The organism is Chitinophaga deserti, assembly GCF_003149455.1.
Classification (GTDB): domain Bacteria; phylum Bacteroidota; class Bacteroidia; order Chitinophagales; family Chitinophagaceae; genus Chitinophaga; species Chitinophaga deserti.
Genome location: NZ_QFFK01000016.1, coordinates 1 through 86,067 on the forward strand (window position 1 = coordinate 1; position 86,067 = coordinate 86,067).

Genomic DNA, 86,067 nt, shown 5'->3' on the forward strand with positions numbered 1-86,067 from the left:
CGTGTGTGCCGCCGCATGGCGGGTGGTGGCGGGAAATGCTCCAACGTCCTTAGGTGGACAATCAACACAATCTTCTTTAATCTTTAAAATGTAAACAGATGGATCTGTTATGGTTTATGAATCCCTCTTTGGGAGCGGATTACGGTACGTTTAATTGTTCGGTATGCGGGGATGCCTTCCATTACTCGCCTCGTCTGGTATGCCATTGCAATGGGTGCGCCATGCGGGAGCTGGTGGCGCTGGAGCGCTTGGAGGCAGATGCGGGACAGCGGGCGACGTATAAGCGGGCATATACGATGCTGGAGGATCTGTAGTCAGCGGCAGGGGATGGCGGGTGGTGGTGGGAATGTTTTTCTAAATAAATGTCCCTGTTCTTGGAATGAGGAGTGGAAGATTCGATTTTTGCCTCGACCCTGACGGGCATAAAAGGTGCCAGAACAAATGAGCATACTATGCCCAGTAGAAAACAATCTTCCCGGATCACCTACCGACGCCATAAAACCGGGGTAGAAATCAGCGGTGACAGTCAGGACGTGAAATCCCTGATAGAGCGGGACTTAAAGCAGTCGCATCTGCGCAAGTGCCTTTACGTGCTTTTGCTGGCACCGTTTACCTGGTTACTTCGTTTATGTGGGTGGCAGCAGTAGTGCATGACCTGCCGCGAACGGCGGCGCTGGAATATCACCCGGCGGTGGGATGGTCTTGGCGGATCATGGATAAAGCAGGTGGCCGGTTACCGGGTTCCAGGTACCTGATGTAGCCACCTGCTTTACCCATGATGATGTTGAATTTTTTCTTTCAGTTGGAAATAGACATATGAAAGAAAAAACTATCTTGGCGGAAGTTCTTTGAGAGAGACGGTGATATGGGATGCCGGGATGTGCTATAGGAAAAAAGTGTGGCGGTCTGAAGCTATGGGTTTAACGGCAAGGAGAATGATAATGAGGTAAAGGGGGAAGGGGCGCAGCAGGATTATGGTTTCCGTATTTATGATCCGCGCTTAGGTCGCTTCTTATCAGTTGATCCACTTACGAAGAGATTTGTGTTCTATACTCCGTACCAGTTTGCCGGAAATAAACCTATTCTGGCGGTCGATTTAGATGGTTTGGAAGATGAATGGTTTATGAAAGTATGGAATGCTGGACCAAATCAACTCACTGCATTTGGTCATAATTTCATAGAGGAGAAAATAAGTAATGTAGCGTTATTTACAACAGGTGTGATTATGCCAGTAATGAATCAGGCATATGTAATTTATAAGGAAGGGCCACATCCAGGTGGTGCATATGATCCAAATAATAAAGTCGATTGGGCTGTACCTTACACTATTAAGCTTAATGGTTGGTCCATCGAGGCAGTCCCTCAGGGGCATTTGATGTATGGTGATATTTCTTTTGATGAAGGGAAACAGGTGATGGGGGCTGCATTTGAAGTATTTACTATTGGATCACCCAAACTCCCATTTTCATCAAAATTTGGTAGTAGTGTAGTTCAAAAGTCGGCAGATAAAGCAGTAGATTTTTTAGGTAAAGATGTTGTACTTCCAGAAGCTATAAGTGGGGCATTGGAATCTGTTCAACTATCACCGCCCAAGCCGGCAAACGATGGGGCCTCTGATAAATTAGGTGGTATTGTTTCTAATACATCTTCGGAGTCTCAGGTAGGCCCAGCACCCAATCAAGTAGTGCCAATGCGAGATTTAGGCAGCTTAAATTTATTCCCATGGATGAATAAGGATGCATCGAAACCAAGTAATCAATCTGAAACTACTGGACGCAGCCAAAGCCCACATCGAGCACATGCCGAACGGCAGCGTGAAAGAACAAATTAAAATACATTTTAACAATGGAATCTATATTGAAATTATTTCTAGGGATGATGTTTGTGATATGTGCACCTGGTGCGTTTGTTATTTGGGTATTCACGAGGCCTAAAAAATCATTTAAGCAGGTTTATGACGAGGGTGGTGCATATACTCAGATAACAATAACCTGCCTGTTAATTGGATTAATTCTATTTTTAAGATCACTATTAAATTAAGTTGGTGCTTTCTAAATACCTTTAAACTCTAGTTAACAAAGGTCGTGGACATGTGTTTTACAGGCTTTTCCTTGGATAAGCGAGTTTATATCATAAAATTTAGATTTACTAGTGAAAACCGGATGATCCATCTTCAATACTGAAATGGTTAGTGATTCTTTGCAAATTGGTAGTTGCCCATAGTATGGAATAGCAAGTGGAACGAATTATGTATGAACTTCAGAATGTAAAAGCTCAATTTGAGCATAAATCATATGCTGTAAGGAGTGATTTTATTGATGAGTATGATTTTAATGATGATCATCATCAGTATTATCGCGATTTTATTCTTAACAAGTCTCAGCACATTAAGGATCATATTTACCTGTCTGATCTGATAGATCTTTCCGGATGGTTGAATATTTATGAAGTTGAGTTGCAGTTAAGATGGTTTCAGCTTTTGAATGAAAAAGTTCACTATGTAATTAAACTTGCTGTACTGGATTACTTTAAGTACTGTGATAAAGATGTTGTTTTTGATGGCTATGGAGAGCAGCTCTGGATGTTACTTAAGAAACGACAACTTCCAATTGTAAAGAATCAAATCCTATATAATTTACTGTTGCTGGATTCGATATATGCAGAAGCAGCAGTGGTTGATTTAATTGCATCACTTAACTCTACAAATGATTGGCGTAGTTTTTACAGGGTTCTAAGTAATCTTGAAGATGTGCCGGTAGATGAAAATACTAAAAGTAAGATTTGTAGGAGCATTTACGCTATTTCGAAGCAGCGTGATCTGAGAGAAGGTACAATGGAGATGCTAAAAAAGATATGTAATTTTCGGATTAACTTTGAAAGAGGTCTGGATGGCTTCCTTCGAATGAATAAGCAGGAAGAAAGCTTATTTGAAGCAGAAGAGTGGGCCGAATTGGGAGGTGTTTATAGGATCTGGTCATTTCCCGGAACGGCTTAGCCGCACCGTCATTCATAATTTCCGTGAAGGATAAACTGAATGTGTTATGTGATAATGCATCTACAATAAACCTGATAAAAGAATTCGCCAATAAGTAAGTATTGCTACTTGGACCCGTGAGGTAAACTGAAGATTGGGATTCACTGTTCGATGGGACATCCTTAGCGGTATTGTATATATCAGGGGCGTGACCGGAACACCTTTTACTTATTTCAAACATCCCATAACCTATAGAAATTATGCATACAATAACAAACTCATAATCCAGGGTTATCAAACCAGATCATGTTCGAGTAATCCACCAAACTTATGAATAATGAAACACCTCTTATTGTTAAAGGCCCTATGCCTCGTTATACCCTTTGCTGCCAGCGCCCAGTCTAAGATCAGATCCGGGCCGGATACGGTAGCTATCTCACAAACAGAATTCGTCATCCGCAATAATACCCGCGATGTGAAGGGCTTCCTGTTCAATACGGGGAACGGTAAAACTGCTTTCAGGGGTACCGGTAAAGCCGTACAGTTTACGGCCGGTACACAGGGTGCGCCTGTTGCTGGTACTACGGTTTATACGAATGTTGTTTTTAAGAGCAGCCGTGTTAAAGCATGGCGCAACGGGTATTTACAACCCAATGCTGACCTGAATGGCATCCGCTTCAATCCCGCTCTTGGTGCCATCACTTTCCACCCTGCATTGGCGGCGAACGACCGTATATACATCGAATCCATTTTTGCCACAGAAGATTAACCTATAGACATGAAGTTAATATCCCTTTTATCCCTCTTGTTATTGACCACTGCGGTATCGGCGCAGAGCCTCCGTTTGGAGCAGGACACCGTGCGTGTCAATAATGCTGAACTCGTTATCCGCAACTCCACCAGCCAGGTACCCGGCTACCTGTTCAATGCCGGTAACGGTAAAACCCAATTCCGCAAGCTGGGTAAATCTATTGAGTTCCGTGCCGGAGAAGCAGGCTACCCCGCTGCGGGCGATTCTGTTTACCAGTCGGCCTCCCTTGCCAATTACTATGTGCGCGTTATGCGCAACGGTCTCCTGCAGTACAGGCACGCAACCCAGGGAATTGGCTTTGTGGAGTCGGAAGGGAAGATCATCTTCCGGCCGGCACTTACAGCTAACGATCATATTCATATAGAAGCCATCGCAGGCATGGATCTCACTATTGAAGGCGGTGAGGGCCTCCCGGGAGAAACACCCACAGGCGGAGGTAACCCGTTGCGGTTATTGGCGGGCGCAGCGCATAATGTGAATAATACTTTCACTTTACGCTGGACTGTCAACGCCCAATCACTCCACGTATCTCCGAAGATCGTGGGCATAGGTTCGTCTACCCTTGCGGGGTACGGCCTGAATGCGCCTAACCGCTTTGGTGATCTTATTGCCGCCTGGCTGGGAGTGCATACTTACGCCGCCGCATGGAGTAACTTCGCCGTATCGGGCAGCACCTCGCAAAATATGATGCGTGTGGCAGAAGGCGGTATCGAAGGACGGAACATTGAAACCGCCCTCGACATGAACCCCGATTTTATCTTTTTATCCCTTGCTTCCAATGATGCTTCCTTTGATGTGACTGTCGCACAAAGCATGGCGAATTACCGCCGGCTGGATGAACTGGCCAAGGCCAGAGGCATCCCTATGTTCATTGAAACCACACAGCCCCGTACACAGCTGAGCGCCACGCAGCAGCAACTTCTCAAAAATCTGGCAGATAGCATCCGGAAAGCATGGCCCGACCGTTACGTGGAAGGTTTCACACCCTTCGCAGGACCAGGCGGAACTGCCGTTATCCTTCCCCAGTATGACCTGGGCGATGGTGTGCATCTGAATGCTGCAGGGATAAAGATCCTCGCAGGAAACCTCTTCGAACGCTGGCTGGACTATTTCACTTCCATCAGGGGAGTGAAGCGTTATCATATCGATTCTTCACTCAACGGTACCGCATGGGCGCCGTTTTACATCGAGGAAGACAATAACATCGTTAAACGCACCTTCCCGCGGTACAATGCCAATCCGCAATACTACCGTGTACGTGCCGAGTTGAAAGACGGATCATTTACTCCTTATGCCACTCCCGCAGTGCTGGCTGCTGCACCTACGTATAATGGGCCCGATACCAGCAAGTTCACACACCGCTTACTCATTGACCTTGGTGGCGACGGCCTCACTACCCTCAACGGAAACGGGGTGAAAGACGGTAAACCTATGCCAACGCCCGACTCCCTCGGTAAATACTGGAACAACTGGTTCGGTATAGGCGGAGTGGCCGGGTTTGCAGACAGCTCCTATCTCAACAACCTGGTTACTACCAAAAATGCCATCACTACCATGAGCGTTAAGCTCATCGGTTTGCCGCAGGGTACTTTCGGTGCTTCCCTCACCAAGTCCATCAACTATAATGGTTTCACTAAAGGGATGGGCGAATATCCCTGGCAGGCCTTGTATGATAACGTGTTCTTCCATAATTCTATCAATCCCAACGGGGTTGTAATCCGCGTCAAAGGCCTGAACAGCGCCAGCAAATACCACATCAAGCTATGGGGGGCACGACTGGACCCCAACAGCTCTGGCGCAAGGTCGCTGGAAGTGAAGCTGGGGCATGAAAACTGGACCACGGCACAGTCATTCAACGCCTGGTATCCCAATAACAATGCGGAACCGGATGAAGCAAAAGCTATTTGGTTGTCTGGAATCACCGGCATGGATTCAGTGGATATTGTGCTGAGGGTGGCTGCTGGCAGTACCTTCGGGCACCTCAGCTTCCTCGATATCGGGGTAGAAGGCAGTGTGCCACTGAAGCCATCCATCATCATGCGGGATACCACCACCACGCTGAGCACCATGCAGCTGACGGCTACCGCCATCAACGGTGCAGTTATCAATACATACACATGGTCACAGGTGTCTGGTCCGTCTACTGCCACAATCAGCAACTCCGGCAGTGCTGTGGCCAATATCAGCGGACTGTCGGTAGGGTACTATGTATTCAGGGCATCCGGGGTACATGCTGGTGAAACGCTTTCCAAAGACGTAACCGTTACGGTAAGACCGCAGGATATCGGCCGGAAAGTAATGCGCGCCTACTTTAGTAAAACTGCCGCGGCACCCATCCCCGGGTGGTTCAACGTACCTGGCAACCCGCATCAGGTGAGTGTGGTAATGACTGATCCCGCTACTAACTGGACGATCGACAACGTAGCCGGTAACACTTCATTCTGGACGCCTTTCTCGGGCAACAGTGCCTTTGATGCCGATGGTACATCTACCGGTAACAATTCAGGTGTAATACCAGATATAGCCCTCGCAGGTGCCTGGTATGTATATTACCGGAACTATGTACCCGGAGAAGACAACCTGTTGCTAAAAGGCCTTAATCCTGCCAAAACCTATACGCTGCGCCTGTATGCTTCGCGTAACAGTGTAACGGTGGGAGGAGAGAAGCGGTATGGATGCTGGAGGATCAATGGTGGATCTGAGCTGTTGCAGAATGCAATAGATAACACGGCGACAGGTACATCTGTTACCGGAGTATCGCCCAATGCACAGGGCACCATCCGGATTTCACTGAACGTACCGTCGTCCACAAATACCTATGGAAACTTCTCCCTGCTCAATGCAATTATTGTAGAGGAAGAATAGTGTATAAATTTAATATGATACAGACATGCACGTTAGGTTCACCTGCGCGCATGCCTGTTTATCACACGTTTCTGCCATTCTTGCCAAAAGCCTGTGATATTCTGTGTATAAATGCTTAAATTGCTATACCGCTGCCAAAATGCAGCAGGAAACCGAACACTACCAGTAACCTATACCATCATGCAGACAATAACCCGGTTGCAGTTTTATCCATGCTGCACGCTTTCAGAATCGATTCCCGTTTCATGCTTTATGTTTTACATACGCCCGCCGGTTGTTAACCAGTTAGCATAAGCAATGCTTATTCATATCGCTGGACAAATCAATTCTTTCAATTTCCTTATTATCAGATCATGCGTACTTCCAAAAGAGGGCTCAGCACCTTCCTCTGGTTTATATTTTTAATGGCCTGCTATGCTTTCCTTGGTATCGGGAAAGATGCCAGCAACAATGAACTCATCTATTTCCTGCATTATGTATTGATGGGCCTGATGTTCGTCATTTCTATTCCCATTCCTGACCTTATTCTGAGGAAGAAGCAGAAGCAGGCCGACTGTCCGGTTGTGCGGTGCAGGAGTGCTTACTGGCCGGAGAACTGGCTTTACCGTTGCTTTGTTGTGGTGGAAGACGGGGGTAGGAAAAGGATATTCAGCAAACTGGCGCTTTCCAAATGCCCCGAGCGCCAAACCGTATACTACTACAATACTTTCGACGGTCAGTATAAAGTGGTGGACAGTATCGCGCTGTTTATGCGTATTGTGATGATTGTGTTGTTGTATTTGGTGTTGCAATATGGGTTGCCGATGTGGGGAGATAGGATTAATTAGTTGGCATGGATAATAATGAGGAAGAAGTGGAAATATTTAATGAATTATATTCTTGTTAGTAAAAGGATTAGGGATTTGTCTATCCAGTTGCCAGATTTAATGGAAGCATAAATAAGAGTTGACTTTTACCTGTCTAATAACCAAACAAAACAGGGATAGTATCAATTGCTTATTCAACTAACGTAGCTCCAAATTCACATGGAACACCTTAAGCTATGGATAAATATCAAAATGTAATAAAATATATTAAGGCAACCCTGAATCAATGTAGGCCGTTTTTAATTCATGAAAAGACAATAGTGTATGTCGAGCATTATTTAAAATATGGTGAATATGAGATGGCTTTTGAAATTTTGTTTCTTGGAATAATGGATTCTGGTAAAGTTCCTATGATCGATGTTAATAAAGGAATGGAAGTTGCTAAGCTACTAAGGTTAGATAAAGAAACTATATATGATGTGAATTTCTGGACTAATTTTAAGGTGTTTATGCAATTATAAAAACTAAAATGTAAACACATGATAAAGAGCAATCAACTAACGGTTGCGGCCTTTTTGTATGATGGCGCAAAAGACTTGCTGGAAGAAAATAATAGTAAATTAGAACTGCCGACCAGCGATTTGTTTTTTGGATGCATCAGGGGTACCAGTTTGCCTTTTTTAATTTAGATGATGGAGATGATCCCAGGGTATACTATTATACTGAAGTGAAGGCTGATGATGGATTTGTGTTAACTCATCAAAAACTTAGCGATTTCTATCTTGACCGAATAAGGGATTCAGGATTGGAAATTCCACAGATGTATGCGCAGTGAGGTTTGATCTCCATAAATCCCTAGAATTCCTTCGTCCTGTACCCAATATCGACTCAATAAGGAATAGAGCCTCCATTATTTATAATCAGGAAAAAGTCTAAATGAATATGTTTAAGTCAAGATACGAATTGATATTTACCGGAGGTATTTTGGTTGTAATACTTATATTCATTGTACGCAATACTATAACAAGTGCTGAAATTGATAAGAATGGCGTTTTCGTATTGGGCGAAATTACTGAAGTACACAGAAGTAAGAATGGGCTTTTAGTAAAGGGATGGACATCGTATAAGAATGAGATTTATAACATTAGCGCCAAGCCTGGGTTTACTTTTAATGTATATGTTGGGAAGAGGTTTTTTATAAAACTACGACCGGATAACCCGAGAGACTTTGATTATGTTGTTGACCGGGAGGTGCCTTTCTGTATTGATAGTGCAAAAAACATGGGAGTTGTTTGGGAAAAGCTTCCTTATTGTAATTAAGTAGGTAACACTGTTTTAGCTTTTAATATTTTAGTTTTTCTCTCCTGTATAGTGCACCCAATCGCTAGACTTACTATATTTAAGGACGGCTTCCAACCGCCAGAACTTAAATATGCCCTCCACTTACCACATAGAGCACCATTCATCAGAAGACTTCCTCGTTTACCAGGAGTCCTCGCTGCTGCTGACGGTTCGCCGGAAGCGGGGATGGGATGGCGTGTTGCGGTCGGAGTTCTTTTTGGGGGAACAGCGGATTCTTGCCGCCAGTCTTTCTGAAATATTCTGGACCTGGAAGCTGAAGATCACTTTTGCGGATCCGGGGTATCCAATTGCACCGGAAGGGAAAGGGGTAGGGAAGTTCCGCATCCCGGATGGGGTGATGGAAGTGAAGCGGCGGGCGCTCTCCAACCCCGTTATAACATTCTGCCTGAACGGGGAAGTGGCGGGGCAGGCCAATATGAATCTCCGCAAAGCCGAAGCACCGTTTGAATACGACGCATACCTGGATTGCCAACCCGAAGCAGGCCTCTTTTTTATCCTCGCCATGATCCTTTCTGAATCCGGTATGGCCGGCTGATCAGAACACCTCCAGTATCCTGGCGCTTCCTGCATACTTCACGTGCACTATCTCGCCGTATCTGTCCGGCATACCCATTTCTATGCCTATTCCCGCAACAAATGAAGCATTGTCCGGTACCTGGCCGGTCAGCTGCACGGTGAGCTGTGTTCCCTCCGCATTAGCCTCCTGGTGGTGCCATTCGGTCCTGGCCGGGTGCCCATGCCCAAACCCGGTGTAGGTGCTTTCAAATCCTCTTTCTCCATGTATAATGTCGCTCGTAATCCCAAGGGACAGTACGATCCGGTAATACGGCGCTTTCCATGGGAGGCGCAGGTTAATACCGGGGGTAATTGCCGGCAGGGTGATGGTGGCGGTCAGCTGCTGCCTGTCTGTTTGTATGGGTATGTAATCACGGAGAATACCCTCAAACGGATGATCCCTGTTCAATGTGAAGCCCTTTACAATTTCCCGGTGATGGGAGAGGAGAACGCTTCGTACACCCCTTTCGGTACCGGAGGGCTTCCGCTGTATTATCCTGAATAACTGGTTTAATGCCCCGGTAAAGTTGGGATCCCCCAAATGAAGGAGCGGACTAATGGCATGGCGGAAGGAGTTCGTCATTTTGTTGCAGGCGCCGAAGTCGGACAGGTTCTTCCGGGTCATGTCAAACCCCGGGTCCTCCAGGAACTGCTTTTTCGAAGGACCGCCCGGCCTTCTGAGGATCAGCTTGTCTGATCCCTTCCTCCGATAGGCGGTCAGGTTACCCAGAATAGCGGGCAGATCAAGATTAGAAGTCGCTTTAGACATAGTGTAGTTTGCTTCTAATAACAGTGTACTTACCGGAATGTTTAGGGAATGCGTAGGGAATGAAAAGAGTATGTCTAGCCTATATCTAGCCTCTTATAAGGTCTAGACATAGGCTAAATATAGGCTAGACAAAGGCTAGATATAGGCTAGATATATCCGGGATTTCCCGGCAATTGCAAGCAGGTTACAAGGAGTCTGGGATATGTTAAGCAGGGGGGCTGGCTAAGGGGCCATCGGGAAAAGATATTTTAAAATATTTATGGGATACGGGGGATGGGGTGATTGGTTATGAAAACGGCACAACTCATCATTCCACACTGCATTTGATTCAGTTAAACATATATTTATAATAATATATTAAGCTAATAATCAATGCGTTCGCTGTGCAGGATATTTTGAAATATAAGAATTAACCATATATTTACACCGCGGTTTAACCTATACCGCTAACCTATGCAAACTGAACGTCCAATGAAGCCCTTGGTGTTGCCGGATTATGGCGCGCAACGTTCGCAGCGGACTACTTTTTGCCCCAGCTATCAGACAGAATTTTTAATTGACAACCGTATGGATATTTTAGCGTACCAGGACTTTCACGCCATTCGTCTCAGCGATTTTTACGATGGTCCTGATTACCAGGAGGTGGAAGATTACGACTTCATGGGGGAACTATGGGTAGGAGAGCTTGTTGGCTTCAACACTTTTCTGCGGCCCGTATCCATCCCCGATGAAACACGTGCTGTTTCCCTTGATTTTACCAAAGACCACGACGGTATGGCCCTTCGCGTACTGGAAGCCCTGCAGCTACCCCTGCCTGCTAATTGCACACAGTCGCAGATCACGGCATTGCTGGGAGAGCCCCGCAAAGTGATCAAACTTGCGAAAGACACGGTTACGATGGACTTCTCCATAGGAGAACGTTTCCGTTACTTCCTGTCCTGCACCATTCACCAGGTGAACGGCCTTATGTACCTCGATGTAGTCAATGAAACCGGTGTCTTGCAAAAAACACCCAAAAAGAAAAAAGTGAAGGAAGAGAAAATGTAAGTTCTCCGCTTTCACATCCGGCGCCATGCAGGCGCGGCATACTTTGCTTTGCGCATTGTCCGCGCTGCCTGCCGCTTATTTCTATTAAACCCGGAACCAATTCTCGGTAATGCCGGCGCACCCGGCCCGCATACTTTTTCCCTCTACACTGTTTCCTCACACCAATAGCCTTACCCGGGATGTTTTTTAGCATGCCTGGAAATGCGCATTCCATGTAACAGGATGTATTTCCCGTTTATGAAAAGTCCCATCTATTCTGCATACCCCCGGCCGGCGAGGGGATATGCAGTTTTATCAGCCATTTATGGGCTATTTACACGAATGCTTTTGAAGATAAAATCTGCCTGCAATAATAGATATGTAATAAATGTATATACGAATATTTAATTTGAATATTTGTAAAATATGGCCGTTGTGTTGATGAAAAGTGAAATATTTAATGGCGCAGTGTGTAATTAGTGACATTTTGAATTGAAAAAACTATTTTTAGGAAGCCTTTAGTTGAATTATCGCAATTTGTATATGATATCCCTTGCCTTTTGGCCCGAGGCGGGGAGACAGGCGGTGAACCAACTTGCATGTATGTGAAAGCCGTCTGGCGCTCTCTGCCTCAGGTCCTTTAAAAACGATGCCGTGCCATGATCAGTGTGACTGCTGCCATACAACAAATTACCGCCTGCCGGACCAGCTGGGGTAAATCCATACGCACTACCGCAGAAGCCCTGGGTTGTGTACTCGCAATACCTCCGGCTTTTGATGGAGCCGGTCCTTCTCCCGAATTAATTTTACCATTACCCGAGGCAGGCACCCGCCTTACCGGGAGGCAACTGGCCCTGCTAACAGATATGGGTATTGCCCGCGTTTCCGTACAGGCGCCACCGTCTGTCGTGTTTATAGGAATCGGGGAGGGAGATGGAAGTACCCATCCGCAGATCAACCGGCTTACGGTTGAAGGGGCACTCGCCCATTACGGTATCCCGCTTCACCCGGGCATTTTTGTTACAGCAGGCACGCCTGCGCTGCAAAAAGCAGTTGAAGAATCGATGGATGCCGATATTATGATCATTTGCGGGAACATTCCGCCCAAAATGCTGACAGATGCCGGCGTAGAACAGGTTTTTAACCGCGTTAAGGCGCATCCCTGCCAGCCTTTCTGGTTCGGGTACAGTCCAACGAAAACGCGGGTGTTCCTCATGCCCTCCCATCCTTTTGCGGTGCAGGTGGCGGTTAAGTTATTCCTGGAATCTTATCTGAAAGCCTGCTGGTCCATGGGGCCCATTAAGCCATGGCTGCTACCGTATACAGAGCACCGTTCCCCCGTTGTGCAGCTGGATGAATACCTCCCGGCTGCCACGGTTCACAGGAATGGGCTGAAGGTACGCGCCATGTCGTTTTCCGGTAAAACGGATATTGCTGCCGCTGCGCGGGCCGATGGCATCATTTGTCATAGTATAGAACTTGGCAGCCTGGAGCCTTCTTCACTGGTGCCTTTCTTCCCCTGGCACGATCCTTCCTGACCTGCATTTCCCCCAAACACAAAACCCGTTACACTTAGCGGGGAAGCTGAAGTATAACGGGTTACGTTATGTTTTTGATGATTTACTTTTAGTTGAACAGCCGCACTTTTATACCCAGACCGAAGTTGCCGCCGTAAGCATCCAGTCCGCCGCGCTGGTTGGTATAGCTGGCCTGTACCTGTATGGAATTCTTGAACTGGAAGCCCACACCGCCGGTTACCGCCTTGTTGGTATGGTATAACCCGAACACATTCACAAGGTTCCGTGCAAAACTCACTTTGGCACCGGCATCCACGACGCTCTGGCTGCCTTTCATAACCCGTAAGCTAACCAATGGCTCAATAGAAGAGATCTTATAGCTCTTTGTACCAAACTTGTATGATGCTGTTACCGCGAAAGTGGATTGTCCGCGGGGTTCCTTTTCATCGATGTTCTCGAAAGTGCGGGTCACGTCAGGCATGGTGGCCTGCAGGGTGAGGTTGCGGTTGGTATATGCGATGCCGAGGTCGGCTCCGATAGCGTTCTTGTAACCGGTGTACCCTTTCAGGGCTGGTTCTTCCGGGATGCCGGGTTTGGATTTTTCCACGCGCTTATTATCCAGCGAAATGGTGGCGCCCACGTGGAGGAATTCCGTTCTGTCTTCATCGAGGGGAGTGTGGTAAGCATACGACATGGCCACACGGGTTTGCTTCAATGGACCAGCCTGGTCGTTGAAAACCGTGAGCCCCACACCAAGGGTGCGCATGAGCTGGTAATCGCCGGTAAGGGCAAAGGAAACCGGGGCCCCGTTGGTTTCTTTCCATGCTTTGCGGTAGGCCATACTAAGACTAAGGCCCGTATCGGCACCTGCCAGGGCAGGGTTACCCAGGTATCTGTTTTCAAAATATTGCTGAGGGAGCGGGGCCTGCTGGTCGAACAAGCGCTGGGCCTGTGCCGCGGCCGGCAGTATCAGAGACAGTAATAAAAGGCAGAGTTGTGTAGAAAGTTTCTTCATCTGCTATTGTTTGGGTACAGGAATAATTGAGTTAGTATCATCCGGATATGCTTACCCGGACAACAAATATAGTATTAAAGCTTAATTGAACAAAAACATGAATATGAAATAAGCGCCATGAAAGCCGCTATGGGTATGATTTTGGGGCGAATTGATAATCCAGATGAATTAGAAGCAATAATTGATTAAGTATTGATAATCAATAATATGACAGTTTAGTAATTTGCTATATAATTAAATATAAAAAATATGTAAAAAATATTTGGAATGATGCTCCAACCGGTAGCTTTTGGGAGCTAACCGATTGGAGTAAAATGTGAAGCCGGGGTAAAATCAGAAGGGATATCCGATGGCAATATTGAGAATCAGGTTCTTTTTCCGCCAGTCACCATCCCCGAAATCGATCTCTTTGAAACTCCATTTGAAGGGCTCTCCATGAACCTCGCTGGGTTTACGGAGAGGGAAGGCTAAATCGAACCTCACCAGCAGGATGGATGCATCGATACGCAGGCCAAGCCCCGTACCAACGGCTATTTCTTTATAAAACCGGTTGAATTCGAATTGCTGGTAGTACTTATCTGGCTTAGCATTACCGAGCCAGATATTGCCCGCATCCACAAAGGCCGCCAGTTCTATCAGCTTCTGGATCTTGTACCGCAGTTCAGAGTTATATTCCAGCTTAATATCACCCGCGGCATTGGCTAGCAGGAGGTTAGTGCCTTCTGTGGCAGGAGGCGTACTGCCCGGCCCCAGCGTTCTCGCCCTGAATGCACGGATGCTGTTACTACCCCCGGTAAAGAACTGCTTGATGAATGGGAGGGTTGGCGGCAGTAAGGGTTCTGCTACCGATCTGCCATAGGCATATCCATACCCCACATACAAACGGTTCACCCAGCGGAGGTTATTGCCCAGCATCCAGTAGTGCCTGCCATCCACATTGGCGCGGATGTATTGGGCAAAGTCCTGTCCGAAGATCTCCTTGGCATCGTTCTCGTCTTTCTTGGCAAACAATCCCACAAGGTTGCCCGATACATCGAGGTTGAATTGTGCGAAGAATGAATGGTATCTGGTGGGTGCCTGATTATTGAACGTCAATGTATAGTTACTGCCGAGAATGAACTGTTTGGCAATAGACTGTTTAAGTGCCGGGTCCAGTTCCTGCTGCACCAGGAAAGTATCCGAAAGGTTAGACGGCAGGGTGTAAGTAACGGATACCGGGTAGAGGGTGTGGTCCAGATAACGCGTTTGTTTCCAGATATAACCGTATTGAGCCGTCATCGCATTGAGGGTGTACATTTCAGGCCGCCTTAATAATTCATAGCCAAGGCTCACCCTTGTACGCGGTACATAAGGAGTACGGGGATTGAACTGGATGACAGGTGTGAAGAACCTCGGCATCGTGATGGCTACTTCCGCATTGAGACTGTATGCATTAGTGGATAGCTGCGTGGTTTTACCGCCTACCTGCGTTTCAAAACCGCCGCCGAGATTGATCTCCAGTATATTGGCTTTCTTCTGCAGGTTTCTGTTCCGTGCAGATATCTTCAACTGGCTACCCACAAACCCATTCGATTTGGAGGTACCGCTCACCTCAAACTGCAACGAGCGTTTGGGATATGGGGTCAGGTAAAAGCGTGCCGCCAGGAGGGAGCTGTCGCGCAGGGGCCTGAAGTTGCCCCGCACAAACTTAAATGCTCCAAGGTTTACGAGGCGCTGCAGGGTTATGTTATGCGAGCTGAGGCGGTATAAACTGTCTTCTTGCAAAAACACCGACCGGTTGAATACCACAGGCTTAAACAGGGAGTCCGGATCTATCACTTTATAACCTCCATAATCCCGCGATTCCTGAGATTTAAGAGCGCTATCCCGGCTAAGGTCGTAGTTGGGAAATACTTCCACCGTCCGCATCCAATACTGGCGCAGTGCCGTGGATGGTGTGCCGGGCTTCACTTTCACGTAGAGGTCTACCTGTCCCTTCAGGGTACTGTCTATCTGCACCAGCATATAATCCGGCGTGAAGTAATAAAAGCCCTGTTCTTTCAGGGTATTGTGTATCCGTTCACGTTCTTCTTTAATCCGGTCGAGGCTATAGAAATCATTGGGTTTCAGCAGCGTTTCCTTCGCCATCTGGATAATCAGTTTACTGATGATACCGGTATCCGTATCGAACCGCACGCGGTGGATGCTATAGCGGTGGTTGGGGGTTACAATAAACTGAAGACTGGCTTTCTTCTTTCCTTTATACTTTACGGAATCTTCCATTTCCACCTGGAAGTACCCGTTATCTTCGAGGTAGCTGCCGAGTATATCAGAAGTACGTTTGGGCCTTGTCTGACTCAGGAGCACGGGGGCTTCGCCCCACTTCTTACGAAGCAGGTAATTGAGGCCTTTGCCTTTTGGTTCGTTACCGAGGTTGTAGAGCCACAGCTTAAAGGGCATACCGAGAAACTTGCGGTTGGGGGAAGGGCGTACCCTTTCGGCCATACCCGATTCCAGGGCGCTCATATCTTTTGGGCGATCTTTCTTCTTTTCCTGCCATTTGATATCGTGGCCGGTATACAGGCGGTCGCCCTCCGGCACGGTCCGGGTGGTGGAACAGGCAGAAAGCGTTAGTAGCCCAATGGTGAGGATGCGGATATATCTGTTGGTCATTACTCTCTCAGTTTTTTCTTCTTGGCCTGTTTCGCCGGTTTGCCAAATATTTCGCGGAATTCGTTGTAATCCATGATCAGCATGAACGTAAGCCCCGTTTCCACTACCTGCCCCTGAATCACGGCATCCGTCATGTTACGCTGGTAGGCGCGTACCCGGTACCTGCCATCTGCAGTGAGCTGGTATTCGGCAGACATGTCGCCGATGATAGAGCTGGCATCCTGCCCCTGCGTTTGCGCGCCGGAGATACCGATATTGGAGCCCACGCTAACGGTAAGCCTGTCGTTGAAGAGGCGTTTGGAAACATCCACCTTCAGATTGGTATTTTCTTCCCGTCTGCCGGCATCGTTGAAGCCTTTATCGCTTTCGAGATCGAAGTTGACATCGAATCCCTTAATAAGGCTGCCGGCGAGGTTGTTGAGTTGCTGCGAGAGGATCTTACTCACGGAGCTGCGGGCAATATCTTCCGCCGGGTTGCCACCGCTGGTCAGGCTTTCGAAGGGGTTGTCGGAAATAAAGCGGTTGAGTACCAGCAGGCCCATTACCTGTTTATTCAGCTCGGATTCTACCTGGTTGATCTGTTTGATGCGGGTATATACCACTCCACCCAGCACACCCTGTTCCCGTTCGGGCATATCCAGCTCGAAAGCAATATCAGGCTTCAGCAGCTCGCCGGTGATCTTCAGATATACTTCCACCGCTACTTTCTGACGGAAACGGTCTTGTCTGGTTTTATCCTCTCTTTCCATAGCATCTCCTACGAGATCGCCTGCTACGGGGTTTACATCGTATTTGGCTCTGATATTTACATCAGCGCTCATGGGGTCGCCATTCCAGATAATGGTGCTGCCCTTCACGATATTAAACTCCCGCTTGATGAGCTGGTTGAGCGACATGGCGTATTTCCCTTCGTTGATCTCGTAACGGCCCGTGAGGCTCATCTTGCTGGAGGGGTCCATGGTGAGGTTAAGAGAAGCAGCGCCCTTCACTTCGAGGTAGTCTCCGTTCGACTGGTCGATGATCAGCTTCATGGTAGACTCCGGCGTTACCTCTACGTCTGCACTAACCACGAATCCTTTCAGTCCGGTAGGCCGTGCCAGGGTATCGGGCTTGGGTTTCAGGGAAGGATCGAGCCACATGGCGGGGTCTATGAATTGTACCACGCCGGCCCTGTCGGCAATGCCCGGTTCTTCTTCAGGCAGCATAACAGTGATCTGTGATTTCTCCCTGAGCTTCAGCTTCATCTGTACCCTTGGCAGATCGAGGGTACCGCGAATCTGTGCGGTTACATCCACGAAGGCAGGCCCGTAATAGTACTGATCTTTGTTATTAAGGTCCTGCGGCCCCAGCGCCTGGAAGTTTTCGGCGGTAAGGTCGAGGTTGAGGTTGAATGCTTCGTAGTCTTTGGTTTTGATATCTCCGGTAATCACCGCTTCGTTACCCGAACTGTCTGCAATCACGAAATTGTTGAAGCGCACACCGTTCTGGTCCAGCGTAAGATCTTCTGAAGGCAGGCGCATGATGCTGTTGATCATGGTGATGCGCCCTGCCACTTTCTCGAAATGCAGGCTGCCCCGGATCTCCGGTTTGTCCATGGTGCCGCGTAAGGTGGCATTGCCATTGATGAAACCACTCATTTCAGTTACGTTACCGAAAGTGAGGGATTGTATGCTCTTCATATTAAGCTTCGCGATATCGAGCCGCAGGTCCATTACGTCGGCATAGGTGCCACTCACTTTCAGGTCGTTATCATTGCCCTGCAGGGTAGCGTCCAGCGCCACAGCCATGTCGGCATTGGTATTGGCAGTGAGGGAGAGTTTGCCGAGTTGGGAGCCCATCACGGCCAGACTGTCTACCGTCAGCTTTCCGTCTATCAGCGGCGTTTTTTCAATATTGCTGACCGTGATGCTGCCGTTACTGATACCTTCCGCCAGGGCGGTATCGGTTTCAATGAGTGAGGTAACGGTGCTGAGGCGGAAATCTTTGAGCAATACGGTAAGGTCGGGGAGCTTAGCTCCTGCAGCAAGCGGGGAGGTAGTGATCTTCAGCTCCTGTGCGCCGCGTTGCAGGCCAATGTCTGCAAAGGCTACGCCTCCGTTTCGGATGAGCACCTGGTTATCGCCACTGATATTCCATTCCTGCCGGTTGAGCAGGAGGTCCTTTTTAAGGGATATCAATAAGCTGTCCTGCGCTCCCCAGCGTACGAGGCCGCCCATCCGGTACCTGGGATTCGTACGGCGGCCCATCACCATGTTCCAGTCGAGCAGCCCGTTGGAGGCTGTGAGGTCCAGCCGGGTGCGGCCCAGTGGTATCTGCGGGTGCCTTAACCTGCCGAGGAGAACATCTGCGGCCATCTGGCTGCTGTCTGCACTGATATTGGCTATGAGGGTGTCTACTTTAAAGGAGTCGTACCGCAGGCCGGGAACGGAGATATTGGCGAACAGCATGCTGCTGTCGGTATCCATCCGGCCATTCAGTGTCACTGGTTTACGCAGTTCCACATCGGGGAGCAGTTTGGCAAGAGATTTCGGGATTACGATGCTGCCGTTGAAATGGAGCCACTGGCTTTCCCTTTGGGGAACGGTTTTCGTTTTAGCGAAGGGCGGGGCGGTAGCGGCTTCCAGGTGGCGGGTTACCATATCTGTTGCCGCCATGGCAAAGGTCTGGTAGTTGAAATCGCCTTTGGCGGTAAGGAAACCGAACGGACCGGTAAGGTCGATGGTTTGCAGTCCGTCGGTTACACCGGCCTTCAGGAGGATGGAATCGAGGGTATACAGATCCTGATCGTCGGCCAGCTGTATTTTATGAATAGCCGCGAAGCCGGTGAGGCGCCTCGGACTGAGGTTACTTACTTCGGCATCGATGCAGGTTTTAATGGTCATTGGGCTGGTGGTCCAGTTAGTGGCCATGAGGTCCAGCTTGTCGAGGTCTGCCCGCAGCACAATTTCAGGGTTGAGGGTATCCAGCCTGCCACGCACATCGAAGCGGGCGAGGGCATTGGTGTCGCGGATATTCCCTTTAGCGGCATAGGCGCCATTAATAAGGGTTGCATCTGCGAGAATATTCCGGTAGGTATAACGGTTATAGGTAAACGTGAAGATGTTTACACCGGCTTTGATCCGTGCTTTATTGGGATCGGTTCCTTTACCATCTGCGTTTACCCTGCCGGAGAGGTTGCCCATGGCAGTATCGCCCAATATACGCCCAAGCTGCAGGCCCTGTGCATCGAGGGCTACCTTGTAACGGATCTTATCCATGTCGGTAAAGTCGGCCACCTCACCACGGATATTGGCATTGCCCATATCGGTTTTAACGGCGAGGTTAGGCTTCAGCAGCTGCATGCCTCCGCGGATAGAGCCATCCACATCGAGGCGGCCGGGCAGTTGCATCCCTGCCGGGAGGGTGTTGGGGGGCAACCACGAGAGCAGGCCCTGCCGGGTGCTGCGGAGCGTGAGGGTGGTGATATCGGCCCCCATTTTATCAGGATTGGTTACCTGGTAGGCGTCTCCTTTTATATAGAGGTAGTTTTTATCGTTGTCTTTAACTTCTATGCCGGGTATCTCCAGTTGGGCAAGACTGCCGCCCAGTTTACCCTTCAGGTCCAGCACCTTCTTCCAGAGGGGCTGCAGGGAAGGGTTGGAGCGCATGTCCGGCACAAAAAAGAGGGCTTCTTTCATGGCGATGCGGGAGGGGCGCACATCTGCCGTAATGCGCATGAGCTCCGGGTTGGTGGAAAGCGCCTCCCAGGAAGGGGTGAGGATCTGCAGGTCGGCAGCGATGTTACTGCCACTGGTTTGCAGGATAAAGTCTTTCAGCTGCGCCTCTTTGGGGGTATAACGTACCTGGCCGCTGAGGGCTTTCAGTTCAAGGCCGCTTTGCTCTTTCACAGATGCTTCGCGGACGGTGAGCAGGGTACTGTCTGCACTATAATACAAATTATTGGCTTCGAGGCGGAAGCCTGTGAGGCCGAGGTAATTATAATCCACAGCATCCTTAAAGCCGAGGCGCTTCGCGGTATGATTATTCATGGCGAAGCCGGTTTCTTTCACCGATATCTCTTTGGCGATTACTCTCCAGGTATTGGCGGAAGAAGTGTCGTCCGGGGTGGAAGTAGTATCGAGCGCCTGCCGCATATCGAGGGTGGCAGTGGTTTTCTCCAGCGAGAGATTGTCTGCCGTAATGAGCGTTTCCAATAAGTTGAACCGCATCCTGCGGAGGGCGAGGCGGCCGAGGGTGCCGGTGGTTTCCAGTCCGGTGCTTTCATCGGAATAGCTCCACTGGGTGTTACGGATCAGCAGGTCGCGCACGGCAAGGTTAAATGCGGCGGAGGTGGTGTCGGATATGGGGGGAGGCGGCGGGTCAGTTACAGGGCGGTATAATTGCCGGATGCTGGCATTGAGCCCTTCCACTTCAAAGTTCTTCAGGAAATATAACCCGTTCTCAGGCTGCAGGGTGTCAGGCGTGGCTTCCAGTTTGTTGAGCCTTATATTGGCCAGCATACCGCCCATGCTGTCGTTGTAGCGCACGTATATGCGGTCGAGTTGTAACTCGCCTATCTGGTATTTGAGCGTGGTGCCCGATTCTTCAATGAGGGTGTCTTCCACGGCGCCGGGGGAGCTGAAGGCGTCGATCACGAACTGGTAGTTAAAGGAGGAGTCGCGGAGTGGACGGTACACGTTCACCACGGCATCTTCCCAACGAAGGGTATGTACGTTGAGCTCGTTACGCAGGAGGGAGAGGAGGTTGTAGCGGACGGAAAGCTCACCGCTGGAAAGCAGTGTGTCTTTCCGGGTGTCTTCCACATACACGTCGGTCAGCGTCATGGTATTCCACCAGGAGAAGCGAAGGCCGCCGATGCGTACGTTCGTTTTAAGATGCTCCTGCAGGTACGTTTCGGCTTTCCCGCGCATAAAATTCTGCACCGGAGGCAGCTGCAATAAGAGCAGTACCACCACGGGTAACAAAATGAGCGTCAGCACAATTCCTATGATCCAGCGAAAAATTTTCTTCCGGCGGGGGGTATTCACGTAAGTATTACAGTTTTATATGGTGAAAGGTTAAGACAATGCTGCTTCAAATTCCGTACCTGCCGCAAAAATAAGGGTTTAAATATCGCGCCGCACAGGGAGAAGCCTGTAAATCATATATGTATAATTATAATGAAATGGAAAAAATGTATAATTTCGTTCCCGGTTGTGTATGTGTCCGGATACTTTTTTGCCGGTTTGTGTCGTTGTTATAGTCAGTCACCCAGTAAAACCTTATCACATTGAAAAAAGTCACCGGCCTTGTATTACTACTTGCTGCCCCTTTTATCACCAAATCTCAGGACTGGCATATCGGAGGAACCGCCGGGATCAGCAATTACAACGGAGATCTTACAGAGAAGCGTGTAGATCTTAAAACTACCGGCCCCATGATAGGGCTATTGGTAAAGCGGGATATGAACCGCTGGCTTACCCTCAGAGGTGGCTTTACTTTCGGGATGATTTCCGCAGACGATAAGAATAATAAAAGTGCGGCACTCATCGCCCGTAACCTTAGTTTCCGTTCTCCCATCTGGGAAGGGCACCTCGGCGCGGAACTCAATTTCCTGGATATAGACGATAAAGGATTTACGCCTTATGTATTTGGCGGTGTGGCGCTGTTTAGTTTTTACCCCACTGCGAAAGACAGCTCAGGGGCACGTGTGCCATTACGCAGGCTGAGTACAGAAGGGCAGGGCCTCCCGCAATATCCTGAGCGTGGCGGGCAATATGCGCTGCACCAGATATCCATTCCATTCGGTGTGGGTTTCAAATATTTATTTACCGACCGCATTACCATAGGATTTGAATTAGGCCTGCGCCCCACGTTCACCGATTACCTCGATGATGTGAGTACCACGTATGTAGACCGTAACACCCTCCTGGCAGAAAGGGGGCAGACCGCGGTAGACTGGGCATGGCGCGGAGATGAGATACACGGAGGTGCTTATCCGCTGGATGGCGCCAAACGTGGCTCTGCGAAGTATAAGGATTGGTATACCTTTACGGGTATCACTTTCCTGTATCGTTTGGGTGGTAGTTCGGGCGGACTGCGCTCTACCAATTTCTCGAAATGTTTCCGCATGTAAAAGATACTTTGGCACGATGGTTGCATAATGTGTAATCACAACATTTGCCCCCAATCAAGTCCAAATAGAAAAAGTAAAAGACCGTCTTTCGTGACGGTCTTTTTTTATGCCTTCCACTTTCCTGCAAAATAAATTTGAAAATATTTTTTACGGGAAGAAATCAATGAGACGTTGAAACCTGCTATGGTCAATGGTTTGGGGAGAAATTTCCACATTGGCATACTTTTGGATTTACAGAAGTAAGTCCGACAGCCGCCAACGAAAAAGGGGATGAAAGGACCGGGATCAATCTAAAACAGCAGGCTATGAAAAAGCTACTTCTCTTGATGCTCCTCCTCGGAGCCGCCTACGCCACACAAGCACAACATGGAAGGTACGACCGTAATGCACGTTATGACCGGTACGATCGTGATCGTGACCGCGACAGGTATGACGACGACGATTGTGACGATGACCGCCGTGGCCGTGGGCATTACAAACATGGAAAGTACAAGAAGCACGGGCATCATCACCATGATTACCGCCGCTACGATTGCAGGGATGAAAGAGTAGTGGTAGTAAGGCCTCGTTATCCGTTCCCTCCTCCGCCACCGCCGATCCCCCTGCCCCGCAGGCCCCGCGTTTCCGGAGTGATCGTTTTCGGTAACTGATTTTAGTACATCTTCTATTGTCACAATATTTTAGTACCTCCACAAGGCCCCGGTTCTCCGGGGCCTTTGTTGTTGATATACATAAGGGCAATACCTTACTGCTTCCGCAAATCCATGCGGAAAAAAATTGAATTGAATAATGCAGATGGGAATGGGGTGGGAAGGGATTAATATCCCGGATTGGGGGCTGTCTTGAAATCGAAAATCAGATGTGAATGCCTGATAGTTATTTTTGCTTCTTCAGAAGGTGCAGTAATGGGTGTTTTGATGTTGTTTTTTTTCAGGATGGTTAGTATGTCGTACATCACATCCAGCACTTCGCCTGTTTGGCTGTACGCCTTTGATAAAAGTGCAAACCTGGGATTTGTCAAACATATCTCCAGATCACTTTCTAATTTTGTAAGCTTTCTAATGGCACTCTCTACCCGGCTTATTTCCCGGGAAAGATTCCTTTCCTTAAAATCAGTAATGTTTTCCTGAAAAATTGCATGAATTCCATTCATAAATTTCAGTTGTTCAGATAAGTTTTTATTGATTTTTTTAATCAGCCAGCGGGTATAAATAGTCGATGGCCATCATACTTTCGAATTCAATGTACCTTTTTCTGAATTTCAAAACTTTTTCCAGAAACTATTTTTACAAAAAAAAAGGCACCTTTCTGCAAGGTGCCTTTTCTATTGAAGTATGTCTTATTACTTATGAATCTCTGAAGTGAAGTGGAACTCGATATCCGGGTTATTGGCGCGCTCGGTATTGAGGTACCATTCGGATTGTGCGAGGTATACAAGGTGCCCGTCTTTATCATACACCACGTTCGCACTTTTAAAGCGGATGAACTCTTCCAGCTTCTTTTTGTCGCCGGTAATCCAGCAGGCTTTATAGAAGGGTAGGGTGTTGAACTGGCAGGATGCGCCATACTCCTGGAGCAGGCGGTACTGAATTACTTCAAATTGCAGGTCGCCCACACAACCGATGATCTTACGGTTACCGTTGTGCTGGGTATACAGCTGCGCAACCCCTTCATCCGTAAGCTGGGAAATACCTTTCTCCAGCTGCTTCGTTTTCATGGGGTCTTTATTTACCAGCTCCTTGAACAGCTCCGGAGAGAAGCTGGGGATGCCGGTAAAGAAAAAGTTTTCACCTTCAGTAAGCGTATCGCCGATTTTGAAGTTGCCGGTATCGAACAAGCCCACTACGTCGCCGGGATAGGCGTCGTCCACAATATTCTTCTCCCGTGCAAGGAAGCTGTACGGGTTGGCGAAGCGCACATCTTTATCGAGGCGCACGTGATGGAAATATTTGTTCCGCTCAAACTTACCGGCACATACCCGAAGGAATGCGATACGGTCGCGGTGACGGGGATCCAGGTTTGCGTGAATCTTAAAGATGAAACCGGAGAACTTATCTTCCGTTACTTTCACTTCCCGGGTGCTGGCCTGCCTGTCGCGCGGAACAGGAGCGATGTCCACAAAAGTATCCAGCAGATCTTTTACCCCGAAGTTGTTCACGGCGCTGCCGAAGAAAACGGGAGCCAGTTTACCTTCGAGATAAGGAGCAGGATCAAAATGATCATACACCCCTTCGATCAGTTCCACGTCATTGCGGAGCTGTGCGGCATCCGTTTTATTGAAAAGTTCATCGATCTTGGGACTGGAAAGGTCTTCCATGGGAACGATATCATCGTCGGTAGCTTTACGGTTGGCCGCAAAAGAAACAAAGCTTTTATCGTAGAGGTTGTACACGCCTTTAAAGTCTTTCCCCATGTTGATGGGCCAGCTGAGCGGGCGTACCCTGATGTTGAGGAGTTCTTCCAGTTCATCGAGCAGGTCGAAAGGGTTTTTACCATCGCGGTCGAGCTTATTCACGAAAATGATCACGGGGGTATCGCGCATGCGGCACACTTCCATGAGTTTCTTCGTTTGCTCTTCCACACCCTTTACACAGTCGATCACAAGTACCACACTGTCTACCGCCGTAAGGGTACGGTAGGTGTCTTCGGCAAAGTCCTTGTGACCGGGGGTATCCAGGAGGTTAACGAGGATATCGCGGTATTCGAAGGTCATTACCGAGGTAGCCACGGAGATACCGCGCTGCCGTTCGATCTCCATGAAGTCGGACGTGGTATGTTTCTTAATCTTATTGGATTTCACCGCACCGGCCGTCTGGATGGCACCGCCGAACAGGAGGAACTTCTCCGTGAGCGTGGTTTTACCGGCATCGGGGTGGGCGATAATCGCAAATGTTTTCCTTTTATTAATCTCGTTGAGGTACTTCATCTTTTAGCAAATGGCAGCAAAGGTACATTTTTCCGGTAAAAAGGAACGTGTTACCAGTGTTTGGCATTGGTTTATATGTTATTTTTGAAACATGCTATCGACCCTCAAGATCGTTTGGAACAGCCTGAAAATGGCCTTGCAGGAACTGCGGGTCAATAAACTCCGCACTTTTCTCTCCCTGCTGGGCATCACCATAGGTATATTCTGCATCATCGCCGTACTAACGGTTACCGACAGTATGGAAAAATCTATCCGGAAAGACCTGAACTCCCTGGGAACCAACGTCGTGTATATCGAAAAATGGCCATGGGACGGTGGCGGGGAATGGTGGCAATATATGAACCGCCCGCAGCCTAAATATCATGAAGTACGGCAGATAAAGGATAAGGTAGGCTCTACCGACGCCGTAACTTTTACATTCTCCACCGGCGGCAGAAAGGTAGAATACGGGTCTGATTACATGGACCAGGTAGCCATAATCGCCACTTCGGCTGATCTGGACAAAATGCAGACCATCGATTTGCTGGCCGGCAGGTATTTTAGTCCTTCGGAATTCAGCAGCGGCTCCAATGGAGTAGTTCTGGGCTGGAATATCGCCAACGGCTTGTTTGGGAATCCCGAACTGGCAGTGGGCAAAGAAATCCGTGTGTCTGACCGGAAGTGCCGGGTGATAGGGGTGTTGAAGCGCAAAGGAGAAAGCCTCATAGGCGGGGTGCTGAACGACGATTGTGTGGTGATGACCTACTTTTATGCCCGTACCATCGTGGACGAGCGCAGCTGGAGTGTGAATACTACCATTTTAGCCCGCGCTGCCGACGGTATACCTACCGCACAGATGAAAGACGACCTCACCGGCGCTATGCGTGCCCTCCGCCGCCTGAAGCCTGCGGAAGGGAACGATTTCGCGCTGAATGAGATCACTACGGTGCAGGGAGAGCTCACCACCCTGTTCACTTACATCAATGCCGGCGGATGGATGATCGCAGCATTTGCATTGCTGGTAGGCGGCTTTGGCATCGCCAACATCATGTTTGTGACGGTAAAGGAAAGAACGAACATCATCGGCCTGAAGAAGGCTATCGGCGCCCGCCCGGGTGTTATATTAACAGAATTCCTCATTGAGTCCATGATCCTCTGTATGGTAGGGGGCGGGCTTGGCCTGCTGGTCGTTTTCGCAGGAGCCACCATCGCCAAGAACCTGTTCAGCACTTTCCAGATCGGACTGTCGGCCGGGAATATCATTCTCGGGTTCGCTATTTCAGGGATCGTTGGGATCATTGCAGGGTTTATTCCGGCATGGACCGCCAGCAGGTTAGACCCTGTGGTGGCCATCAGGAGCAATTAGGCACGCCTATTGCCATGAGTTAATATATTTGCACCCAATTTTACCTTACATGAAGCACATTTTCCTGACCGGAGCACTCAGCATATGCCTGTTTTCAGGTTGCGAAACCACCCAGCAGATCATTAACACCTGGCCTACCACCACCACTATGCCCGGCCAGCCTAACAGTTTCCAGATCGCATCCGGACTGAAAGAAGCCCTCACCATCGGTGCGCAAAACGCATCCGGAAGACTTTCCACTCCCAACGGCTTCTTTGCCAATGCCATGCTGAAAATACTTATGCCTCCCGAAGCGCAGAAGGTAGAATCCACCCTCCGCAACCTGGGCATGGGCAGCGTAGTGGATAAAGCCGTATTGGCCATGAACCGCGGGGCCGAAGAAGCCGCCAAGTCTGCCGCACCTATTTTTGTAAACGCCATCCGCCAGATGAGCATTACCGATGCCATCGGCATCCTCCGCGGTGGCGACTTTGCCGCTACCAATTACTTCAAACAGAAAACCACCGCCGCGCTCACCACGGCTTTCAGTCCTGTTATCAGCAGCGCCCTGAAGAAAGTGGATGCCACCAAATACTGGGCGGATGTTTTCAACGTATACAACCGTTTCTCCAAAACTCCGGTTAATACCGACCTCACCGCCTATGTAACCGAGCGTGCCATCAGCGGTATTTTCAATGAAGTAGGACTGGAAGAGCAGAAGATCCGGAAGGACCCTGCCGCCCGGGTTACCGAACTGCTGAAAACCGTGTTTGGCAGCCAGCTTGCGCAGAATAAGTAAGGGGTGCATAAGGGGCATGCATTTCCGCCGCTTTTCGCGTAACTTTGCGGACTTATGCCGGTTAACATACTTGCCATAGAATCTTCCTGCGACGATACCAGCGCAGCCATTATTTCCGACGGGAAAGTACTCTCTAATGTAATTGCCGGGCAGGCAGTACATGAACAATACGGAGGGGTAGTGCCTGAGCTGGCATCGCGTGCCCATCAGGAGAACATTGTTCCGGTGGTAGACCTGGCTTTGAAGAAAGCCGGTATGACCCCGCAAAACCTTAGTGCCATCGCTTTCACGCAAAGCCCCGGCCTCATCGGCTCCCTGCTGGTAGGCAGCTGCTTCGCCAAGTCCATGGCCATGGCGCTCGACCTCCCGCTCATAGGCGTACATCACATGCAGGCACACGTGCTGGCCAACTTCATTGATGATCCTAAACCATCGTTCCCCTGCCTCTGCCTCACCGTTTCAGGCGGGCATACGCAGATCGTGCAGGTAGATGGCCCCTTGCAAATGAAGATCATCGGCGAAACGCTGGACGATGCTGCCGGTGAAGCATTTGACAAATCCGCCAAAATCCTCGGTCTTCCTTATCCCGGCGGGCCGCTGGTAGATAAATATGCCAAAGAAGGCAATCCCAAAGCATATAAATTCCCGGAACCGCAGATCCCCGGGCTTGATTTCAGCTTCTCGGGCCTGAAAACATCCATCCTTTATTTCCTGCAGGAAAACAAAGCGAAAGATCCGGAGTTCGTGGAAAAGAACCTCGCGGATATCTGCGCATCCATCCAGCACAGGATCGTTACCATTCTTACCAATAAGCTGGTGAAAGCCGCCGAGGCAACGGGTATCACTGAAATCTGCATCGCCGGTGGCGTAAGTGCCAATTCCGGGCTGCGGAAGGCGCTGGAAACACTGGGGCAGCAACAGGGCTGGAACGTTTACATCCCCCAATTCCAATATTGTACAGACAATGCCGCCATGATAGCCATGACGGCCCATTATAAATACCTGGCCGGGGCTTTCAGCTCTGCGGATACCGTGCCTACGGCCCGCGCGGCATTTGAATAAGCACTTCCATGGGTAATTCGTGGTTCCAGTTCAAGCAGTTCAGGGTAGAGCAGGCGGGGAGCGCCATGAAGGTGTGTACAGACGCATGCATTCAGGGCGCTTTTACGGCCGCGGAGCTTTCTTCCATACCTCCACCCCGCATACTGGATATCGGTGCCGGCACGGGGCTCCTGAGCCTGATGCTGGCCCAGCAAACTACTTCTATGATAGATGCAGTAGAGCTGGATGCATCCGCCGCAGCGCAGGCAGCCGCCAACTTCGCGGCATCGCCCTGGAGCAACCGCCTCCGGCTTACGGAAGGCGATATCAGCCAATACGAATCTCCCGAACCCTACGACTTCATCATTTCCAATCCACCCTTCTTTCAGCGCGACCTTCGCGGGCCGGATGCGCGCCGCACAGCGGCCATGCATACCGCAACACTGGATTACGAAGCATTGCTGTCGGCTATTTCCAGACTGTTGCGGAAAGACGGGCAATTTTCCCTGTTGTTGCCCTATGAATCGTTCTCCGTTTTTCACCAACAGGCATCGGCAGCGGGATTTCAACTGCTCACCAGGCTCAATGTGCGGCAAACACCCGCGCACGCTCCATTCCGGACGGTAGGAATCTTTGGGCAGGGAGTACAGCGGCCGGATGAAGAACTTATCATCCACAATACAGAGCGTCAATACACGCAGGAGTTTGTTGCATTACTGCAGCCGTATTATCTCCATCTCTGAAATAATTCATATTTACTACAATCAGGTATGCTGTCAACCTTGCCGGCTACATGCGTATGCGTTGAATTATTGTTGTTTCCGCGCTTATCATGATTATCAGAAATTGCCGGGAGAATTTTCTATATTATCGGTCTAAATTCCACGTATGAAGATTGTCTTATTAACAGTCATACAGTTCATGTGCTGTATGGCTGCGGCTTTGAGCAATGCCGGAAATGCGGATAATAGAGCAGGCGTAGTGGCAGAAGGGCAGTTGCTGGAAGTAACCTGGCCGGCAGGCAAATCCGGTACCGGAAGGGTAGTATTCGACCTCGCACCCGGCAACCCGCTTTTCAATGAAATATCCCTGAACGGAAAAAGGATCGCCTCCGGTGTGGACCCTGCTTTTGTAGTGAGCGTTGGCAGAAGGGATCTGCTATCCCAAAACGGCTGGAACATATTCTTCGACAAAGTACCGGAAAGGCCTTACCAGACTTACCTGCTATCCATTGCCAAAACCGATGCATCAGTTAAAAAGGAAGGAAGCCGTACGGTTGTAACCGTTGGACCGGTTTCAGCAGGTTCATTCAAAGGCCATCTCGAAATCACTTTTTATCATGGAAGCCCCTTGCTGAATGTTGCCGCGGTAGTATCTACAGACAAAGATGCCACTGCAATTGTATTCGACGCAGGCATAGCCGGTGAGAAGGCAGACTGGCAGCAGGTTGCATGGATCAATACCAGCGATAGTCTTATCAATGCAAAAACATCCGCGGCAGACAGTGCCCGTAATGTGCCAGTGAAATACCGTGCCATTGCAGCATCGGGTAAAGAAGGCACACTGGCCCTGTTTCCGCCTCCGCACCAGTATTTTTACCCGCTGGATGAAGCCTTCAATCTCCGGTTCACCTGGTATGGGAAAGGATACCGCGGACTGGTGAAAGGGAACGGGATTGGCATCCGGCAGGAACTGCAGGGGGATAAGCGTTTCGTACCCTGGTTCAATGCCCCGCCGGGAACCCGGCAGCGCATGAACTTCTTTTGTTTGCTGAACAATGAAAGCGAAGCGGCAGCCTTTGCCGCAGTGAAGCGATTTACGCATAACGATCAGTATGTAAAGCTTCCCGGGTTTAAGACCATGTCGAGCCATTTTCATAACGAGTTCGTCATGAAAGTGATCATGGCCGGGAAGCCGGTGCCTGAGCATCCTGAATTTGTGGATGTGTTTAAGCAGCTGGGGGTAGATATCGTACACCTTGCAGAGTTTCATTACACCGCCGATCCCAGAGGGCCGGACGAGAAGCGTTTGCCGCAGTTAAAGGCGCTTTTTGACCTGTGTGAGCAGCATTCGGGGAAAGACTTCCTGCTGTTGCCGGGTGAAGAGCCGAATGAGTTCTTTGGCGGGCATTGGCTGAACATCTTCCCCCGGCCGGTTTACTGGGTGATGTCGCGCAAAGGCGAAAGGCCTTATGTGGAAGAGAAAGCGGGTTACGGGAAAGTGTATCACGTTGGCAACAAGGAGGAAATGCTGCAATTGCTGAAAGATGAAAAAGGCCTGGCCTGGACGGCCCACCCACGCACGAAAGGTTCCGTGAATACCCCGGATATCTATAACCATGAATCGTTCTTTCAGTCGGACCGGTTTATGGGTGCCGCCTGGAAAGCCATGCCTGCCGATCTTTCGGAGCCACGCCTTGGTAAACGGGTGCTGGACCTAATGGATGATATGAACAACTGGGGCGCACGGAAAACGGTGATAGCCGAAGCAGATCTGTTCACCATCACGAAAGAAAATGAAATGTACGCCCACATGAACGTCAACTACCTGATGCTGGATAAAATGCCGGCGTATAAAGACAGCTGGCTGCCCATTCTGGATGCCATGCAGCACGGGCGCTTTTTCAGTACAACGGGGGAGGTGCTGATGCCATCGCTGAAGGTGAACGGGACGCTCCCCGGCGACAACCTGCAGCTATCGGCCATCGGCACGGCAGATATTGCACTCACTCTCCGCTGGACCTTCCCCATGCAATTTGCAGAAATCATTTCCGGGGACGGTGAAAAGGTGTACCGTGAAAAGATAGACCTTACTGATACGGAGGCATTTGGTGAAAAGGAGTTCCGGTTCAGCAGCAGGCTGGCCGGCAGGAAGTGGGTGCGTGTGGAAGCCTGGGATGTTGCGGCAAACGGGGCTTTCAGCCAAACGTTTTACATCCGGTGAATTGGCAACAAACGGGGCAGGCCGGATTAAAAAATAAGCAAAGAAATAAGGTAATAGGCTGAAAATGAAGGCAATGTAGCGTTTGTTTCCGGTTCGGGTACGGCTATGGAAGGTTATGGCAGGGGATACTGAAACCTTGCCTAAAGGGTACTCTAATGTATATGTATTGCAGGGATTCCGCTACAGTAAAGGGTTTGGTACTGTTTTATATACATTTGATATACAGTAACCCTTCTTTAAGGGTTAAGTAAGTATACAGATAGGGGGAGTTTGTTACTGGTTTTGGCTTTAGGATATAAAGAAGAGGCTGTCTTACCTGTTTGTTAAAATAGCAGACAGCCTCCTGCATTTTAATCTTTTAACCCGAGATGCGCTTTTACCGCGGCATAATCAGTCCAGTTAACCGAAGATGCTGATCTCGACTGTGTATTGCCGGGCACGATCATGTACCGGTATTGCTGGTACTTCTTGCCATTGACAGTGACGGTGCTTAAGTCAGCATTTGAATACAGTTCGAGCTTTTGTGTGTAGGACGCGAGATCGATGTATAGTCCGGAATTACTTCTGTAAGGCAACGAAAATATAACCGGGTCGGTTGCGTCGTTGCTGTTGATGTATACTTTTACATCTGCTGTGTTTAACATCGCGAGGGTAAGTTTGGGCGCGTCAATCACGGCGAAGTAGCCAATTGTGTCGATTTTCCCGCCTGCCAGATGAATAGTATCCGGCTTAAACGGTACATCCAGCCATCCGGAATAGATCACGGTGCCGGAAACGCCATCACCTTTGGGGCCCGCAGGACCCGGGGGACCAGCAGGGCCTTGCAGGCCATTCTGTCCCTGCGGGCCAACCTCGCCGTCTTTACCGCAAGATGCTATAAGCATAATAGAAAACAGCCCTGTAACCAGGACTAAAGGGGAAATAAGATTTCGTCTTTTCATATCGGAGATTGTGTTAATGGCTAGAAGGGTAAGGGATTTCACACCCGGGTGTGGAGAAACAAAATACAATATTCCTTTAGTATTGTTACCCCTTAATACTTTTTATGCCACAACGAGGAGCGCCTACACGCTTATTAACACCGGACCTGCAAATAAAAAGGTCATAGTATCCATATTTGAGGAGGTACATTAATCTTCAGGATAACAAAACTGAAAGACCGGGGAGGGTAGTTATAGCAGAATTGAAAAGCAGGATGGGAAGGATGGGGCAGGGGCATAAAAAAAGCCGGAGAATATCTCCGGCTTTTGAATCTTGTGCCCAGAACAGGAATCGAACCTGCACTCCGTTGCCGAAACAAGATTTTGAGTCTAGCGCGTCTACCAATTCCGCCATCTGGGCATGCGATCCAGCCGTCAGGCCTTATCGCGGGTTGCAAATGTAGAAATTCTTTGTTGAATCCGCAATAAATATTTCAGTTTTGCATAACATTCTTTCAGTAAAACTACCTGGGCAGGGGTAGCTTTTCCCTGGGAAAATGCCGCCAGTTCCGGGCTTACCTCATCCTCCAGCCTGTCCATCCATTCCGCGATCCTGCGGCCCAGCAGCAGCACTGCACCTTCATCGCCGACATGCTCCAGTGTAAACAGCTGGCTGTTCACTTCCAGCATCTCCATCATGAAGATTTCGGGTAAAACGTATTTCTCCCCGGGCACCATCAGCCCTTCGAATTTTTTCAGTTCCTCCATCCGATTTTGCAAAAAAGCAAATTTACAGTAATGTTGCAGCATTCGATTCAAACACCAAGAAACAATCCACGAAACAAACATGACTTCCTTACACATCGGATTGATCCGGGAAGAAAAGATTCCGCAAGATAACCGCGTTGCATTTACCCCCCAACAATGCCAATGGATCCTCTCCAATTACCCCACCGTAAAAATCACCGTTCAGCCATCGCCGCACCGCAGCTTCAAAGACGATGAATACCGCGCCGCGGGCATCAACGTCAGTGAAGATCTTTCCGGATGCGACACCCTGCTGGGCATCAAAGAAGTACCGGTTGAAAAGCTGCTCCCCGGCAAAACCTACCTGTTCTTCTCCCACACCAAAAAGCTGCAGCCACAAAACCAGCATATGCTGCAAACCATTATGGAACGCAAGATCACGCTGATCGACTATGAGTGCCTCGTTCATCCTGACGGGCAGCGCATCCTTGGTTTCGGTTTCTTCGCCGGTGTGGTAGGCGCGCATAACGGCCTCCTCGAATTTGGGCGCCGTACCGGGCTGTTCAACTTCAAGCGGGTACATGAATGCCACGACTTCCAGGAGCTGATCACCCATTACTTCGGCGTAAAACTGCCACCAGTTAAGATTGTAACCACAGGATCGGGCAGGGTAACTGCAGGTATACTGGAAGTGATGGGACTGCTGGGCATCAAATACATCCCGCCGGAAGAGTTCCTTATCAACGAATACGCCTATCCCGTATACACCCAGCTCAAAGCCGGTGAGCTTTACCTCCGCCGGTCCGACAAAACCTACAGCCGGGAAGATTTTCATAACCATCCGGAGCTGTACGACTGCAAATTCCTGCCGTTCGTTACCTGCTCAGATATCCTCATGAACGGTATTTACTGGGATCAGGATATTGCCCCGTTATTTACCTGGGACGATCTCGCCAAAGATAACTTCCGCATACAGGTGATTGCCGATATTACCGACGACCAGGGCGGTTCTGTACCCTGTAATCTCGGAGATGCCACAATAGAAGATCCGGTATACGGTGTGCATCGCAAAGAGCGTGAAAAGATAGCGCCTTACGATGCCGAAGGTGTTACCATGATGTGCGTAGGCAATCTACCCAACGAGCTTCCCAGAGACGCCTCCCAGTTCTTCGGCGACCATCTCATGAAGTACGTGTTCGATGATCTGGTGAATGGAGGCAGCGAAATGATCACCAAAGCCACTATCACTGATAACGGCCATCTTACCGACCGCTACGCTTATATGGCTGACTATGCGAAAGGGGAGTAAATCCTGCGGTTAATTATCCTTGTTCTTCGCCTGCTTACGTTCAAACCTCTGTTTGGCGATGCTGTATGCCTCTTCAATGTACTGGAGGGTATCTGTCATTTGTTGGCCCTCCGGGTTGAGGATACAGATGTAATACTGTGCCGCATAATGCGGATGGGGGAGGAAGCGGTTTAATGCCGTGTAATCCTTTTCTTCATCAGGATCGGGGAACAGTGCGGTAAACGTATCCTTCCTTATGCCTATGTTAACCCTGTACACGCCTTCGCGGGAGAGGCCGGAGATATTGTCGTATTCATTATCGGATAAGGCAATAGTCGCCACCGGCAGGGCTTGTTCCGATGCGTAGAAATAGAAGATGTACCCGCCATGCTCCATGCGCGTTACGTTCGGGAGGTTCGATGAAATGTATTGTTCAATCTGATGTACTGACATATTCCCTGTAGTTTGAGCGTGTAAAGTTAGGGTGATGAATTACATTTGAAAAGTACTTACCTTCCCGTCACCTAGTGACACGGATTAAAGCATTCAGCATGGATAAGCATTTGAAGCCAAAAATAAATCCGGAGCCTTGTCCGTTCCAGGAAGCGATGGACTTACTTTCCGGTAAATGGACCATGTCTATCGTAAATGCCCTTATGAGCGGAACACTCCGGTTTACGGAACTGGAGCGTTGCATAACCGGCATCAATACCCGGATGCTGGCCCGGGAGCTGAAAGCACTGGAAAGGAAGCACATCATTACCCGCAAAGCATACCCTACCGTACCACCAACGGTGGAGTATACCCTCACAGGGAAAGGAGAGTCCCTGAAACCGGTGCTGGTGGAAATACAGTCGTGGGCCATGCAAAATTATACCCGTTCACTTACCAGGGAAACCACATAAGCAGCCTGCCATCTGTTCCATGTTATCACGTATAATTCTTTAACCCGCAGGAAACTGCGGGTTTTTCTTATTTTGGTATAAATTCTCAATATGAGATCCCTTTACCTTTTTAGCTGCATCTTCCTCTTTGCCTCCCAGGCTTTTGCACAGAAAATGGAATTCCTCCGCCAATCAGAAACCTTCCGGAAAAGCGGGAAACAACCGGACTTTTATTACTGGTCTGCCCACGAGGATACTGCCGGACTTGCCTATGTGGCAACACTGCAGGCGCGTGGTACCGCAATGAATGGGGGTAAAACGCTGTATGAACTTTGGCTGGGCTGCCTGATGAAAAGCCGGAAAACCGGAGCGAATGCATTCATACTGCAGTCGTTTACAGATACCGATTCCACACAGCCTGTGCTGATACTGGATTTATATTATGCATCCGCCGCAGCAGCAGAGAGGAACGAGGCGCGAAAAGAGCGGAATGTGGTCTATTTGTTTGGAAACAAGGGAAAGCCCATGCCGGTGAAGGTAAACGGTGAAGAAAAGGACATCCCTGCCAATGGATGGCTGCGATATGAAACACCGCAGGGCAGTGAATTGAAACTCAGTAAGGGAGGTGTTGGTGGTGCGCATTTGACGATCACGGGAAAAGAAGACCGGCTGGCCACATATTACTCCGTATCCGGCTTCGGGCTGGGAGGGATGGTGCCGCCACCCGGCACAGTTGGGCTCAGCTTCAATACCGGCAGAATTACCGAGATGCACCCGGACTTTGGAGGGTTGCTGCTGGAAGTACTTAGAAAGAATACCGCACCGGTCCCTGTAGCTGGTAAATAAACCAGCGGATATAAAATATTGTAGCTCTCCGGTTCATTCCGGGGGGCTTTTTTTATGACCGGTAAGGATTGATGGGGGAATGCCCAGCAGAAATATAGTACCGGTGAAATAGCTTTACCGGGTTATTTTTTCCGGTCATCGTACCGGAGCTGGATGTCTGCAGGGATAAGGGTTGGTGGTTGGAGATGTTGTATAACAGACTGCCCGTTACCTGAACTGACTACCTGGCGCTGCAGATTCGGGAGGAAAATAGATTCCGGGCCAATGATGCTGATGGAGATATGTGTAATGTCATCTTCCGTAAGACTGTTAATGAACTTTTCGAGGACGATTTGTAAAATCTCGGCTGGGGTTTGCTCCATTTAATTGTTTTTAGTGAACAGGGGATGTCTTAAAAAAAAAGTGGCGCTTTAAGCAGTTTCCGGGGCCTGGGTACCTACAGATTTACAGCAAGATAAGTGAAAAAATACACGATGCATCACATACGAGGTCAATATATTTTGCACTTTTCTTCAATTTGGCCGGATGAATGAAATCCGGGACGTTAAATTGCTTAAAGCCCTTGGCACGCGGTTCAAAGAACTGCGTGAACAATCTGGTTTGAGCAACCGCGAATTCGCGGATTACGCCGGTATTGGCCATGCCCAGATCCACCGGATCGATACCGGGCAGGTAAATGTATCTATCAGCACGCTCAGTGCCATCGCTAAAGTACTCGGCATCTCACTCAGTGATTTATTGCGGGATCTGTAAAGAAAAAACCGGCTACATCTGGGATGCAGCCGGTTGAAATATGCTTTAATGCAGTATTCAGTCAGGATGCGCCTAACGACCGGAGCGCCAGCCATGCCATTAACCCTGCACCGATTTCGAGGGATTGCTCGTCTGCATCGAATGTAGCGGTATGTAACCCTGAAGTGAAGCCCCGGGCTTCGTTACGTACGCCTAAACGGTAGAAACATGCATCTGCCTGTTGAGAATAGGATGCAAAGTCTTCTGCCGCCATCCAGATAGGAAGATCCACCACATTTTCTGCTCCCATATATTCTTCCGTGAGCGCCCGCACTTCCGCGGTGAGCGCTTCATGATTGATCAGTACAGGATACCCCACTCGGATGTTCACTTCACAACTGCCACCCATTCCTTCCGCAATGGAGTGTGCCATTTTACGGATGCGTTCATGCGCATCGAAGCGCCATGTTTCATCCAGCGTACGGAAGGTACCATCTATGATCACTTTATCAGGGATTACATTGTGCGCTCCCTCTGCGAGTACTTTCCCGATGGAGAGCACAGAGGGCATAGTGGGATCGGCATTGCGGCTCACGATCTGCTGGAATGCGAGGATCATGTGGCTGGCGATGATGACAGGATCAATAGTAGTATGGGGCATGGCGCCATGGCCGCCTTTCCCGTAAACTTCAATATAGATCTCATCTGCACTGGCCATATATCTTCCCGGTCGAATGCCGATCTTACCTACAGGCAGCTCCGGCATCACATGCTGCCCCAGTATCCGGGCAGGTGCCGGGTTCTGCAATACGCCTTCGGCAATCATCAGGCTGGCACCACCGGGTATACATTCTTCTCCGGGCTGGAAAATGAATTTCACCGTTCCGGAGAAAGTATGCCGCAGTTGCTGCAATATCTCAGCTACGCCCAGCAGAGAAGTAGTATGTACATCGTGACCGCAGGCATGCATAACACCGGGGTTCTGCGATTTATAGGGTACATCGTTCAGCTCTGTAATGGGCAATGCGTCCATATCGGCACGGAGGGCCACTACCTGGTCAGACGGGCCTTTAGTGCCCTGCAACAGGGCTACAAGGCCGGTATTGGCCATCTTCTGACAGGGGATGCCCAGTGCATCCAGTTTACCGGCTACGAATGCGCAGGTATTTTCTTCTACGAACGAGAGTTCCGGGTGTGCATGCAGATGACGGCGCGTGGCTACGGCCTTGTCCTGTAAACTGCGGGCGATATCCCGGATCTTTTCCTTCAGCATATATGTAATCAGATGTTATCTTTTTCAAGGAAGGCCTGCACAAAAGCATCGTCTGTCAACTCCGGGTATTCAGCTATCACACGGGTGATTTCTTCTGATTGTCCGGGTGATAGGACTTCATGATCACTCAGGCACCAGGTACCTTCGATAAGCCCCTGCCTTCTCAATACTTCATGCAGCCCTGCAATGGAACCTTTGAAGGAGTGGGAGGGATCAAAAAGGGCGGCGTTCATGTCCGTAACGGCAATGTTGGTGCTGAGCAGGTCAGTATCATCCGGATTTGCCCTGATACGGTCAAAAAGCTGTACCACGTTGCTGGTCCATACCGACCAGTGACCCAATAACCCACCGGCGAACCGCTTCTCCACAATTTTACCGTTCACGGGCAGGCGGTATACTGTCATCAGGTCGGCCACAATGTTATCATCGTTCCCTGTATACATCGCTATCTCATCCCTGCGTTCCGAGTTACATACGGCACGGAACACGTCCAGCGTCTGGTAACGATTAAAGGGTGCGGTTTTGATAGCGAACAGATTGGGAATGTCGGCCAGTTGCCGCCAGCAATCGTAACTCAATATACGACCTCCTACAGAAGGTTGGAGATAAAATCCGAAAACAGGAATTACTTCCGCTACGGCTGCTACGTGTTGCACGAGCTGGTCTTCGGAATAATCTTTCAGTCCGCCCATGCTTACCAGACCGATATGGTAACCAAGTCCTTTAGCAATATGGGCTTCTTTAACAGCCTGTTCCGTAGGCCCTGCGATACCGGCTACTTTAATGAAAGGGCGGTCCAGCTTCGCTTTGTCGATTTCTTCTGCAGCCAGGCGCAGCACGCGCTCATAGAGGTTGTATTGCGGCCAGCGGATCTCGAATTGTGTGGTGTGTACGCCTACAGCTACACCACCTGCGCCGGAGGCTATGTAATAACGGGTAAGGCGGCGCTGGCGGGCTTCATCCAGCTGCCTGTCTTCCGTAAGTACCAACGGGTGGGCGGGAATCACAGTACCGCTGTAGAGTAATGATTTGACGGATGCGTCCATATAATGAAAGCGGATATTAGGTGTTAGAATTTACCGGTTCTGGTCTGGAAATGGGTGGGCTTTTTGATGGTGGCGCCGCCGGACTGGTACCACTCGAGCGTCATGCGGATCATGTCGCGCAGGGTAACTTTCGGGTAACCGAACAGGCGGAAGCTTTCTGCGGCATTATTAAGCAATGCGGTTTCTGCCTCTTCGTTTACAAACTGCGGTGTTTTACCGGCCAGTTTGCCGAATTCTTCTGCTATCCAGCGTACGGCTGCAGTTTCCGGACCGGTGATGTTGAGATATTTGGCCGGGGCGGCAGTATGCAGGAAAGAGCGGAGCGCATACTCATTGGCATCGCCCTGCCAGATCACGTTCACATGGCCCATGCGGAGGTCGATAGGCGACTCGTTTACTACGGATTTACAGATTTCGAGGAGCACGCCATAACGGAGATCGTTCGCATAGTTGAGGCGGTAAATAAGCAGTTCGGTACCATATTGCTGGGAGAAGTGCTCGAAGATGCGTTCACGGCCGAGGCAGGACTGTGCATATTCCCCTACAGGACCGGGCGCCATGCTTTCATCTGCACCGCCGGAAAATACCGGTACCAGCGGATAAACGTTGCCGGTAGAGTAAACCACGATCTTAGAATTGCGGTATTTCTCAGCCACACGGCCCGGCAGGTAAGCATTCATGGCCCAGGTAAAGGCTTCTTTACCGGTGGTGCCGAATTTTGTGCCTGCAAGGTAGAGTACGTTCTTTGCATCAGGCAGCGCCGCCAGTTCGGCTTCATTCATCAGGTCTGCGGCGATGGCTTCCACACCTGCGGCTTCCAGTTCTTCGCGGAGTCCCGGTTCAGAAAGGCGGGAAACGCCTATTACCCTGCGGGGAACACCGGAAGCATCTACGGCCTGTTTAGCCAGTTTTGCGAGGCTGGGACCGATCTTGCCGCCCACACCAAGGATAAGAATATCGCCTTCGAGGCACGCAATGTCTGCCACCAATGCTTCGGAAGGCTTCAGCAGCTCTTCAACAGTTGAGAATATTGTGTCCATGTCGTATTGTTTGCAAAGTGATTTTTAAGAGAAGAATAAAGTTTTAATGTTGCTGGCGGCGAGGATGAACATAAAGAGGAGGCCCAGTGCGCCGAAGAATTTCACGTAAACGGAATTTTTCATCGGGCCCATAATCTTTTCATCATTGGCAATCAGGTAAAGTGCTACGCCGATGAAAGGCACGATGAAAATAGTAACCGCCTGTGCCAGCACGATCAGCTCCAGTGGCAGCTTCCCGAATGAAATGGCTACAATGGCGCCGAGGGCCATGATGATACCAATGAGTATCCTCACTTTCCCCGATTGCAGGGAACCTCCGAAGCCCAGTGCATCGCCCAGCAGCGTGCCACCCAGTGCCGCGTTTCCGATCATGGCGGAAAAGGATGCGCCGAACAGGCCCGACAGGAACAGGGCGGAAGCGAAGTTGCCGAAGATGGGCTCCAGTGCAAGGGCCATGTCGGTTGCCTTGGTGACATTGATATTACGGCTGTGTAACACCGCAGCACTGCACGACATTACCACGGCAGCCAGTATTCCCAGGATGACCATCCCCGGGATGGCTTCCCGGCCGGTTTGCTTAGCCAGCGGGTTAATACGTTTACGCTCCTGTACGAGGTAGGCCTGGTACATGGCCCCCACAATCGAGAAGCAGGAAGCGATGAAAGCGATGGTGAGCGGGAGGGAGCCTTCCGGCAATGTGGGTATTACCATACCTGAGGCCATTGCGGAAAGGGAAGGTTTTGTAAAGAAGAAGGTGGTACAGAAGGCGAGAAGCATCAGTCCGATCAGCCCGATCATGACTTTTTCCAGTGATTTGTAGAAACTGCGGAAGAACAGCATGATCATGGCTATCACGTTAAATACCACTACCCAGATCTGTGAAGACGTTTGTGTGGCTTCGCCAATTGCGATTCCTATGCCGATGGAGTTACCCGCCTGAAACGAGGCACATACAAGAAATACCCCCACACCGATGGCGATACGTGCTCCTTTCCCCCATTTGCGGCCAATGGTTACCAGGACGGATTCGCTGGTAGCAATCCCTATCCTTGCGCTCATTACGGCGAAAATGACCATGAAGAAGATGGCGACTACCACCAGCCAGAGGAGGGTATATCCATATTTGGCACCCATCATGGAGGCAATGGTGATCTTACTGGGGCCGAATACAAGCGCGGCAGTAATGAGCCCCGGCCCAATAGCCTGCAGCCATGCTTTGCCGCGGCTGGCGGAAGGTGCTGAAACAGAAGGGCGCGCGGCGGCTGTTGATTCTTCCATAAAACGTTTAATTTATGAGTTGACCTGGTTGTTATTTTACGGGTGCGTACACGTAGCTTGTATCTCTTTATAGTAAAGCGTTTAAGAATAACGTGAAATAATTTCGTGTACGTACCCGAAAGTACATGGATTAACCGGATAATGCAAATTATTTTCAGCAGGAAAGCATATTTTAAACAAGCGGTGTCCTTAATATAGTGGGAGGGCCAAATATTTTTTCTCTTGCCCTCTTTCCTTGCATTTTTCAGATATAATTGCCTAACTTCCGGGTGCGTACCCGGTAATTACCGGAATTTTACCACGCAGGTTGAAGGTTCAACCATTTTTTAGGACACATGACGGGTACGTACCCGAAAGTAACGGGAACTACGGGTATCAACCATCTCAAACGCATTAAAGATCTAATTCCACATGACGCATCGCTATGACCGCAGACAGTTTCTACAGTCCATCACCGCCGCAGGCATCGCCACCGGACTTACCGCCAGCAGCTCCCTTCGTGCCATGGCCCTTAACGCCAACCCGGTACGCATCGGCATCATCGGGTGCGATACTTCACATGCCGTGGCATTCGCCAAAAGTTTCAATAAAGACGTGGTTACTCCCGGACTGGAAGGCTTCAGAATCGTTGCCGCCCTGCCGGAAGCCAGTCCGGATATAGAAAACAACCAGAAACGCCTGCCCGGGTTTGTGGAAGAACTGAAGAAACTCGGTGTGGAGATGGTGTCCTCCATGGAAGAACTGCTCCGGCAATCTGATGTGGTAATGGTAGAGTCCAACGACGGCCGCCCTCATCTCCGCCAGGCACTGCCAGCCATACAGGCGGGTAAGAAAGTGTTCATCGATAAGCCCCTTTCTGCCACGCTCGCCGAAGGCATCGAAATATTCAACCTCGCGGAAAAACATAACGCCGCCATCTTCTCCGCATCCTCACTCCGCTATATGGATAATGCACAGGCAGTAGCCGGAGGCTCAATCGGGAAAGTAATGGGTGCAGATGCATACAGCCCCTGTGCCCTGGAGAAAACGCACCCCGATCTTTACTGGTACGGCATCCATGGCGTGGAAACACTCTTTACCGTTATGGGCACCGGCTGCCAGTCGGTTTCCCGGATCAGTACGCCGGATGCCGATGTGGTAACGGGCGTTTGGGAAGGAGGGAGGATCGGTACTTTCAGGGGTATCCGCGGAGGTAAGCAGGATTATGGAGGCACGGCATTCGGGGAAAAGGGTATTGCAGCCCTCGGTCCATATAAAGGCTATGAACCGTTGCTGCTGCGCATAGCAGATTTCTTCCGGACGGGCATATCACCGGTACCCCGCGAGGCCACGTTGGAGATTCTCGCCTTTATGGATGCAGCTGATGAGAGTAAGCGCCGGAAAGGAGCTTCCGTCACGATTGAGGCCATGTTCAAAAAAGCAAATAAACACAAACGTTAATCATATTCCTTCTACCCACATAATTGCTATCTCATGGAAAAATCCCGCAGATCATTTCTGAAGAATACGGCGAAAGGCACAGCCCTTATCGCTGCCGGTGGTATATTACCCGGCTTCTCCGCCCAAAGCTATGCCTCCATTATTGGCGCAAATGAGCGCATCCGCGTTGGCGTAATGGGGGTGAATGCACGTGGACTGGCACTGGCCCAGAACTATGCAAAACAACCCAATTGCGAAGTGGTTTCCATCTCTGATGTGGATAGCCGCGCCACGGTAAAATGCATTGCCAAAGTAGAAGATATCCAGAAAAAGAAACCTGTTGATATTCCCGATTTCAGGAAAGCCCTGGAACAGAAGGATATGGACGCGCTTATTGTAGCTGCGCCAGACCATTGGCATGCGCCCGCTGCTATACTGGCCGCTAAAGCCGGGAAGCACGTATACCTCGAAAAGCCCTGCAGCCACAATCCCCATGAAGGAGAACTGCTTGTGGCAGCACAAAAGAAATATAAGACCGTCATCCAGATGGGCAACCAGCGCAGGTCATGGCCCAATGTCATCAAAGCGATTCAGGAGGTGAAAGACGGCTCCATCGGCCGTGCTTATTTCGGGAAGGGATGGTATACCAATAACCGCCAGTCTATCGGCAGGGGGAAAGAATCTGCAGTGCCCGATTGGCTCAACTACGATCTCTGGCAGGGCCCTGCTCCGCGCAAGGCTTTCCGCGATAACCTTATTCACTACAACTGGCACTGGTTCTGGAACTGGGGTACGGGAGAAGCACTGAACAATGGCACGCATATGATCGATCTGCTGCGCTGGGGAATGGGAGTGGAGTATCCGGTAAAGGTATCGTCTTCCGGTGGCCGTTACCGGTATGAGGATGACTGGGAAACACCGGATACACAGGTCATCAACCTGGAGTTTGATAACAATTCCGGCATGGTATGGGAAGGCCGCAGCTGTAATGGCAAACCGGTGGAAGGGAATTCTGCGGGTGTGTTGTTTTATGGAGAGAAAGGATCGCTGTTGATTGACGGGAATGCCTATACCATTTACGACCTCGATAATAAAGTGGTGAAAGATGTGAAGAATGATATGAAGATCGATGCGCGCAACCTTACCAACCCTGCAGAAGCGCTGGATGCCCTTCACTTCCAGAATTTCTTTGACGCCATCCGCAACGGCTCCAGGCTCAATAGCGACATCCTGAGCGGTCATCAGAGCACACTGCTTTGCCAGCTGGGCAACATCGCCCTGCGCACCGGCAGCACCCTGCATACAGACCCTTCTAACGGACGGATCAAAAACAATGCGGCAGCGCAGAAATTATGGAAACGGGCTTACCAGCCGGGCTGGGAACCTACCGTATAAATCAATAAATCATTGACATGCGGACACAAACCGGCATGGTGGACCCCGGCTCCCTGAGCCGTCGGGACACACGCATATCCATCCTTATCATCGGCATGCTGTTCTTCATCTTCGGCTTCGTGTCGTGGGTGAATGCCATCCTCATTCCGTACTTCAAAATAGCCTGTGAGCTTACCAGTCTGCAGTCGTACCTCGTAACCTTCGCATTCTATATTTCATACCTCGTTATGTCGGTTCCGTCATCCTACCTCTTACGATCGGTTGGTTTTAAGAAGGGAATGATGATCGGGTTCTGGGCAATGGCACTGGGAGCTTTCATTTTTGTACCTGCCGCCCTTACGCGTACTTACGAGCTTTTCCTGCTGGGGCTCTTTACACTGGGCATCGGGCTTGCCGTACTGCAAACCGCTGCTAATCCCTATATCACCATCCTCGGGCCAAAGGAATCCGCTGCGCAAAGGATCAGTGTGATGGGTATATGCAATAAGTTCGCCGGCATTATTGCCCCGCTCATATTTGCGGCCGTCATCCTCCGGGTTACGGATACCGATCTGGAACGCACACTGCCCGGAATGGCTCCCACGGAAAGAGCTGCAGTGCTGGATGCCTTTATCCGCCGGGTAATTATTCCCTATTCGGTACTGGGCACGGTACTGTTCATCCTTGGACTGGTAGTACGCTTTTCTCCACTGCCTGAGATTAACACGGAGAATGAAAGCACGGAAACTGCCGCGGTAAACAGTAGTAAGAAAAGCATTTTCGATTTCCCGCACCTGATCCTCGGGGCACTTGCCATCTTCCTGCATGTAGGCACGCAGGTGATTGCGATAGATACTATTATCTCCTACGCAGGCTCTATGGGCATCCCGCTGCTGGAAGCAAAGGTGTTCCCTTCTTATACACTCGGGGCCACTATTGTAGGGTACTTCATCGGTATCCTCATCATCCCGAAATATGTGAAACAGGTAAATGCACTTCGGTTCTGTACCCTGCTGGGTTCCGCGCTCACTATCTGCATCGTAACCATGCGCGGTGCGGTAACTATTTTCGGGCATGAAGCGGATGTATCCATCTGGTTCGTGGTGTTGCTGGGCCTGGCCAATTCCCTTGTATGGGCAGGCATATGGCCACTGGCACTCGATGGACTGGGCCGCTTTACCAAACTGGGCGCCTCTGTACTGATCATGGGACTGTGCGGCAATGCGGTATTGCCTTTGATATACGGGTACTTCGCGGATATAACGGGAGAGCGTGCCGCTTACTGGGTATTGCTGCCCTGTTACGCTTATCTCATGTATTATGCTTTCTACGGGCACCTGGTGCGCAGCTGGGGCATCTCCCGGCCGGCAGTGGCTTTAAATAACACATATGAGCTTTCGGAAGATAAAAATCTTTAACGGCAGGATCATCACACCCAACCGCATTATCACAGGCGGAACGGTGCTGACGGAAGGGCATCGCATTCTGGCGGTGGCGGAAGACGATATTCCCGTTTCCGGCGCCGTGGAGATCGATGCAAAAGGACAATACATCTCACCCGGATTCATAGATATACATGTACATGGCGGGGGCGATAGTGATTTTATGGATGGCGACACCGCCGCCTTTCTGCAGGTGGCGGAAACCCATGCCCGCTACGGCACCACTTCCATGGTACCCACAACCCTCAGCAGCGATACGGAAAGCCTTCGCCAGGCTATAGCCACCTACGAGGCCGCGCATGCCATTAACGGGAAAGGAGCGGAGTTCCTCGGTATACATCTCGAAGGACCTTACTTCGCCATGAATCAGCGCGGTGCGCAGGACCCGCGGTATATCCGTAACCCAGACCCGGCAGAATACCGTTCCGTACTGGAAAATACCAAGTCTGTCGTACGCTGGAGTGCAGCACCGGAGCTGCCGGGGGCGCTTGCATTCGGTTCCTATATAAGCTCGCTGGGCATATTACCCGCCGTAGCGCATACCGATGCCATCTACGAAGAGGTCCTTGAAGCTTGGGAGCACGGATACACCCATGCCACCCATCTGTATTCTGCCATGTCGGGCGTTACACGCCGCAATGCATTCCGCTATGCGGGTGCCATAGAAAGCGCCTTCCTGCTGGATGATATGACGGTAGAGATCATTGCCGACGGGGTTCACCTGCCGCCGGCCCTGCTGAAACTCGTCTATAAATTCAAAGGTCCGGATAAGACGGCCCTCATTACCGATGCCATGCGTGCTGCCGGTATGCCTCCGGGTAAAAGCATTCTTGGCGGCAGGAAGAACGGGCTGGAAGTAATCGTGGAAGATGACGTAGCCAAGATGCCCGACAGGGCTTCCTTTGCCGGGAGCGTTGCTACTACCGACAGGCTCGTGCGCAATATGGTGAAGATGGCTGATGTACCCATGGCAGATGCCGTGCGGATGATGACCAGTACCCCGGCCGCCATCATGAAAGTGGGCGGCAGGAAAGGGGCGCTCGTTGCAGGGATGGATGCCGATATCGTTTTGTTTGACGACGATGTACGGATCGATACCGTGATCATTCATGGGGAAATAAGGCACCGCAGTGAAAGGGCATTTTCCCTGTTGCACGAACCCGGTAATATTTGAAACCAATAACACCTGATATAAACGCTGCGGCAGCCACAGAGCGCCGTCCGGCACACAACCTGTCACGTATGCATACATTTGAACGAATCAAAGTACACCAGTTTGAGGACAGGCGCCGGATGGGCGCTGCCGCAGCCGATCAGGTGGCTGCGCGCATACACGCCCTGCTGCAATCAAAAGAGGAGATCAGTATGATTTTCGCTGCGGCTCCTTCACAACAGGAATTCCTCGAAGCTTTCCGTGCCGATGTATCTATTCCCTGGCACCGCATCCATGCGTTTCATATGGATGAATACCTTGGTTTGCCTGCTGAAGCACCTCAGGGGTTCGGGAACTTTCTGAAAGACCGCCTTTTCGGCCTCGTACCCTTTAAATCGGTGCACTATCTCAACGGACAGGCACTATTTGCCGCAGCCGAGTGCGCCCGGTACGCCAATCTGTTGCAGGGTGGAACGGATATCGTTTGTATGGGAGTGGGGGAGAATACCCATATTGCTTTCAATGATCCGCATGTGGCGGATTTCAATGATCCCGTATTGGTAAAGGTGGTGGATCTGGATGAGGCATGCCGCAGGCAGCAGGTGAATGATGGTTGCTTTGCCACACTGGAGGAAGTACCTACCCATGCGCTGACGCTTACAGTACCGGCTCTCTTCCGGGCGGATTATATCTTTTGCATGGTACCGGGGCCTGCCAAGGCAGCGGCTATACGGCATACGCTGCACTCACCGGTAAGCGGGCAGCATCCCAGCACCATTCTGCGGACGCACCCGCATGCGGAGCTGTTTATTGACAAAGACAGCGGATCGCTGCTTTGAGCTGCATTAATTCTTGTAGTACATGTAATTTTCCCGGGTAATGATGTCGATAGGCATGAAGTGTTCCTTTTCGACTGCAATGCCCAGCACCAGATGCTGGTAAAGCGCCATAATGCCCCGATAGGCTTGTTCCTGTGGCTTCTGGCATATAAGGAAATCGATCATCCCCTTTTGCAGCCAGGTTACGTTCTCGGGTAGGAAATCGTAGCCCATGAGCAAGATACCGTTTTTACCGGCCGACTCAAGATAACGCGCAATGTTATGCACGCGGGAGCTGGTCACGAAGATGGCTTTAATGGCAGGATCTGCCGAGAGGGCCGCCGCTACTTTCCTTTCAACGGTATCGTCACTGGTTTCCAGTGCATCGGTTTTAACGATACGGGAAGGCTTTTCGCCAAAGTATTCCCGGAAGCCTTCTTCTTTCCGCAGGAGGGGATGGATACCCTCTTTCTGCTTCGTCATATTAACAACGAGGATTTTGTCTTTCGGACCAATGCAATACCCCATAAGGTGTGCAGCAAGGTAACCGCTGCGGAATAACTCCGGACCTATGTAGCACAGGCTTTCCTGCCCCGGGAGGTCGGAGTTGATGAATACAAAAGGCACGTTCTTTTCCTGCAATTGGCTACAGAAGTCGTTAGCCTCCTCAATAAACAGGGGAGCCAGCAACACACCGTCTACCTCGTTTTTCAGTAATTGCTTCGCTGCTTTAGGAAAAGAAGAGCGGTCGTTGAAGTCGTAAAAATACCGGTGGATGCGTACACCCATCTGCCGGATCTCTTCTTCGGCCTGTAAAACGCCTGCCAGGAGAATTTCCCAGTATTCCGTTTCGCTCGATTTGGCGGGGATGAGTATGGCGAGGTTCAGGACTTTCCGCGAGGCGAGGCGGCTGGCGATGATATTAGGCTGATAATTCAGTTCCTGGATGATCTTCTCGATCTTGGTGCGTGTTTTAGCAGATACGCCCGGACGGTTATGGATGACCCTGTCTACCGTCGCGATAGAGACCTTTGCCCTCCGTGCGATTTCCTTTACGCCATTGGGTTGTTCTGGTTGTTTCGCTTTCATGAATGCTTTGTGCGTGTACGTACCCGAAAGTAGTAAAAAAGAATTGAACAGGATATTTTATTTTGTGGCTTATGAGACCCATTATCCTTACCCTGATGCTGTTTCAGGCATTCTTCCCTGTCAGCGCACAGGATTCCACGTTTACCAATCCGCTTCTGCCTTCCGGGGCCGATCCTTATTCCTGCTACAAAGATGGCTGGTATTATTACACGCACACCACGGCTAATTCCATCGTGCTATGGAAAGCCCGCAGTCTTACGGCACTCGCAACGGCAGAACACGTCACCATTTACAAACCCACTGAGAATACGGAATGGTCCAAACAGATATGGGCCCCGCAGGCTCAGTTCCTCCGTGGTAAATGGTACGCTTATTTTGCTGCTACTGGAGGGAAGAACGAGCAACACCGTATGTACGTTCTCGAAAACCCTTCTCCGGATCCCATGACCGGCAGCTGGACCTTCAAAGGCCAAGTGACCGATGCCACCAACAAATGGGCTATTGATGCCGATATCTTCGAATACAAAAAGGAACTGTATATGATCTGGTCGGGTTGGGAAGGTGATAAGGATAAGCAGCAGGATATCTACATCGCGAAAATGAAGAACCCCTGGACTATCTCCTCACCACGTGTACGCCTGTCTGTTCCCGAGCATGAATGGGAAAAGAGCGGCCAGAAGGTTACGGTGAATGAAGGCCCCCAGGCCCTGTTCCATAAGAAAGACCTTATGATCGTATACTCCGCCAGCGGCTGCTGGACGGACCACTACGCCCTCGGGCTCCTCCGCTTTTCCGGCAAAGGCAGCATCCTCGATTCCGCACAATGGACGAAGCATCCTGAACCCTTATTCAAAACTTCTGTAGCCAATAAGGTGTGGGCACCGGGGCATAATTCGTTCTTTAAAAGTCCTGATGGTAAAGAAGACTGGATCCTTTACCATGCCAACTCTCAACCTGGCTGGGGCTGCGGCGGCAAGCGCTCTCCCCGTATGCAACGTTTCACCTGGAGTAAAGACGGTCTTCCTGTATTCGGGGAACCGGTAGCGGAAGGGACGGCTTTACAGGTGCCTTCAAAATAAAGACACATCAAATGAAGTAAAATGCAAAGCATTGAAATAAAAAAAGCCGGACCATTGTGGCCCGGCTTTTCTATTTATGGCGGATGGCCTGTTACAGCCCTGTTATTGCTTTCTTCATCTGTTCCGCCACAAACGCATTGCCTGCTTTGTTCAGGTGTACGCGGTCGCTGGTGAGGATGCCTTTCTCGCTGTTCTCTTTGTTGTTGGCGGCTTCGTAGTCGATGAACGCCTTGCGGAGATCTACCAGCGGAAGATTTTGCTCTTTGCTGATGGAGCGGATCAGATCGCTGTATTTGTTGAGGTCTGCATCCTGTTCGTTCTCACCGTCTTTCTTTTCGCCGATGAGGGAAGGGGTGCAAACGATCACTTTGGCGCCGTTGTCCTGTATTTTCTTAATCAGCGCCCGGTAAAAGCCGCCGAACTTATCGAAGTCAGTGCCCGTATGATGAGAGGCTTTGTGCCATACATCGTTGATGCCTACATAGATCACTACCACATCGGGCTTCTTTTCCAGCACGTCTTTTTCCATACGGAGGTAAAGGTCGTACACCTTGTTACCGCCAATCCCTGCGCCGATGAGTTCGTACTGCCCGGCATGTGATGCCTGCAGGAGGCCGTTCAGCTGTGTTATATAGCCTTCGGGACCTACACCCGCCTGGGTAATGGAATCGCCGAAGAAGATGACTTTCTTCTTTTTCTTAGCCACGCCGGCCGATAAGAGGGCCACTGCGCCGAGCGCGAAAAGGAGCATGGAGAGTTTTTTCATAATCGCTGATTTTACGCTGATGTTTATTGGATGGAACAAAATAAGCAAAAACCAGTTCTTATACCAGTGTTAAATGATAGTAGGCAGCAACCCGCCTTCTACCCGCAACGCGGCACCATTGGTGGCCGAAGATAACGGACTGGCAATATACGCAATCATACTGGCTATCTCCGATACATCGGCAAACCGCTGAATGAGCGAAGTGGGACGCATGTTCTTGAAGAAATCCCGTTCTGCCTCTTCCGGTGTTACGCCCTGCTCGGTTGCCAGCTTCTGCAGGAACTCCACCACGCCTTCCGATTTGGTAGGACCTGGCATTATGGTATTGACGGTTACACCGGTGTTCTTCGTTCTTTCAGCAAGACCGCGGCTTACCGCCAGCTGGGCGGTTTTGGTCATGCCGTAATGGATCATTTCGCTGGGAATGAGGATGGAGGACTCGCTGGAAATGAAGATGATGCGGCCCCAGTTCTTATCCAGCATTTTCTGGAAGAAGTGGCGGGAGAGGCGTACCCCGCTCATAACGTTCACTTCAAAGAAGCGGTACCAGTCATCGTCCGGAATATCTTCAAATGCCTTTGGTTCAAAGATACCGGCATTATTGACGAGTATGTCCACAGAGGGGAGTTTATCCATCAGGCGCTGTACGTCGTCGAGTTTGGAGAAGTCTGCCGCTATGCCGGTAACCGGACTGTCAGGCACGAGGGATTTCAGTTTCTCTACCGCTTCCTGCACGCGGGCATCGGTTCTGCCGTTGATGATAACGGAAGCGCCTTCCTGCAGGAGCAGTTTGGCTGCGGCAAACCCTATTCCCTGGGTGCTGCCGCTGATGAATGCAGTTTTTCCTTTCAATTGTAAATCCATATGCACAGTTTTTAAGTTTAAAATTCTCCGCTGGCACCACCTCCTCCGCCGGAACCACCTTTGAATATGGCGGGTTCCTGTGGCTGTGCGGTATGCTGCATCGTTTCTGCGATGATGAGTCCTTCGAGTTGTTCTATACCAAAATGCTTCGTATGCATGGCCTGCGTGGTGAAGCCTTTCTGCGGCGTTTTCAGGTAACGGTGTGCGGCATACGAAATGGCAACCAGCACAATGCCGCCCAATACCATGGCAGTTTCAATGGGCATCACGGAGTGGTAGGCCCTTACTGTGAAAACCGCCGCGGCAATGAGCAGTAATCCTGCTGCCAGGGGGATGCGGTCTTTCTTACGCAGGCCCATCCAGATATACAGGGCAGGCAGGCTTAGCGTAAACGCCCAGAAGAGCCACGGCAGGGGCGGTTCCCCTTCCATGCCCAGCAGTTCATTGCCAAGGTTGTGTACCACATAGTAGTTGCCCGCCATGTAAAAGGTGAGCAGTGCGGCGAGGCGGAGAACAGACAGGCTGACGTCGTAATGCCGGAACCTCCACTTGGGTTGCATCCCTGTAGCGGCGAAGTAGGCTGCTGCCGATATGGCCATGATAAGGAAGGGTAATATGAACTGCGCCCCCGGCAAATAGATGACCGAAGCAAATAGCACAAACAGGATGCCGCAAATCCATGCCACCAGGGTCATCACAGGTTCCGCGAGGCGGATGGAGAACCAGGTGGCAATCAGGGTAAGTACGAGGTAGATCCAGTGGGTGGTATCGAAGTTTTCGTAAAGTGCGATAATGCCGAATGCGAGGAAGCAGGCGGAAGACCAGAGTAGACCTTCATCTACGCCCGAACGGAAATGTTTATGACCGGCCATCCAGCCTTCCAGTACTCCGTAAGTGAGCAGGCCCCAGAAAAGCAGGAAGCCTTCCCAGCTGTTACCGATGCCATCGAGCATGAGCAGGGCTATTAATCCCGCACCGAGCACCACACAGCAGATGGAAACGAGGGCAAGACCGATACGCACAAAGTTGTTGGGTGTATAGAGCGTATAAGGATGCGCGGCTTTGATGTTAACCACTGTTTCCGGGGAAATCATACCTTCTGCGGCAGCATCGTCTGCATCCATGCCCATAAGGCGGTTATCGAGTTCCTTCGTGTTATAGATCAGCATGGGCTTTCAGTTTGCGGTTCAGTCTGATGAGCATACGGGCCATGAGAATGGAGGAACCGATGAGGTAAAGTATTGAGAGGTAAAGTACGCCGGTTTCCAGCGCATCCCATGCCTGAATAAGGGTGAAGATAACGAGGTAGCCTGCACCGATGTAACCGTACAGTACCGTCATCAGCAGGAAATAAAACGAACGGATGCGTACGCCGAGCAGGTAGTAGAACACCAGTGTGGCGATGAGGGCCGGGGTGTAGAGTAGGAGCCACCCGTCTTCCATAAACATGCCACACAGTGCCGCAATGCATAATATATGCAGGGCGAAGTTGTAGTACGTAAATGCGAAGTGCGGCTTCTTCTTTTTGTATTCACTGAAAGCACCGGCGGCGGTGAGTACCAGGCCAACGAGTAGACCGGTATCTATCAGTCTCCTTTCCAGTCCGAAGTAATTGTCGGTGAGGATGTGCATCGGCGTAATGGAGATGCCCAGCCATGCCGCGAAGGCGGTAATGGCGAGGCTCAGGATGCCGATGTGGTCGAAATAGTAGGCGCAGGCAAACAGTACCAGCATGGGAATGAAGGTGGCCATGCCATACCGCATGCCGAACACGTTGTATTGTGCCTGCAGGTACCCGATGAAGGATATGAAGAGGAGGCAGCCCAGCAGTACCACGTAGTCCCACCAGGGGTTGGGAGATTCGGTTTTCTGCCAGGAAAAGGGAGGCTTGTGCTTATTGGCGTACCAGAAGCACCCGGCGCAGAGAGCGCCGATGGCGGCAAGGATAGCCTGATGGCCGATCGTGTCTATGTTCTTGTAAATAAGGGTGCCGAGCCCTCCGCTGAGGAGGAGTACGCCGAGGTAGAGCATCGTTTTCAGTTCCCAGTGAAGGGAAAAGAGCTTACTGGCGGATTGCGCTTCCAGGCGGAGGCGCTCCGTTTCGCTCAGTATTCCTTCATCAGAAAGCTGCCGGATGAATGTTGACCGCATTGGTGGGGTTTGGGTGGAAGATAGGTTTAGTATTGAAGGGTGCCGAACACACCGTTTTTATAGTCTTCCAATGCCTGTTCTACTTCTTCGGCAGTGTTCATGACGAAGTTGTCTTTCGCGGCAATGGGTTCATTGATAGGCTCGCCTGTGAGGAAAAGGATACCTGCATCGGTGGAGGCAGTTACCGCTATTTCATCGCCTGCAGTATCGAATACATACAGCTGGTGCATGGCAGCAGGGGTGCCGTTCACGTTTACTTCTCCGCGGAAAACATAGAGCAGGGCAGGGTCGCCGGGCTTGGCGGTGAGCTGCACGGTTTTACCGGCAGCAATGGTTCCCACGATGGCGGTAACGGGGGTGAAGCTTTTCATGGGACTGCGCTTCCCTTCCAGTTCACCACTGGCCAGGCGCAGCTGTACGCCTTCCTGTTCCAGTACGAAAGGGAGTTGCTCGGCAGTAGCGGCCTGGTAGTAGGGCTCGTCCCATTTATGGGCTTTGGGGACGTTCAGCCAGATCTGGATGAGTTCCCAGTTGCCGCCGCGTTCCAGCATGGCTTTGGTGGGGCCTTCACTGTGCAGGAGCCCCTTGCCGGCAAACATCCACTGGATACCCCCGTCTGTGATGGTGCCGGAATGACCGGCATTGTCCATATGATACCCTTCACCGGAGATCATAAAAGTGACGGGAGAAAAGCCCCTGTGCGGATGAGGGTGAATGCGCATGGCGGAACCCGCTGCGATCGTTTCGGGTCCTATATGGTGAATTACGATGAACGGATTGGCAAACCGGAAATCCTTATGCGGAAGCGGTTGTATCACCGTTTCTTCCGGGGTGATCTGTTTGGCCCTGCCAGTCAGCACGTGGGCGATGTTCTTCTTCATGGGTTTCAGTTTTACGGAGCTAACAAATGTAGGCGTTTGACGGAGGTTAAAAAAATTGTTCCCCTCGCAGGATGTCCTGAAAGCGTTTATCTTTATCTGCGTTAACGTGCTATGAACATCGATCTGTTTTCCCTTTTAGTCTTACTGGGCGCCCTGCAGGCGCTGTTTTTCGGGATCTTCCTCCTTTTTACCCGTACAGAAAACCCGTTCCAGAACCGTATGCTGGCGGGGCTGATGTTCATCCTCAGCTACAACGGATTTGAAACCCTCAACTGGTCATCGGGCCTGTACCCCGGCATCTGGTTCTTTGATGCCTTCGGTTTTGTGCTCATATTCGGCTTTGGTCCCTGCCTGTACCTGTATGTACGCTCGTTCCGGAAAGAAGGGAAACCGGCAGCTCCCTGGAAGCATTTTATCATGATATGGCTGGCGCTGGCCATTAAACTGGGGTTATTGATCTGCTGGAAGCTGGATCAGCTGGGTTATGCTTATCCGCACGCAGTAGTGTGGGTGTACCAGGTTTTTGACAGGGTAGCGGAGCGGCTGTCGGTAGCCTGGGCATGCGTATATTTTCTGCTGGCGCTAAGGGAGTGGCTGCAACAGCGGAAAGGAGGGGGATTGATGCCGGAAGAAGACCGATGGCTGAAGATTTTAATGGTGGTGATGGGCGTATTTCACTGCGTATGGCTCATTACGGTGGCAGTTCCTTATATCTGGAATGTAACGGGTGCGCAGCAGTATTCAGTGATAGAAGTGATGCTGGTCGTGTTCATTTACTGGATCGGGTTTGCGGGTTATCACCGTACCCGTGTCATCTACGCAGCACGGCAGCAGCAGGCGCGTTCTTACTTCGACCAGCTGGAGGATACGGAGATAGCACGGTGTGCGGAAGCACTGCACAGGGCCATGGCGGCAGAACGCTTGTACCTGGACCCTGAAATGACTGCCTCAGTACTTGCGGAGCGTATAGGGGTACCGGTGAAAACCCTTTCGGCCGTACTCAACCGGCAAATGGGCAAAGGTTTTAATGAATACATCAACAGCTGGCGGGTGGAGGCGGTGAAAGACCGGATGAAAGACCCCGCCTGCAAACACCTTACCCTTTCCGGGATCGCTTTTGAGTGCGGTTTTAATTCCCAGCCTACTTTCCAGCGGGCTTTCCGCGCTGTAACGGGATGCTCTCCCCGGGAGTTCCTGCGGCAGCAGGGCGGGGAGTGACATAAAAAAGCCCGGGAAACCGGGCCTTATGCTTACTTCAATCTAAATAATGCTACTAACAATAACGGATCACACATGAGTGCTTGTGTGTGTACCGTGCAAAGTAAACCCCTTCCCCCGGCAATTTCCCGCGAGCAAATACGCGAATTCCTGCGTATAAATACGCATCCCGATTAAGTTGCTTATGTCAAATAAAATGTTTGACTTAAGCAAGGAAATAGGTAGTTTTGTGAAAATGCTTCCGATGTCAGACCAGCGAGTAATAAACGATATCCGCAGTTTCAACCGCTTCTATACTGCCCAGCTGGGCCTTTTGCAGCAGCATATCTTCGATAGTGAATATTCCCTCACGGAAGTGCGCGTGCTGTATGAGATCAACTTCAACCGGCAGACAACGGCTACCGGCATCCGCGATGCACTCCAGATAGATGCGGGTTACCTCAGCCGCATACTCCGTAAGCTTGAAAAAGGCGGTCTCATTCTCAAACACCCCCTCCCGGAAGACGGGCGCTCTTCCTACCTCTCGTTATCAGACCGCGGCAGACGGCTCATGACCAAAATGGGTACGCTGTCAGACGATCAGCTGCGTGTGATGATGGCCCACCTTACTCCTGCAGCACAGGAAACGGTGGCAGGTGCCATGAACGACCTGCGCAGGCTGCTCAGTGCCCCTGACGGAGCCGCTACCATGGACCAGATCACCATCCGCACAGAACTGCTCCCGGGTGACCTGGGAGATATCATCAGCTTACACGGCAAATTATACATGCAGGAATACCGTTACGATACACGCTTTGAGCGGTATGTGATGGAAACGATCCAGGACTTCATGGTGCATTACCACCCGGCACGCGACAGGGTATGGCTGGCAGTCTGCTCCGGCCGCCTTGTTGGGGTAGTAGCTATCCAGCACCGTCCCGCAAAACAGGCACAGCTGCGCTGGTTCCTCATCAGTCCGGATTTCCGCGGGATAGGGTTAGGCAAAGCCCTTATGCAGCAGGCTATGGACTTCTGCAGGGAGCAGAAGTTCAAGAAAGTCTATTTACTGACTACAGACCAGCAGGATACCGCGGCTGCATTATACAAACGCTGGGGATTTATCAAAAAATCATCCGTCCCCGCTACGTTATGGGGCCATGAACTGCTGGAAGAACGCTATGAGCGGGAGATGCAGTAACTACACATAACTCAGCCACCACTTCCGCTGCGTGCGCTTGTATTCCGCGAACCATTTGCAGGGGCGGTAGAGTGCAGCCACAACAGCGATCCATATCACATACACCACGGGTAATGAAAAGCCAAAGCTGACAGGACGGAAGAGGAAAGGAGACTGCGGGTCCACCACCTGGTCCATTCCATACCCGCTGGCGAAAAACGCCACCACGGTAAGCGCGTGTATGAGATAAAAATGCACCACGTAATAAAAGAAAGGCACACTGCCGTACACTTTGCAGACAGCGGTAACGCGGTTGCGCACATGCTCCAGGGCGGCCAGCATAAGGAGGCCGGGGCCGATCGTAGCGCAGGTGTATAACAGTGACGGCGGATATTTCTGTACGTTGAAGAAGGAGAAAACAGTTTGCTGCAGGGTAGGCCATGCATCCCAATGCAAAGGATCGCCATATACATTCAGGGCGCGCAGCAGGAAGAAGAGCCCTATCATGCCAAAGCCAATCGTAACCAGCAACGAACGCCTTTTTTGCGCAGATACATCCTGCATAAACAATCTCCCGCAACCATACCCCATCATCATTATACCCACCCATGGCAGGAAGGGATAGATGACGAGGGCACTGTGCCCCGGCAATACCTCGTGGGGCACGAAGGTTTGCTTATGCAAAAACTCCCACAGCAGGCCCGGCTGAAACCCCGGTTGGGCTTCGTAAAAATCCAGCAGGTTATGGGAAACGGTAATGCCTATCCCAATGGCCAGTATCGCTCCCCAGGGCAGGAATACGAAAAGCGAAAGCAGTACAAAACTCACCCCGATGGCCCAGATCACCTGCAGGAAGAAAATAGAGAACAGGGGGTTGAAAGACAGGCCGAGGGATACTACCGTCACTTCAATGAGTATCAGCCATAATCCCCGTGTGAGCAGGAACTTACTGATCTCTGCCCTGCTTTTCCGCCCGTTCATGAGAAAAACGGAAAGGCCGGAGAGGAATACAAAAATAGGTGCGCAGAAATGTGTCACCCAGCGGGTAATATATAATGCGGGGAAAGTGGTTTCCGGATTCAGGGGGTCGGAACTCATGGCGCCTGTCATAAAATAATCGCGTACATGATCCAGCGCCATCAGGATCATCACAATGCCTCTTAAAACATCAATGGAATAGACCCGTTCCCGGGCGGGGTTTTGGAGTTCCATGGCATAGATTTATACCCGAATATAAATAATTCCGCCCACGTTGAAATAATGCTATGTATTTTATATTAAATATATATATTGTGCCTGATACCGGAAACGGTACTTTTAACCATTTCCTATGTATAAACGCCGCTTTTTAGCGGCGTTTTCCTTTATGTATCAGCGTATTTCCGGATCAGTACAATTTGCCCGAGGTGATATGCGGCATGCTGCAGCACTCCCTGAATGTAATAATAGGCGTTATGCTGCGTATTGGCCACATTGGAATAAAGCTTCTCTTCCGGGAAATTGCGGATGGTTTCCACCATATAAGTGATGGAGTGGTCCAGCCGCTGCAGGGTAGCCTGCCAGTTGTTCTCCCCATGGTTCTCCGGGAAATAGAAATCGGGCAGGTCGCCTTCCTGTTCAGGTTTTTCGCCTTTCAGCTTACGGTCTACATTCTGATGCCAGAAAATGAGGTGATTCACCAGTTCCCAGATATTATGCGAGGTATCGAACCTGCGGGAGGCTTTCTCCGCATCCAGCTCCTGTAAATGCTCCATGAGAGTCACATCCAGCCAGGGTTGCCCCAGGTAAATATGCTGTAATGCTTCGGATAGTACAACGGGTAACGACATATAGTTAGAATTTAGGGTTGTACGTACAATTTGCGTTCCATTCCTATGGACGTATTACCAAATTTAACACTACTTTAGATATGAAAATCAATCCCTATACCGGTTGATGTTGAATGTAACACCCATGCGCAAACAACTAAGCGTAATAATAGCCCTGATCGCTTTCCTTATTATGAGCTATATTCAGGTGACGGATTACTGGAAACGTATGCAGGTCTGGCGCAAAGGCAGCATAGAGTCTGCAGTCATCACGAAAATTTCCCCTTCATACAGCAAAAGATCAGTTATTTATGTTCAGGCTGGCGGACGAACCTTCCGGCTTCCTGACAAGAAAGAAGATTATACCGTGTCGGCTTTTAAGGCAGGAAACAGTATCGCGATCCGCATACATCCCGATTATGATATCGTTCTTCGGGCAAACAATAACCCCACCAGCCGCATTTTTTTAGTAGTCTTTTTTATGTTCTTATCCGGCTGGATAGCATGGTATGTGATTCGAAAATCTTTTCAAACGCCGCAAAAATAGCAGACAAAAAACGCTTTTAAGATTTATCTCAATTACGTTCTTTATTTTATTGCTTTAGCCATATTTGCCGCAATCATGTCATTGATATGGCCGGACATGCTTTCTTCAGAATGCAGGAACGGGTTAAAGTTCGGGGATCGTGTACCATCCGTACACATCCCTCTTATAATACTGTGCTCCGCACATACGAAAATCCTGTACCCGCATTTTATGCTGCCATCGGTATTGCAATTCTGATCGGAGGGTTACAATGGAATTACATCCGTAAACAGCGCAGGAAAACATATCCGTTTGCCTGATCAGCAAACACAGGCAGGTTATGTAACGCTTCCGGGGGCAGTTCCATTTTCGTTCCCTCAATTTCCCTTACATTTATCCAAATTATAGCCACATTATGGATTTACAGCAACTGGAATTCAACAGGAACGAAGATCAACTGAAAATGCTGGTCAGCGCCATGAAGCAAAAGCTGGCCGTGATAGAACAGGGGGGCGGAAAGAAAGCCCTCGAGAAAGTGCGCCAGCGCGGCAAACTCACCCCTCGCGAAAGAATCGCCAAACTCATTGATAAAGACAGTACCTTCCTTGAACTGGGCGCTTTCACTGCCTACGAAATGTATGCGGAACATGGCGGTTGTCCTGCCGGCGGCACCGTTGCAGGCCTCGCACACGTCAGTGGCCGCCTCTGCATGATCGTGGCCAACGATATGACCGTGAAAGCAGGCGCCTGGTTCCCGCTCACCGGCAAAAAGAATCTCCGCATGCAGGAGATCGCCATGGAAAACAAACTGCCCGTTATTTACCTCGTAGACTCCGCCGGTGTTTACCTCCCGCTGCAGGACGAGATTTTTCCCGATAAAGAACACTTCGGCCGCATCTTCCGCAACAATGCCAAAATGAGCGCCATGGGCATCACCCAGATAGCCGCCGTAATGGGCAGCTGCGTGGCCGGTGGGGCTTACCTACCCATTATGAGCGACGAAGTGCTCATGGTAGAAGGCAACGGCTCCATTTTCCTGGCAGGGCCTTACCTCGTAAAAGCCGCCATAGGAGAGGACGTGGACGCGGAAACCCTCGGCGGCGCCGTTACCCATACCGAAATATCGGGCATCGCGGATTATAAGTTCAAAACCGATGAAGAATGCCTGGAACGCATCCGCCACATCGTTTCCATGATCGGGAAGCCCGCCACTGCAGGGTTCGACCGTATCGCCGCTACGGAACCCGCTAAAAGCGACGAAGAAATCTATGGCATCATTCCAACCGACAGCTCCAAATCCTACGATGTCCGTGAAGTGATCCACCGGATGGTGGACGGTTCGGTGTTCGAAGAATATAAAGAAGACTACGGCAAAACCATCCTCTGCGGATACGCCCGCATAGAAGGCTGGGCAGTTGGCATCGTAGCCAACCAGCGCAAAATGGTGAAAAGCAAAAAAGGCGAAATGCAGATGGGCGGAGTGATCTACAACGATTCTGCCGATAAGGCCGCCCGCTTCATCATGAACTGCAACCAGAAAAAGATCCCCCTTATTTTCCTGCAGGATGTAACCGGCTTTATGGTGGGCAGCCGCTCGGAGCATGCCGGTATCATTAAAGACGGCGCCAAACTCGTAAATGCCGTGAGCAACAGCGTGGTGCCCAAGATTACCGTGATCATCGGCAACTCTTACGGAGCAGGCAACTACGCCATGTGTGGCAAAGCCTACGATCCCCGGTTCATCTTCGCCTGGCCCAATGCCAAAATCGCGGTAATGGGAGGCGAACAGGCCGCTAAAACGCTGCTGCAGATACAGGTGGCCTCCCTTAAAGCCAAAGGCGAAGAAATCACCCCGGAAGCCGAAGCAAAGCTATTGAAGGATATCACTGACCGGTATAACAGTCAGACTACCCCTTACTACGCCGCCGCACGCCTCTGGGTAGATGAGATCATCGATCCCCGTAACACCCGCCAAACCATCGCCCGCTGCCTGGAAGCGGCGAACCTTGCCCCGGTGGAAGAAACATTTAAAACCGGGGTCATCCAGGTGTAAACACGATCATTCACCAAATACATAAGTTGTGCCATGAGGCACCTTTCGTCTGCCTGCGGATACCGTTTCCTGAAAAAATGGTATCCGCAGGTGTTTTTGTGCCAGGACGAGGCATGGTAACTATATAGTTACTCCACGGTTACTGCATAATTACTCCATGGTTACTTCACAGTTACTTCACGGTTACTTCACAGTTACTTCAGGGTTAGTGTACTGGTAATGTACCTTTTCGGCAGTAGATGATTTTATAAAAACACAACACCCTCCACAGTAGCGGGTTTCATTAAACAACCGTGAAAATGCATACGGAAAATGGTACACTCTGTACAAAAAAAGGCTAAAAGTGGGACACGTAAACCCCTTATTTCCTCAATACCCGTCCGGTTCAGCTTCACGAACCTTTATACCCGGCTGCCGATTCCTTTGAACTGTCTTCCGCCGGATATTAACTTATCTTACTGTAGGGTTACTGTAACCTTAAAGCATACTTAAAGTAGGGTTAATGTATATAAAACGTGGTCAAACGCTTTGCAGTAAAGGATAAGGTACCATTTCATATACATAACAGTACCACTACTGTATGTACTGCGTATCCCTTGATTATTCCGGCAATTACCCTTAATTTGAACAAAATCAATCATTTAGCATACGGAAATGCCCCCGCCGGCAGAAAACTTCGGGGCAAATGGCATACTGCTATAAATTCCTTTATTTTTGCCACCTTAAAAAACAGGCTTTGACGAACCAGACGAACCAGCAACTGATCATATATACGGATGGCGCCGCACGGGGTAACCCGGGAAGGGGAGGATACGGCATCGTGTTGATTTGGGGTAATACCCGCCGCGAAATGTCGGGCGGCTACCGGATGACCACCAACAACCGCATGGAGCTGCTGGCCGTTATAGTGGCCCTCGAAGCTCTTACACGGGAAGGGCTCCCCATCCAGATCTTTACCGACAGCCAGTATATCGTGAACGCCGTTGAAAAGGGCTGGTTATGGAACTGGGTCAAAACCGGGTTTAAAGACAAAAAGAACCGCGACCTCTGGGAACGCTTCGTTCCCCTCTACCGCAAACACCGCGTTAAATTCAACTGGGTGAAAGGCCATGCCTCCAATCCCGAAAACAACCGCTGCGACGAGCTGGCCACCGCTGCCGCAGACGGTGGCAATCTCCTTGTGGATGTGGGTTATGAACGCGGCGATTAATTCAGGAAAATATAGTAAATTAGTCACGTCTTACAGCAATTAACTATTTGAACCGTCGGGCTTCAACTTGAACCTTGAATCCTGACCATGCCTCAGATTTTCCCCGTTGCCGTCATCGAGCACTCCACCATGTCGTGGTTACCACGCGTGCAGGTACGTACCCAGATGATCTACACCTCCGTGTTGTTAGCAGTACTCCTCTGTCTGCTAGCTCTCCCTTTTATTTATGTCGATGTATCCGTTAAATCGGCCGGCATCGTTCGCCCCGTAGCGGAGAAGAACGAGCTCCGCAGCCTCGTTTCCGGCACTATCGCCGATGTGCTCGTAAGGGAAGGGCAGCACGTCGAAAAAGGACAACTCATCCTCCGCCTCCAGGAAGATATCTCCAACAGCAAGATCTCCCAGGCTTCTTTTGAGCTCCAGCAGCGCGAAGCTTTCATTGCCGACCTCTCACGCCTCGCCACCGGCGGCGGCGCTCCCCGTACCGCCCTTTACCAGCAGCAATACAGCAGGTTTATGGCGGTTATCAGCGAGCAGCAGGCTACGGTAGACAAACTGGGGCGCGACCTCGAAATGTATAAAAAGCTGTTTGCCGATAAAGTAGTGGCCGAAAAGGAACTACGCGACAAACAATATGAATACGACCGCTCTGTTACCCTCTACCGCTCAGCCGTACAGCAGCAACGCAGCGCCTGGGCCGAAGAGCTGAGCCGCTACCGCCTTGAAAGTAACCGGCTGCAGGCCGATGCAGTACAACTGGAAAAGCAAAAGGAATGGAACCTCATCAAAGCACCCGTTAGCGGCACCATCCAGCAGTTCAACGGCAAATACCCCGGCGGCTATCTGCAGACAGGAGAGATGATAGGGATTATTTCGCCAGACAGTAACCTCGTAGCCGAATGCCTCGTTAGCCCGAAAGATATCGGTTATCTCAAAGCCGGTATGCCCGTCCGCTTCCAGGTAGATGCTTTTAACTATAACGAATGGGGCTCGGTGGAAGGCACCGTGCAAAGCGTCGATAATGATTTCACCCTCGTGGATAACCAGCCCGTCTTTAAAGTGCGCTGCAAGTTTGCCGCTACAAATGTGGCAACAGCCAAAGGCGTAAAAGGACAGCTGAAGAAAGGGATGACCCTTCAGGCCCGCTTCCTCCTCACCCGCAGAAGCCTCTTCCAGCTCCTCTATGATAAAACCGACGACTGGATGAATCCCAATGTTCTCGCCCGTAATTAATGTAAACCGACTGGTATTATTCAACAGACCGGAAAACAAACCTGACCATGTCCAACAACATCCGACTCAGAAAAAGCATCCGCGTACGCCAGCGCGACCTCAGCGATTGCGGGGCTGCCTGCCTTGCCTCCGTTGCGTCCCACTATAATTTACAGATCCCTGTTGCCCGCATTCGGCAAATGGCGGCTACCGACAGTAAAGGCACCAATGTGCTGGGTATGGTGGAAGCAGCCACTCGCCTCGGCTTTCAGGCCAAAGGAGTGAAAGGGCCTTATGAGGCGCTGTACAATATTCCCAAGCCTGCTATAGCGCATGTTGTGGTGAAAGGCGTATTGCATCATTATGTAGTGATTTACCGCGTCACCAAAACGGAAGTAACGGTGATGGATCCGGCAGACGGACAGTTCCATAAAATACCCGCAGATGCCTTCAAAGCCATGTGGTCGGGCATCCTCGTGATCCTCCTGCCGGGTGATGATTTCATTGCGGGCGATGAGCGCACATCCCATCTTTCGCGCTTCTGGTTCCTGCTGCGGCCGCATAAGACGGTTGTGTTACAGGCATTGTTCGGGGCAATTATTTATACCATACTGGGCCTGTCTACCTCCATATACGTACAGAAGATTGTGGATAATGTACTGGTAGAAGGCAACCGCAACCTGCTGAACCTGTTGGGTATCATCATGCTGCTCATCCTGGCCCTGCAGCTTTTTATCGGTCATCTCAAAAGCATCTTTGCCCTTAAAACAGGCCAGCAGATTGATGCACGGCTGATATTGGGATATTATAAACACCTGTTGCGCCTCCCGCAGCAGTTCTTCGACACCATGCGCGTGGGGGAGATCACTTCGCGTATCAACGATGCCGTGAAGATCCGTGTATTCATCAATGATGTGGCTATCGGGCTGGTGGTAAATGTGTTCATCGTATTCTTCTCCTTCGCCCTCATGTTCACCTATTACTGGAAACTGGCGCTGCTGGTGCTTACCATCCTTCCCGTATACGGGCTCATTTACTGGATCAGCAACCAGATCAATAAAAAAATGCAGCGCAGGCTGATGGAAGATAATGCGGAACTGGGCAGTCAGCTCGTAGAATCCCTGAACTCCGTGGCTACCATCAAACGGTTCGGACTGGAAGAATTCGCAAATATCAAAACCGAATCCCGCTTTGTGCGCCTGCTGAAAACTATTTTTTCTGCTTCCGTGAGCAATTTATATCTCGGGAATGCCAGCAGTTTCGTGACCAATGCATTTGTTGTAATTCTGTTATGGGCGGGGTCTTACTTTGTGATGGACCGGCAGCTGAGTCCGGGTGAGCTGTTATCCTTTTATGCCCTGATAGGCTACTTTACGGGGCCTGCCATGAGCCTGATCGGCGCTAACAGAAGTATGCAGGATGCACTGATTGCGGCCGACCGTTTATTTGAAATTATGGACCTGGAGCAGGAGGAAACCGCCAACAAGGTTGCGCTCACGCCGGAGATGATCGGAGACATTCATTTTCAGCGGGTGAGCTTCCGGTATGGTACACGGGTGGAAGTGTTTAAAAACTTCGATCTGCATATTCCGCACGGGCGTATCACAGCGGTAGTGGGAGAGAGCGGCAGCGGGAAGAGTACGCTGATGGCGCTGTTACAGAATATTTATCCGTTGATGGAAGGCAGTATCATGATTGGCCAGCTGGATATCCGGTATATTGATAACGAAAGTTTACGCCGCCAGGTATCCGCCGTGCCGCAGCAGATCGATCTGTTTGCGGGTTCTGTACTGGAGAATATTGCAGTGGGTGAATTTGAGCCGGATGTACAACGCGTACTACATGTATGCAAATTGCTGGGCATCCTGCAGTTCATTGAAAAACTGCCCGAAGGTTTTAATACCCCTTTAGGTGAACATGGCGTAAACCTCAGCGGCGGGCAGCGTCAGCGCATCGCTATTGCAAGGGCTTTATACCGTAATCCCGAAGTGATTATCCTGGATGAGGCTACTTCATCGCTCGACTCGGTGTCTGACCAATATGTGCAGGAAGCCATGCATCAATTGAGGGATCAGGGTAAAACGATTGTAGTGATTGCACACCGCCTGAGTACGGTGGTGAGTGCCGATAAAATTGTAGTACTGCAGGAAGGTAAACTGGTGGAGGAGGGAACGCATACCGAACTGCTCGCAAACAATGCTGTGTATGCCAGGCTATGGCAACATCATCAGGCAGTGTTGGTGTAATAATGTTTATAGAAGGGTAACATCTACGTTAGGAATCCTGATATTATTTGTATGAAAATATCCTCTTCACCTCTTCTTCGTTTATGCTATGTCTTTATACAATATAAATAGCCGTAGTGGCTATTCTACTGTTGTTCCTGAATGAGTGGTTAAAATTTACCGGCTGTTTCAACTTTTTCAATACTCAGATGTTCAATTGAAGATATTATACCTGATGTGCCCTTGTTGGAAACCCATGAACTATGTTGTGCCCCATATCGGTAATATCATCAACATTGACAATTCCATCATTAAGACCCGGATAATCTACAGGCAAATGGAGAGCCTGCATTCCTCACGATACTTCCTGATCCGCTAAACTCAGATGCGGATGTTTTCGGCATCTGGATGGCGCCGGGCGGGAGATCGGGGTATATGACTAGTAACTGCTATGGTACAGACAATATTTTGGTGATTTTCGCCACTTTGTAAGATTTAGGATAACATATAACGGGGCCTGATATCCATCCGGCCTCTGCATACTTCGAACAATCAGGCGCTCTTCGCAGGAAGAGCGCCTTTCATTTTGTTAAACGCATTAAAAAAGGCCTGCTGTTGACAGGCCCTTTTTCTAATTTCATCAAATCAGGAATTATTGCGCGGCAGTGAGCCTCACAAGCGTTTTACCGTCTGCAGTACCAAGGGTTAGTATACCATCGGTTACCGACCAGGTTTTAATATTTTCGGAAGTCTTCAGGAATTTGTCTTCATATTCCATTTTGCCCATGCACATCATCCTGGTGGAAGCCAGTTTGCTGAGTGTGATCCTGTTGGGTGCTTCGAGCGTAAATCCTCCTGTAATCATGTTACAGCCGGCAGATCCCGAGATACGGCTGTTAGCCTTATCAAAGGTGAACTGTGCCGGGCGCATGAGGCCTGCAGTGTCTACCGGTAAGCCGTCTATTTCTACCAGTTGCCAGGTCTTATACAGATCGGCTTCACTGTTACTGCCTCCTGCGGCTTTATTAGAATTGGAGCAGGAAGCCATAAAGGCGGTGGCGGCAAATGCGGCACAAATAGTCAGTAATTTCTTCATGTCATTAACTTTTCTGTCTACTATAACAAATGAGGCAGCAAAAAGTTACTTAATACCGGCTATAAAAAGATTGAAGGTCCCTTGCGAGGCGGTCGTATATAGGCCGGGTAAGCTCCAGGAAGAGATCCTGCGGCGGGGGAGCAGGTACATCCCTGCCCTGGATCAGGCGTTTATCCTCATCGCTGAGGGCGCGCTCATCGCCCCGGAAGGTACCAAACTGGTTTTGCCAGGTAAATGATCCCGGAACACGATCCTGCCGGAGGATACGCTCATTGGCCACGTCGATGATCCGGTAATCGAGCAGTCCGCTGGACTCTACGGTTTTACGGGTCACGAAGATGGTGGCCTTTACGGTGATATCTACCATGGGGAATTTGCCGGTACTGTCGGCTTTATTGCCTTTCACCTGTATTACTTTCGATACTTCGCGCTGGGAGCGGTCTACATATGTTTGCCCCACTACAAAATCCATGAAACGCATTTCCATGTACTGATCGGGCTGAAAGTCTTTGGCACCTCTAACTCGGCGTTCGTCATAGAAGCGCACGAAGGTATTAATGCGCCTGTCTTCCAGGTTACGGACGAGGGCGTCGCGGAACTGGTCTGCGGAGAACTGGAAGTATGGGGAGCGTACGTCTATTTCGCTGACTACCACATGCACAATACCCAGCTGGTAGGCCTGGTCGCGGAGGCGGGAGGCATCACGGAAGTTGGGGCTTAGGCGGAGGGCGGCACCAAACTCTTCGTAAGCTTCGCGGGCGGCTTGTTTGGTACGTTGTTCCATGAGCTCTATCCCTCTGTTGTAGCGTACTTCAGCGGCATTTTCACCGGAAGCGGCGATGGCAGAGGAGTAGTCTTTGGGCTTTACGATGGCATTAGCGGCGGGGGCGCTGCGGATGATGGTGTATAAAGACTGCATGGCGCGGTATTCATTCTTCACATCTTCCCACTTCAGGGCATTATTGGAGGCGAGGGCCTGTTTGGCTCTGCCTTCATAATAATCTTTGGCGGCATCGTAAGCGGCGGGGAGCAGCCGGAGGGCTGTAGCGTCTGTAGGGCGGCGCTGGAGTTTCTTTACAAAGGCTTCGACCGCATCATAATAACGGCCCTGGTTATACAGTTTTTCACCGGATTTGCAGGCAAAGAGGATAATGGCCAGGAGGCATACGGATAGGTAACGGAGATACTTCAACATAAAGCTGTGTTTACAATCATATATTAGGCAAACGGCACGCCAAATCATTCCAGTTGGATTACAAGCGGAAATTTAAGAAGGTTTTAACAAGGGGGAGGGGATCAGACTTTAAAGTTACGGCGCAGTTCGCGGTCGGCTTCACGTTGTTTGATGGAGTCGCGCTTATCGTGCAGTTTCTTTCCTTTACCCACGCCGATTTCCATTTTAGCCAGTCCTTTGTCGGTAATGAACATGCGGAGGGGCACGATGGTGTATCCACGTTCCTGTATTTTCTTTTCCAGCTTGCGGAGTTCTTTTCTTTGGAGGAGCAGCTTGCGTTCGCGGAGGGGATCGTGATTGGCGTAGGTGCCGTGTGAGTATTCGGCGATGTGCAGGCTTTTGACGAATAATTCGCCTTTGGAGAAATAACAGAAGCTGTCGTTAAAGCTCACTCTACCACCGCGGATGGATTTGATTTCGGTACCGGTAAGTACCATTCCGGCGATGTATTTATCTTCTATCGCAAATTCGTAATAAGCCGATCTGTTCTTTAATTCTGCCATTGTAAGGGTTACAAATATGGCCGGCTGCGGGTGAGGCAGCCGGCCGGGAAATATCGTTAGTTTTTGAAGAGCTGGAGCAGGGTACTGAGCCTGTTCTTCAGTTCTTTACGGTCGGTGATAAAATCAAGGAACCCGTGGTCGAGCAGGAATTCTGCACTCTGGAACCCTTCGGGGAGGTCCTTTTTAATGGTTTCCTTGATAACGCGGGGGCCTGCGAACCCGATAAGGGCGCCCGGCTCAGCCGTGTTAATGTCTCCCAGCATAGCGTAAGATGCAGTAACGCCACCGGTGGTGGGGTCTGTCATCAGGGAAATGAAGGGGAGGCGGGCAGCGGCCAGCTGGGTAAGCTTGGCAGAAGTTTTCGCCATTTGCATGAGGGAAAAAGCGCTTTCCATCATACGTGCACCGCCGGATTTGCTGATGATCATCAGCGGCAGCTTGTGCAGGATACAATAATCAATACTGCGGGCGATCTTTTCACCTACTACGGAGCCCATAGAGCCGCCGATGAAGTTGAAGTCCATACACGCCACCACGAGGCCGTTACCGTTTACCTCGCCTACACCTGCACGCATAGCGTCGGAGAGGCCGGATTTCTTCTGTGCGTCTACCAACCGGTCGCCATAAGGTTTCAGGTCGTTGAAGCCGAGGAAATCTTTGGGGTAGATGTTGGTGAACAGTTCCTCAAAATTATTATCATCAAAAATGATCTCGAAGTATTCGGGCGAATTAATACGGTTGTGATAATTGCATTTATCGCAAACGTAAAGATTCGCTTTCAGATCTTTCATGGTGGTCGTCTTCTTGCATTTCGGGCACTTATGCCATAAACCGTCCGGCGCCTCTTTCTTCTCACTGGTAGTGGTGGAAATACCCTGTTTAATACGCTTAAACCAGCTCATACAGAATGTGTACTAAATAATTAGATTAAAGATTAGTGGTGCAAGATACGATAAAATTAAAATTTTCCGTAAATCAAAAGCCCCCCGTTTATATGCGGGGGGCTTCAGGGCTATAAGGTAACCTGCAATTAAGCGTTGCGGTTAATGCAATTGAGGTCCTGGAAGGCCTCTTCGAGGCGTTTCACGAAGGTTTCCTCGCCTTTGCGGAGCCATACGCGCGGGTCGTAGTATTTTTTATTAGGCTTGTCAGCACCTTCGGGGTTGCCGAGCTGGGTCTGGAGGTAGCCTTCTTTAGACTTATAGTAATTCAGCACGCCTTCCCAGAAAGCCCACTGCATATCGGTATCCAGGTTCATTTTGATCACGCCGTAGCCGAGAGCTTCTGCGATCTGGTGTTTCGGGGAGCCGGAACCGCCATGGAATACATAATATACGGGTTTAGGGGCCGTACCAAATTTTTTCTCAATATAATCCTGGCTGTTTTTCAGGATCTCAGGGCGCAGTTCCACATTTCCGGGGCTGTATACGCCATGTACGTTACCGAAAGCGGCTGCCACGGTAAAGCGGGTACCTACTTTCAGGAGCTCTTCATAGCTGTAAGCCACGTCTTCAGGCTGGGTGTAGAGGAGGGAGTTTTCCACGCCGGAATTGTCCACACCATCTTCCTCACCGCCGGTCACGCCCAGTTCTATTTCGATGGACATGCCCAGTTTATTCATTCTTTCGAAGTATTTGCGGGAAATTTCGATGTTTTCGTGCAGGGGCTCTTCGGAGAGGTCGAGCATGTGGGAGCTGTACAGGGGCTGTCCGTTCTCTTTCATGAACTTCTCACCTGCATCCAGCAAACCGTCGATCCAGGGCAGCCATTTCTTGGCGGCGTGGTCGGTATGGAGCACTACGGGCACACCGTAGTATTTTGCTACTTCATGTACGTGTTTTGCACCGGAGATACCACCGGCGATATTAGCCTGCAGCTTGTCATTCGGCATTCCTTTACCGGCGAAGAATTGTGCTCCGCCATTAGAAAACTGGACGATTACCGGAGAATTTACCTTAGCGGCGGTTTCGAGAACGGCGTTTACAGAATCGGTGCCTACCACGTTCACTGCGGGCATGGCGTATCCGCTATCCTTGGCATCTTTGTAGAGCGCTTCCAGCTCTTCGCCGAATAATACGCCGGCTTTGTACTTTCCCATAGACGATGTAACTTTTAATTTTTAAAGGAAAGCAAATATAGGCATTTCAACTTTTAGATTTCTCTAAAGTTCGGCCCTCAAACGGGCCTTCGGCGTTGTTTTCATTCATCTGAGCACTCAAATTAGTTGGGATTCCAGACCAAAAGAGGGGCCGGCGGGCAATGCCGGCCCAAAAGCATCAGGTTACGGTAAGGGTATTGCCACTGATGGAAACGGTGTATTTGGCAAGCGCATTCGTGGCCGGCCCCATGGCTACGGAACCATCAGTATTGAACTGGCTCCCGTGCCCGCAGGTACTGCCGCAAATGATCTTTCCGCCATTAACATCGGAGAGTGTACAGCCCATGTGTGTGCAGGTACTCGTCAGTGCTGCGAAAGATGCGGGTACATTACCGGCCGCCAGCCTTATGAGTACCACGCCGGAAGCAATGGTGAAACTGCCTACGGTAGTCAGTTGATTAGCCAGGTTAACGGTCAGTTTAGGATTACCACCTCCGCCACCGCCGGGAGGGTTGGCTGGACCGGGATCATCTCCCTTTCCGCCGCAGGCTGCCAGTCCGCCTACGCAAATAACTGCCAGGGTCGCGCTTACGCCCGACAAGAATTCTCTTCTTTCCATAATGTTATTGGATTGTTCCGGAAAGGTTACGGCGGGCAATGCCATGCGGTTGCCTGTGAACGAAAAATCTGTCAGGGAAGATTAACGGAGACCGTTAAGGAGGGTATTAAAATATGCCGGCGCATGCAGCAGCCTGCTGCCATACCAGGAAAACATTTCTCCATCCACCAGCGCTATATCCGCATCGGGCAGGTATTCTTTGATTTCAGCTATATGTTTTTCTTTGAAAGGGTATGGCTCACTGCTGAGAAGCACCAGCTTAACACCGCTGGCAGCCAGCTGTGCAAGAGAAACTACGGGATAGCGGTTCTCGTCGGCAAACACATTCCGCAGTCCACAGCGTTGCAGCATATCATTAATAAAAGTATCTCCGCCTGCTACCATCCACGGGTCGCGCCATATAAAATAGGCAACAGGGATTTGGGGAGTGAGGGGATGTACGGATGTGAACCCATTTGCAATGCGTGCCGCTATTGTATCTGCCGGTTCTTTCTTATCAATTACCTCACCCAGCAGCGTAATCATTTCAAGGGATTCCTCCAGCGTGCGGATGTTGCTGGTCCATACCGGATACTTCTGTGCGAGGGATTCAATCTGGACTTTCTCGTTCTCTTCTTTGTTGGCGATAATAAGATCGGGCCGTAACGCGTCTATCCGGTCCATATGCAGCTGCTTGGTACCGCCAACGCGGGGCTTTTCGCGGAACCATGCCGGAGGATGAATGCAGAATTTGGTGATGCCCGCCACTTCGGCTCCCAGATCGTAGAGGAGTTCCGTTTGTGATGGTACCACGGATATAATACGTTGCGGCGGTGCATTCAGCGTGATGGTATGCCCGATCTGGTCAGTGAATTGCATGATCAGTTGCCCAGGGCCTGGATGATGTCGTATTTGGTGACGATATGGAAATTGCCGCTGTCGTCCTGCGTGAGTACGGCGCCGTTTTCCTTATTGATATATACGGTGAGTTTCTCAATCGGTGTATCCATTGCCACAACAGGAAATGCTTTCTGCATTACGTTGCGCACGGGTTGCTCTTTGAGTTCGGGCTGGTCGATCAGTTTGTTGAAGAGCCCGCCTTCTGAAATAGCGCCGATCATTTCGTTCTGCTCAAGTACGGGTAAATGTTCGATGTCGAATTTCTTCATTTTACCGATGGCTTCGCTTACACGGTCGTCCGGAGAAATGGTTACCAGCGGGAGGTTACGGCGGCCATTAACCACATCGCGCACGGTTTTTACATCAAGGAAACCGCGTTCCATCATCCACTGGTCGTTATATACTTTCCCTACATACCGGGAGCCATGATCGTGGAATACGACCACCACCACATCATCGGCCTTCAGGCGTGATTTGAGCTGGTTAAGTCCTGCCACGGCCGAGCCTGCGGAATATCCCACGAAGATGCCTTCTTCTTTGGATATCCTCCTGGCCATTACGGCACCGTCTTTATCGGTTACTTTCTCGAAGTGGTCGATCACGCTCATGTCGTAATTCTTGGGAATAAAATCTTCCCCGATGCCTTCGGTGATATAAGGATACACTTCGCCCATATCGATTTCGCCGGTATCGAAGTACTTTTTCAGCAGGGAGCCGTAGCTGTCTACCGCCCATATCTGTATATCCGGATTCTGTTCTTTCAGGTATTTGCCGGTGCCGGTGATGGTGCCTCCGGTGCCGGTGGCCACTACGAGGTGGGTGATCTTACCGCCGGTTTGTTCCCATATTTCGGGGCCGGTTTGTTCGTAATGCGCATCGCGGTTGGCGAGGTTATCGTACTGATTCACGTAAAAGCTGTTCGGGATCTCCCGTGCCAGGCGGGCTGATACGGAGTAGTAGGAGCGGGGATCTTCCGGCAGCACGTTGGTGGGGCATACGATTACTTCGGCGCCTACGGCTTTAAGGATGTCCACCTTTTCTTTGGACTGCTTATCGGTGGTGGTGAAAATGCATTTGTAACCTTTGATGACTGCTGCCAGTGCAAGGCCCATACCGGTGTTGCCGGAAGTACCTTCGATGATGGTGCCGCCGGGTTTCAGGAGGCCTTTCTGCTCGGCTTCTTCTACCATGCGTACAGCCATTCTGTCTTTAATGGAGTTGCCAGGGTTGAAGAATTCCACTTTGGCTAAAACCGTGCAGGGCAGTTCGGCGGTTACGCGGTGCAGTTTGACCATGGGGGTATGGCCTATTGTTTCCAGGATATTTTCGCAGTACTTCATAATCTTGGTGCTTGGGGAACGAATTTAAGGTAATTGGTTGAATGATGATTTATATTTGCTACCATGAACAACATCTTCATCACCGGCATTGGTACGGGCGTGGGTAAAACGGTTGCTTCGGCCTGTGTGGCGGAAGCGCTGGGTGCGCAGTACTGGAAACCAGTGCAGGCCGGCTTTGAGGACGGAACGGATACCGAAACGGTGCGGGAACTGACCTCTCCGCAGGTAACGGTTCACGACGAATTATACCGCCTTGCCATGCCAGCATCGCCTCACCTTGCGGCCCGTGCCGAAGGGATAGTAGTGCAGGAAGAACGTATTCTGGAACGTGCGCGCCAGTTGCAGCAGCCTGGCAGACCTTTGGTGATCGAAGGCGCCGGCGGACTCATGGTACCCCTGAATGGTGATTATTTCTTTCTCGATCTCGCCCGCGCCCTCGGTGCTAAAGTTATTGTAGTGGCGCAGAACTATCTCGGCAGCATCAATCACAGCCTCCTCACGGCCATGGCCCTCCGGAATGCGGGTGTGCCCGTTGCCGGCTGGATATTCAGCGGGGCGGATCATTCCAATGAAGCCGATGTGGTGGAATGGAGCGGATACCCTCTCATCTCACATATCCCTGCCGCGGGCAGGCTCAATCCTGAATTCGTAGCCCTGCATGCCGGCCTCATGCAGCCAAGGCTCCTAGAACTGCTCAGCCGATGACCCATAACAAGCAAGACATCCGGAAAGCATACCTTACCAGAAGGAAAGCCCTCAGCCCCGAAGAAGCCCTCCGGCTTAACGCCTCCCTGCTGGCCCGGTGCCGCTCCCTTGAACTGGGTAATCCTGTGTACATCCACCTCTTTCTGCCCATTGCAGCCAAAAAGGAAGTGGATACCTGGCCCCTGGCAGACTGGCTCCGTAAGGCCTTCCCGGCAGCTAAACTGGTACTTTCCCGCTCTTTCATTGCCACAGGCGATATGCAGCATTTCGTGTGGGATGAATCCACCATGCTGACCGAAAACGCCCTGGGCATCCCGGAACCCGATAGCGGGCAACGCATCCGCCCGGATCAGCTGGATGTGGTATTTGTTCCCATGCTGGCTTTCGACAGTCGCGGCCACCGGGTAGGTTACGGAAAAGGTATGTACGACGGTTTCCTCCGCCAGTGCCGCCCGGATATTAAAACGGTAGGCCTCAGCCTGTTCGGACCGCTGGAGGAACCCATTTCAGACGCCTGGGAGGGGGATGTTACCCTCAGCGCAGCCGTTACTCCCGAAAAGGTTTATTACTTTAACGATTCAAATGAATAGTCCTGTGTGGCAATATCTTAGTTATCTCTTATATCCCTTCGCTTTATTGTACGGCCTCGTGCTGTGGATCCGCAACCGCCTGTACGACGCCGGCATGCTCAGCTCTGTGGAATTCAGCATTCCCACCATCGCCGTGGGTAACCTTTCTGTAGGTGGTACGGGCAAAACCCCGCATGTGGAATACCTGATCCGCCTGCTGAAAGACCGCTATCGGACCGCCACCCTCAGCCGGGGGTACAACCGGCGTACTAAAGGCTACCAGCTGGCGGGAGCCGGTACTACCGCCGCCGATATCGGGGATGAGCCGATGCAGTTTCACCGTAAATTCCCGGATATCAATGTGTGTGTGGGAGAGGAAAGGATGCTGGCAGTGCCACAGCTATTGGGCGACCGTCCCGATACACAGGTGATCCTGCTGGATGATGCTTTCCAGCACCGCTCTATAAAACCCGGACTTAACCTGATGGTGACCGATTACAGCCGCCTTTTCACCCGCGATCATGTGGTGCCTATGGGGCGCCTCCGGGAGGGAAGAAAGGGATATCACCGGGCCGATGGCATCATTGTGTCGAAATGTCCGGCTGAATTAACGGCTTCAGAAAAAGATAATATCCGCCGGGAAATCAATCCATTACCTCATCAGCAATTGTTCTTCACCACGCTGCAGTACGGCGTTCCGGCCGATATGCTCACGGGTGAAACAGTCAATATTCCGCAAAATGCGAGGGTACTGGTGGTATGCGGCATCGCCCGGCCGGAACCGCTGGTACAACATTTGCGGCAGAAGCACGGGCATGTAAGCCTCCTGTCTTTCCCCGACCATTACTATTATACCCGGAGCGACCTGGACAAAATCAGGCGGGAAATGGAACAAATGGACGGTCAGGGCCCGGTTTACATCGTTACCACAGAGAAAGATGCGGTGAGGCTCCACCTGCTGCGCGACATTATCGCGAACATGCAGCTGCCCTTTACCGTTATACCGGTAGAAATTGCTTTCCTCTTCGGGGAAGCCGCCGAATTCAACCGGTTTATTATTAATTATACAGACAACGCATTGTTGGCGGCCTACGAAGAACCCCCGGGAGCGTAAGCGCCGCACCCTAAAATCATGTAAATGACCAAGAAAAAAGAAAAGAAACAGAAGACCAGCAGCCAGAAGAAGACCTATAAAGGTATTGTAGACGTCACCCGCTCAGGGATGGCATTTGTAGTAGTGGAAGGCCTGGAGAGCGATATAATGGTTAAACAGAAAAACCTCGGCTCTGCCCTCGATGGTGATGAAGTACTCGTAGATGTGATCCATCAGGGCAAAAGCATGGGCCGGATGGAAGGGCACGTAACCGATGTACTCAAACGTAAAAAGACGGAATTCACCGGTGCTATACAGCTCAGTAAAACTTTCGCATTCCTCATCCCGGATAAAAGCTCCGGGCTCTCGGATATCTACATCCCCGAAAACTCCCTCAAAGGCGCCAAAGACGGCGACCGTGCCGTAGTAAAAATCGTGGCCTGGGGTGAAAAGTCGCGCAAGCCGGTAGGTGAAATCGTGGAGATCCTCGATGCTACGAACACCAACGACCTGGCCATGAAGGAAATCCTCGTGGAAAGCGGCTTCCCGCTGCAATGGCCCAAAGACGTGCTCGATGAGCTGGCCGCCATGCCCGGTGCCGGTAACCTCAGCGCGAAAGACCGCGAAGGCCGTAAAGATTTCAGCAAGATCCTCACTTTTACCATTGACCCGGTAGATGCGCGCGACTTTGACGATGCCATTTCCATCCGCAGGCTGAAAAACGGCCAGCTGGAAATAGGCGTCCACATTGCCGACGTAAGCCATTATGTGCAGCCTAATACCGCGCTGGACAAGGAAGCAGAGCACCGTGCCACTTCCGTGTACCTGCCAGACCGCGTGTTGCCCATGCTGCCGGAAAAGATCTCCAATGAGCTGTGCTCCCTGCGCCCGCATGAAGACCACCTGTGTTTTTCCTGCGTGTTCCAGATGGATGATAAAGCCAAAGTGAAACAATACTGGATGGGGCGTACTATCATCCACTCCCGCCACCGCTTCACGTATGAAGAAGTGCAGGAGATCATCCAGACGGGTGAAGGCCCTTACTTCGAAGAGGTATTATTACTCAATAAACTCTCTCAAACGCTGCGCGCTGCCCGATTCAAAGACGGGGCCATCAACTTCTCCAGCCAGGAAGTCCGCTTTCAGCTGGATGAGAACGCCAAACCCATCGGCGTAAAGATTAACCAGAGCGATGAATCGCACCAGCTGATCGAAGAGCTGATGTTGCTGGCGAACCGTACAGTGGCCGAATACGTGGCTAAACAGAAGGTAAATTCCCATCCCATTCCGTTCCCTTACAGGGTTCACGATACACCGGATGAAGAAAAAATGCACGTATTTGCCGTATTTGCTGGTAAATTCGGCTATAAATTCGATGCCACCAGTCCTGAAACCATCGCAACATCCTTCAATAAGATGCTCACGCTGGTAAAGGGAAAGCCGGAACAGCATGTGCTGGAAACCCTTGGCATCCGTACCATGGCAAAGGCCGTTTATACGGCAGACAACATCGGGCACTACGGACTGGGCTTCGAACACTATTGCCACTTTACATCGCCTATCCGCCGGTACCCCGACGTATTGGTGCACCGCATCCTTGCACAGGTACTGGCAGGAGAAGTGAAGCCCGACAAACAGCTGGAAAAACGCTGTAAACATTCGTCGGACATGGAACGTAAAGCCATGGATGCTGAAAGGGCAGCCAACAAGTACAAGCAGGTGGAATACATGCAGGACTTCATCGGGGAAACCTTTGAAGGCATTGTTTCCGGCGTGGCACACTTCGGCTTCTGGGTGGAAACGGTGTATGCGAAATGCGAAGGGCTTGTAAGCGTTCACGGCCTGCGGGAAGATTATAAGCATTCCGAAACCGAGTACGCCCTGGTAGGCGTCCGTTCCGGTAAACGCATCCGGATAGGGGACAAAGTAACCATCCGGGTGGCCGCTGCCAGTTTAGCGAAACGGCAGCTGGATTATGACCTGGTGGAAGAAGGAGTGGAATTACCGCCTTTGAAGAAAGGAGTTCGCAGTGAGCGGATAGAAAGAGAAGACAGAAGCAAACGGAGCGACAGTAACAGAAAGACAGGCAAGCCGCCGCAACATAAATCAAGGAAGAAAAAGAAGTAAGATGCAATCATTCAAAGAATTATCAGCGCAATTCGAACAGCAGTTCAGTCAAAGACAGTTTCCCGACAGCCCTGCAAATCTTTATGATCCGGCCCAGTATATACTGGGTATCGGCGGCAAGCGCATCCGTCCTGTACTTTGCCTTTTAGGCAATGAGCTTTTTGCTCCCCTGGAGCAGGATGCTTTCCACGCAGCCAACGCAGTGGAGCTGTTTCACAACTTCACGCTCATTCACGACGATATTATGGATAAGGCCCCGCTCCGCAGGGGGATGCCTACCGTACATACCAAGTACAGCGACTCCGCCGCCATACTGGCCGGCGATGTGATGCTCATCCACAGCTACGACCATCTGAACAAGATACAGGGCAAATACCGGACGAAGATCATCAACGTCTTCAACCGTGCGGCCCGCGAAGTATGCGAAGGGCAGCAGCTGGATATGGATATGGAGCAAACCGCTCCCGAGCAGGTGAATTATGAAGATTACGTGAACATGATCGCCCTTAAAACATCCGTACTGCTGGCCGCCAGCTTACAGATGGGCGCTATCTGCGGCGGCGGCAGTGATGGCAACCAGCAGCACCTGTATGAGTTCGGTAAGAATGTAGGAATCGCCTTCCAGATACAGGACGATTACCTGGATGCCTTTGGTGATCCCGATAAGTTCGGAAAGCAGCAGGGGGGAGATATCCTTGTCAATAAAAAGACGTTCCTGCTGCTGAAAGCGCTGGAAATGTGCAACCCTGCACAGCGAGCAAAGCTGCATGAGCTGCTGAAAAGCAACCCGGATGATAAAGTGGCCTCCGTGCTGCAGATCTTCCGCGACTGCCAGGTGGATGCCTGGGCAGAAAAGGAAAAAGAGCGCTTCTCCCGTATTGCATTTGAGCACCTGGAAGCGATAGCGGTGATATCAGGCCGGAAGCAATCATTGCGCGATCTGGCTGATTTTCTGCTGGTCCGGCAACATTGAGTTAGGATTATTTTTATATTTGGCCGTTATTGACAGGTTTCCTGTCTTTAACGGCTTTCTAATATCAACCCTTAAACGCAACAAATGTCTAAATCGCTTTTCAGGAAAAAATCCCTGACCAGCATCCTCCATGAAGCGAAAACCGGTTACGGCGACGTGCATGCCACAGGCCTGAAGAAGGTACTCACTGTTCGTGACCTCACGCTGATGGGCGTGGCGGCCGTGATAGGTGCGGGGATCTTCTCCACCATCGGGCAGGCGGCTTTTAACGGAGGACCCGCTGTTATTTTCCTGTTTCTTCTTACCGCCGTAACCTGCGGCTTTACTGCGCTTTGCTATGCGGAGTTTGCCTCCAGGGTACCAGTGGCCGGGAGCGCCTATACCTATTCGTATGTTACTTTCGGAGAAATGGCCGCCTGGATCATTGGCTGGGCGCTAATCCTCGAATATTCCATCGGCAACATCGTGGTGGCTATTTCCTGGAGCAGTTACTTCAATAACGTGCTCGAAGGCATGGGCATCCATTTGCCAGACTGGCTGGCCACAGATTATAATACCGCCAAAGCAGCCTTCTTAACCAATCCTGCTACTGCAGAAGCCTGGAACACCGCTCCCTTCATCGGAAGCTGGCGCGTGATCCTCAACGTGCCCGCTTTCATCATCGTGATCCTCGTTACCATCCTCGCCTACGTGGGTATCCATGAGAGCAAGCGCAGCGCCAACTTCATGGTGGGCCTTAAAATTGTGGTGCTACTGGCGGTGATCGCCATCGGTGTGTTCCACATCAATACAGAAAACTGGCAACCCTTCATGCCTAAAGGTTTCGACGGGGTGCTGATGGGCGTTTCGGCGGTGTTCTTCGCCTATATCGGGTTCGATGCCATATCCACCACCGCGGAGGAGAGTGCTAACCCGCAGCGCGATATGCCACGGGCCATGATCTATTCCCTTATCATCTGTACCATCATTTATGTGATCGTAACGCTGGTGATCACGGGTATGGTGCATTACAGCGAGTTCCAGCACGTGAGCGACCCCCTCGCATATGTGTTCGATAAGCTGAACATGCGCACCATCGGGTATGTGATCTCTATCAGCGCCGTAATTGCCGCAACCAGTGTGATCCTCGTGTTCCAGATAGGGCAGCCCCGTATATGGATGAGCATGAGCCGCGATGGACTGCTGCCTAAGAAGTTCGCCAAAGTTCACCCGAAGTTCCATACGCCCGGCTTCTCCACCATCATTACCGGTGTGATCGTAGCCATCCCTTCACTGTTCGTGGAAAGCGGTATCGTGACCGACCTTACCAGCATCGGCACCCTGTTCGCCTTCGTACTTGTTTGCGGCGGCGTATTGCTGCTGCCTAAAGTGGCGAAAGGGGAGAAGAAGTTCAACCTGCCATATATAAACGGCCTGTTTGTGGTACCGGTAATCTTTGCATTGTTCTCCTGGTTCTTCCGGAGCCGTATCTCCGAAAGCTTCGCGGGCATTGCAGCACTGGATCACGACCGTGTACTGTTTGTAATTTTCTATATCCTCGCAACGGTGATCACGGTCGCTACCATCTGGAAGCGTTTATCGCTGATACCGGTACTGGGGATGCTTTGCTGCCTCTATCTCATGATCGAGATACCTGTGCGCAGCTGGGTGGTTTTCTTCGGCTGGATGGCCGTGGGACTGGCCATTTATTTCATGTACGGTTACTGGAAAAGTAAACTGGCGGCTAAAAGCGTTTAACACACTGAAAAACAGATACCTGAAAAGGGCGGGCCATCGTGTCCGCCTTTTTTCGTAACTTCAGTACAGTTCTTTTCACCGCTAAAACTTTCGTTATGAACCTCCTGCAACGTATAGAACGCTGGGGTGATACGCATCATCCCAAATGGGTGGACGGTTTACGGATCCTGTTAGGACTATTGCTCATGTGGAAAGGCATTCAGTTCGTTGATAATATCGACATGCTGAAAGCCCGGATAGCGGAGCAGCCCTTTCTGACCGTGGTATCGTTCTGGCTGGCTCACTACATTGTTTTTGCCCACACCGTAGGCGGATTGTTCATAGCACTGGGATTACTTACCCGCGTGGGCGTTATCGCCAACCTCCCGGTGCTTATCGGCGCGGTATTCTTCGTGAATCTTACTCCTAATCTTTTCAATGTTTATCCCGAACTGAGCCTCTCTGTTGTAGTGCTGCTGGGCCTGTTGTTCTTCCTCGTGGAGGGCAGCGGCAGGGTTTCTGTGGATGAATATATGCGCACGCATCCGGAGAAAAGCGCCGCCTGATTGCAGTTACCATGTCTTTGCTTAATTTTGCCTGCTATGAAATATACAGTAGGCGACAAGATTCTCTTGCTCCACTCTAAGGAAGAAGGCACAGTGCTGGATATCATCAACGATAAAATGGTGCTCGTTGAGGTAAGCGGCACTAAATTCCCCGTGTACCTCGATCAGATCGATTTCCCCTATTTCCACCGTTTTACCCAGAAACAGGCGCCACCTGCGCCCAAAAGGACGCCCGGTGAAGAGATAAAGAAGGAAAAGCCCCAGCCGCGTACCAATAAGGCGGAAAGAGGGGTTTTCCTGACCATGCTGCCTGTATGGTCGCACGACGGGTGGGATGATGTGGTGGATACCCTTAAGTTTCACCTCGTCAACGAAACCAACCGCGCTTACACCTATCACTTCGAGATATGGCTGAAAGATGCCCTGTTCCTCGAGCTGAAACAGGAAATCCCCGCACAGCATCATATTTACCTGGCCGATCTGAACTTCGACCAGCTGAACGATAAAGCCCGTTTCGAGTTCAGGTTTGCACCCAAAGAGGCCGATCTTACGCTTGCCCCCACTTTGGAGAAAACCTGGAAACCGAAGGCAAAGCAAATGTTCCAGCAGCTGGAAAAGGTGCGGGAAGAAGGGAAGGCTACCATCGAATACGAGCTTTTCATCACTTACCCCAAGCGCCAGGAAACCGATAATTTCGGCTTCACCCCGCAGGAAAAGAAGAATCTCAATACCCTCACCGATATACGCCAGCTGAAAAGCCCCGAGCGCCTCGATGCCCGGTATGAGATTGATCTCCACATCGAACGCCTGTCAGACAACTGGAAAAGCCTCTCCAACCTGGAGATACTGGCCATCCAGCTCAATGAGTTCCAGCATTACCTCGATCTTGCCATTTCCCAGCGCCTCCACAGCATGATCATCATCCATGGAGTAGGTACCGGCAAACTGCGCGATGAGCTGCACGATATCCTGAAAACAGTGCCCGAAGTGAAATTCTTTGTGAATCAGTACCATCCTTTCTACGGATACGGGGCAACAGAGATATTTTTTAAGTAATTTTGCGTTTCGTTTTTTACGTCACCCGGCGCAGTGGTGCTGTCGTTTCCCCGGCTTAGCCGGGGGGAAGGAAAGTCCGGACAGCATAGGGCAACGCACCACCTAACGGGTGGGACGCCCGGCAACGGGTGGACAGAAAGTGCCACAGAGAATAACTGCCACGGAGCAATCCGGGGTAAAGGTGAAAACGTGGGGTAAGAGCCCACGCCGGTGGCGGGTAACCGTGGCCGGGGGTAAACCTTGCGTGCTGAAATGCCATGTATACGGTCGATTGAAGGCGGCTCGCCTGATGACCGAGGGTAGGCAGATACAGGCACACAGCGATGTGTGTCGCAGATAAATGACAGCAGCGCCTGTTTACAGGCTGCACAGAATCCGGCTTACAAACTCGCCGGGTGACGTATTCACGAAACAAAAAAAGCGGGCGCATCCATAAGGGTGCGCCCGCTTTCGTTTATGCCTTACCGGGATCAGTCTTTTTTCAACTTCACCTTAGCGTTGTTCTTCTTAGCATTCTCGCCTTTGGTTTTAGCCGCCAGCTTCAGTGCTTCGTAAGCATTCACGATACCGCCGGATTTAGAAAGTTCGGAGAAATCCACTTCCTCATCTTTGGTACCGGGCTTGTTTACTTTCTCACCATTGGGAACGGGTGTGGCAGATTTTTCAATGATCTGCTTCAGCTGCCGCGCGCTCAGGTCGGGGTAGTAGGAGAGGATCATGGCTGCAAGACCGGCTACCACTGGCGATGCCATGGAGGTACCGCTTGCACTGCCGTATTTATCACCGCCGGGTACGGTAGAGTAGATCTGCACACCGGGGGCGAACACGTCTACTTCCTTCTTGCCATAGTTGCTGAAACCTGCAATCTTGCTGCCGGTACGCCCGTTGCCGGAAGCACCTACGGTGATCATGTTATCGGCTTCTTTACCGTCTTCGAAAGTATCTTTCGGGTAATTCTCGGTCTGGTCGTTATTGGCGCCGTCGTTACCTGCGGCATGTACGAGCAGTACACCTTTTTCCTGTGCATAACGGATAGCGTCGTCTACCCATGCTTTCTGGGGAGAGAAGCCTTTACCGAAGCTCATATTGATGATCTGCGCACCATTGTCTACCGCATAACGGATGCCCAGTGCCACGTCTTTATCACGCTCATCGCCTTCTGGAACCACTTTAACGGTCATGATGCGAACGTTATCGGCTACACCGTCCATACCGGTAGAGTTACCGCGTACGGCACCGATGATGCCGGATACGTGTGTACCGTGGAAGGCGAACTGGCCCATTACGTCGGAGTTACCGTAGTAGCGGTCGTTGATATCGTTCAGGTTATCGCCCACGATGGTGCTGCGCTTATCGGTTGGTTCCGCGCCGGTTACTTCGGCTTTCTTCTTCAGTTCCTTGATGTATTCGGCCAGATCGTTTTTCAGGCCCTGGTAGGTAGCGCCGTCTTCGCCGGTGCTGCCAAGGAGGCGCAGGGCAAAGCCGCGAGCGAACATCACGTCTGAATCACCGGAGCGCAGGGTATCGAGCTGTGCTTTGGAGAAATCGTTCGTTTTGAGGTATTCGGTGAGGACGGTCTCGCATTTCAGGAGGTTCTCCTGTACTTTGAGCATCATCTTGTAATCGGTTTTAGCCTGTGTGGAAGGCTTCTGGCTGCGGTCTTTCAGACGGGTCCAGTAAGCATATTCCTTAGAGCCGGGCTGCAGGGCAGAATCCGGGTTGCCATACAGGCGCTTGTAGCGGTAAAACTCGCGGGTGGCCTCATCGGAGTCTTCTTTAACGGAAGATCCGTCTTTGGCGCCGAGGAAGTTCCAGCCATAGATATCGTCTACATACCCGTTGCCATCGTCGTCGATGTTATTGCCGGGAATTTCTTTGGGATTTTTCCAGAGAATAGACCGGAGGTCTTCATGTGTAGTGTCTACCCCGGAGTCGATAACGGCAACGATCACGGTTTTACCGGTTTTGCCTGCTAAGAGTTCGCGGTATGCTTTTTCAACACCGATGCCATAGAGGCTGTCGGCTCCGTAACTCAGCAACTGCCAGTTTTGGGGAACGGAGGATTTGGATTGTCCGTACCCGGGGGAAGAAATCAACATGGCTACACTTGCTCCAACGGCCAGGGCTCTGCAGATGCTTTTCATTTTAGTATTCAATTTTTCCAGATTGGTTTGCAATTCAAGTACCGCAATTCGTTAAAGATATTGTAAATGCGTTATAACAGCTACCTCGATGTGGTGAGTGGCGCAGCAGGCGGACCATTGGTTGAACTTTTACATGGTAATTACAGTCGCCCGGCTTATCCAGCCCAGCCAATTCGTCACATGGATTATTCCATTGGTCACATCTCCCGGAAAGCCTTGAACAGACGGTGTAATTTCACCTTATGCTTTTGACACAAAGGCGCAAAGATCTCCTTTTCGCTGAAATATGCATCCTTTTTAACATTTCCTTCACTAAAACACAAACGACTTTATGTAAGGTCTTTTTATAAACCAAAAACATCCGCCATGTTTAAAACAATTCTGATGATGCTGACCCTTTGGGTTGGTAAGCCCCATGAAGGGCAGCCAGGCAGTGGTCCAACCACGGTCATTTTCGTAAACGGTGCCGAGCAGGAAAACGGGCAGCTGACGCCCACCGGCCGCGATCAGGCCGCATTGCTGGTCCGGTTCCTTGAAAACGAGTCGGTTAATGCTGTGTATTCCCCCTACAAACCCTGTCTTATGCAAACGGTTGAACCGCTGGCAAAGTCGCGCGGGCAGAAGGTTACGTACTTCCGGGATGCCTGTTTTGATGATGAGGAAGTGATGGACCATATCCTGTGGGTGATGGTTGAGAAAAATGAGGGCAAAACGATAGTGGTATGCGCAAATCCGGGCAGCATCGAAAAAATGTCAAAGATGCTCGGAATACACGGAAAATCGCTGAAACCCAATACAGGCGTGTTTGGAGAGGTGTTGATCGTCAACATTTTATATAAAGGGGAAGCGGTAGCACAAAAGTTGAATATGAATTTTCAAAAAAAAGTGTAATATTTGGCTCAGAGAGTGTGAAATCTGCATCTCTGCAGTTCACGCTTTCTCATAAGCATGGTTTCCGTTTAACGAAAAAGCGGGGTTCTCCAACCCCGCTACTTCACTTAGCCTGTCACACTTTTCTTTCCGTGTTTCCCGCACACCTTTTCTCAGCACGACTGTCACCTTTCCACCCATTTTCAAGCTAAAGGGCATTTTATGCCACAAACTGTTAGGCTTCGCCAGTAAGCCTGATGTTATGCTGCATGCTTGCCGGAAGACGGCTAAAGGCCGTGTAAGGCAGTGTAGAGGCTGTCTGACCGCAGTGTAACCAGGGTCTAAAGGCAGTTCAAAGGCAGTCCGGAGGTAGTATGTCTTACACTGAAAAAACTTTACAGGGTTAGGGGGTTAAGTACGGGATTGGCTTGACAGCATTGTCGTTAAACACTGTTTTCGCTTTACAGTTACTTGGCTTGCG

General features: G+C 50.6%; 74 protein-coding genes, 1 tRNA gene, 1 other RNA gene and 1 pseudogene. 45 read left to right on the plus strand and 32 right to left on the minus strand.

What is annotated here, in order from left to right:
- Nucleotides 1-925: 925 nt before the first annotated feature.
- The 9 genes and pseudogenes from DEV76_RS24845 to DEV76_RS24885 form a co-directional block, all read left to right on the plus strand.
- A pseudogene (locus DEV76_RS24845) lies at nt 926-1,831 on the plus strand (RHS repeat domain-containing protein); the annotation flags it as partial.
- Nucleotides 1,832-2,248: 417 nt separating this feature from the next.
- Nucleotides 2,249-2,995, plus strand: a complete 747-nt coding sequence (locus DEV76_RS24850; RefSeq protein ID WP_157963102.1) for a hypothetical protein — start codon at nt 2,249-2,251, stop codon at nt 2,993-2,995.
- 316 nt (nt 2,996-3,311) lie between these two features.
- Nucleotides 3,312-3,743, plus strand: coding sequence for a hypothetical protein (locus tag DEV76_RS24855; protein ID WP_109700668.1), 432 nt, complete (start codon nt 3,312-3,314; stop codon nt 3,741-3,743).
- A 9-nt stretch (nt 3,744-3,752) separates the two neighbouring features.
- Nucleotides 3,753-6,650: an SGNH/GDSL hydrolase family protein gene (locus DEV76_RS24860; protein WP_109700669.1), complete on the plus strand. Its 2,898-nt coding sequence runs from the start codon at nt 3,753-3,755 to the stop codon at nt 6,648-6,650.
- 353 nt (nt 6,651-7,003) lie between these two features.
- Entirely contained in the window at nt 7,004-7,477 is a 474-nt protein-coding gene (locus DEV76_RS24865; RefSeq protein WP_109700670.1) for a hypothetical protein, read from the plus strand.
- Between the two features lie 215 nt (nt 7,478-7,692).
- Entirely contained in the window at nt 7,693-7,977 is a 285-nt protein-coding gene (locus DEV76_RS24870; protein ID WP_109700671.1) for a hypothetical protein, read from the plus strand.
- An 18-nt stretch (nt 7,978-7,995) separates the two neighbouring features.
- Nucleotides 7,996-8,145, plus strand: coding sequence for a hypothetical protein (locus tag DEV76_RS26045; RefSeq protein ID WP_157963103.1), 150 nt, complete (start codon nt 7,996-7,998; stop codon nt 8,143-8,145).
- 253 nt (nt 8,146-8,398) lie between these two features.
- Complete coding sequence (locus DEV76_RS24880) at nt 8,399-8,776, plus strand: hypothetical protein (protein ID WP_157963104.1); 378 nt, start codon at nt 8,399-8,401, stop codon at nt 8,774-8,776.
- A gap of 112 nt (nt 8,777-8,888) precedes the next feature.
- A complete protein-coding gene (locus tag DEV76_RS24885) occupies nt 8,889-9,353 on the plus strand; it encodes a hypothetical protein (protein ID WP_109700674.1) in 465 nt (154 codons plus the stop codon).
- On the opposite strand, the gene DEV76_RS24890 is transcribed toward DEV76_RS24885, so the two are convergent.
- The gene (locus DEV76_RS24890; protein WP_109700675.1) at nt 9,354-10,142 is read right to left on the minus strand and encodes a hypothetical protein; all 789 of its coding nucleotides are present in this window, start codon (nt 10,140-10,142) and stop codon (nt 9,354-9,356) included.
- 567 nt (nt 10,143-10,709) lie between these two features.
- On the opposite strand from DEV76_RS24890, the gene DEV76_RS24895 reads away from it, so the two are divergent.
- On the plus strand, nt 10,710-11,189 hold the full coding sequence (locus DEV76_RS24895; protein ID WP_109700676.1) for a hypothetical protein: 480 nt from the start codon (nt 10,710-10,712) through the stop codon (nt 11,187-11,189).
- Nucleotides 11,190-11,827: 638 nt separating this feature from the next.
- Nucleotides 11,828-12,706 carry a MoeA family protein gene (locus DEV76_RS24900; RefSeq protein WP_109700677.1) on the plus strand — a complete coding sequence of 293 codons (879 nt, stop codon included), beginning with the start codon at nt 11,828-11,830 and terminating at the stop codon, nt 12,704-12,706.
- A gap of 88 nt (nt 12,707-12,794) precedes the next feature.
- Here the strand turns inward: DEV76_RS24900 and DEV76_RS24905 are convergent, their stop codons facing one another.
- The 3 genes from DEV76_RS24905 to DEV76_RS24915 form a co-directional block, all read right to left on the minus strand.
- On the minus strand, nt 12,795-13,700 hold the full coding sequence (locus DEV76_RS24905; protein ID WP_109700678.1) for a PorP/SprF family type IX secretion system membrane protein: 906 nt from the start codon (nt 13,698-13,700) through the stop codon (nt 12,795-12,797).
- 333 nt (nt 13,701-14,033) lie between these two features.
- Nucleotides 14,034-16,352 (minus strand): translocation and assembly module lipoprotein TamL, encoded by a 2,319-nt coding sequence (gene tamL, locus DEV76_RS24910; RefSeq protein ID WP_109700679.1) that lies wholly within the window; start codon nt 16,350-16,352, stop codon nt 14,034-14,036.
- Complete coding sequence (locus DEV76_RS24915) at nt 16,352-21,379, minus strand: translocation/assembly module TamB domain-containing protein (protein WP_157963105.1); 5,028 nt, start codon at nt 21,377-21,379, stop codon at nt 16,352-16,354. The genes tamL and DEV76_RS24915 overlap by 1 nt, the downstream gene beginning before the upstream one ends.
- Nucleotides 21,380-21,621: 242 nt before the next feature.
- On the opposite strand from DEV76_RS24915, the gene porG reads away from it, so the two are divergent.
- Nucleotides 21,622-22,467: a type IX secretion system protein PorG gene (porG, locus tag DEV76_RS24920; protein WP_157963106.1), complete on the plus strand. Its 846-nt coding sequence runs from the start codon at nt 21,622-21,624 to the stop codon at nt 22,465-22,467.
- A 305-nt stretch (nt 22,468-22,772) separates the two neighbouring features.
- Nucleotides 22,773-23,117, plus strand: a complete 345-nt coding sequence (locus tag DEV76_RS26050; RefSeq protein ID WP_157963107.1) for a hypothetical protein — start codon at nt 22,773-22,775, stop codon at nt 23,115-23,117.
- 167 nt (nt 23,118-23,284) lie between these two features.
- Here DEV76_RS26050 and DEV76_RS24925 read toward each other — a convergent pair whose 3' ends face one another.
- On the minus strand, nt 23,285-23,620 hold the full coding sequence (locus tag DEV76_RS24925; protein WP_109700682.1) for a hypothetical protein: 336 nt from the start codon (nt 23,618-23,620) through the stop codon (nt 23,285-23,287).
- A 189-nt stretch (nt 23,621-23,809) separates the two neighbouring features.
- Complete coding sequence (locus DEV76_RS24930) at nt 23,810-25,393, minus strand: peptide chain release factor 3 (RefSeq protein WP_109700683.1); 1,584 nt, start codon at nt 25,391-25,393, stop codon at nt 23,810-23,812.
- A 91-nt stretch (nt 25,394-25,484) separates the two neighbouring features.
- On the opposite strand from DEV76_RS24930, the gene DEV76_RS24935 reads away from it, so the two are divergent.
- The 5 genes from DEV76_RS24935 (at nt 25,485) to DEV76_RS24955 (ending at nt 31,500) form a co-directional block, all read left to right on the plus strand.
- Nucleotides 25,485-26,738 carry an ABC transporter permease gene (locus tag DEV76_RS24935; protein WP_109700684.1) on the plus strand — a complete coding sequence of 418 codons (1,254 nt, stop codon included), beginning with the start codon at nt 25,485-25,487 and terminating at the stop codon, nt 26,736-26,738.
- 49 nt (nt 26,739-26,787) lie between these two features.
- Entirely contained in the window at nt 26,788-27,516 is a 729-nt protein-coding gene (locus tag DEV76_RS24940) for a DUF4197 domain-containing protein (RefSeq protein WP_109700685.1), read from the plus strand.
- A 54-nt stretch (nt 27,517-27,570) separates the two neighbouring features.
- A complete protein-coding gene (gene tsaD, locus DEV76_RS24945; protein WP_109700686.1) occupies nt 27,571-28,578 on the plus strand; it encodes a tRNA (adenosine(37)-N6)-threonylcarbamoyltransferase complex transferase subunit TsaD in 1,008 nt (335 codons plus the stop codon).
- A gap of 8 nt (nt 28,579-28,586) precedes the next feature.
- Nucleotides 28,587-29,300 (plus strand): tRNA1(Val) (adenine(37)-N6)-methyltransferase, encoded by a 714-nt coding sequence (locus DEV76_RS24950; RefSeq protein WP_109700687.1) that lies wholly within the window; start codon nt 28,587-28,589, stop codon nt 29,298-29,300.
- A gap of 145 nt (nt 29,301-29,445) precedes the next feature.
- Nucleotides 29,446-31,500 (plus strand): CehA/McbA family metallohydrolase domain-containing protein, encoded by a 2,055-nt coding sequence (locus DEV76_RS24955; RefSeq protein WP_109700688.1) that lies wholly within the window; start codon nt 29,446-29,448, stop codon nt 31,498-31,500.
- Nucleotides 31,501-31,850: 350 nt separating this feature from the next.
- Here the strand turns inward: DEV76_RS24955 and DEV76_RS24960 are convergent, their stop codons facing one another.
- From DEV76_RS24960 to DEV76_RS24970, 3 genes are all read right to left on the minus strand, one after another.
- A complete protein-coding gene (locus DEV76_RS24960; RefSeq protein WP_198652231.1) occupies nt 31,851-32,441 on the minus strand; it encodes a hypothetical protein in 591 nt (196 codons plus the stop codon).
- A gap of 316 nt (nt 32,442-32,757) precedes the next feature.
- Nucleotides 32,758-32,841, minus strand: a tRNA-Leu gene (locus tag DEV76_RS24965).
- A gap of 14 nt (nt 32,842-32,855) precedes the next feature.
- Nucleotides 32,856-33,188: an iron-sulfur cluster co-chaperone HscB C-terminal domain-containing protein gene (locus tag DEV76_RS24970; protein ID WP_232827040.1), complete on the minus strand. Its 333-nt coding sequence runs from the start codon at nt 33,186-33,188 to the stop codon at nt 32,856-32,858.
- 79 nt (nt 33,189-33,267) lie between these two features.
- Here DEV76_RS24970 and DEV76_RS24975 point away from each other — a divergent pair, with 79 nt between their 5' ends.
- The gene (locus DEV76_RS24975; protein WP_109700691.1) at nt 33,268-34,476 is read left to right on the plus strand and encodes an NAD(P)-dependent oxidoreductase; all 1,209 of its coding nucleotides are present in this window, start codon (nt 33,268-33,270) and stop codon (nt 34,474-34,476) included.
- A gap of 9 nt (nt 34,477-34,485) precedes the next feature.
- Here the strand turns inward: DEV76_RS24975 and DEV76_RS24980 are convergent, their stop codons facing one another.
- A complete protein-coding gene (locus DEV76_RS24980) occupies nt 34,486-34,908 on the minus strand; it encodes a DUF6194 family protein (protein WP_109700692.1) in 423 nt (140 codons plus the stop codon).
- A gap of 98 nt (nt 34,909-35,006) precedes the next feature.
- Here DEV76_RS24980 and DEV76_RS24985 point away from each other — a divergent pair, with 98 nt between their 5' ends.
- On the plus strand, nt 35,007-35,360 hold the full coding sequence (locus DEV76_RS24985; RefSeq protein ID WP_109700736.1) for a winged helix-turn-helix transcriptional regulator: 354 nt from the start codon (nt 35,007-35,009) through the stop codon (nt 35,358-35,360).
- A gap of 90 nt (nt 35,361-35,450) precedes the next feature.
- On the plus strand, nt 35,451-36,185 hold the full coding sequence (locus tag DEV76_RS24990; RefSeq protein ID WP_109700693.1) for a hypothetical protein: 735 nt from the start codon (nt 35,451-35,453) through the stop codon (nt 36,183-36,185).
- 122 nt (nt 36,186-36,307) lie between these two features.
- Here the strand turns inward: DEV76_RS24990 and DEV76_RS24995 are convergent, their stop codons facing one another.
- Entirely contained in the window at nt 36,308-36,547 is a 240-nt protein-coding gene (locus DEV76_RS24995) for a hypothetical protein (protein ID WP_109700694.1), read from the minus strand.
- Between the two features lie 163 nt (nt 36,548-36,710).
- Here DEV76_RS24995 and DEV76_RS25000 point away from each other — a divergent pair, with 163 nt between their 5' ends.
- Complete coding sequence (locus tag DEV76_RS25000; protein ID WP_109700695.1) at nt 36,711-36,938, plus strand: helix-turn-helix domain-containing protein; 228 nt, start codon at nt 36,711-36,713, stop codon at nt 36,936-36,938.
- A 61-nt stretch (nt 36,939-36,999) separates the two neighbouring features.
- On the opposite strand, the gene DEV76_RS25005 is transcribed toward DEV76_RS25000, so the two are convergent.
- Genes DEV76_RS25005 through DEV76_RS25020 form a run of 4 tightly spaced genes read right to left on the minus strand, consistent with a single transcriptional unit; the run spans nt 37,000 to nt 41,554 of the window.
- Nucleotides 37,000-38,190 carry a M20 metallopeptidase family protein gene (locus DEV76_RS25005; protein WP_109700696.1) on the minus strand — a complete coding sequence of 397 codons (1,191 nt, stop codon included), beginning with the start codon at nt 38,188-38,190 and terminating at the stop codon, nt 37,000-37,002.
- A gap of 8 nt (nt 38,191-38,198) precedes the next feature.
- The gene (locus DEV76_RS25010; protein WP_109700697.1) at nt 38,199-39,236 is read right to left on the minus strand and encodes a dihydrodipicolinate synthase family protein; all 1,038 of its coding nucleotides are present in this window, start codon (nt 39,234-39,236) and stop codon (nt 38,199-38,201) included.
- 23 nt (nt 39,237-39,259) lie between these two features.
- Nucleotides 39,260-40,276, minus strand: a complete 1,017-nt coding sequence (locus tag DEV76_RS25015) for an NAD-dependent epimerase/dehydratase family protein (RefSeq protein ID WP_109700698.1) — start codon at nt 40,274-40,276, stop codon at nt 39,260-39,262.
- 24 nt (nt 40,277-40,300) lie between these two features.
- Nucleotides 40,301-41,554 (minus strand): Nramp family divalent metal transporter, encoded by a 1,254-nt coding sequence (locus DEV76_RS25020; protein ID WP_109700699.1) that lies wholly within the window; start codon nt 41,552-41,554, stop codon nt 40,301-40,303.
- A 411-nt stretch (nt 41,555-41,965) separates the two neighbouring features.
- Between DEV76_RS25020 and DEV76_RS25025 the strand changes: the two genes are divergently transcribed.
- The 5 genes from DEV76_RS25025 to DEV76_RS25045 all read left to right on the plus strand — a co-directional run bounded on the left by DEV76_RS25025 (nt 41,966) and on the right by DEV76_RS25045 (nt 47,781).
- Entirely contained in the window at nt 41,966-42,994 is a 1,029-nt protein-coding gene (locus DEV76_RS25025; RefSeq protein ID WP_109700700.1) for a Gfo/Idh/MocA family protein, read from the plus strand.
- Nucleotides 42,995-43,027: 33 nt separating this feature from the next.
- On the plus strand, nt 43,028-44,368 hold the full coding sequence (locus tag DEV76_RS25030) for a Gfo/Idh/MocA family protein (RefSeq protein ID WP_109700701.1): 1,341 nt from the start codon (nt 43,028-43,030) through the stop codon (nt 44,366-44,368).
- A 17-nt stretch (nt 44,369-44,385) separates the two neighbouring features.
- Nucleotides 44,386-45,765: a sugar MFS transporter gene (locus DEV76_RS25035; RefSeq protein WP_109700702.1), complete on the plus strand. Its 1,380-nt coding sequence runs from the start codon at nt 44,386-44,388 to the stop codon at nt 45,763-45,765.
- A complete protein-coding gene (gene nagA, locus DEV76_RS25040; protein WP_109700703.1) occupies nt 45,737-46,963 on the plus strand; it encodes an N-acetylglucosamine-6-phosphate deacetylase in 1,227 nt (408 codons plus the stop codon). Before DEV76_RS25035 ends, nagA begins: the two co-directional genes overlap by 29 nt.
- A 68-nt stretch (nt 46,964-47,031) precedes the next feature.
- Nucleotides 47,032-47,781, plus strand: a complete 750-nt coding sequence (locus DEV76_RS25045) for a glucosamine-6-phosphate deaminase (RefSeq protein WP_198652233.1) — start codon at nt 47,032-47,034, stop codon at nt 47,779-47,781.
- A 6-nt stretch (nt 47,782-47,787) separates the two neighbouring features.
- Here the strand turns inward: DEV76_RS25045 and DEV76_RS25050 are convergent, their stop codons facing one another.
- Entirely contained in the window at nt 47,788-48,849 is a 1,062-nt protein-coding gene (locus DEV76_RS25050; RefSeq protein ID WP_109700704.1) for a LacI family DNA-binding transcriptional regulator, read from the minus strand.
- Between the two features lie 71 nt (nt 48,850-48,920).
- On the opposite strand from DEV76_RS25050, the gene DEV76_RS25055 reads away from it, so the two are divergent.
- Entirely contained in the window at nt 48,921-49,928 is a 1,008-nt protein-coding gene (locus tag DEV76_RS25055) for a glycoside hydrolase family 43 protein (RefSeq protein ID WP_109700705.1), read from the plus strand.
- A 91-nt stretch (nt 49,929-50,019) separates the two neighbouring features.
- On the opposite strand, the gene DEV76_RS25060 is transcribed toward DEV76_RS25055, so the two are convergent.
- The 5 genes from DEV76_RS25060 to DEV76_RS25080 all read right to left on the minus strand — a co-directional run bounded on the left by DEV76_RS25060 (nt 50,020) and on the right by DEV76_RS25080 (nt 54,590).
- The gene (locus DEV76_RS25060) at nt 50,020-50,694 is read right to left on the minus strand and encodes an SGNH/GDSL hydrolase family protein (protein ID WP_109700738.1); all 675 of its coding nucleotides are present in this window, start codon (nt 50,692-50,694) and stop codon (nt 50,020-50,022) included.
- A 69-nt stretch (nt 50,695-50,763) separates the two neighbouring features.
- Nucleotides 50,764-51,558 carry an SDR family NAD(P)-dependent oxidoreductase gene (locus tag DEV76_RS25065; RefSeq protein WP_109700706.1) on the minus strand — a complete coding sequence of 265 codons (795 nt, stop codon included), beginning with the start codon at nt 51,556-51,558 and terminating at the stop codon, nt 50,764-50,766.
- A gap of 17 nt (nt 51,559-51,575) precedes the next feature.
- Nucleotides 51,576-52,727, minus strand: coding sequence for a hypothetical protein (locus tag DEV76_RS25070; RefSeq protein WP_109700707.1), 1,152 nt, complete (start codon nt 52,725-52,727; stop codon nt 51,576-51,578).
- Complete coding sequence (locus DEV76_RS25075; RefSeq protein ID WP_109700708.1) at nt 52,714-53,709, minus strand: DUF2157 domain-containing protein; 996 nt, start codon at nt 53,707-53,709, stop codon at nt 52,714-52,716. Before DEV76_RS25075 ends, DEV76_RS25070 begins: the two co-directional genes overlap by 14 nt.
- Nucleotides 53,710-53,735: 26 nt before the next feature.
- Nucleotides 53,736-54,590 (minus strand): pirin family protein, encoded by an 855-nt coding sequence (locus DEV76_RS25080; protein WP_109700709.1) that lies wholly within the window; start codon nt 54,588-54,590, stop codon nt 53,736-53,738.
- Nucleotides 54,591-54,701: 111 nt separating this feature from the next.
- Here DEV76_RS25080 and DEV76_RS25085 point away from each other — a divergent pair, with 111 nt between their 5' ends.
- Together DEV76_RS25085 and DEV76_RS25090 are read left to right on the plus strand one after the other, a co-directional pair.
- The gene (locus DEV76_RS25085; RefSeq protein WP_109700710.1) at nt 54,702-55,808 is read left to right on the plus strand and encodes a helix-turn-helix domain-containing protein; all 1,107 of its coding nucleotides are present in this window, start codon (nt 54,702-54,704) and stop codon (nt 55,806-55,808) included.
- A gap of 244 nt (nt 55,809-56,052) precedes the next feature.
- On the plus strand, nt 56,053-56,985 hold the full coding sequence (locus DEV76_RS25090) for a bifunctional helix-turn-helix transcriptional regulator/GNAT family N-acetyltransferase (RefSeq protein WP_198652235.1): 933 nt from the start codon (nt 56,053-56,055) through the stop codon (nt 56,983-56,985).
- On the opposite strand, the gene DEV76_RS25095 is transcribed toward DEV76_RS25090, so the two are convergent.
- A complete protein-coding gene (locus tag DEV76_RS25095; protein WP_109700712.1) occupies nt 56,986-58,176 on the minus strand; it encodes a DUF1624 domain-containing protein in 1,191 nt (396 codons plus the stop codon).
- Nucleotides 58,177-58,328: 152 nt separating this feature from the next.
- Nucleotides 58,329-58,793, minus strand: a complete 465-nt coding sequence (locus DEV76_RS25100; protein WP_109700713.1) for a DinB family protein — start codon at nt 58,791-58,793, stop codon at nt 58,329-58,331.
- 124 nt (nt 58,794-58,917) lie between these two features.
- Between DEV76_RS25100 and DEV76_RS25105 the strand changes: the two genes are divergently transcribed.
- From DEV76_RS25105 to DEV76_RS25130, 5 genes are all read left to right on the plus strand, one after another.
- Entirely contained in the window at nt 58,918-59,319 is a 402-nt protein-coding gene (locus tag DEV76_RS25105) for a hypothetical protein (protein ID WP_109700714.1), read from the plus strand.
- 394 nt (nt 59,320-59,713) lie between these two features.
- On the plus strand, nt 59,714-61,351 hold the full coding sequence (locus DEV76_RS25115) for an acyl-CoA carboxylase subunit beta (RefSeq protein WP_109700716.1): 1,638 nt from the start codon (nt 59,714-59,716) through the stop codon (nt 61,349-61,351).
- Nucleotides 61,352-62,087: 736 nt separating this feature from the next.
- Nucleotides 62,088-62,561 (plus strand): ribonuclease HI, encoded by a 474-nt coding sequence (gene rnhA, locus DEV76_RS25120; RefSeq protein WP_232827041.1) that lies wholly within the window; start codon nt 62,088-62,090, stop codon nt 62,559-62,561.
- A gap of 87 nt (nt 62,562-62,648) precedes the next feature.
- Nucleotides 62,649-63,794, plus strand: a complete 1,146-nt coding sequence (locus DEV76_RS25125) for an HlyD family secretion protein (protein ID WP_109700718.1) — start codon at nt 62,649-62,651, stop codon at nt 63,792-63,794.
- Nucleotides 63,795-63,841: 47 nt separating this feature from the next.
- Nucleotides 63,842-66,019 (plus strand): peptidase domain-containing ABC transporter, encoded by a 2,178-nt coding sequence (locus DEV76_RS25130; protein ID WP_109700719.1) that lies wholly within the window; start codon nt 63,842-63,844, stop codon nt 66,017-66,019.
- Between the two features lie 631 nt (nt 66,020-66,650).
- On the opposite strand, the gene DEV76_RS25135 is transcribed toward DEV76_RS25130, so the two are convergent.
- The 8 genes from DEV76_RS25135 to DEV76_RS25170 form a co-directional block, all read right to left on the minus strand.
- The gene (locus DEV76_RS25135) at nt 66,651-67,094 is read right to left on the minus strand and encodes an META domain-containing protein (RefSeq protein WP_109700720.1); all 444 of its coding nucleotides are present in this window, start codon (nt 67,092-67,094) and stop codon (nt 66,651-66,653) included.
- Nucleotides 67,095-67,143: 49 nt separating this feature from the next.
- Nucleotides 67,144-68,289, minus strand: coding sequence for a hypothetical protein (locus DEV76_RS25140; RefSeq protein ID WP_109700721.1), 1,146 nt, complete (start codon nt 68,287-68,289; stop codon nt 67,144-67,146).
- 101 nt (nt 68,290-68,390) lie between these two features.
- The gene (gene smpB / locus DEV76_RS25145; protein ID WP_109700722.1) at nt 68,391-68,831 is read right to left on the minus strand and encodes an SsrA-binding protein SmpB; all 441 of its coding nucleotides are present in this window, start codon (nt 68,829-68,831) and stop codon (nt 68,391-68,393) included.
- Between the two features lie 56 nt (nt 68,832-68,887).
- Complete coding sequence (accD, locus tag DEV76_RS25150; RefSeq protein WP_109700723.1) at nt 68,888-69,733, minus strand: acetyl-CoA carboxylase, carboxyltransferase subunit beta; 846 nt, start codon at nt 69,731-69,733, stop codon at nt 68,888-68,890.
- Nucleotides 69,734-69,861: 128 nt separating this feature from the next.
- Nucleotides 69,862-70,929: a class II fructose-bisphosphate aldolase gene (gene fbaA / locus DEV76_RS25155; protein ID WP_109700724.1), complete on the minus strand. Its 1,068-nt coding sequence runs from the start codon at nt 70,927-70,929 to the stop codon at nt 69,862-69,864.
- 178 nt (nt 70,930-71,107) lie between these two features.
- Nucleotides 71,108-71,548 carry a QcrA and Rieske domain-containing protein gene (locus DEV76_RS25160; RefSeq protein ID WP_157963109.1) on the minus strand — a complete coding sequence of 147 codons (441 nt, stop codon included), beginning with the start codon at nt 71,546-71,548 and terminating at the stop codon, nt 71,108-71,110.
- 81 nt (nt 71,549-71,629) lie between these two features.
- Nucleotides 71,630-72,406, minus strand: a complete 777-nt coding sequence (locus DEV76_RS25165) for a helical backbone metal receptor (RefSeq protein ID WP_109700726.1) — start codon at nt 72,404-72,406, stop codon at nt 71,630-71,632.
- Nucleotides 72,407-72,408: 2 nt separating this feature from the next.
- Nucleotides 72,409-73,767, minus strand: coding sequence for a pyridoxal-phosphate dependent enzyme (locus DEV76_RS25170; RefSeq protein WP_109700727.1), 1,359 nt, complete (start codon nt 73,765-73,767; stop codon nt 72,409-72,411).
- Nucleotides 73,768-73,830: 63 nt separating this feature from the next.
- Between DEV76_RS25170 and bioD the strand changes: the two genes are divergently transcribed.
- The 9 genes from bioD (at nt 73,831) to rnpB (ending at nt 82,971) form a co-directional block, all read left to right on the plus strand.
- A complete protein-coding gene (bioD, locus tag DEV76_RS25175) occupies nt 73,831-74,472 on the plus strand; it encodes a dethiobiotin synthase (RefSeq protein ID WP_109700728.1) in 642 nt (213 codons plus the stop codon).
- Nucleotides 74,469-75,062: a 5-formyltetrahydrofolate cyclo-ligase gene (locus tag DEV76_RS25180; protein WP_109700729.1), complete on the plus strand. Its 594-nt coding sequence runs from the start codon at nt 74,469-74,471 to the stop codon at nt 75,060-75,062. The genes bioD and DEV76_RS25180 overlap by 4 nt, the downstream gene beginning before the upstream one ends.
- Complete coding sequence (gene lpxK / locus DEV76_RS25185; protein WP_232827042.1) at nt 75,055-76,155, plus strand: tetraacyldisaccharide 4'-kinase; 1,101 nt, start codon at nt 75,055-75,057, stop codon at nt 76,153-76,155. The genes DEV76_RS25180 and lpxK overlap by 8 nt, the downstream gene beginning before the upstream one ends.
- A gap of 24 nt (nt 76,156-76,179) precedes the next feature.
- Nucleotides 76,180-78,261 carry a ribonuclease R gene (gene rnr, locus DEV76_RS25190; protein ID WP_109700730.1) on the plus strand — a complete coding sequence of 694 codons (2,082 nt, stop codon included), beginning with the start codon at nt 76,180-76,182 and terminating at the stop codon, nt 78,259-78,261.
- 1 nt (nt 78,262) lies between these two features.
- Complete coding sequence (locus DEV76_RS25195; RefSeq protein ID WP_109700731.1) at nt 78,263-79,234, plus strand: polyprenyl synthetase family protein; 972 nt, start codon at nt 78,263-78,265, stop codon at nt 79,232-79,234.
- Nucleotides 79,235-79,318: 84 nt separating this feature from the next.
- A complete protein-coding gene (locus DEV76_RS25200) occupies nt 79,319-80,971 on the plus strand; it encodes an amino acid permease (RefSeq protein WP_109700732.1) in 1,653 nt (550 codons plus the stop codon).
- A gap of 95 nt (nt 80,972-81,066) precedes the next feature.
- The gene (locus DEV76_RS25205; RefSeq protein ID WP_109700733.1) at nt 81,067-81,516 is read left to right on the plus strand and encodes a DoxX family protein; all 450 of its coding nucleotides are present in this window, start codon (nt 81,067-81,069) and stop codon (nt 81,514-81,516) included.
- A gap of 36 nt (nt 81,517-81,552) precedes the next feature.
- A complete protein-coding gene (locus DEV76_RS25210) occupies nt 81,553-82,572 on the plus strand; it encodes a Smr/MutS family protein (RefSeq protein ID WP_109700734.1) in 1,020 nt (339 codons plus the stop codon).
- A 25-nt stretch (nt 82,573-82,597) separates the two neighbouring features.
- Nucleotides 82,598-82,971: RNase P RNA component class A (gene rnpB / locus DEV76_RS25215), an RNA gene on the plus strand.
- Between the two features lie 71 nt (nt 82,972-83,042).
- Here rnpB and DEV76_RS25220 read toward each other — a convergent pair.
- On the minus strand, nt 83,043-84,716 hold the full coding sequence (locus tag DEV76_RS25220; protein WP_198652237.1) for a S8 family peptidase: 1,674 nt from the start codon (nt 84,714-84,716) through the stop codon (nt 83,043-83,045).
- Nucleotides 84,717-85,082: 366 nt separating this feature from the next.
- On the opposite strand from DEV76_RS25220, the gene DEV76_RS25225 reads away from it, so the two are divergent.
- Nucleotides 85,083-85,607 carry a histidine phosphatase family protein gene (locus DEV76_RS25225; RefSeq protein WP_109700735.1) on the plus strand — a complete coding sequence of 175 codons (525 nt, stop codon included), beginning with the start codon at nt 85,083-85,085 and terminating at the stop codon, nt 85,605-85,607.
- Nucleotides 85,608-86,067: the final 460 nt, after the last annotated feature.

Bases quoted from the DNA above. Each gene is read 5' to 3' on its own strand.
- DEV76_RS25080 (WP_109700709.1), bottom strand. From the start codon at position 54,590: ATGAAGAAGAACATCGCCCACGTGCTGACTGGCAGGGCCAAACAGATC.
- DEV76_RS24925 (WP_109700682.1), bottom strand. From the start codon at position 23,620: ATGAATGGAATTCATGCAATTTTTCAGGAAAACATTACTGATTTTAAG.
- tamL (WP_109700679.1), bottom strand. From the start codon at position 16,352: ATGACCAACAGATATATCCGCATCCTCACCATTGGGCTACTAACGCTT.
- DEV76_RS25125 (WP_109700718.1), top strand. From the start codon at position 62,649: ATGCCTCAGATTTTCCCCGTTGCCGTCATCGAGCACTCCACCATGTCG.
- DEV76_RS24895 (WP_109700676.1), top strand. From the start codon at position 10,710: ATGGATATTTTAGCGTACCAGGACTTTCACGCCATTCGTCTCAGCGAT.
- DEV76_RS24860 (WP_109700669.1), top strand. From the start codon at position 3,753: ATGAAGTTAATATCCCTTTTATCCCTCTTGTTATTGACCACTGCGGTA.
- DEV76_RS25140 (WP_109700721.1), bottom strand. From the start codon at position 68,289: ATGTTGAAGTATCTCCGTTACCTATCCGTATGCCTCCTGGCCATTATC.
- DEV76_RS24850 (WP_157963102.1), top strand. From the start codon at position 2,249: ATGTATGAACTTCAGAATGTAAAAGCTCAATTTGAGCATAAATCATAT.
- DEV76_RS24950 (WP_109700687.1), top strand. From the start codon at position 28,587: ATGGGTAATTCGTGGTTCCAGTTCAAGCAGTTCAGGGTAGAGCAGGCG.
- DEV76_RS25115 (WP_109700716.1), top strand. From the start codon at position 59,714: ATGGATTTACAGCAACTGGAATTCAACAGGAACGAAGATCAACTGAAA.
- DEV76_RS25000 (WP_109700695.1), top strand. From the start codon at position 36,711: ATGAATGAAATCCGGGACGTTAAATTGCTTAAAGCCCTTGGCACGCGG.
- DEV76_RS25075 (WP_109700708.1), bottom strand. From the start codon at position 53,709: ATGCGGTCAACATTCATCCGGCAGCTTTCTGATGAAGGAATACTGAGC.
- DEV76_RS25195 (WP_109700731.1), top strand. From the start codon at position 78,263: ATGCAATCATTCAAAGAATTATCAGCGCAATTCGAACAGCAGTTCAGT.
- DEV76_RS25180 (WP_109700729.1), top strand. From the start codon at position 74,469: ATGACCCATAACAAGCAAGACATCCGGAAAGCATACCTTACCAGAAGG.
- DEV76_RS25165 (WP_109700726.1), bottom strand. From the start codon at position 72,406: ATGCAATTCACTGACCAGATCGGGCATACCATCACGCTGAATGCACCG.
- DEV76_RS25220 (WP_198652237.1), bottom strand. From the start codon at position 84,716: ATGAAAAGCATCTGCAGAGCCCTGGCCGTTGGAGCAAGTGTAGCCATG.
- lpxK (WP_232827042.1), top strand. From the start codon at position 75,055: ATGAATAGTCCTGTGTGGCAATATCTTAGTTATCTCTTATATCCCTTC.
- DEV76_RS26050 (WP_157963107.1), top strand. From the start codon at position 22,773: ATGAAAAAGCTACTTCTCTTGATGCTCCTCCTCGGAGCCGCCTACGCC.
- DEV76_RS25015 (WP_109700698.1), bottom strand. From the start codon at position 40,276: ATGGACACAATATTCTCAACTGTTGAAGAGCTGCTGAAGCCTTCCGAA.
- DEV76_RS24940 (WP_109700685.1), top strand. From the start codon at position 26,788: ATGAAGCACATTTTCCTGACCGGAGCACTCAGCATATGCCTGTTTTCA.
- DEV76_RS25020 (WP_109700699.1), bottom strand. From the start codon at position 41,554: ATGGAAGAATCAACAGCCGCCGCGCGCCCTTCTGTTTCAGCACCTTCC.
- DEV76_RS25050 (WP_109700704.1), bottom strand. From the start codon at position 48,849: ATGAAAGCGAAACAACCAGAACAACCCAATGGCGTAAAGGAAATCGCA.
- DEV76_RS24960 (WP_198652231.1), bottom strand. From the start codon at position 32,441: ATGAAAAGACGAAATCTTATTTCCCCTTTAGTCCTGGTTACAGGGCTG.
- DEV76_RS24980 (WP_109700692.1), bottom strand. From the start codon at position 34,908: ATGTCAGTACATCAGATTGAACAATACATTTCATCGAACCTCCCGAAC.
- DEV76_RS25205 (WP_109700733.1), top strand. From the start codon at position 81,067: ATGAACCTCCTGCAACGTATAGAACGCTGGGGTGATACGCATCATCCC.
- DEV76_RS25025 (WP_109700700.1), top strand. From the start codon at position 41,966: ATGACGCATCGCTATGACCGCAGACAGTTTCTACAGTCCATCACCGCC.
- DEV76_RS24865 (WP_109700670.1), top strand. From the start codon at position 7,004: ATGCGTACTTCCAAAAGAGGGCTCAGCACCTTCCTCTGGTTTATATTT.
- DEV76_RS25055 (WP_109700705.1), top strand. From the start codon at position 48,921: ATGAGACCCATTATCCTTACCCTGATGCTGTTTCAGGCATTCTTCCCT.
- DEV76_RS25030 (WP_109700701.1), top strand. From the start codon at position 43,028: ATGGAAAAATCCCGCAGATCATTTCTGAAGAATACGGCGAAAGGCACA.
- DEV76_RS25035 (WP_109700702.1), top strand. From the start codon at position 44,386: ATGCGGACACAAACCGGCATGGTGGACCCCGGCTCCCTGAGCCGTCGG.
- DEV76_RS24930 (WP_109700683.1), bottom strand. From the start codon at position 25,393: ATGAAGTACCTCAACGAGATTAATAAAAGGAAAACATTTGCGATTATC.
- DEV76_RS24890 (WP_109700675.1), bottom strand. From the start codon at position 10,142: ATGTCTAAAGCGACTTCTAATCTTGATCTGCCCGCTATTCTGGGTAAC.
- DEV76_RS24935 (WP_109700684.1), top strand. From the start codon at position 25,485: ATGCTATCGACCCTCAAGATCGTTTGGAACAGCCTGAAAATGGCCTTG.
- DEV76_RS24990 (WP_109700693.1), top strand. From the start codon at position 35,451: ATGAGATCCCTTTACCTTTTTAGCTGCATCTTCCTCTTTGCCTCCCAG.
- DEV76_RS24970 (WP_232827040.1), bottom strand. From the start codon at position 33,188: ATGGAGGAACTGAAAAAATTCGAAGGGCTGATGGTGCCCGGGGAGAAA.
- DEV76_RS25095 (WP_109700712.1), bottom strand. From the start codon at position 58,176: ATGGAACTCCAAAACCCCGCCCGGGAACGGGTCTATTCCATTGATGTT.
- DEV76_RS25105 (WP_109700714.1), top strand. From the start codon at position 58,918: ATGCGCAAACAACTAAGCGTAATAATAGCCCTGATCGCTTTCCTTATT.
- DEV76_RS24880 (WP_157963104.1), top strand. From the start codon at position 8,399: ATGTTTAAGTCAAGATACGAATTGATATTTACCGGAGGTATTTTGGTT.
- DEV76_RS25225 (WP_109700735.1), top strand. From the start codon at position 85,083: ATGTTTAAAACAATTCTGATGATGCTGACCCTTTGGGTTGGTAAGCCC.
- tsaD (WP_109700686.1), top strand. From the start codon at position 27,571: ATGCCGGTTAACATACTTGCCATAGAATCTTCCTGCGACGATACCAGC.
- rnr (WP_109700730.1), top strand. From the start codon at position 76,180: ATGACCAAGAAAAAAGAAAAGAAACAGAAGACCAGCAGCCAGAAGAAG.
- smpB (WP_109700722.1), bottom strand. From the start codon at position 68,831: ATGGCAGAATTAAAGAACAGATCGGCTTATTACGAATTTGCGATAGAA.
- DEV76_RS25160 (WP_157963109.1), bottom strand. From the start codon at position 71,548: ATGGAAAGAAGAGAATTCTTGTCGGGCGTAAGCGCGACCCTGGCAGTT.
- DEV76_RS24975 (WP_109700691.1), top strand. From the start codon at position 33,268: ATGACTTCCTTACACATCGGATTGATCCGGGAAGAAAAGATTCCGCAA.
- DEV76_RS24985 (WP_109700736.1), top strand. From the start codon at position 35,007: ATGGATAAGCATTTGAAGCCAAAAATAAATCCGGAGCCTTGTCCGTTC.
- DEV76_RS25090 (WP_198652235.1), top strand. From the start codon at position 56,053: ATGTCAGACCAGCGAGTAATAAACGATATCCGCAGTTTCAACCGCTTC.
- DEV76_RS24870 (WP_109700671.1), top strand. From the start codon at position 7,693: ATGGATAAATATCAAAATGTAATAAAATATATTAAGGCAACCCTGAAT.
- fbaA (WP_109700724.1), bottom strand. From the start codon at position 70,929: ATGGGAAAGTACAAAGCCGGCGTATTATTCGGCGAAGAGCTGGAAGCG.
- DEV76_RS25065 (WP_109700706.1), bottom strand. From the start codon at position 51,558: ATGGATTTACAATTGAAAGGAAAAACTGCATTCATCAGCGGCAGCACC.
- DEV76_RS25070 (WP_109700707.1), bottom strand. From the start codon at position 52,727: ATGCTGATCTATAACACGAAGGAACTCGATAACCGCCTTATGGGCATG.
- DEV76_RS24855 (WP_109700668.1), top strand. From the start codon at position 3,312: ATGAAACACCTCTTATTGTTAAAGGCCCTATGCCTCGTTATACCCTTT.
- DEV76_RS24995 (WP_109700694.1), bottom strand. From the start codon at position 36,547: ATGGAGCAAACCCCAGCCGAGATTTTACAAATCGTCCTCGAAAAGTTC.
- nagA (WP_109700703.1), top strand. From the start codon at position 45,737: ATGAGCTTTCGGAAGATAAAAATCTTTAACGGCAGGATCATCACACCC.
- DEV76_RS24905 (WP_109700678.1), bottom strand. From the start codon at position 13,700: ATGAAGAAACTTTCTACACAACTCTGCCTTTTATTACTGTCTCTGATA.
- DEV76_RS25130 (WP_109700719.1), top strand. From the start codon at position 63,842: ATGTCCAACAACATCCGACTCAGAAAAAGCATCCGCGTACGCCAGCGC.
- DEV76_RS25005 (WP_109700696.1), bottom strand. From the start codon at position 38,190: ATGCTGAAGGAAAAGATCCGGGATATCGCCCGCAGTTTACAGGACAAG.
- DEV76_RS25210 (WP_109700734.1), top strand. From the start codon at position 81,553: ATGAAATATACAGTAGGCGACAAGATTCTCTTGCTCCACTCTAAGGAA.
- DEV76_RS25170 (WP_109700727.1), bottom strand. From the start codon at position 73,767: ATGAAGTACTGCGAAAATATCCTGGAAACAATAGGCCATACCCCCATG.
- DEV76_RS26045 (WP_157963103.1), top strand. From the start codon at position 7,996: ATGATAAAGAGCAATCAACTAACGGTTGCGGCCTTTTTGTATGATGGC.
- DEV76_RS24885 (WP_109700674.1), top strand. From the start codon at position 8,889: ATGCCCTCCACTTACCACATAGAGCACCATTCATCAGAAGACTTCCTC.
- DEV76_RS25085 (WP_109700710.1), top strand. From the start codon at position 54,702: ATGAACATCGATCTGTTTTCCCTTTTAGTCTTACTGGGCGCCCTGCAG.
- DEV76_RS25060 (WP_109700738.1), bottom strand. From the start codon at position 50,694: ATGAAAAAACTCTCCATGCTCCTTTTCGCGCTCGGCGCAGTGGCCCTC.
- DEV76_RS25045 (WP_198652233.1), top strand. From the start codon at position 47,032: ATGCATACATTTGAACGAATCAAAGTACACCAGTTTGAGGACAGGCGC.
- DEV76_RS25135 (WP_109700720.1), bottom strand. From the start codon at position 67,094: ATGAAGAAATTACTGACTATTTGTGCCGCATTTGCCGCCACCGCCTTT.
- bioD (WP_109700728.1), top strand. From the start codon at position 73,831: ATGAACAACATCTTCATCACCGGCATTGGTACGGGCGTGGGTAAAACG.
- DEV76_RS25200 (WP_109700732.1), top strand. From the start codon at position 79,319: ATGTCTAAATCGCTTTTCAGGAAAAAATCCCTGACCAGCATCCTCCAT.
- DEV76_RS24955 (WP_109700688.1), top strand. From the start codon at position 29,446: ATGAAGATTGTCTTATTAACAGTCATACAGTTCATGTGCTGTATGGCT.
- accD (WP_109700723.1), bottom strand. From the start codon at position 69,733: ATGAGCTGGTTTAAGCGTATTAAACAGGGTATTTCCACCACTACCAGT.
- DEV76_RS24900 (WP_109700677.1), top strand. From the start codon at position 11,828: ATGATCAGTGTGACTGCTGCCATACAACAAATTACCGCCTGCCGGACC.
- DEV76_RS25100 (WP_109700713.1), bottom strand. From the start codon at position 58,793: ATGTCGTTACCCGTTGTACTATCCGAAGCATTACAGCATATTTACCTG.
- DEV76_RS25010 (WP_109700697.1), bottom strand. From the start codon at position 39,236: ATGGACGCATCCGTCAAATCATTACTCTACAGCGGTACTGTGATTCCC.